The organism is Weizmannia sp. WK01, assembly GCF_025905465.1.
Taxonomy (GTDB): Bacteria; Bacillota; Bacilli; order Bacillales; family Bacillaceae_C; genus Weizmannia; species Weizmannia faecalis.
The window spans coordinates 2072085-2185437 of sequence record NZ_CP109616.1; the positions used below are offsets into that span (position 1 = coordinate 2072085).

A 113353-nucleotide genomic window follows, 5' to 3' on the forward strand; every position below is an offset into this window, starting at 1 on the left:
TAATAGACAAGGGCACAGCCGGTAGAGAACAATCCGTATACCAGTATGGAAATGGTTTTTCCGATCCACATTTTGCGCCAGGATCCTACCGTAAATGGTTCAAGCAGGACATTCGGTTCAATCGCCGTAAAATGAAAAGAAAAGCATAAATAGGCAACCAGGCTCCAAATGATCCCGCCCGCAAATCCGGTCACAAGCACCATTTGAAAAAAGGTCATGGAATGCTCCTGGTTTTTCATTGCTTTGCTGTTATTTTCCATATTTTCCACCCCTTCACATGGACGGCGCGCATCTTTTCTTTCTTATCTTTCCCATAAGTCTTTCCCCTAGTCGTATTTAAAATGATTTAGTAAAATAAGCGTAAGTAACGTTTCGGAAATCCATTCCGTCTTAAACGGGAAAGAAACATTCGAAGTTTAGGTTTGGGGGAGAAGAAATTGACAAAACCAGCTTATGGCGGCCAGGCAGTCGTGGAAGGGGTCATGTTCGGCGGAAAGCGGCATTCGGTCACTGCCATCCGCCGCAAAAACAACCGGATCGACTTCTTTTATCTGCCGAAAGAGACGCGCCCGTTCATTCAAAAATTAAAAAAAATCCCGTTTTTGCGCGGGATCATTGCCATCATTGAATCATCCGCAAACGGGGCAAAGCATTTGAATTTTGCAAGCGAGCGGTATGATGTTGACCCGGAAGAAGACGAAAAAAGGAAGGAAGCAGCCCCGGCAAAAACAACGGTGGTGCTCGGCGTGGCTGCTGCCGGCGTCTTGTCCTTTTTGTTTGCCAAATTTTTCATGACGCTGATTCCCGTTTTTCTGGCAGAACTGACAAGGCCGTTTTTTTCCGGAGATACCGCGCAAATTCTCATTGAAGGCGCGTTTAAGCTGCTGCTCGTGCTTTCGTATATTTATTTGATTTCTTTAACGCCGTTTATCAAGCGGGTATTCCAATACCACGGGGCTGAACATAAAGTCATCAATACATTTGAAAACGGGCTTGCCCTGACCGTTGAAAACGTCCGCTCGCAATCGAGGCTGCATTACCGGTGCGGCAGCAGTTTTATTCTGTTTACCGTGATTGTGAGCGTCCTGATTTATACGCTTGTCCCGACAGATCCGCTCTGGCTTCGCATCATCGACCGGATTTTGCTGATTCCGGTCGTGCTCGGCACGTCGTTTGAAGTTCTTCAGCTGACCAATAAAGTCCGCCATATTCCGGTTCTGAAATATCTTGGCTATCCGGGCCTGTGGCTTCAGCTGTTAACGACAAAAGAGCCGGATGACAAGCAAATTGAAGTTGCGATTTCCTCCTTTCAGGCGCTGCTTGAACTGGAATCGGGTGATATGGCTTCTGCCGCCCGTTAAAAACGGCGTTTGAAGTTTCCAGTGCATGGGAATACATTTACTATCACAAGCTTGTTTGTGCGACGGGGTACCAACCTCAAAATAAAAACGGCCGGAACCGTATAAACTGATAGAATGATGGAAAAAATGGTTAGGAAAACATGAGGAGGTGGCTTTTGTTGAAGACGCGTCAATGGATCATCGCCGGCATTTTTCTTTTGGCCCTGCTTGGCCTGGGTTCCTCTTTGTTTCATGAGCCGGTTGTATTCTTAAAAAGGGTTTTGATAGCCTTCATTTTTGCGGCAGTGCTTTTGGCTGGCATGCGTTTCTTACTCAAGAGAAGCACAAATGTTTCCAACCAGGAACAAAAAGCATTTTTAAAAGCCGCCCGCAAATCCAGAAAAAGAATGAAAAAACGGAATATGAAGGTCCATACTGTCCACACGGTTAAATTTTCAAAACGGCCGCTGCGCAAAAAATCCAATGTCCAGTTAACCGTGATTGAAGGCAAAAAGGGCAAAAAGAAAAATCGAGCTGTCTACTAAGCTCGATTCTTTTTTAATTAATAGGACCACGTTTTCAGAAACGTTTCTGTTTTTTTCCGGCCCGCCTCGATTAAGGCTGCTTTTTGTTCGGCGGAAAGCTGAAAATCTGTGGCAGGTACGCCATCTGCAGCGATAAAAATAATGTCCTTTTCCAGTTTTCTTGAAATATAGCGGGCATCATGGGCGTCTTTCATCGTCTTGAACAAGGCATCGAACAGCTGGATCGCATTTTTTATCTCCGCATTTGGCTCTTCTGATTGTTTTGGGCTAAGCGTGATGCCGAGCACCGGCCGCGCCTTTTTTTCTTCCGGTTTGACAAACAGCCACATCGGAAAATTGCTTAAAACGCCACCGTCTGCAATAAGGCTCGTGCCTTCCAGCGAGCGCAGCCGTACCGGTTCGAAAAAATACGGGATGCTCGCGCTCATCCGGATGGCCTTTGCCACCGGAAAGGTTTGCCATGGCACCCCGTAACGCTCTAGGTCATCTGGCAATACAACAAGCCGGTTATGGGTAAGATCGGATGCCGTGAAATAAAGGGAGCCTTTTGGAACATCTTTGAACGTGTACACGCCTTTAGATGCGAGTTTTTCCCCGATCCATTCCTCAAACGCGGCGCCTCTGTACAGCCCGAGCCGCCAATACAGCAGCAGCCATTTCGCAAACGGCACCGGCAGCAGCGTTTTCCGCTCGTCAAGGAACGCGGCCGTGTCTGTTTCCGCAAGCATTTGCTTCATTTCGCCGCTTGTATACCCTGCAGCCAACAGCCCTGCAAAAACGGAACCGACGCTTGTGCCGGCCAGCCGTTTAAACGTAAATCCCCTTTTTTCCAATACTTCCAATGCCCCGATGAGCGCAAGGCCTTTTATGCCTCCACCGGAAAAAACCGCATCAATTTCCATGGAAACCCACCCTTGGATTCGCATCGGGCGTTTCGGTTTGTTGGTCAGAAAAGATACGGAATGTTGGCAGGATGCCCTGCTTAAGCGAAAGATGAAAAATGCTTTTTTATTATTTTAGCGCACAAGGAGAGGAATTAGAACAAAGCGTTCATACGGGACTATAACCGTGCCATGCTCCTGGTTAGCACAGCCTGCGCTTCCTTTACCATTTCTTCTAATAATTGGGCAACAGACGGGCAGTCCTCAATAAGGCCGGCAATTTGGCCCCCGTTTATAAAACCGTGCTCCATATCGCCTTGAAGCGCTCCCCTTTCATGATGGACTTCGCTTGTCAGCGCTTTAAAGCGGCCCGGATCCGCGCCGCTTTCTTCCAGTTCGCGGAGATAGACCGCGTACGCATTTTTGAACACTCTGCGCACCATTTGGTATCGTCTGCCGATGATCATCGTCGCTTCATCTGTTGCTTCCATTACAGCCTTCTTATATACAGGGTGAAACTGCGCTTCTTTTGTTGCGATGAATCTCGTCCCCATTTGCACGCCGTATGCCCCGAGCGAAAGCGCCGCCGCCAAACCTTTGCCGTCCGCAATCCCTCCCGCTGCGACAACCGGAATGTTGACCGCTTTTACAATCTGCGGAACGAGCACCATTGTCGTGCTTTCATTGGCAGCATTGATTCCTGCTGCTTCGTATCCTTCGCATACAAGGATATCAGCCCCCGCTGCTTCCGCTTTTTTCGCCTGGCGGACAGTGGAGGAGACACAAATCACTTTTATGCCGTTTTGATGCAGAACCGGGATATATTTCGAAGGGTTGCCGGCAGATAGGGAAACAACCGGAATCTTTTTTTCAATGGCTAACCGGATGACTTCGTCCGCGTTTGGATGAACCGAAATGGCAATATTGACGCAGCAGGGGGAAGCGGCCAGGCTGCGCATTTTATCCATTCTTTTTTCGATTTCCGCTACGGGCAGCGTCCCGGCGCCAATCGTTCCCAGCCCGCCGGCGTTGGAAACACTTGCAGCAAGGGCAGGATCACTGATATTTCCCATCCCGCCTTGAAAAACCGGAAATTTGATGCCCAACATTTCAGTTACCGGATTTGCCACTTGATCGCTCCTTTCTGCGCCCGAATGATCATGCTTTTTCAGTTATAAGCGGATGGTCAAACACATCATAATGTTTGCTTTTCTGAAAAGTGTCGTATCCTTCAGAAAAAATGTCTTCGAAAAAATCATTTGCCGGTTTGGCAAGGATTCGGTAATAGTCCCGGAAAAGCGCGGCTGCTTCCTCCCCCTTCCATTTTTCCGGCAGCAGTTCTTCCGGCAAACCGGGATCCACAAACAATAGTTTCCGGTAATTATGGACAAGCATCGTCCGTTCGACAAAGCAGTCCTGATTCGTCATTTCCCCTCTTTTCATCTTTTCTTTGACGCTTTCATATTTTTCCCGGTAATGGGCCATAAAATCTTCATACCGGTCGTTCATATAATCAATATCCCATAATTCCTGTACAAGTTCTTTATCGGATTTGCCCCATACATTTTCGGCAGTGAAGATTTTGACATATTCATTGATCCCGTACTTGTCGATGATTCCTTTCATTTCATCCAGCAAATCATTCGGCGTAAGCCAGACACTGTTTAACAGGAGGCCGAAGCCGCTCCACATCAGTTCTTTTCTCAGTTCATCCCTGATGTTCCGCTTTTTTTCGGGTATCGTATACAGAAAAAACCGCCATTTGCCGTCCCATTTGCCCGGGTTCAGTTTAAAAATCCGCCCGGCAGCCTCATTCATCCGTTTTACACCGCGTTCAGTCAAAGAATAGTAACTGTTGTTTCCTTCTTTGCGGCTTTCCACCCAGCCTTGTTTGCTCATGCGGGAAATGGCAGCACGGACAGATTGTTCATGGTGGCCGAACGCTTCCAGCAATTTGATTAAACTGCCAATCCAAATTTCGCTTCCGTAATGGCGGATGTAATCGCCATAAAGCGTAAAAATCATCGAACGCGTATTTAACGTTTTTTCCATTTATAAACTCCTTGTCTCTGCCAAAGATCTCTTTCCCCCATTTTAAATTTTTTCGATAACGGTTGCAATCCCCTGGCCCACCCCGATGCACATCGTAGCGAGCCCCCGTTTTGCCTTTCGCTTTTGCATCTCGTGGACGAGCGTTGTTAAAATTCTCGCGCCGCTTGCTCCCAATGGATGTCCGAAAGCAATCGCCCCTCCGTTTACATTGACAATCTCACTGTCCAGTTCCAGCTGCCGGATGCATGCAATAGACTGGGAAGCAAAGGCTTCGTTTAACTCGACAAGATCAATATCCGAAATAGTAAATCCGGCGCGCTTTAATGCTTTTCTCGTTGCGTACACCGGGCCGAGCCCCATGATCCTTGGTTCCAATCCTGCCGTTGCGCTGGCGACAAACCGGGCCATCGGTTTGACCCCCAATTGGACAGCTTTTTCAGCGCTCATCAATAGCACGGCAGACGCCCCGTCATTGATGCCCGATGAATTTCCGGCCGTCACCGTGCCTCCTGTAAAAAGCGGTTTCAGCCTTGCTAGTTTTTCCGGCGTAGTATCGGGGCGGGGATGTTCATCCTGGGTGACAGACACGGATTCCCCCTTTTGATTCGTATACACGACAGGCACGATTTCATCTTGAAAGCGGTTTGCTTCCATGGCCGCTTTCGCCCTCATTTGGCTCGTAAAAGCAAAGGCATCCTGCGCTTTCCGGCTGATATGAAATTGCTTTGCGACATTTTCCGCCGTTTCCGGCATGCTGTCTGTCCCGTACATTTTCTTTAATTTTTCATTGACAAATCTCCATCCGATCGTTGTATCAAACATTTCCAAATTGCCCCTCGGGTAGCCGTTTTCCGGCTTTGCCATGACAAACGGCGCCCTTGTCATGCTCTCCGTTCCGCCGGCAATATAAATATCCCCGTCACCAACCATGATCGCTTTGGCTGCGATATTGACAGCATCGAGGCCCGATCCGCATAAGCGGTTAACGGTTGTGCCGGCGGTTTCGACCGGAAGCCCGGCGAGCAATGCAGCCATTCTTGCGACATTCCGGTTTTCTTCGCCCGCGCCGTTCGCATTTCCGAGAATGACCTCTTCGATTTCGTTCCAGGGAACTTCGGGATGGCGGCCGAGCAACGCCTTGATGGCGGTTGCCGCCAGATCGTCCGGCCTTACTGATTTTAACGCTCCTTTATATCGCCCAATCGGTGTTCTGACCGCATCAACGATGACGACGTCTCTCATCTTCATTCTCCTTCAACCGTTGTGTAATCATATACGCCCTTGCCTGTTTTCCGCCCAAGCCTGCCCGCTTTCACATACTTTTCCAGTAAAGGCGCCGGCCGGTACTTTTCGCCAAGCTTTTCATGCAAGTAGCGCAAATTGTTTAGCCTTGCATCCAAACCGACCAAATCCGCCAATTCAAACGGCCCCATCGGAAAATTCAAGCCGAGCTTGACGGCTTTATCGATTTCTTCCGCTGTCCCTACCCCTTCCTGCAGCATGTAGAACGCTTCATTTCCAACTAAACAGCTGATTCTGCTTGTAACAAAGCCGGGAAATTCATTCACGATCACCGTTTCTTTCCCCATTTTTTCAGCTGTTTTTTCAGCCCGTTGAACCGTTTCATCGCTTGTTTCAAGCCCCCTGATGATCTCGACAAGCGGCATTTTATGCACCGGATTGAAAAAATGCATGGCAATAACAGATGCGGGACGGGTAGTAAAAGAACCGATTTCAGTCGGGCTCATCGTTGATGTATTGGTCGCAAGGATGCAACCGGCAGGCGCAAACCTGTCCATTTTTTCAAACACTTCTTTTTTTATTTCCGTTTTTTCCGGCACTGCCTCGATGATCACATCTGCACAACCGGCTGCAGCCGGCAAATCAACGGTATATTCGATATTTGCCTTTATCCTTTCAGCATCTGCCCCGTTGATTTTCCCCCTCGAAAGCCCTTTTTCCATGACGGATTCAATCCTGTTTTCCGCTTGATGCAAGATGTCAGGCCGGACATCTACCAGTCTGACTTTGAAACCGCCGAGTGCGCCCGCATAAGCAATGCCGCACCCCATTACCCCTGAACCAATGACAACCAATGTTTCCGCCATCATACCACTTCCTCTTTACATTTTCTATCTTTTTAGACGATTTTTAAAAGAAGCGAACCCATCCCGAAAGAATGCGTTCGCTTCTTATTTGTCCATCTTGCCCTGCCGGATACCCGTTTCACTGCCAGTGCAGCAATGAGTGCCTTTATTCGACCGGAAGCTTATAACTGAAACGGGTTTAAAGGTTTTGCCCCTGCATAAGTGAGTACACTCTTGGTTTCACTGTATAAATCGAGGCATTCGAAGCTTAATTCGCGCCCGAAGCCGGATTGTTTATATCCGCCGAACGGTGTCCCCGGGAATGCGGAGAACGGGCTGTTGACCATGACAATGCCTGCCTGGATGCCGTCTGTGACCCGCTTAATTAGGCCCTGGTCCTTTGCCCAAATGCTTGAAGCCAGGCCGTACTTCGTCGCATTTGCAAGTTTTACGGCTTCCTTCTCCTCTTTAAAAGGCATCACCACCACGACCGGCCCAAAAATTTCTTCCTGGGCAATTTTGCTGTCATTGGTGACGTTTGTGATAATGGTCGGTTCATACCAGTAACCATTTTCAAACCCTTCCACTTTAGCCGGTTTTCCGCCTGTCACGATGGTTGCGCCGGCCTGCTTTGCTTCTTCGACATAGCGGTGGATGGTTTCCAGCTGCTCTTTGCTGATGATCGCCCCGATATGCGAGGCAGGTGAAAACGGATCACCGAGCACCAGTTTTTTCGTTTTGGCCACAAATTTTTCCATAAACGCATCGTAAATGTCTTCCTGCAGGAAAATACGGGATCTCGCTTCGCACGATTGCCCGGTATTATAGAAGATGCCGTACAGGGCACCATTGACGGCGGCATCGAGATCCGCATCCTGAAATACGAGATTCGGAGATTTTCCGCCAAGTTCCAGCGTGACTCTTTTCAATGTTTCCGAGGCGTTTGCCATGATCTCTTTTCCGGTGGAAGTTTCTCCGGTAAAGGCGATTTTATCGACCCCTTCATGCTTCGCCAAATAAGACCCGATTTTCGCCCCCGGCCCGGTAATCACGTTCACAACGCCTGCCGGAACACCGGCCTCATGGCAGATTTCAGCTAGTAAAATGGCTGTAATCGGCGTAAGGCTTGCCGGCTTTACCACAACAGAACATCCTGCTGCGATCGCCGGGGCAATTTTCCATGCAGCCATCATGAGCGGGTAATTCCATGGAATGATCTGGGCAGCGACCCCAACCGGTTCTTTTTGGGTATAGTTAAAGAACTGGCCGGGAACATGGTTCACAGCGCCGCGATGCCCGACAATTGCCCCCGCGAAAAACTCGAAATCTTCAATGGCCTGCATCACTTGCCCCTTAGCCGTTTCAATCGTCTTTCCGGTATTTAATATTTCCATTTCAACAAGCGCATCAAAACGGCTGCGCATAATGGAGGCAATTTTGTTCAGGACGCGCGCCCGTTTTCCAACCGGATAGCGCCTCCATTTTCCGTGTTCAAAAGCATGGCGCGCCGCCTCAACGGCCCGGTCGACATCCGCGTAATCCGCTTTCGGCACCGTGGCGATTGCTTCGCCGGTTGCAGGATTATAGACGTGAAACGTTTCGCCGCCGGCAGCATCCACCGGTTCTCCGTTGATGACCATTTTATACGCGCTCCGTTTCATTTCAGCAGGAAATACTGCTACTTCTTTTGTTATCGGCATGCATGTTCATCCTTTCTGTTTAATTGCCTTTGTATTCCGGTTTTCTTTTTTCAAAAAATGCCCGGACCCCTTCCTTGTGGTCGGCTGTTTGCCCTGCAATCTGCTGGGCGTATGCTTCATTTTCGAGCATTTCATCCAATGTGCTTTCAAAGCTTTTTTGCATATACCGCTTCACGAGGCCGATTGCTTTTGTCGGCATCGCGGCAAGCCTTTCAGCAAAATGCTGCGTTTCCTGTTCCAAGTGGCAGGCTGGAACCACTTTCGTTAATAGCCCGGACGCCATCGCTTCTGGTGCACTGATTTTCTCCCTTAAATTTGCGCATATCATTCACAAAATAATGGAGGTTTTTGTTTTCGTATTGCAATGCCTGTTCGTGTTCAATCCGGCGCGGCTGGCATGCCCCGATACCGGCTGTGATCAAGACCGTTTTTGAAAAATGGAGGCCTGATCCTGTTTCGATGCGAAAGGTGCCGCGGCCGGTTTTCTTCACATCCTGCACCGTTTCGTTCAGCACAATCGTTGGATGAAATTGCATGGCTTGTTCGATTAACCGGTCGGCCAATGATTGCGCTTTCACTTTTGGCATGCCGGCTACATCATAAATGTATTTTTCGGGGTAAAGCGCGGCAAGCTGCCCGCCAAGTTGCGGCATGCTTTCAATGATTTTAACTCTCATTTGCCGCAAGCCGCCGTAAAAAGCCGCAAATAAACCAACAGGCCCGCCGCCGATAATCGTCACATCATAAACGGTTTCGTCCATCAACCGCCCTCCTTTTTATCATTTTAATTTATATAACGTTTTTAACACGTTATATATTGTTTTTGATATATAAATAGTAGCATCGGACATTTTTGCTGTCAATATTCGAATTAAAATTTTTTAACCATTTTTCTGATGATTCTTTTAACCGGTGTTTTATAAGCGAAAAAAAAAACGGAGCATCACTTTGCTCCGTTTTTTTCTCCATTATTCCGTTTACAAGCCGCATTTTAATTGTGCGCCGCAGTTATCGCATGTATTGCAGCCGCCGATCTCTTTAACTTTCCCTTTCCGACAGATCGGGCAGGTATCGCCGATTTCGTTGCCGTATGTGACGTTTGTTGACCGGATATCCGGGATGGTATCAACCAGGACGACATGCTGTTTCGCGTGTTTCACTTCCGCTTTTTCCTGTTTTTCTTCCTGTGGTTCTTCTGCTTTCAATGTCAGGACTTGCGAATCCCGGCTCCCGTCCACATAAACGGTTCCGCCTTTCGCGCCGCCCTTATACAGGCGTTCGTACACTTTTTCCACCTGTTCAACCGTGTAGCCGCGCGGGGCGTTGACCGTTTTCGAAATCGAGCTGTCCACCCAGCGCTGGATAACGCATTGGACATCGGCATGGGCTTCCGGTGCAAGATCCATCGCGGTTACAAACCAGTTTGGCAGATGGTCTTTGTCCGTTTCCGGGTGCTTATCCAGATACTCCTGGACGATATCCGCATTGACCTCGATAAATTTGCCGAGGCGCCCGCTGCGGAAATAGGAAAAGGAAAAATACGGTTCCAGCCCAGTGGAAACGCCAACCATGGTGCCGGTCGATCCGGTTGGTGCAACGGTTAGCAAATGGGAGTTCCGGATGCCGTGTTTTAAAATCGCCTTGCGGATGTCTTCCGGCATGTTTTTCATATAGCCGGTTTCCGTGAATGCATGGCGCAGGCGGTTTGTCTCTTCTTCGCTTTCACCCGTTAAAAACGGGAAACTCCCCTTTTCTTTTGCGATCTCAATGGATGCGCGGTATGCTTCGGTCGCGATCGTTTCAAACACTTTGTCGACAAGTTTATTGCCTTCTTCGGATCCGTATTCTTTTTCCATATAAATGAGAAGGTCGGCTAAGCCCATAACGCCAAGGCCGACACGCCGTTCCCCGAGCGCCTGTTTTTTGTTTTCTTTCAGGAAGTACGGGGTCGCGTCAATGACATTGTCCTGCATGCGGACGCCGGTATGGACAGTTTGTTTCAATTGGTCCCAGCGCACTTCTTTCGTTTCTTTGTCGACCATTTTTGCAAGATTGACCGCTGCCAGGTTGCAGACGGAATAGGGCGCAAGGGGTTGCTCTCCGCAAGGGTTTGTTGCGACGACTTTCTGGCCGTATGCTTTTGCGTTTGTCATGTCGTTGGCGTTGTCGATAAAGAAGACGCCTGGTTCCGCCGAGTAAGTCGCGCAGATGTTAATCAAATTCCAAAGTTCTTTTGCTTTGATTTTGCGATAGACGCGCACTTTGCGGCCAAGTTTTTCCCATTCGCGCACATCGCCGATCTTATGCCATTCTTCATTGTATATGCGCATTTCTTCTTCGCTGTAATTTTCCACATCCGGAAATTTCAGCTCGAATTCTGCGTCTTGCTCAACTGCTTCCATAAATTCTTTTGTGAGGCAGACGGAAATATTGGCGCCGGTTAAAAATTCCGGATTATGAACGGTGTAATGGCCGCCTGTTTCCAGTTTTTCTTCCGCCTCTTTCATGACTTCTTCCGTAAAGCCGCCTTGGCCCGGAATATGTTTGTAGTTCACAATCCCATGGTACATTTGCCTTTCCATTTCAGAGAGCGGCGTGAATTTCAATTTGTCGTGGGCAAGCTTGCGGATCCATTCATCGTTCGTATTTTCGATCAGGAAACGCAAAATCCGCGGATTCTGCATTTTCGAAATGATAAATTCGACAATGTCCGGGTGCCAGACAGCCAGCATGATCATTTGCGCTCCCCTGCGACTGCCGCCCTGTTCGACCAGGTGCGTAAGTTTGGCGATGTCATCGAGCCATGAGACAGAGCCGCTTGATTTGCCGTTGACCCCTCTAGCCAGCGTATTGCGCGGGCGCAGCGTCGAACCGTTTGTCCCAACTCCGCCGCCGCGGCTCATAATTTCCATCACCTGTTTACGGTGTTCGGAAATGCCTTCCCTTGAATCCGGTACAAACGGCATCACATAACAATTAAAATAAGTCACTTCCGTTTCCGAGCCGGCGCCGTAGAGGACGCGGCCTGCCGGGATAAAGTTTAAGTTTACCAGTTCATTGTAAAACTTCTCAAACCATTCTTTCCGTTTCTCTTCTGTTTTTTCCACTGCCGCTAAGCCGGTTGCATTCCGTTTTGCGATTTGTTCGTAGTAGACTTCAAGAGGCTTTTCAATGATATCAAGCGACCTTTTGATGACCCCCGTTTCTCTTTCATCCGGGTGTTCCAGCGCCTGGCGGTAATCTTCTTCAATTAAGACTTCCGCTTCATTTTTTTCCCAGTCGATCCCTTTAATGACGCCGAGCCCCCTGGCCGGAAATTTCGGGTCTTCTTTAATCGTGAGGACAACAAAATCGCCCTTGCCCAATGTGACTTTTTCCGTGTCTTTAAACGCGTATCTGTCAATCATGACAAGCCTTGAAACGCCTTTGTACGTAATGTTCATATCCGGTGTAATCGGATGGACCTGCGGAAATAAGCGGATATCTTCGTTCAGCTTCTCCACATTCCATAATTTTTCTGTCGAAGCAACAGACATAACGACAACTCCTTCTCTATTTCTCCATGCAAATTCTCTGGTGGTTCTGCCTCCTTTAAAATAGCACACCGCAGGGAAAAATTGCAAGCAAAAATACTAGATATTGTATTGACATTTTGTTTTTATATACCATATATTGTGTTTAGGTCAAACCTCTTTCTTTTTGTCAAATGAAAAAAAGAATAAACCATGCCGAAAATCTGAGAAATCCCTCGAAAAAGCAGGCAAACCCGGGCATAACGAAAAAATTTGCCGCTTGCATCAAAAAAGCAGCCATAAAAAGCGCGGCACTAAAGGAAAAAGCGAAAAATCATACCTCTGGCCGCTAAAAAAAACAAATGTTCATTTATCTCTTAAAATTCCATTCATCCGACCGGTACCTTCTGTCTGCCAGTTCTTCGACATACGCCTGTTGCGCCGGCGTCAGCGTGTACGGTTCCAGCCGGATGCCGAGCCCTTCTTCAAACCCCTTATGGAAAGCCTCTTTTGCCTCCTCGTATGTGACGGGAACGTTGCGCAGCTCATTGATTGCAACCGCCTTTTTCTTAAAACTCCGCTGCATCCTTTCTCTCACTCTGTCATTCGGATATTTAAACAGGCTGAACAGCTTGTCCTCATCCATATCGAGCAAAATCGAGCCGTGCTGCAAAATGACGCCTTTCTGCCGCGTCTGTGCGCTGCCGGCGACTTTTCGCCCTTCCACGACCAGTTCGTACCAGCTCGGCGTATCAAAACAAACCGAAGAATGCGGAGACCTTAGTGCCTCCCGTTCTGCTTCCGTTCGCGGCACTGCAAAATACGCCTCCAGGCCGAGCGCACGAAATCCCCTGACAAGCCCCTCTGAAATGACGCGGTAGGCTTCCGTGACCGTTTTCGGCATATCCGGATGCGCTTCCGACACGATCACGCTGTAGGTCAGCTCGTGCTCGTGCAAAACAGCCCTTCCCCCTGTCGGTCGCCGGACAAAACCGAGCCCGTATCGTTTTACCGCTTCGAGATCGATTTCCTGTTTTGCCCGCTGGAAATACCCGATTGAAAGGGTGGCCGGATCCCAGCCGTAAAAGCGGATGGCTGGCGGAATCTCCCCTTTGCTGTGCCAGTCAAGCAGGGCCTCATCCAGCGCCATGTTAAAAAACGGCGGACAGTGGCCTGAATCTACAAACAACCAGGTTTCTTTTCCCATATGTACCCCTCTTCTTTAAAATATCACTTTACCAGTTTACCAAAAAACGACGCAAAACGGCAAAGCCCCGCTCAAGTTTGTGCCGGTTTTTCCGCTGGTGCTTAAAACAGAACGGTTACGGGCTTTTCAAACGGAAAAAGCTGAAAAAATAGCGGTGACATGTTTCTTAAAAAAAGATTTTGATTCAGAAGCGCAACACGAATATAATAGTAGATAGCGCATCAGGTAAGAAAGGGGGCACGAAAGATGTCACAATCGTGGTACACACTCATCATTGTTATTGTTGCGGTAGTAGCATATACTCTCGCCAGATACTACCGGCAGAAAAAAATCCTGAAAAGCTTGACGGAAGAAGAATTCAAGGCGGGTTATCGCAAAGCGCAGCTCATTGATGTGCGCGAACCGAATGAATTTGCAAACGGACATATTTTAGGCGCACGCAATATTCCGCTGTCTCAGCTGAAAATGAGATTAAAAGAGATCCGGACCGATAAACCGGTTTATTTATATTGCCAGAACGGGACGCGCACCGGGCGCGCCGCTGAAATGCTTTATAAAAACGGCTGCCGCGACCTTTACCAGTTGAAAGGCGGCTTTAAAAACTGGACAGGCAAAATCAAATCAGGGAAATAAAAAATGCCGCGGCAATGCTGCGGCATTTTTTATTTTACTTTTTCACATAACGCAAAACCGGTTTTCGTGCCGCCCGCGTTTCATCCAGGCGTTTGACAATGGTTGTATGCGGGGCTTCCTGGACGATTTCCGGATTTTCCTCCGCTTCTTTTGCGATTTGGATCATCGCGTCAATAAAGGCATCCAGCGTTTCCTTCGACTCTGTTTCCGTCGGCTCAATCATCATGCACTCTTCCACATTGAGTGGGAAATACACAGTTGGCGGATGGAAGCCGAAATCAAGCAGCCGCTTGGCAATATCAAACGTCCGCACCCCGAGTTTTTTCTGGCGCCTGCCGCTTAACACAAATTCATGCTTACAATGGCGATCATACGGCAGGTCGTAATACGGCGCCAGTTTCCGCATCATATAATTGGCATTGATCACCGCATTCTCGGTCACTTCCCGCAAGCCGTCCGGCCCCATTGAACGGATATACGTATAGGCTCGGACATTGATGCCGAAATTGCCGTAAAACGGCTTCACCCTGCCGATCGATTTCGGCCGGTCTTCATCCAGCACATAACGGTCGCCTTTTTTCACAACAACCGGCACCGGCAAAAACGGGATCAGCTCTTTTTTGACGCCGACCGGACCCGAACCCGGGCCACCGCCGCCGTGCGGGCCTGTGAACGTTTTATGAAGATTCAGGTGGACAACATCGAATCCCATATCGCCCGGGCGCGCCTTCGCAAGCACGGCATTCAAGTTGGCACCGTCATAATACAGTTTGCCGCCCGCGTCATGGATGATCTCCGCAATTTCAAGGATATGCGCTTCAAACAGCCCGAGCGTATTCGGATTGGTAAGCATGAGCGCCGCGGTATCTTCCCCGGCAATTTTTCTTAAGTCGTCGAGATCGACAAGCCCTTCTTCATTCGACTTCACAGTGACCGTTTCGAAGCCGGCAACGGACGCGGAAGCCGGGTTGGTGCCGTGGGCGGAATCGGGAATGATCACTTTTGTCCGCTTTGTATCCCCGTTTGCTTCGTGGAAAGCACGGATCAGCATCAGCCCGGTCCATTCCCCGTGGGCGCCGGCAGCAGGCTGCAAGGTCACTTCATCCATACCGGTAATCTCTTTTAAATGTTCCTGCAAGTCATACATCAGCCCGAGCGCCCCCTGGACGGTGCTTTCATCCTGAAGCGGGTGGATATGGGCAAATCCCGGAAAGCGCGCAACCGTTTCATTGATTTTCGGATTGTACTTCATCGTGCAGGATCCGAGCGGGTAAAAGCCGGAATCGACGCCGTGGTTGTTTTCTGACAGCTTCGTGTAGTGCCGCATTAAATCCAGTTCCGACACTTCCGGCAGTTCCGCATCCTGTTTGCGGACGTATTCAGGCGGAAAAATGTCAAAAGCGTCCACTTCCGGCACATCTATTTCCGGCAAGCTGTACGCAATCCGCCCCTGTTTGGACCGTTCAAAAATGAGCGGCATTCCTTCATTCGCCATCACACACGACCCCCATTTCTTCAGCCAATTGGTCAATCTCTTCTTTTGACCGCAATTCCGTCACGGCAATGAGCATGCAACCGGCAAATTCCGGGTAATCCTTGCCCACATCATAGCCGCCGATGATTTTTTTCTGCAATAAATGTTCATTTACTTCTTGAACACTTTTTGGCAATTTCACGGGAAACTCATTGAAAAAAGGAGACGAAAACGGGATTTCAAACCCTTTTTCCGCCAATTTCTTTTTTGCGTACTGTGCTTTTGCCATATTGGCCAGTGCCATTTCTTTTACGCCTTTTTTGCCGAGGGCGCTCATCGCCACCGATGCGGCAAGGGCATTGAGCGCCTGGTTAGAGCAAATATTGGACGTCGCTTTATTGCGGCGGATATGCTGTTCGCGCGCCTGGAGCGTAAGCACATACCCCCTTTTCCCGTTCTCGTCGACCGTTTCGCCGACGAGCCGCCCCGGCATTTTCCGCATTAGTTTTGACGTTGTAGCAAAGTAGCCGCAATGCGGGCCGCCGAATGCAGTTGGAATGCCGAAAACCTGGCAATCGCCGGTTGTAATATCGGCGCCGAAATCCCCCGGCGGCGCAAGCACCCCAAGGGCAAGCAGATTGGCGGATACAACAAACAAAGCTTTTTCGGCATGGGCCAGTTCGCCGATTTCTTTTAACCGTTCAAGCGAACCGAAAAAGTTCGGGTACTGGACGATGACAGCAGCTGTCCCGCCGTCTATTTGTTTTTTAGCTGCTTCCAGATCGGTGCAGCCGTCTGCGAGCGGTATTTCTTCCACGGTGATGCCCTTTCCCTTGGCATAAGTATGTAAAACGGCCCGGTACTCCGGATGGACAGCTTTTGAAACCAATACTTTCTTTCTCTTCGTCTGCCCGGCCGCAAGCATGGCCGCTTCAGCCATGGACGTGCCGCCGTCATACATCGAGGAGTTGGCCACATCCATGCCGGTCAGCTCGCATATCATCGTCTGGAATTCAAAGATAGCCTGCAGTTCCCCTTGCGAGATTTCCGGCTGGTAAGGTGTATAGGCCGTATAAAATTCGGATCTTGAGATCACATGGTCCACGACCGTTGGAATATAGTGGTCGTAAACCCCCGCCCCCAAAAAAGAGGCATATTCTTTTAAATTGGCATTTTTCCCCGCAAGTTCTGACAGTTCTTTTAACAGCGCCGTTTCCGATTTTGCTTTTTTGATCCGGTAATCCCCTTTAAACCGCACTTTTTCGGGAATGTCGGAAAACAGTTCCCCGACGCTTCGGACTCCGATCGCATCCAGCATCTCACGTTTATCTTCTTCCGTCATTGGCAGGTAGCGATGCATCACTTTTCCCCTCCTCCGTTTTTTGGCTTTTTATAGAACGGTGTTTGGACAACGACGGCTTTAATCTTTTTGGAACGGACGTCCACTTCTACTTCGGTGCCGGGTGCGTCCCACGGTACACGCAAAAGGGCAAGGCCGATATTTTTCTTTAAAGTCGGCGACTGTGTCCCGGTTGTCACCGTGCCAATCCGCTCATCCCCTGCATAAACGCTGTATCCGTGGCGCGGAATGCCGCGACCGATCATTTCAATCCCAGCAAGGCGCCGTTTCAGGCCTTCTGCTTTCTGTGCAAGGAGCGCCTGCTTCCCGATAAAATCCGCTTCCTTCTTAAGCTTTACAGCAAAACCGATGCCGGCTTCAAGCGGGGAAATGTCTTCCGCCAGCTCCTGGCCGTAAAGACAGAGCCCGGCTTCAAAGCGGAGCGTATCCCTTGCTCCGAGCCCGCACGGCAAAACGCCTTTTTCCCGGCCTTTCGCCAATATCTCATCCCACAGCTTCAGCGCATCTTCACTGCGGCAGTAAATTTCAAAGCCGTCTTCGCCCGTGTAACCGGTTCTTGAAAGCAATACTTTACAACCGGCAACCTTTGCGTTTTCAATAAATGAAAACGTTGGAATGGAGAAAACATCCGCTTCTGGCGCAAGTTTCTGCATCACTTCCGTAGCAAGCGGCCCCTGGAGCGCGAGCTGGGCAACCGATGCGCTGATGTCCGTTATGGAAACATCCTCCGTCCGGTGTGAAACAAGCCATTTGTAATCTTTTTCCGTATTGGCGGCATTCACCACGAGCCCATACCGGTTTTCGCCCAATTGGTAAACCAGCAAATCATCGACTGTGCCGCCGGCTTCATTGCACATGGCAGTATATTGGGCAGCACCCGGCTTCAATTTGGACACATCATTCGTCATCATTTTTTGAAGGAAGCCAAGGCTTTGAGGCCCCTCCACCAGGATTTCGCCCATATGCGAAACATCAAACAGGCCTGCCCGCGTACGGACGGCTTCGTGTTCGGCTTTAATGCCCGAAAATTGCACCGGCAGTTCCCAGCCGCCGAAATCGGTCGTTTTTGCGCCGTATTTCCGGTATACATCATATAATGGCGTCCGTTTTAATTCCGGCATTCGTACCCCTCCATTTTGTTTTTTATCCGGACGTGGATCCGGGGGCAAAAAAACAGGGAATATTCCGCCTGCTTCACGAAATATTCCCTGTCCTTGCACCTGAAAGTTTACCGAAAAACGGTTTTCCCCTTTGGTGGCTTCCCGAAAAAAGAAGCGCTCTCCAGAGATGCGTCAAATTAAGAGTCTTTTTGCCTGAGAGATTCACGTTTCCGCTTGCTCCGTCGGCGCTGCAAAAAATGCAGTCTCTCCTCTTATTCTCATCCGCCAATATTCAGTTCAAAATCGGGCATACTAAAGTTAAAATGCCTGATGCAGGCTGTTCGATACGATTTTTCCCTGTATAACCTGTAAAAACTCTTGATCAGTTTCATCGTATCATGACACCATTCTGAAAATCAATTGAATTTTTTAAAATAAAAAGCGGCTGTAAGAAATCGAAAACGATGATCGGGGACGATTGGAAAAGGAGTGCAGGCAGCATGGAAGTCAACATTGAATTTGACCGCTCATGGGAAACGGGATTGATGGAACGCTATCAGGACGACGGGCCGTGGGGAAAATGGGAACTTTATAAGCTTGCAGTGGAAATGGAAAAACGGCTGGTCATTCCTGAATTTGAAGGATTGCAGGCGCCAAAGCATCTGGCCAATGTCAAACCGCTTGCGCACCAGCTGGAGGTTGCCCGCCAGGTCGTTGAAAAAATGAACGGCAAAGCCATTTTGGCGGATGAAGTCGGGCTTGGAAAAACGATTGAAGCCGGCCTTATTTTAAAAGAATATATGATTCGCGGGCTAGCAAAAAAAGTGCTCATTTTAGTTCCGGCGTCGCTCGTATCGCAATGGGTCGCGGAACTGAACAGCAAATTCCATATCCCCGCTGTCGGGCAAAAGAAAAGTTATATGTGGGAGCAGTATGACTGTGTTGTCTCTTCCATTGACACCGCAAAAAGAAGCCCGCACCGTGACATCATTTACAAGCAGCAGTATGACATGATTATTATTGACGAGGCGCATAAGTTAAAAAATCCGAATACAAAAAATTACGCCTTTGTTCAAGGCTTAAAGAAGAAATTCTGCCTGCTTTTGACGGCAACACCGATTCAAAACCGGATCGATGAAATCTTCCACCTTGTCTCCCTTTTAAAGCCAGGCCATTTAGGCAGCGAATCGAATTTCAGCAAAAAATATAAAAAAGGGGACAGGCAGGTGAAGGAAGACGAACATTTGCGGGAGCTGGTCAGCAAAGTGATGATCCGGAACCGGCGCACAAACACCGGGGTGGAATGGACAAAACGGCGCGTTGAAACGGTGCTGATTGACTTCAGTAAAGAAGAGCGCGAACTGTATGACGCGCTGCAAACGATCCGGCAAGGCAGCGAATCGTACAGCCGCGCCGGCTTTTCGCTGTTGACGCTGCAGCGCGAGGCGTGTTCGAGCCGGGAAGCCGTTTTTGTAACCTTAAAAAACCTGCTGAAAAAAACGGAGCAGCCCTCGCCCGTTTTAGAAGAAACCGTTGCTGCGCTGATCCAGAAAATTGAAGCGGTAAAAACCAATTCAAAAGCGGAAAAAGCGCTCGAGCTGATCCAAAACATTGATGATAAAGTGATTATTTTTACGGAATACCGGGCAACACAGCTTTACCTGCAATGGTTTTTAAAACAACACGGCATTTCATCCGTCCCGTTCCGCGGCGGCTTTAAGCGCGGCAAAAAAGACTGGATGCGGAAGCTGTTTGAAAACCACGCCCAGGTGCTCATTGCGACAGAAGCGGGCGGTGAAGGGATCAACCTGCAATTTTGCCACCATATGATCAATTTTGACCTGCCGTGGAACCCGATGCGGCTCGAGCAAAGGATCGGGCGCGTCCACCGCCTCGGCCAGGAAAAGGACGTGCATATTTACAACTTTGCGACCAAAAATACGGTTGAAGAACATATTCTGAAACTGTTGTACGAAAAAATCCATTTGTTTGAGCGGGTGATCGGGGAACTCGATGAAATTCTGACCCGGCTCGAATTCGGAAAACTGGAAGACCATCTGCTGGATGTCTTCCAAAACTCGCAATCAGAAGGCGAAATGAACATCAAAATGGAAAATCTCACCCAAATGATCGAATTTGCGGAAGCGATACGGAAAGAGGAGGGGCATGCGGATGCTGCAGGAAGAAATACATCAATATCTTGAACGCTTTTTTGAAGCAAACGGCGCTGTATTGGTTGAAAACCGCCCCGGCTGGATGACGGTGCAATTAACCATTGAACTCGATAAAGCGTTAATGAACCGGCCGTTTTACTGGTCCTATCTTGAAAAAACAGGCGGCATCCCGAATCCGATGACCGTCACGTTCATTACGGACCGGGAAAAAGCACCGGATACGGTGAAAGGAGAGCCGGTCCATTTTGGAAGCCCCCGCCTGAACCAGATTTTCGAGACGGCAAAGCAGTTTTCCCGCTATATCCGCCTGTTTGAAGACGTCCATCCCGGGCAGAAACAGGTGCCGCTTTACCCTTGGCTTGGGATGAATGTTAAAATTTCGTACCGCTGTGATTTAAAAAAAGATGTGTTCCGTTCGATCGGGTTGAATTTGATCCACGGCACAATGGCTGAAAATTTTCAGGACTTGTTGGAGCAGCGGACGCTGGCGCCGAAAATTCCGGATTATTGTTTTACCCTGACGCCGATCATCATGCTAAAAAGCGCCGTCAAAAGGATTGAACATTATATCCGGCAGGGCCTGGCGAAAGAGCCGCATCATTGGGCGGAAGAAGCGGTAAAACGGTGGCACCAGGATCTCGCGCTGTTGGACCATTTTTACGAAGATATGGAAGAGTGCCCGGAATCGTATGAAATTGAAAAACAGGCACTAAAGGAACAGTATGAGCCGAAAATTACCGTTCATGTCCTAAACGGTGGCCTCTTTTATTTAAAAGATGCGTTTATATAAGCAGGCAGCCCGCAAAAAAGGCTGCCTGCTTTCTACTGTTTTCTTTTGAAAAAGAGGAAAAAATAAGGGAGGATACCGAACCATCTTTCGGCAAAAGGCGGCATCTCTTCCTTTTTCTCGTTCCGCTTTTTCTGCCGCTCGCTTTTTGGCGTGCTCACATGCTGCATCCATGTTTGTGTCAGCAATTTGACATAATCATTTGTCGACATTGGCGCCACCGTCCTTACAGGCGCCAGTATACCCGAAAGCTTCCGTTTTTATGCGGCCGGAAATTTCCGCAACAATTTCCGCCACCGATTTTCCCGTCGTATCAATAACCAAATCGGCACAAGAAAGGTAAAACGGCCGCCTTTTTTTATAAAGGGAGATGATCTCCTCCTTTGTCCTTCCTGCTGCAACAGGTCTTGAGGGGTCATTTTGAATGCGTGAAACCAATATTTCCGGATCGCAATCCAGAAAAACCGTCACGCCGTCTCGTTTTAATAGACAGACGTTTTCTTCCCGCATGACAATTCCCCCGCCTGTCATGATCACCCCTGCAAGCGATGTGGCCCGTTTCAGCATCTCTGTTTCTTTCCGGCGAAAATAGGCTTCTCCTTTTACAGCGAAAATGGCAGCGGGCGGCATTCCTTCCTCTTCTTCAATCCAGCGGTCCAAGTCCGTCGCCCTACTTCCCAAGAGCGAGGCGAGCGCATGGCCGACAGTCGTTTTTCCGGCACCCATAAACCCGGTCAAATAGATCCTTTTGTTCATCGTTCCTCCCATTGAAACACCTTTTTTTCTGTCTGATTATATCGTATCGTACTTTTAAACGGTTCACCACTCTCATTTTCCGCAGTTAAAGAAATCACTGCAGTATCTCCGTCCTGTTTGATACTGTAAGACACCTTTCCGTCTGAAAAACGGAGTTCCCCCGGGCTTTTGTCGCCTTTTTCCAATTTTTGCGCCGCCTCCCTAATGGCGAAAAGCGACATGGTATTCCGCAAATAATATTCCTTCACCAGCACGGCATATTTCTTTTCGCCGAGATAAATGTCCGTTCCCGAAATGACCATACTGCATGCGGCAAGCGCCAAAAACAGCACCACTGGCAAAATAAACCCTTTTTGCCTGTTCATCGGGCAACGCCTTCCGATTGGCCGGGATCAACCGCATGGCGGGAAAGAAAGGTCATTTCCGCTGTTCTTTCCGCGCCATTCGGATAAACGGCGGCCACTTTGACCCCGTTTCCTGTTGCCGCAAATTGGATGGACTGCACATTTTGAAGCACAATTTGATGCCCTTCACCGTCCACTCTCCGCCGCAGACTGTTCTGGTATGGTTCATACGTAACCGTCCTTCCTGCCTCGTTCAGTTTCAAAGTATTTTGGGCTGCCTGGCACGAGGTGCTTATCCGGATTTCTTTACGCAACTGCATGAGAAAAAGATTCCACTCTTCATCTTCTTCCGGCCGGAATGCTTCCCCGGCTGTCCCGAATGTTTTCACTGCCAGGGGAAAAAGTGAGAACAAGGAAGTGACGAGAAGCAGTACGCACACGCTTTCAAGCAGCGTAAAGCCTTTTTCATTGCTGGAGCGAAACGCAAGTCGTGTTTTGTTCATGTTTGACACATGCCTTTCTGCCATTGTCTTTGATTTGAAATGTCCATGTGGCCCCGCCCGCCTTTTTTTCTTTTTCAACGACTTTTCCGGTAAAAATCCATTCCTCCGTTTTTTCGTATAAAAAACGGGCTGCCTCCATCTCTTGTTTTGCCTCTTTGATTTGACCAAGCATATGGAGAAACGGCGGGAACAGGCAGGCCGCCATCAGGCAAAATACGGCAAACGCAGCGATGACTTCCGGAAAAGTAAAGCCCCGTTCATTCTTCGACATAAAACCGCCCGCTTCCAATATGCGTAACCAGCTTGATTTGTTCTTGGCCGGACTGGAAATAGAGCGTGCCGAACTGGGTGACATTCCCGTCCGGCCCAATTGCATAGGAATGAAAGCTGCCGTTTTCGAACATTTTGATGCCTTCCGGAAGCCTTCTTTTTACAATCGTCGCATTTTTCCTCGCTTCGAAAATAGCGTACATATTGCTCTGGCGGAAAAATTGGACGTAAACGTTCGTCTGGCGAGAAATCGCGTCCGTTTGTGCCAAGTACAAATCGTTTTCAAGCTGGTTGATGAACATTTTTTTGACGATCGTATGTTTCACCGGCTTAAAACCGGCAAACGCAAGGGCGGTGATCACGGATACAATCAACAAAACAACGAGCATTTCCGGAAAGGTAAAACCGGCTTCGTTTTTTGGCCGCTTCACTTTGCAACCTCCGTTACCTTCCCGTCCGCCCCGATGTTCACTCCGTTTCCATTCGGGCAGCTCGTTTTCGATACATAGCCGCCGTCTTTTAACTGGCTGATGGATGACGGATATTCATTGTGGTCCATTTCATACGCCTGCACCTGTCCCTGCACCATCGCAATGAACGCATCGCAGCCTTTATTATTGATCGCATCGGTATGCTTGGAAATGTTCGGAATCATCAAAAACAAGAGAACCGTAATGACGAGCAAAACAATCAGCATTTCTATCAGCGTAAACCCTTTTTCATTTTTGATAAAAGACATGGACAATTTCTCCTTTCTTTTTTTGTGGGAAGGCTTGAAGCCCCGCCATCCGGCACGCCTTCCCCGGTTAAACCGCGTCAATCATCTGGAACATCGGCAGCATGATCGACAAATAAATGGCGACCAAAAAGAAACCGATGAAAATAAACACAACCGGTTGAATCAGCCCGAACAGGCTTTGGATTTTCTCTTCCATTCTTTTCAAGCTAATTTGGCTGTAATAATAGAGCTCCTGATCAAGGCGCCCGTTTTTCTCCCCGTGGCGGACCAAAATGACCAGCTGTGGCTCGATAAACGGGACAGAAGCCAGGGCCCGGGAGAACGTCTCACCAGCAAGCAGTTTTTCGCGCAAATATTTTGCAGTATCGCGCCAAAGCGGCTTAAAATTTTGCGATTCCATGACATGCAAAATTTCATAGACGGAAAAACCGCTTTTCAGCATAAAGCTCCATTCTCTTGCCAAAAACTGGCTGTAATAGCTGGTATAGTAAAAGCGGGATACCGGCAGCCGCGAAAGCCATGCCGCCTGCATCAGCGGTTTTTTTCTTTTAAAATAGAGAAAAAAGAGTGTGAAAAATAGGAAGAGAAAAATACTTGAAACCAGGATAACATGCGGGGCCTGTTCCATGATAGTAAGGAACAGCCGGAGATTTCGCGAAGGTTTGTAGTCCATTGCGACATACATATGTTCAAATTGCGGCAGCAGCACGTTTCTCACAAAAGCCGTGGCGATAAACAGCGCGGCTGCCAATATGAGCGGATAACGGATCAGTTTCCAAAAGGCAAGGGCATCCTCATGTTTTTTCAATAAGTAGGCGCCCGCCTCTTTAAGGGCAGCAACCATCTCCCCGTGCCGTCCGGCAAAATAAATTTGCATGCATGCATTGGCATCAAACCGGTGTTTCAGCAGCACGTCATGGAGCGGTGTTCCGTTTTGCAGCTGTTTGTTCATGGAACGCGCATCCAGTTCGCCGTCCACATGCCCGAGAAAATCGATAGCATCTGCAATTGGAAATCCGTTTTCGAGCATTTCACCGACCCGGGTAAGAAAGCGCCCCTGCAGTTTGAGGCTTATCCGCTTCTTCCTCTTCGGCAATCCAGCGGTGATACTCTTCTTCAGAAATGTATCCAAGCACAATCCCCTTTCTGAGCCATTCTTTCAGTGTCGGATAATGATAGTAGACTTGTTCCCCCTTTGCTTCTTTCAACACTCGCTGCAAATTTTTCCCGTACAGCAGCTCATATACCGCGGTTTGCCGCTTTTCTCGGCTGCGTGGGCAATCTTGCGAATCATGCGGACAGCGGATCCCACCGCATACCGGGCATCGCAATGTAATCAGCCGCTGTGCGCTGACTGCGAGCAAAGTCTGCTCCATTTCGTGGATGCTCACCCCAAATTCCATCAGCCTGTAAATCGCGCCCTTTGCGTCACGCGTATGCAATGTCGTCAGCACGAGATGGCCGGTGAGTGATGCGCGGATCGCAATTCTTGCTGTTTCGGCATCACGGATTTCCCCCACCAGGATAATATCCGGATCATGGCGCAAAATCGCTTTCAGCCCTGTGCTGTAAGTAATACCTGCTTTTTCATTCACCTGTACCTGCAAAAACGAGTCGCTTTGTTTTTCAACAGGGTCTTCCAGTGTAATCACATTCCGTAAAAACCGTTTTGCGCAGTGCTCAACAAGCGTATACATCGTCGTAGACTTGCCGCTTCCAGTCGGGCCGCTGAAAATCAGCATCCCATGCGAATGGTTGAGCAGCGCCATTAATTTTTTTGTGCTCGATGGAAAAAGTGAAATTTGGCTGAGCTGGAATTTTTCTTCATGGGGCAAGATCCGAATAACGAGGCTCTCTTTGGAAAGAGAGGTTGGCAGCGTCGAAATTCTTAAGGAGATCGTCTGCTGCAAAACATTCATGGCGAACGACCCGCTTTGGGGTTTCCGTTTTTCACTGATATCCATGGAAGACATAAATTTCAAATGGGATATCAGCCTTTCCCCGGCTTTCGCGGAAAGGTTGCGGTGGGGGTACAGCCTTCCGTACTGCCGGAACTGGACATGGTAATGCTTTTCTTTCGGAACGATATGGACATCGGTCACATTGTTTTTTACCGCCTGTCCGATCAAAAGTTCCGCAATTTTTTCAACTGACATAATCCATCACATACCACCTTTCTTTTTGGGATATTCTCTCATTTCGACACGGCTTTCAAAATTCCTGCTTTAAAACAAAAATTTTTTCGCTATTTTTTCTCTTAGCGACAAAAAAGTGTGTGATTTTTGTCACAAATTTTGGCGTTGTTATCATTTATAATATAAATAGGATAAAAAATATAGAGGTGTTTCATATGGAACCAACATTAAAAGTGATCAATGCCCTTTCTGACCCGACCCGCTACTCGATTTACCAATTTGTACTGAAGAAACGGAGCGAAGTATCCGTCCAGGAAGTGGCCAATGAATTTCATATTCATCCGAATGTGGCAAGGCTCCATTTGTCCAAGCTCGAAGATGTTAAGGTGATTTCATCTGAACTGAACAAAACCGGGAAAGGCGGGCGCCCGGCAAGGCTGTATAAAAGCTCTGAACAAGTGGTAGAACTCTCCTTCCCGCACCGTGAATACAAATTGCTGTCCAACATTTTGCTTGAAGCAATCAACAAAATGAAACTGGCAGATGCAGGCCTTTTGAAAGATATCGGCCGGGAGTACGGAAAACGGATCATCGAAAACATCTTAAAAAACATGAATAAAACAAAAGACCAGCTGACATTTAACGAAAAATTATCTGTGCTCGCAAGCGTGTCCACCGTGGACGGATATTGCATCGAAACGCTGGAAACAACAGACAAGAACGAACTCGATTACCATGTATACAACTGTCCGTTCCGGGAATTAATCCATCACTCGGCGGATGTTTGCGAGATGCATGTCGCCTATATTCACGGGTTGTTTGAGGCACTGTTTGACGATTTCGACATCAACCAGCAGGAAACGATGCTCCATGATTGCAGCGAATGCATTTATCATGTGAAAGTTGCTAAAGTTGCGAATTAAGCACCGGTTGTGTTTACACCCCTTCTTTATTCCTTTATAATAAAACTTGATGGACATAAAAAGAAGGGGTGGTTCATTTGGATCGTATGTACCGCGTACTGGGTTTCTGGACTGGTGTAATGGCCGTCATGTTTTTTCTCGGCGGCATGAAAGAAACCGCTTTATTGTTTCTGGCCCAGACCGGTTTCTTTGTGCTTGTCAGCTACTTGAAACTGTCCGAACGCATGTATATGTACATCTTTGGGGCATATTTAACGATTTTCTTCGCCGGCTTTACGTACTACACCACGTTTATACTCACACCCGGCTTCGGCGAATAACCTGTTCCTCTTAAAATCTGCTTGCTTTTTTCTTGCACTAAAAAAACCGGCAGCGCATGCCGGTTTTTTTATCCCTCCAAAAACGGGTTGGAGTCTTTTTCCGCCCCGATCGTTGTCTGCGGCCCGTGTCCCGGGAGCACGATCGTGTCCGGATGCAAAACCAATAATTTTGTATGAATGCTTTCCAGCAAAACGCCGTGATTCCCACCCGGTAGATCAGTCCGTCCGATGCTGCCGGAAAAAAGGGCGTCCCCTGAAAAAACAATGTTGTGTTCAGGCAGCCAGTACGAAACACTGCCCGGTGAATGGCCCGGTGTTTCCAGCACGTGAAGCGAAAAAGCGCCGATTTTCAATATGTCTTCCCCGGTGATCAGCTTTTCCGCCCCGCGCGCGCTGATTTCTCCCATCCCGAAAAAATAGGACCCGTTTTGCCCGGGATCCCCAAGCCACATCTCTTCCTTTTGATGGACATAGGCCGGGATCTTGTACGCATCCCGCACTGCATCAAGAGCACCAATATGGTCAAAATGGGCATGCGTTAAAAGCACCGCGTGCGGTTTCAGCCCATTTTCCCCGATAAAAGCATGAAGTCTGTGAAATTCAGCGCCGGGGTCAAAAATCAAACAGTCTTTTTCGTCATTCCACAGGATATAGCAATTCGTCTGAATGGGCCCGACCGGCAATTGTTTCCATTTCATTCGTATCCCTCCTGTCCTATTGTATCATGTTTTCATCCGCAAAAAATGCCTGTTCATTTACTCGACAAATCACCAGACTGGTTGTAAAATAAAGATAATTGAATGCCTTTTCATTATAAGGGGGATGTCATGGGTACAGTCATTATTTTCAGTCTCGTCTCCATTCTGTCACTGATTGGTTTCATTACTGCGGCCAAAAACAAAAATATCCTCGGATTTATTTTCGGTATCATTTCTTTTGCCCTTTTCGGCTGGTTTGCCATCATGACCGTCATCCATTCGGGCTACCCGACCTTTACTTAATGCTTAAAAAAGCGGCGCCATGCCGCTTTTTTGCATCTTTGCATCACCAAAAACCGAAGCAAGTTCCCGTAATTCAATTTGTCTTAAAGCTTAGTGCGCGCTAGCACACAAGTTTGCAACAGGCTGCCCGTCTCTAGATGATTCAGTCCAAAAAAACCATTTCTTTTTCTCTGCAGCATAAAGACTTGCGCAAAACGGCCATACCGCCCTTGTAGTACGGAGGCTGGAAAAAAACTCCTCTTTTCAGATATCGCTGTTTCTCGTATGGCAAAATCAGCGCGTATCATGAAAGAGGGAGCTTTCCTTATATTTTATTTAACGCCAACCACGCTGCCCCGAGCACGCCAGCATCGTTTCCCAATGTGGCAAGTTCCAGTTTTGTCGATTTGCCGACCGTGTTGAACGCGTATTTCAAAAAATAAGCGCGCACTGGGTTTAAGAGCGTTTCGCCTGCTTTTGACACCCCGCCCCCTAACACGATTTTTTCCGGATTTAACGTATTTGCCACACTTGCCAGCGCAAGCCCGAGGTATTTTGCCGTTTCGTCCACAATTTCACAGGAAAGGGCATCGCCCGCTTTCGCAAAATCAAACACATCTTTAGCGGTTACCGAGCCGCTTTGGGCATACAAATCTTTTAACGGAGACGCGCTGCTAAATGCAGCCAGTTTCGCCATGGCTGTCCTGACCACGCCTGTTGCAGAAGCGACCGTTTCAAGGCAGCCGGTTTTCCCGCAGTTACACTTTGCCCCGCCTTCCGGAATAACGGTAATATGGCCAATTTCGCCTGCCGCCCCTTTTACACCGTGGACGATGTCGCCGCCTGTAATGATGCCGCCGCCGACACCGGTGCCAAGCGTAACGAAGACCATTTCCCCGGAACCTTTCCCGGCACCCTTCCACATTTCACCGAGTGCCGCAACGTTTGCATCATTATCAATCACCACTTTTAACCCCGTCCATTTTTGCAATGTCCCGGCAGCCGGATAATGCTGTGCCCAGCCGATATTGACGGTTTCATAGATCACGCCGGCTTCCATATCAACCGGTCCCGGTACGCCGAGGCCGATCCCTGTGATATCTTTTTTCTCCCGCTTTACCCGGGCCAATTCGTCCTCAATCGATTTTGCGATATTCGGAAGGATCGCTTCCCCCTGGTTAGCCGTCACAGTCGGGATCTCCCATCTGTGTAAAATATCGCCTGCTTCATTCACAAATGCCAGTTTTGTGGTGGTGCCCCCCAAATCAATGCCAATGATCCATTTCTCAGCCATTTCGCTCACCCTCAATTTTTTTCTCTTTTTCCAACCGTTTTTCCTGCCTGATGATCAACAGGGCGGTTTCGTATTCGCGGTTTTCCAGCACCCTTGCCTGGTACAATTGTCTCAGTTCCAATTCCATCAGCTCGAGATCGGCAAGCCGGTCCCCGATATAGACAATAATGCCGAATTTTTTCAAAAGCTGCTGCACATCATAAAGCGTTCTCATTTCGACCCAGCTTTCGTTTGATAAAAATCTGTTCCAAAGAAAAGTATAATCGATTGTGCAGCTTCTAACAAGCATCAAATTGCGGCAATTTGCCGGATCATTTGGCCGCTCGGCATGGAAGTGCGCTGTGAAACCATGCCCGGAGCATTTTTTGAAGAATGGCCGTGACAACCCGCGGTCTCAAAGAGGGAATTTTTTATCCCGGCAGAATTCGTCCCCCGAAAGGCCCGCGCTTGCACGCCAAAGAAGCGGGCCGGAACCGAAACGGGGGGCATACTTTATTAGACGCCGCGCAGGCCCATATAAACGAGGAAAGCGGCAAGAAGAAGAGCCGGAAGCTGTACACCGATGCGCTTCCGTTTCGGAAAGTGGACGATGCATGCTGCGAGAAAACCGCCGAAAAGCCCGCCAAGATGCCCGAAATTGTCAATGCCGGAAACGGAGAAGCCGAAAACGAGATTAATGATGATGAGCGTAATGACACTCGATCCCATTGTCCGGAAAAAAAGATCGCGGTAAGCCGTCCCGATGTAAAGCAAAGCGCCAAACAAGCCAAAAATCGCACCGCTTGCGCCGGCAGAAAGGCTTGGCGAAAACAGGAAGCTGGCCAGGCAGCCTGTAAACCCGGCGAACAAATAAATCAGGGCAAAACGCGCCTTACCGTAAATCCGTTCGACAAGCGGCCCGATGTAATATAAAGAGAGCGAATTCATAAAAAGGTGCATGATCCCGATGTGAATAAAAACCGGCGTAATCAGCCGCCAATATTGCCCTTCCATAATCAGCGGGTTGTACTTGGCGCCGAAACGAATCAGGTTTTGCGTATTCTGCGTCCCGCCGGTAAGCGACATGATAATAAACACGGCAATCTGTACGGCCAGAAAGACGTATGTAAAAAACGGCCTGCCCGCATCAAACAGCTGCCGTTCCTCCTCTTCCCGTTGCGCCTCGGCTGCGAACACCATCCGCTGTAATGCATAGGGGTCCCCACCCATGGTTTCGGGCGCAATCGCAAGCCGGCCTTCCGTAAACTGACGCAGCTTGCTGATCCCGGGATCAGGATTCTCCCCTTCAATCAATACGCTGTGGAGTTCCGTTTTTCCGCCATTAATATGCATCGGTTCATCCAAATAAATTTCATAATCGTCAACCGGCGCATACGCACTCACATAAATATTGAGTACGCGCGGAGCAAGCCGTCTTATTTGTTTGCATAAATCTTCAGCCTGTGCGCAACAATCACGGATGTCGCGGTACAACCAGTTGCCCCAGTCGATGTCATACCGCAAAAGGCGCACAAGCGGCAAATTCTTCTTTTTTGGATTGGCAAGCCACATTTCATCCCGGTTTTCACTCAAAAACATGATCCGGTACTCATTTTCCACGACAAAATGGCGGCTGATTGCCCAAAACAAAACATCTGCCCTGCTGTTCACGATTTCCCCTGCCTTTTTCCATCCATTTTATCCTAACTATATCGAAAAAAAGAGCGGAGTGTAAAGCGTTTGGCCTTTTACACCCGCCCTTTTTTCGCCGTTATTGAAAAACCTGGCCCATGACGCGTGACCGCAATCCGGGAATCCGCATTGCTGCCGTGACCGCCAATTTTCTCGCAGGGCCGTACCCAAATACAGTGTTTAATACTCGGTAACGGTTCCGGTAAGCTGCTGAAAACAGAAGCAGTACCGCCATCCACTTCAGCCATCTGTTCATGGCGATTCCTCCCCCAAAAAAATTTTCCGCAACTCATTTCTATTTTTCCTGCCGGGAGAAAAATTATCCGCTATATAAAATGAACGAAACATCGCTACTTTGTTGCCGGCTGCAAAAAGAAACCTATGCAAATGGATGACCTTGTTTCAATGTAAAAACTTCAATTCATTTTATATGTAAGTCCCGGCAAAAGAAAAAACAGCAGGAAAACGCCTGCTGTTTACTTTGTTTCGCGATGTACGGTTGCACGTTTGTCCCGCGGGCAATATTTTTTCAATTCAATACGGTCCGGGGTCGTACGTTTATTTTTCGTTGTAATATAGTTACGCTCACCGCATTCCGTGCAAGCCAGTGTAATGTTTACACGCATGTTTCATCCCTCCATCTTTCTCAATCGATCGTGCATACGACTTATCTATCATAGCATTTTTCACGGACGATTGCCAGTATGTTTTTTCGGGCAAAACCGTTCTTCCCGCCGGCTGCCGGTATAGGTGAAATTTTCACTTGAATGGGGGCAAGTCCGCCGCTCCCCCTTTTCTTGCACGATTTCGCCCCCTCTTGCCAGAAAGGCGGTACACTTCACCGGAAAATCGTGATATAACTAACAATAGTACTTTGCAATGAAAAAGGAGAGAAATGGATGGTTATGACGCTGATGGTGTTACTGGCGCTTTCTGTGGTATTGTTTCTTATTTCGTTTTTCCGCCAGGACCGCGTGCATCTGGTAGAACAGGAACTGGAAGATTTGTCTTTAAAATTTTTCCAGGAAACGTACCAGATCAAAAAAAGATTACAGACGCTCGAAGAAGAATTCATGGCGCCTGGAGCCGACCCGCTTCTTCCGGATTCGTCCGGCGAAAGGATGCCGGTCAATGAAATTGTAAAAAACCAGGTGCTCGCTTTGTTCCGGCAAGGTCTTTCATTCGAACAGATTGCAAGGCAGTCCGCCCTCCCTGTAAACGAAGTGAAGCGCATCATTACGGGTGCCATGGAATAGAAAACGGATAGCGGGAAACCCCGTTATCCGTTTTTGATCGCAGCCATTAGTTCGAACCGCCTGCCCCGTTTTCGGCTGTTGGTACGGCCGTGTTGGCAGCATGGCTTTCTTCTTTTTTCTTCAGGTTAAAATAAGCTTTAAACACACGGTTCGCAATCTTTAAATTTGTGTGCGGGTCGGATGCGCCTCCCATGTAAGACCATGGCACAACAACCGAAATGGCAATTTCCGGGTGATTGTAAGGCGCATAACCGACAAAGGTGGAATTCCATGCATCTGACCAAATGGAAGGATGTGCCCTTCCGGCCGCATCGTATTTTTCCACCAGTTCACCGCCATAAACAGCCTGTGCCGTCCCGGTTTTCCCTGCCACTTTCAGACTGGAATCAATCCGCCCGTAAGCTGTTCCGTGGGGAACGTTCACCACGTTATAAAAACCTTGTTTGACGCGGTTGATGTATGACTCCTTCATATCCACACGGTTTAAGACCGTCGTGCCGATTTCTTTTTCGACAGGCCCGAGTGTCTTGCCGTCCGGGCTCGGTTCACGGATTTCCTTCGCAATATGCGGCTGCACGCGATAACCGCCGTTTGCAATCGTGGAAACATACTGGCAGAGCTGAAGCGCAGTATACGTGTCAAACTGCCCGATCCCAAAGTCGAGCACGTTCCCGCTGTTCGGCGGGACTTCCGTTTGATAGCCGCCGACTTCACCCGGAAGATCAATACCGGTTTTAACACCTAGCCCGAATTGGGCAAAATATTTGCGCAATGTCCGGATCGTTTTCATTTTGTCAATATTAAGCGAGCCATTCGGTACATAATTGTGCTGCCCGCCGATCGCCATGACCGTCCGGAACATATATACGTTTGATGAAACCTGCAGGGCCTTTAAGTCGTTAATCGCACCAAAACCAGACGTCACCCACGATTTTTTCACAGGGGTGCTGGCGAAATGGAGCGGCTGGTCGACAAATACACTCCCGGGCGAAATGGCCCCGGTCTGATACCCGGTCAAAACAGTCGCACCTTTCACTGCAGAACCCGAAGGATAAGCAGTTGTCATATTCCCGAGTGCAAAGTCCTTGATTTTCGCAGACCCGTTTTTTGTGACCACCTGCTTGCCGGCCATTGTCAGCACTTCACCGGTATTCGGGTTCATAACGGTGACAAAGGCACGGTCAACAAGCGGATTGCTTGCGCGGGCCGCTTTGATTTCATCGGTAATAATTTTTTCAACTTCTCTTTGCAGGTCAATGTCAACAGACAAAACAAGGTCGCTGCCCGGCTTCCCTTTGCTGATTACTTTTGAAGAGATGACATTTCCTTTTTTATCCTGCTTCGCTTCCACTTTTTCTTTTTCGCCGTTTAAGACATCTTCATACTGCTGTTCAATGTAACTTTTCCCGACGCGGTCATTGCGGCTGTATCCGCGGGCCGTGTAGTACTGTTCCTTATCGGCAGGCAGGCCTTCTTTTTCGGTTGTCACATCGCCAAGGATTGACCCCAAAACCGAATCGTTGCTGTTTGCCTCTTTGAACACATAGTTCCGCTCCCAGTCGGTTGTAATATCCACGCCCGGCAGCGCTGAAAGATTCTCGCTCACAGTCGCATACTCTTTATTCGTCACGTCCGTGTTTTTGATAATTTGCGGGGACAGCACATAGCCGGCCGACATTTTGCTGTAGATCGCGAGCACATTGAGATCATCCCGCGACAGTGAATCCAGATCCTGTTTCGTAATCCGATTCAGCTGCAACTTGTATATTTTGTCGCTGTCGTTGTCGAGCTTTGCCTGTTCCGCTTTGGAAACGAGCTGTTTTGCCGCTTTCGGATGGGTCAGGATCCAAAAGTCTTTTTTATCCCGGTCCGTTAGCCGTTTCACATCCGCATCCGGCACTTTGATGATTTCCCCGAGTTTCCTTGCCACTTTCAGCATTTTCCCGTTGTCATCCGCCTGGGTTCTCGTATATGTGATCGCCTTCAGCGCTTTATTGCCCACAATCACTTTATAGTTCCGGTCAAGAATTCTTCCTCTTGGAACAGAAGTATGGATCGTCTTGTCTTCCGTCTGTTCAAGTTCTTTTTTGTAATCCTGGCCGTAGACAATCTGCACGATGCCCAGACGCACGACTAAGACCGAAAAAAGCACAAAAACAGCAAAGAACAGCATGTTCATTCTAAATGGAATATGCGACCGCTTTTTTCGCTTCTTTTTCTTCAACCTTTTTCTGCTCCTCCCTTCGCCATCGGCTATACATTCCATTTTAGCGAAAAAGTGCGGACATGGCTATAAAAAATACCGCCATTTTTGGAAACGGCGGCCTTACATATCCCCAATCCGGATATTCCTTGTAAAAAGCGAAATGCATAAATGCCCTGCCCCAATCACAAGCATCAGCACGCGGATGCTTACCTGGCTGTTGAAAAAAGTGACGGCTGCAATGAAAAGCAAAATCGAAGCGACTCTGCCGGCATTGGTAAATATTTCAAGCACGACAACATACTCAATCCGTGCTTCCGCTGCTTTCCATGCCCTGCCGATCACATCGTATGTCATCGAATTATATGGGACAAGCAGAAGCGGGTAAGCAATCGCAATCGTTGCGGCATAAAGCAGCATTCTCGGATAGGTGACTTCAAAAATAAACAAAAACACGGCCGCATACAGAAGCAGTCCGCCTAAAAAAATGGAGCGCTGGCGGTGTTTGATTTTTATATAACGGGCAACGAGCGTGTACCCGAGAAACTGCAGGCAGGAATTGATCAACCCGAACGTGCCGAGAGAAAGCTCGCTCCCCGTGGAAAGGAACACGAAAACGGAAATCATAAACACAAACGTGCCATCCCTTAAACCTTGAACAAAATGGGCGCTTGTAATCCGTTTCCAATTCGGGTTGCGATGCCGTTCCTTTACGATTTGCTTAAACAAATAACGGCCGTGTGCAGGTCGTGGTGCAATAAAAAAACTGAGGACGACGGCAAGAGCAAACAGGATGAGGGAGAGCGCAAAAACGACCGTATAACCGCTTTTCCCGATCGCTGAAATGATCAGCCCGGCGGCAAACGGTCCGGCCATGCCGCCGATGGATCCGAATGCCCCCATAAAGCCGTTAAAAAAATCCCTCGTCTCGGGCTCCGTAATTTCAAACGTCAGCACGTTATAGGCGAGCCAGTAAAAGCCATAGCCGATCCCGAGCAGCCCGCCAAGCAAAACGATAAAATCGCCGGCATGCCCCCGCGAAAACAGCACGCTTAAATAAAACAGCGCCAAAAAGGCAACCCCGATCCTGAACACCATGACCCTGTCCACTTTTTTCGCCCATCTTCCCGCGATGATAAAAGTGAGCGGCTGCAGGATAACAACCGATAAATTATATACCGCCAGATCTATGTACTTCCCTGTCTGCTTCCATAAATATATGTTAACGAAAGAATTGGACAGAGAAATGCTTAAAGAATAAAGCCCGCCGATCGCAAGCAGCAGCAGCAGATCTTTTGACAGTTCTATATCTCCGAACCATTTTTGCACATGCTTCATAAATCAAAACTCCCCCCATTCCCCTATATTGTTTTGAAAAACGGGGGCGTTTATGCACGGGCGCATGCAAAAAGGGCGTGCACGCAAATGGCGCGGCACGCCCTTTTTTAAATGGATCGCGATTATTTCGCTGCTTCGTACAGTTTTTCCACTTCGTCCCAGTTCACGACATTCCAGAATGCAGAAATATATTCTGGACGGCGGTTTTGGTATTTCAAGTAGTAAGCATGTTCCCAAACATCAAGGCCAAGAACCGGTTTTTTGCCTTCGGAAAGCGGGTTGTCTTGGTTCGGGGTGCTTGTAATTTCAAGCTCGCCGTTATTGACAACAAGCCATGCCCAGCCGGAACCGAAACGGCCTGCTGCAGCCGCTGCAAATTGTTCTTTGAATTTTTCAAAGCTGCCGAATTTGCTGTTGATCGCGTCAAGCAGGGCGCCTTTAGGTTCGCCGCCGCCATTTGGCGAAAGCAACGTCCAGAACAGCGAATGGTTGGCATGTCCCCCGCCGTTGTTGCGAACCGCTGTACGGATTTCTTCCGGAACCGCATTCAAATCCGAAATTAAGTCCTCAACGGATTTGGAAGCAAGGTCGTCATGGCCTTCCAACGCTTTGTTCAAATTGGTGACATAAGTATTATGGTGCTTCGTATGGTGGATGTTCATCGTTTCCTTGTCAATATAAGGCTCCAGGGCATCATACGCATACGGCAATTGCGGTAAAGTGTACGTCATATCTTTATTCCTCCTTTATGTAGTGTTTTGAACCGAAAAGATTCAAAGATTTGTCATATTTAATGTACCAAAACCGATTGATAAATGGCAAATTTTTCGCCTGCATTTTTGAGAATCATCCCGGGTTCTAATTACAGCATACCGGCATATACTGGTAGCACTCATAAAAGGAGGGAATGTCCATGTTGAAAAAAATATTTGCGCTCTTTATCGTTGCCCTTATCTCTTACAGCATCTACTACGATCTCCACGCAGGCACAATCCCGACGAATGCTAAAGAAACAACCGAAAAAAACGTTGCCATACAACCTGAAACAACCCACGGTCCGTATGTCACAGCCAAGGTCCATTCCGGTGACACGGTGCTTACGATTGTCAAAAAAATATCAGGCGGGACGGCGCCTTCGATTGAAAAAGTGATCCGCGATTTCAGCAAACTAAACGGCGGAATTGCACCGGAAGACATCCAAATTGGACAAACATACCGGTTTCCCATTTACGGCGAATCCCGGTAAAAACCGGAGTATGGCTTGTCAATCGGGGCAGTAAATTGGTAAAATGTAAGTTGGTAAAATGTTTATGGACTGATAGATCATTAAAGGAGCGAATATCCTTGGGTGAGATCATACACCGTACAAAAACGCGCCCTGTCAAGGTAGGTAACTTGACGATCGGGGGCAGCAATGAATTATTCATTCAAAGTATGACGACGACGAAAACACATGATGTCGATGCAACTGTCCGCCAGATTGAGCGGCTTGAAGAAGCAGGCTGCCAGATCGTGCGCGTTGCCGTCCCGGATGAACGGGCGGCAAGGGCTATTCCCGACATAAAAAAAAGAATCCATATCCCGCTTGTCGCGGATATCCACTTTGATTACCGGCTTGCGTTAATCGCAATTGAAGGCGGCGTCGATAAAATCCGGATTAACCCGGGTAATATCGGCAAGCGCGAAAAAGTCGAAGCGGTCGTGAAAGCGGCAAAAGAGCGCGGCATTCCGATCCGGATCGGCGTCAATGCTGGAAGCCTTGAAAAACCAATTTTGCAAAAATACGGATACCCGACAGCAGACGGCATGGTCGAAAGCGCCCTGCACCATATCCGGATTCTGGAAGACCTGGATTTTCACGACATTATCGTTTCGATGAAAGCCTCGGATGTCCGCCTTGCCATCGAAGCGTACGAGAAAGCGGCCCGGACATTTGACTACCCGCTCCATCTCGGTATTACTGAATCCGGGACGCTGTTTTCCGGCACCATCAAAAGTGCCGCCGGGATTGGGACGCTTTTAAATATGGGAATCGGCAACACGCTCCGCATTTCTTTAAGCGCCGACCCGGTGGAAGAAGTGAAAGTCGCGCGTGAACTGCTGAAAATATTCGGGCTTTCCTCCAATGCCCCGACGCTCGTTTCATGCCCGACTTGCGGCCGGATTGCGATCGATTTAATCAGCATTGCAAACGAAGTCGAAGAATATTTACAGACCATAAAAGCGCCGATTAAAGTTTCCGTCCTCGGCTGCGCCGTCAACGGCCCCGGTGAAGCAAGAGAAGCGGATATTGGGATCGCCGGTGCACGCGGGGAAGGCCTCCTGTTCCGCAAAGGGAAAATCATACGGAAAGTGCCGGAAGATAAAATGGTAGAAGAATTGAAAAAAGAAATCGACATGCTTGCCGAAGCGTATTACCAAAAACAGGCCGCGCAAAACGTGAACCCCGTCTGACCGAAACACCGGCGTAAAACAAGCCGGTGTTTCTTCATGCGCGGCAACTTTTATCTTCCAGGCCTGGCCCGGACAACAGGCGGCACGATCGCTTCACATTCAAAACGGAAAAGGAGGCGCACCATGGTGAAAAAATACCGTTTCGGCATTGACATTGACGGGACTGTGACAGATCCTGAAACGCTTATTCCGTTCATTAACGATGCCTTTCACATTGACCTGAAATATGAAGACTTAACGAAGTATGAGATCACAGATGTCGTCGATATTCCTGCCGGGACATTTGCCGACTGGTTTATCCGCTCGGAGCCTGTGATCTATGCAAAATCCCCGGTTGCAAAAGGGGCAAAAGAAGTGTTAAACAAATGGGCAGACCGGTTTGAGCTGTATTTTATCAGCGCACGCGCATCCTATCTCCTTGATGTGACCAAAAACTGGTTTACAAAACAACAGCTGAAATACCATCATATCGAGCTGATCGGCACGCATCACAAAGTGGAAACCGCAAAAAAGTACAACGTTGATTTGTTTTTGGAAGACAAACATGACAATGCGGCCGCCATTGCGCAAACGCTCGGCATCCCCGTCCTTCTGTTTGACACCCCATACAACCGGGATCCCGTCCCGGACAATGTATACCGGGTGAAAAATTGGAAAGAAGCGGATGACTGGGTCAGACGCTGGATCACCCAGTCCAGCCGCTCCGCACGCGATTAAGGGCTTATCCGGGTTTCTGTAAGGGACAGGCTGGGTTGCGGATAGCTTTTTGCGGTGACCCGCGTGCCTGCGCCCGGGTTATTTTTCCCGGAAGGCGTCTTGAAAAATATCCAAAATCATAAAATGAACTTCAGTTTTTCGCGCCAACATCTACTACGATCAGGATCGATATGGATTCTGGCAACACATTCGTTCAACTTATATAGCAAAAACAAACCCTGCCGGAAGCAGGGTTTGTTAAATATTTTGCCGCGTTTCATCTGCCATGCATTCCGGGCACGTGCCGTAAATTTCAAACTTATGGCCGGAAATGGCATACCCTTCCAAACCGCTCACCATTGGCATCGGGCAATCCGGGATTTCTTTCGTCTTCCCGCACGCCAGGCAAATAAAATGGTGATGGTGGTGGTTTGTCGAGCATTTGAAACGGAAATGCTTTTCACCGGACAGCTCTGTCACTTCCAGTATGCCAAGTTCAGCAAAAAGCGATAAATTCCTGTAGATCGTATCAAAACTGAGGCCCGGATACGCATCTTTCATCCATTCGAGCACGTCTTTTGCCGTCAAATACTTATTGCTCTCCGAAAACAAATCGAGCATTTTTTCCCTTTTTCCTGTATGCTTATAGCCGTTTTCCTTCAAGATTTCAATTGCCTCATCCAAAAGCATGTTCACACCTTCTTTTTGTTCAAACCGGCACCGGGCCGGAATCGTTTCATATAAACCGCCAAAAGCAAAATGACGATGGAAATCACCACAATTGTACCACCGGGCGGCAAATTCAGATAAAATGCCGTAACCAGCCCGCCCAAAACGGAAATTTCGCCAAAAAGAACGGAAAACAAAATGGTCTGTTTAAATCCCCGGCTGATGCGGATGCTGGCCGCTACCGGGAGCGTAATCAGCGCGGATACAAGCATAATCCCCACGATCCGCATCGCAGCCGAAATCACAAGCGCAATCAGCACCATAAACAGCAAATGGATCGTTTTCGCAGGAATACCGGACACTTTTGCATATTCTTCATCAAAAGAAAGCAGGAAAAGTTCCTTATACAGCAAAAGGATCACAGCCGCCACAATGACGGCAATCCCCAGAATGAGCCAAAGATCAGCCTGGCTTACCGCGCTTACGCTGCCGAACAGGTAATTCATCAAATCTACATTATACCCTCCGGCCACAGAAATAAAGATCAGCCCGATGCCAATCCCGCCCGACATGATAATCGGAATCGCAAGTTCTTCATAATGCCGGTAAACCCCGCGCAACCGCTCGATCAGCACGGATCCGAGCACGGAAAAGCCGGTGCCAATATAAAGCGGGTTCAACCCGGCAAGAATAGAAAGCTTGCTGCTTAAAAACAGGCTGATCGCAATCCCGGACAATGTGACATGGCTGAGCGCATCCGCAATCAGCGACAAACGGCGTACGACAATAAAACTACCGATCAAAGGGGCAATCAGGCCGATTAAAATGCCGGCCAAAAATGTATTTTGTAAAAAATGATAATGAAAAAGTGCAGCAATCATTCGGTTTCTCCTTCTCACCCATGTTCATGCGCCAGCAACCGGACATCGTGGGCATACCAGGATGAACGTTTTTCTTCATCCAACTGCTGAAACGCGTGGATGTCGCCATGGAAATATAAATGCTGGTTCAAGCATGCAACATGCGTCACTTTGTCGGAAACGGCGCCGATATCATGTGTGACAAGAATCAGGGTAATGCCCCATTCCCTGTTCAGCTGCTCCAGCATTTCGTAAAAAGACCGGACATGGCGCTGGTCCACACCAACTGTCGGCTCATCCAGCATCAAAATCTCCGGCTTGCTGACAATGGCCCGCGCGATAAACACACGCTGCTGCTGGCCGCCACTTAGCTCGCCAATATTTTGATGGGCGTACGCCTCCATCCCGACTGAGCGGATCGCTTCCATTGCTTCTTTTCTGGCGCCGGGGCCAAGGAAACGGAACAGGCCGGTTTTTTTCACCAGGCCGCTTTCGACCACTTCTAAAACGGTCGCAGGATAACCAGTATTAAATGCATTGGCTTTTTGCGAGACAAAACCGATCCGGCTCCAGTCTTTAAAGCGGCTGAGCGGCGTGCCGAAAAGGCGGATTTCCCCTTCCTGCGGTTTTAACAGCCCGAGCATGAGCTTTAGCAGGGTTGATTTTCCGGAACCGTTCGGGCCAATGATGCCGAGAAACGCTCCCTTTGGTATGTTTAAATCGATCTGTTCCAGCACATTCTGCCGGTCATAACGGAAAGAGAGGCCAGAAACTTCTACAACATATTCTTCCATACGCAAACTCCTCAATCAGAATCATTCCGATTTAAACATTATACCTTCTTTCCGAAAGATTGTAAAGCGCGGAGGGGTTCACGTGGAAATGCCGGTAATTGCCGCCTTCTTATCGCTTTTCTTCCTCCGCGGCAATATCCCCTTCCATAAGCATCTGAAACATTTCTTCCCGGCCCGCATATACATGAAGCGGGGAGAGTGATGGATATTGAAACTGATTCAAAATATGGTCAATTATAAGGTGAATATCATTACCGGCGCGGAACTTTTTAAATACGCGCGGCAGTTTAACGTGAAAATCAGCCGCGAAGATGCGGAAAAAATCGCGGATTATGTGCGGGGAAAACAGTTGGACATCTTTGATGACGAGGCCCGCAGCAAAGCACTGAAAGACATTGCAAAAATTACAAGCCCGCTCACCGCAAAAGAAATCAACCGGGTGTTTGTCTTATTGGCAAAATAGAAAAAGAACCGGCCGGAAAAAGCTTTTCGGCCGGTTCTTCCTTATTTCACTACGCGCCTGACAACGCCATTAAAGCACTGTTTCCAGTAACCGCTGCTCATGGTGTCGATGGAAACGCCATCTGAACTATTGCAATCGAGAAATTTGCCGCCGCCCAGGTAAATGCCCACATGGCCGTTGTACTTATAAGTATTGAAAAAGACCAGGTCTCCCCGTTTCATATGCGAAGCACTGACCGCTTGCCCAAGCCCTGCAAGCGTATCCGTATTCGCACCGGAGCCACCCAGGTTCACGCCTGCCTGTGCGTAGGCCCAATGAACAAATGAGGAGCAGTCAAAAAGCCCGTTTGCAATGTCGCTTTTCGTTCTTCCGCCGCCCATTTTATAGGAAGTGTGCCCGATTAAAGCTGAACCGGCGCTGATCGCTTTTTCAACCGTTCCGGAACCGTTGTTTGAAGCGCTGCCGTCATCAGAAAAGGAAGGTACGCGCGCCACATGTTTTGCGCGGGATCCGGACTTTGTCTTTTCCTTCTGTGTATGTGCCGCAGTTTCTCCATTTGAATCGTCTCTTCCGGTGCTCGTGCCGGTAGAAGCGGAATCATCCTGCTTCGATTCCTGAGGCGCGGAAGATTTTGCAGCAGTAGCAGATGGTGCGGTCTCGGTCTCTTTGCTTTCCAGTTCAGCGAGCGCTGCTTTTTCCTGCGCGTTTAAGGAAGCTTCCTTGTCTTTCAGCTTCGCCAATTCAGCTGCAGCAGCTTGTTTTTGCTCCTTCAGCGCCGCTTCTAAGCTTTTCTGGTCCGCAAGCTGGTATTTGTTTGCTTCTTTCAACTCCTCAAGCTCAGCTAAATCCGACTGCACTTTCTGAAGCTTCTTTTCCACTTCAGCTTTTGCTGTATTTAATGTTTTGTTGTCTTTTTCCTGCGCTTTTAAAATGGCGCGGTCTGCTTGGACAAACGTTGTTAACGCTTGCGCTCGGCTGACAAAATCGCTCAGGCTGCTGGATTCAAGCAGCACATTCAGATAACTATCCGCTCCGCCTTTTTGTTGAATGTCACGCGCACGCCGGGCAAGCACGTTGTTGCGCTCTTCTATTCTTTTTTGCGTTTCTTTCATTTTTTCATTTAACGATGCGACCTCGTCTTTCGTCTCTGACACTTCTTGCGTTTTTTCACTGATTTTCTGATTGGTTTGGCGGATCTTAGCCGAAATTTTTTCCATATCCGACTGAAACTGCTTCGCGTTTTCTGCGATCTTCGCAATCTCGTTTTGCTTGCCGGAAATGCTTTCCTTAACGGCCGACTCCTCGTTTTGAATGCTCTTGACAGCGGTTTCTGCATTTGCTTTGCTAAGCGGGACGAAAGCGCTGCCTGCGATCACTGCAGCAGCGGTTAACGACAAAAACTTCCTATTCACCTTAACGCCTCCATTGCTATGTATCGGCTTTTTCTCATTATGTGTAGATTCCGTTCTATTAATCTATTGATATTTCTGATTATAGCATTGATGGTTTGATAAATAGATTACAGTTATATTTCATTTTGCAAATGGAGGTTTATTTTTAAAAAATCCCGGCCAAACGAAAACCACTGAAACTGTCCAGATGCAAAAAACGATGAGACACTAAGAATGTAGTGTCTCACCGTTTTGTTTCAGCGGCTTTAAAACCTGACCAGGATTCAAGCGGGCTGCTCCACAATTTTGGCCAGCAGATTTTCGTCAAATTTCCTGTTTCTAAGCATGGCAATTTCGTATTTGTACGGCGGCTTGCGGTTCTTTTTGTCTTCGCCGACATAAGGGGTTTCCAAAATTTTCGGGATGTCAGAAAGCGCCGGGTGATGCACGATATAGTCAAGGGCTTCAAATCCGATATGGCCAAACCCGATATTCTCATGCCGGTCTTTGTGCGAGCCGGCTTCATTTTTGCTGTCATTGACATGCAATACTTTCAGGCGGCCAATGCCGATGATCCGGTCAAATTCATCCAGCACTTCATCAAACCGGTTTTTCACATCATAGCCGGCATCATGGGTATGGCAAGTATCAAAGCAAACGGAAAGCTTGTCATTGTATTTGACGCCGTCTATAATTTCCGCCAGTTCCTCAAACGTCCTGCCGCATTCGGATCCTTTGCCGGCCATCGTTTCAAGCGCAATCTGGACGGTTTGCTCCGGAACAAGCACCTCATTCAGCCCTTCAATGATTTTCTTGATCGCTTTTTCCGGCCCTGCACCAACATGGGCGCCCGGGTGCAAAACGATCTGCTTCGCTCCGATCGCCTCCGTCCGCTCAATTTCCGACCGCAAAAAACGGACACCGAGTTCAAATGTCGCAGGATTTGTTGTGTTGCCGATATTGATGATATACGGCGCATGGACGACAATCTCCTCTATGCCATGTTCTTTCATATGGGCAAGGCCGGCTTCAATGTTCAAGTCCTCAATTTTCTTCCGCCTTGTATTTTGCGGTGCGCCCGTATAAATCATGAATGTGTTGGCGCCGTATGAAACCGCCTCTTCACTTGACGCAAGCAGCATTTTTTTGCCGCTCATCGAGACATGTGAACCAATTTTAAGCATGCTGTTTCTCCCCTTTTATTTCCGTTTTTGCAATTTCCTTTGCCGTTTTTTCAGCATTTCGATCTGCCGTTCCATTTTCTTTTTGTAGCCCGGCTTCACTTTTTTCGGCCTGCCGATTGCCTTTCTCGCCGCAGTCTCCGTTTGATCCGCCTTTTTTACCCGCTTTTTGCGGCGGTTCCGATCGCCCAGTTCCACCCATTCGCCGCGGCGCACATCGCGGTAGAGAAATGCAATCCCCATTTTCTCAAGCTGGGTGAGGGCAAACTCATCGGAAGGTTCGTAAATGGTCGCGCATATGCCCGACAGATCGGCGCGGGCCGTTCTGCCGGCGCGATGGACGTAAAACGTTAAATCTTTTGGCAGCTCGTAGTTTACAACATGGCTGACCCCTTCGATATCAATCCCGCGCGCGGCCAAATCAGTGGCAATGATGTACCGGTATTCCAGGTTTTTGATTTGTTTCATCGTTTTCGCCCGTTCCCGCGGCGAGAGGTCTCCGTGGATGCGGGCCGTTTTCATCCCTTTTGCTGAGAGCCCTGCTGCAATTTCATCCACCATCGCTTTTGTGTTTGCAAATACAATCGCCAAGTACGGGTTAAACGCCTCGAGGACATCATGCAACACGTCCATTTTCTCCCGCGCGCGTTTTGGGATCAAAATATGTTCAATTTTTTTCGCTGCGATTTGGCGCGGCGCTACCTGCTCGAATTTCGGATTTTCCATGTACTTTTTTAAAAACGGCTTTAATTTTTCGGGAATGGTTGCCGAAAACACGAGCATTTGCAGTTTTTCAGACATCCTCCCCGCGATTTGGTCGACATCCACGATAAAGCCCATATCGAGCATAATATCCGCTTCATCGACAACAAACGTTTTCGCTGTATGGACAAATAACGCCTGTTCTTTCACAAGATCATTTACCCTGCCCGGTGTGCCAACTACAATTTGCGGTTGTTTTTTCAGTTTGCTGATATCCCGCTGCTTGTCCGTCCCGCCGATAAATAGTTTAGCGGTAAGACGGCCTGTTTCTTCCCATTTTAAAATTTCCTGGATTTCATGGTATATCTGTGCCGCCAGTTCCCGCGTCGGGGCCGTAATCACCGCCTGGACTTCCGCAAGAGACGGGTCTGCTTTTTGCAAAAGCGGCAACACATAAGCATGTGTTTTCCCCGTTCCCGTCTGCGACTGTCCGATAGCGCTTTCCCCCCGCAAAACAAGCGGAATCATTTTTCGCTGTATTTCCGTCGGTTCGGCAAAGCCTTTATGTTCGATCGCTTTTTCGATAAATGATTTAAAACCGAAATCTTCCCATTTTGTTCCGTTCATGTTTCCACTCCTTCTCTCATGCAGCAGAACGTCTTGTTATTATAATCGACATCCGCGAAAAATGCCAATTTCCGCATGCCCCCGTATGCAAATGGAAATTTTTGTGCCGTTTACAGGCAGAAAGAAACTTTTTTTGCATGCCAGACGTTTCCGTTTGGCCTGCATATTGTAATATTGAACGAAAAAGCCAAACAGAAAGGGGGTCAAATGGATGCCGCCAAGAAATATGTCGCCCTTTTTCGGCCGGCAAAGTCCGTCCCCGTTCGGCGGAATGCAGCGAAATCCGTTTGCCGGGAACCGCCTGGGCGGGCCGGGCATGCCCGGGCAATTCAGAGCCGGAGGGCAAATGCCGGGATTTCCGGGTAGAGCAGGCGCAACTGCAGGACGGGGCGGAGGGCTTTTATCCAGACTGTTCCAAAGGGGCGGACAAAGCGCAGCCGCCAACCCGGCAGCTGCCTTCCAGCGGGGTGCCGCCGGGGGAGGCGGATCGCTTTTCAAATCCATCGCAAATCCTTCTTCGATCAGTTCGTTTTTAAACAATACACAAAATGTCTTAAAAACCGCGCAGCAGGTCGGCCCGATGATCCAGCAGATTCAGCAGGTCGGCCCGCTCGTCAAAAATCTGCCAGCGATGTGGAAACTGTACCGCGGCCTGAAAAATGCCCCGAATGAGGATGAGCAGGATGAGCAGGAAAATCGCGAATTAAGCAGCAAAGACAAAAAACCTGCGCCAGCAAAAGAGAAAAAAAGCAACCGGCAAGCGGAGCGTCCCGCATCTCAAGCCGCAGAAAGCAAAAATGACGAAAAACGCCCGGAAAAAGGAGTCTCCGTGCCGAAATTGTTTATTTAAGGCGCCAAAACCGTTTGTACCCGTGTGCAGACGGTTTTTTCTGTGGCCGGGAACCATTCGGTATCTGGCGCACCAAAAGTTTGCACCCGCGTATAGACGGTTCGTTCTATTAAAAGCTGGCATTAGCCTCTGCTTTTCCATCCTTCCGGGAGCGCGCCATATTTCGGGCACGGCCGGCTGTGCAAAAACCCGTTTTGTATTCTTTGCCGCATTCCGATATAATACAAATGTAATAGACTCATTTCCCAGCCCGGATGCCGGTGTTCCGGCACCCTGTTAGGAGGATCGCGATGGAAGTGCTGAAAATTTCCCCCCGGGGTTACTGCTACGGCGTTGTTGACGCAATGGTCATTGCCCGCAACGCCGCAATGGATAAAACTTTGCCGCGTCCCATCTATATTCTTGGCATGATCGTCCACAACCAGCATGTGACTGATGCCTTTAAAGAAGACGGGATCCTTACGCTCGACGGCAAAAACCGCAAAGAAATTCTCGAAAAGGTGGAGAAAGGCACCGTTATTTTTACCGCGCACGGCGTCTCCCCCGAAGTGCGCGAACTTGCCCGGAAAAAAGGCTTGACGGCCATTGATGCCACATGCCCGGATGTAACGAAAACCCATGATTTAATCCGTGAAAAAGAAAAAGAAGGCTATGATGTGATTTATATCGGTAAAAAAGGCCATCCGGAACCCGAGGGGGCAGCCGGTGTCGCACCTGCGATTGTCCATCTCGTCGAAACGGAAGCAGACGTTAAAGCCCTCGATATCCGCAATGATAAAATCATTGTAACAAACCAGACGACGATGAGCCAATGGGACGTGGCGGATTTAATGGAACTTATCCAAAAGAAATATCCGCATGCAGAAACGTACAATGAAATTTGCCATGCGACGCAAATTCGCCAGGAAGCCGTTGCCAGGCAGGCCGGGGAGGCTGATTTGCTGCTTGTAGTCGGCGACCCGCGCAGCAACAATTCAAACCGCCTCGCCCAAGTATCAGAAGAAATTGCCGGCACGAAAGCATACCGGATTGCCGATGTCGAAGAAATTGAGCTGGCGTGGCTTGAAGGTGTACAAAAAGTTGCCGTAACGGCAGGGGCATCAACACCGACGCCGATCGTACGTGAAGTCATAGCATTTCTTGAAAAATTTGACCCGGAAGACGAATCAACCTGGGAACGAAAGCGGAACGTACCGTTAACCAAAATTTTGCCGAAAGTGAAAGCGCCGCACCGTTCTTCCGGCCAAAAAGCTTGAAACCTGGTTGAAACGCTTCCGGCCGGAATGGAATATAAGCAAAAGGGCGGATCCCCACCGGACTCCGCCCTTTTGCCTTTCATCATCCATGCTGGAAAAAATGCAGCATCATGAAAATCAATTGGTGTGTATTTTTAGTCCATACGAGATGCAACGGGGCCCCGTCCAAAAGAAGGAAAATGAGCTATCGCAATCTTTTTAGGATAACGGGACCCGGGTTAAAAAAGGCCGTCTTTTTCCCTACTTCGAGCGGCCCGGGCGTTTTTTAAAGAAACTGAAACGGGTCTGTGTTCACTTCGGATGCAATAAAGCGGACATCGAGCTGATGCTCCCTGCATGCTTTCTGCATATAAGCCGCGACCCCTTTTTTCATCACCTTCTCCACGTTATGTCCGGGGTCTACAACATTCAGCCCGAGCGCCAGTGCATCGTGGGCGTTATGGTAATAAAAATCCCCGGTGACGAACACATCGGCCCCCGCCTTTTTTGCCTCAGCAAAATATTTGTTGCCGTCTCCGCCGAGAACAGCTACTTTTTTCACTTTTTCGTCGAGATTTCCGACGACGCGCAATGCCGGAACTTCGAGCGCTTTTTTAACATGTTCCGCAAATTCCCGCAGTGCCATTTCCCGTTCGATTTCGCCGATCCGGCCGAGCCCATACTTCCGGCCTTCATTTAAGACCCGATAAATATCATAGGCAACCTCTTCATACGGGTGCGCCTCAAGCATCGCAGAAAGCACCTGTTTTTCAATCGACACGGGATAAATCGTTTCAATCCTTGTTTCATCTGCTGCTTCGAGCTTTCCCGCTTCCCCGAGGAACGGGTTTGTCCCTTCCCCCGGCAGAAAACGGCCGGTACCGCGGGCAGAGAAAGAACAATGGCTATAATTCCCGATCGCCCCCGCACCGGCATTTCCAAGCGCCGTTCTTACGGCTTCTTCATGGGATACCGGGACAAAAACAACCAGTTTCCTCAATTTGTCTTCATAAAGAGGCGATAATACTTCCGTATCGCGGAGCCCGAGCGCCTCCGCCAGCAAATCGTTTACACCCCCTTCTGCGATATCAAGGTTCGTATGGGCGGCATAGACAGCAATCCCGTGGCGGATGCATTTTTCAATCAGCCGGCCCTGGGGGGTATCTGTCGCCATGTTTTTTAACGGCCGGTAAACGGAAGGATGGTGGGCGATAATCAGCTGGACATCCTTTTCGATCGCTTCGTCCACCACATCTTCCAACACATCAAGCGCCACCAGCACATTTTTCACCGGCCCGTTTAACTGCCCGATTTGGAGCCCGACCGGATCCCCGTCCATTGCAAACTTTTTCGGTGCGAACTGCTCAAATAGCTGGATGACATCATGCCCGTTCGCATGCTTCATGTTAAAACCTCCTCTGCCAAAGCAATCAAATGGCGATATACACGCTTTTTTTCTTCAATTTCCGGGCTTGCGTCTGCCTGCTCCAGATGGCTGAGCACGGATTGCCATTTTTTGATTTCATTACGCCATTTTTTCCGGAAAGCTTCATTTTGGTTTTTGATTAAAACCGGGCCCATCAGGCGTTCCGCTTCCGTGAGCACCACATGGCGGCCCGCGTACTCTGCCGCGATAATTTCGTATATTTTCCCGTCTTCCTCGAGAATGTCTTCTCCTGTGACGGCCCATCCGTTTTCCGCCAGCCATCCGCGGACAATGTGCGACCCGGTATTCGGCTGCAGGATGAGCGTTTCTTTGCCGTTTAGTTTTGCTTTTCCGCGATCGAGGATAGAGGCGATTAATGCGCCGCCCATCCCGGCAATCGTAATGCATCCCGCTTCGCCCGGAGCCAAGATCTCAAGCCCGTCTCCTTTCCGGACGCTGATTTTTTCAGTCAGCCCTGCTTTTTCCACTTGCTTTTGCGCCGAATGGTACGGCCCTTCCGCCACTTCTCCGGCCACCGCCGCTGTTACGCTACCGTCCTTCACGCAGAAAACGGGCAAATAAGCGTGGTCAGACCCGATATCTGCCAATACAGTGCCGGCCGGAATAAAAGCCGCCACCGATTCAAGCCTTCTTGAAAGTTTCCCGCTGTTCATTTCTTCACCACTTTACATGTGATACCTCTATTGTAGCCACTTTTTGCCATAAAAAAAAGGGGGATGCCCCCCGTACGGTGAACCTGCCCTTTATTTTAGCTTTGATACCCAGTCCGCCATTTCATCAATATGGTCTTCTTCGACAAGTCCGGCTGGCATACCGCCGCTCGTGCCGTTCCTGAGTACATCTTTAATCTTATCTTTGGACAATTTCTTGCCGATGCCGTGGAGATTCGGCCCGGCCCCGCCTTGCAAATTATTTCCGTGGCAGGTCACGCAAGTCTTTTTGGCAAAGCTCTCCGGATCAAACTTTTCCGAGGAGGCGGTTTCGGTTTGCTTCGGATGCTCCTTTTCTTTGGCCACTTCTTTCGCATCCCCGATCCCTTTCACGGAAAGAAAAAAGATAAGGGCAAGCCCGAATACCATAATCAGCACATATGGGATTACAGGATTTCTTTTCAATGCATTCCCCCCTTGTTTTTCCGCTTTTCCAGCGTATTTACCGTGCCCATCTCCTCCATTTTAACTGAAAATTCTTTTGAAAGAAAGCCTTTCCACTTAAAAATAACGGTTGAATGCGCTTTCATCTTGTATTATAATAAAAGCAGCAAAAAATTCAATAAAGTGATACAATTGCAGGCGGGCCGGAAAAGGGCAACAGGAAAACTGAAAATTATACATTATATTACTATAGAGACCAGCAAGATGACGAGGCCGAGAAACCCCGATAAGGTAAAATACAGCAGCTTGTATGCCTTTCCGGCGATAAGCCACAACCCGCAGTTGACAAAAAGCAGCAAATATAAAGTATAGCGGTGATTTCCAAACACCTTTTCATTCAAAAACACACTGAGAAGCAGCAAAATAATCGCGGCGCCAACAAAGAAAACCGGGTAAAAAATTTCTTTATTAGCATAATGAATTCCCAGAAAAAGTAAGCATCCGACAAAAGCTGTCAAAATCATCGTTTGCAAAATAAAATGTAATTCAGTAAAATAAATGACAAATACAGCGATTGCAATGAGGGCAAGAATGAAAACAGAAACCGCGGCTTGTTTTTTAACGGATTTCCCTGCGCCGTTTTGTTTGCGGGTATTGGCCTCATTTCCCTCCGTATAGATCGCGAGTAGAAAATCGCAGTATTCTTGTGGAATCATTTTGGTCTCTTTCCACATTTTAATTTCGTTGACAATGATTTGTTTTCTCTTATCGTCCATTTTTCAACACATCCTGTGTAACCTATTCGACAAGCGGGCGGAAAATCCTTTTTTTGCAAGAAAAAAGTTTACTTCCCGAGGAAGTAAACTAAAAACAAGGCGCCTGTAAAAACAGATGCACAAGCGCCATGTCTGTTTCTTTTTCCGGCTTATTCAAGAAAATCTTTCAGGCGTTTGCTCCTGCTTGGATGGCGGAGTTTCCGCAAAGCCTTTGCTTCAATTTGCCGGATTCGTTCCCTTGTGACACCGAATACTTTGCCGACTTCTTCAAGTGTCCGAGTGCGCCCGTCATCAAGCCCGAACCGGAGGCGGAGCACATTTTCTTCCCTGTCGGTCAATGTATCAAGCACATCTTCCAGCTGTTCTTTCAGCAGCTCATAAGCGGCATGGTCAGAAGGTGATGTGGCATCCTGGTCTTCAATAAAGTCTCCAAGATGCGAATCATCTTCTTCGCCAATCGGCGTTTCAAGTGAAACCGGTTCCTGGGCAATTTTAATGATTTCCCGAACTTTATCCGGAGAAATATCCATTTCTTCAGCAATTTCTTCCGGTGTTGGTTCCCTGCCCAAATCCTGGAGCAGTGACCGTTGCACACGGATGAGTTTATTGATCGTTTCCACCATATGGACCGGTATCCGGATAGTCCGTGCCTGGTCTGCAATCGCGCGCGTGATGGCCTGGCGGATCCACCATGTGGCATAGGTGCTGAATTTGTAGCCTTTTTTGTAATCGAATTTTTCAACCGCCTTGATGAGGCCCATATTGCCTTCCTGGATCAAATCCAGAAACTGCATGCCACGGCCGACATACCGTTTTGCAATGCTGACAACAAGGCGCAAGTTGGCTTCAGCGAGCCGGCGTTTTGCTTCTTCATCGCCCTGCTCGATTCTTTTGGCCAGTTCGATTTCTTCGTCTGCGGAAAGAAGGTCGACCCGCCCGATTTCTTTCAAGTACATGCGTACCGGATCATTGATTTTCACACCCGGGGGAACACTCAAATCATTCAGGTCAAACTCTTCGTCATTCTCTTTTTCCAGTTCGAGATGGGAAGGGGCATCCTCGTCGCTGGTGTCATCTGTCACATCGATTCCTTGTTCACCGAGCGATTCATAAAATTCATCCATCTGATCGGATGTTAAATCAAAATGGCCGAGTTTTTCGGAAATGGTATCATAAGTGAGAAACCCCCGCTTTTTCCCGCGTTCAACGAGTTGCTCTTTTGCTTTTTCTACTGTAAACTCACTTTCTTCTACTTCTTTGGAACGTGCTGACTTTTCAGCCATATGTTCCCCTCCTTCCGACAATTTCAACACTTTCAATGATCCAACAGCAACTTGATCATTTATAAAAAGCAGAGATTTCAAGTCATAGACTTTCTCAGTGCCACAATTTCACCCGCCAATTGCAGCGCTTTTTGGAAATCATTCTGCCGTTCGGCATCTTTTTGTGCCCTCAGTTTTTCCTGAATGCGCAGCAACTTCTGGTGTTTTAGCACATATTGCACATAATCTTCCAATTCCTCATCCGTCAGCTCCCCGCCTACCGTCATCATTTCGATTTCGGCAGCAATCCGCTGCAGTTTTGCATCGGGCAAATAAGACAGGAAAGCGCTCGTATCAGGCGGATTCCCTTCTTCGTACCAGCCAAGCAGGTAAGTAAAAATTGCCTGGTGTTCATCCCCGTAAAAGCTGTTTTCGCCAAGGAAATCTTTCACTTTATAGGCAATTTCCCCGTCCCGCAGCATATGCCAAAGCAGCCTTCTCTCTGCGGTCATATTGGCAGGGAGCATCCGGGCTTCCTCATGTGCAGGCACCGGATTCTCTGCAGGGCGGCTTCTCTTCCGGGTCCCGGTTTCACGGGAACCGTATTGCCTTTCCTGCTCTTTCAGGGCGTCCAAAGACAACGAAAATTCTTCGGACAGCTGGCGCAAGTAAAGGTCTTTCTCCACCGGATTCTCCAGTTTGGCAATTTCCTGAATGACTTCTTCTATATACGCCAGCTTTTCTCCTTCATTTTGGAGATTTTTATTCATGCGGAAATATTGCATTTTAAAAGCCATAAAAGTCAGGCTGGCCCCTATTACATCCATGCGGAACTTTTCTCCGCCATGCTGGTTTATGTAGTCATCAGGGTCCAGCCCATCCGGCATTTGCGCAACCCGCACTTCACAGCCGTTTTCACTGAGCATTTTCCCCGCACGGAAAGCAGCTGTGAGGCCGGCCTGGTCCGAATCGTAGCAAATGACAACGCCGTCCGTGAGCCTTTTTATCATCCGGACGTGTTCCGGTGTAATCGAAGTGCCCATTGTGGCAATACCGTTTTCAACGCCAGCCCGGTCGGCGGAGATCACGTCCGCATAGCCTTCGAAAATGACTGCCTGCTGTTTTTTGCGGATCGGCCCTCTTGCCCGGTTCAGGTTAAAAAGCAGCTTGCTTTTATTAAAAAGCGGCGTCTCAGGGCTGTTTAAATATTTCGGGTGTTCCTGTTTCCGGACCGCTCTTCCGGCAAATGCGACCATGTTTCCCTTTTCATCCATGATCGGAAACATAATCCGGTCCCTGAAACGGTCGAAATATTTGCCGTCCTTTTCATTGCGGATGACAAGCCCGCTTTCTTCCAGCACGGAAAGGGGAAAACCGCGCTTTTGTAGCATATTGGCGGCAAAATCCCAGGCAGGCAGCGCATATCCGATCCCGAACTTTTCGATTGCTTCGTCTGTAAATCCACGCCCGCGCAGGTACTTTAGCGCAGGTTCTCCTTCTTTTGTATGCAAAAGCAAATGGTGGTATAATTTTTGCAGCAGTTCGTGCGCTTCCAGCATCTGCCGGCGCTTCGGATCGATGTTTTTCTGCTCTTCGTGCCGTAAAACGACGCCAAGCTCGATATGCGCTTTTTGTGCCAGTTTCTCTGCCGCTTCCTGAAAAGAGATGCCTTCGATATCCATGAGAAAAGTAAATACATTGCCGCCTGCGCCGCATCCAAAGCAGTGAAAAATCTGCTTATCTGGGGATACGGAAAATGACGGCGTATGCTCACCGTGGAACGGGCACAGGCCGAAATAATTGCGGCCCTGCTTTTTGAGCTGTACATATTCGCTCACGACCTCCACAATATCGGAAGACCGGCGGATCTCATCAATTTTTTCATTTGGAATCATCCCTGTCATCAAACAATCCCTTCTGCTCCACCTTTATTCAACAGCATTTCATCCGGGATACGGCAATGCTTATTCGTTTGCTGTTTTTCTTTTCATCCTAAAATATTCTACATTGCTCCGCAGAATCCTGCATGTTTTGCGCTTCTTCCCATAATTTTTTTGGCCCTGTCGAAATTTATTCAAATTCAGACTTGACATTTACTCATAAATAGTTTATTCCTTAAAAGCTTACTCTAAACCCGTATCATACATTTTTATCACAATTTTTTATTATAGTACACTTGCTCCATTTTGACTATAAATAAATACTGAAAAACAGAAAAAAATATGCCTCGTTTTTTTCAAAAGAAAAATTTTAAAAAAACGGGTGGAAGCAAAGACCGTTTCAGCCTGCTTCCCCCGTTTCAATTGGATTTATTTTCATCCGGCCGATGCCGCAAAAAGGCATGCGCTTCTCGAACCTTGACCGCTTTTACTTTCTCATTTCATCCATAATAATATTTGCCGTTTCTTCGACCGCTTTGTTGGTGACATCGATCACTTTGCAGCCAAGCCGCTCCGCTACCTGATTAAAATAATCCAGTTCGTATTTGATGCGTTCAATGGTCGCATAACTTGCCGAACCATCAAGCCCGAGTGTTTTCAGCCGTTCTTTCCGGATATGATTTAATGTATCAGGATCAATTTTTAAACCGATACATTTTTTGGAAGGAATACGAAAAAGTTCTTCCGGCGGATCCACTTCCGGCACAATCGGCACATTCGCAACTTTATAGCGGTGATGCGCCAGGTATTGTGAAAGCGGCGTTTTGGACGTACGGGAAACACCGATGAGGACAATATCCGCCCGGACAATGCCGCGCGGATCCCGGCCGTCATCATATTTCACCGCAAATTCGATCGCTTCCACCTTTTTAAAATAAGCTTCGTCCAATTTTCTGACGAGCCCCGGTTCATAGAGCGGCTTGGATTCATACAATTCGAGCAGCCGGTCCATGAGAGGTCCCATTAAATCGACAGCAGCAAGGCCGTGTTTTACGGCTTGGTCGTTCATGTATTTCCGCATTTCCGGCTTCACAAGCGTATAGACGATCATGCCGAAATTCATGGATGCAAGCGAAACCACTTCATCAATATGGATCGTATCTTCCACATACGGGAAGCGTTTTAATTCTGCGTCCTGGTTTTCAAACTGGCTGATGGCCGCCTTTGTGACGAGCTCCGCCGTCTCTCCGACCGAGTCTGAAACAATATAAATATGGGGTTTTGCCAAAAATGATCACTTCCTTTTTAATCGCCGTCTGCAAGTTCAACGAACGCTTTCGTGATATTCGTTTTCGTTATCCGCCCGGTCACTTCAAGCCCGCTTTCTGTTTCTTTCACAACGGGCACCGAGTCAATTTGTTTTTCAATCAGTTTTTTTGCCACATCAATCAGAAGATCATCTTTTTTACAGCAGGTAATATTCGGCATTCTTGTCATAATGATATGCACCGGCAATGCCGATAGGTCTTTGTTTCCAAGGCTTGCCCGCAACAAATCTTTTCGCGACAAAACACCGATCAGATGGGATGCATTGTCGACGACATAAAGCGTGCCGACATCTTCAAGAAAAACCGTTACGATGGCATCGTACACGGACATATTCTCGTTCACCACGACCGGCAAAGACTGATAATCTTTTACGTAAATATGTTTTAAATTTTCCGTAAGAAGCTGCGTGCTCGTTTTTCCGGTATAAAAATAGCCGACGCGCGGGCGTGCATCCAAGTAACCTGCCATTGTTAAAATGGCAAGATCCGGCCGGAGTGTTGCCCTCGTTAAATTCAGCTTTTCGGCGATGTGCTCGCCTGTAATCGGCCCGTTCGTTTTGACGATCTCGAGAATCTGTTCTTGCCTTTTCGTTAATTCGATCGTAATCACCGCCTTCATTCACACAACCATGCAAGACAATAGTATAACACATTTACGGAAATCTGTCCTTATCTGCCACTATGATACATAAAAATGCCATTGATATTTTGGAAGACAGCTGCGTATACTCAGATAGCGGGTCATGATTTTTCGGCCGGGCAAAAACAGTTAAAGCAGAACCGCGGGCCGTGCGATGCATCATCCGGCCCCGGGCAGCAAGGAAAGTCCCCCTTTTTCTTCGATAGGGGGATGTCTTATGCATTGTCCGGCCCGAGCCTTTTTTCGAGCGACTCTATCTGGCTAAGAAACCGGCCGGCTTTCAGTTGCAGGCCGGTATATTCATCATAGTACATGGAAATCGCCGTTCTCAGCTCTTTTTTTGTCGAGTCTTTAACAGAAATGCTGCCGAGCCGGTTGATGTCCAGAAAATAAAAAAGCCGGAGCAGGCGGATCGCAGGCTGTGACAACGGGAGCCGGTACGGGTCGCGCGCAAAACAGCGGGGGCAAAGAAGGCCGTTTTCCCGGATGGAAAAAGCAAAGGGCCCTTCCGTGTTGCCGCATACCGCACATTTGTCCATCACCGGGTACATACCGAGTACATTCAGCATCTTCATTTCAAAGATGTCCCTGATAATTTCCGGGTCATAGCCTTCATCGATATATTCGAGCGTCCGGAGCAAAAGCTCAAATAAAGACGGATTCTTTTTTTTATCTTCGACCGCCCGGCCCAAAAGTTCCACCACATAGGCAGCATACGCCGTTTTGAAAATATCTTCGCGGATATGGCGCATCGGTGAAACGGTCTCTCCCTGTTGGAGGGTGGCAAGACCGCGCGACGGCTGAAAAAGGAAATTCCCATATGTAAAAACCTGGGAAACCGCCGCCAGTCGGCTGTTCGGCTTTTTGGCTCCGCGCGCCATAAAGCCTAGCTTCCCAAATTCTTTTGTGTAAATATGCAGGATTTTATTGGATTCGCCGTAGTCTGTATTTTTAATGACGATCCCTTCACATTTTTCAAACAACCTCTCCACCTCTTGCCCGACAGGCAGTACGGCTTATCCTTAAGTAATGGAAAAATCCGCATCTGCCGGATCTTCTTCACGTTCATACCGGTCTTGACGCCGGTCCCTTTCCAGTTCCTTAAAAAGCAGGTACGTATCAATATTGCCGGTATCCGCAAAGACTTTCCAGGTAAATTCTAACATATTCACCACGCCTTTCATGTTGTAGGTCATGAAATTTCTTTAAAAGCCTTTTATAGCTTCACCAGGGGACACGCAAACATTCGGGGTAAAAATTTACAACCAGAAGCGGGCGCCAAAATCAATATTCGTCTTCCCGGAAACCGAAATCGCGCAGCTGGCTGATTTTATTCCGCCAATCTTTCTGCACTTTTACCCATAATTCCAAATAAACTTGCGACCCAAGCAAATTTTCGATATCAGCCCTTGCTCTTTTGCCAATCTCTTTCAGCATGCTTCCCTGCCTGCCGATGATAATCCCTTTTTGGGACGGCCGTTCGACAACGATCGTCGCCATCACGTGAATGACATCCTTGTTCTCTTCCCGCTCCATTTTTTCAATAACAACCGCAATCGAATGCGGCACTTCTTCTCTTGTAAGCTGCAGCGCTTTTTCGCGGATCAGTTCCGAAATGATAAAGCGTTCCGGATGGTCTGTCACCTGGTCTGCCGGATAATACTGCGGCCCTTCCGGCAAATATGCCTTGATGGTATCGAGCAGCCGGCTGACGTTGTTTCCTCCGAGTGCGGAAATCGGGACCACTTCACGGAACGGGTATAAATCTTTGTACTGTTCTATGAAGGCAAGCAAATCATCCGGATGAACGAGGTCAATTTTGTTGATGACCAAAAAAACAGGCGTGCGCACGTGTTTAAGCAGTTCGATAATGTACTCGTCCCCGCGGCCGCGTTTTTCTTCCGCATTGACCATAAATAGAATCAGGTCCACTTCTTTTAATGTATCCGTGGCTGATTTTACCATGAAATCGCCCAGCTTATGCTTCGGTTTATGGATGCCGGGTGTATCGATAAAAATCATCTGTGCGTCATCAGCTGTGTAAACGCCCTGTATCTTATTCCGTGTTGTCTGCGGCTTATCGCTCATGATGGCGATTTTTTGCCCGACCACCTGGTTGATGAAAGTGGACTTCCCGACATTCGGGCGTCCAATGATAGAAATAAAGCCTGATTTATATGTTGGTTGTTCCATGCAAATCCTCCGTTGAATAAGTGCCCGAAAGCAGCTTTACCATTGTTTCCATATCTTTTCCCCTTACCTGTATTTTACTACAAATAGACCCGAAAGTTAAAATGTATTTTTCATCACTTTTGAATATTTTAAAAGTTCGTGAAAATATTGTCGACTCGTGGTGAATTTACACTGATTTTAGCGTCACTTAGTATGCCATGGCCGTTTTCAAGTAGTGTGATTACCTTTATTTTAGCGCAACGGCCTGTGCCTTTCAAATTGCGGCATATCCATGGGAAGACCTCTCTCTTGATGTTCATTTAACGGTGTACATTTAGATAATAGAGTGTCTCCCCATTTTTTCCACTCATCTGCCCTTCGAGTAAAATTTTACACATACCAGATCTCGTATGCCGTTTCTGTACGACAGTCCGGCTGAAGCAGGGCATCTGCTTTTTTACGCCGAAATCGCGCAGGTAAGGACATTTGGGGGAGGGCCATAAAAAAGAAGCCGCATTAAAAAGCCGCTCCCTGGAATACATGCCATAATTTTGGAAGAAATACGATGCAGCCGATAATGGCCGCAAGCACGGCCCACATCAGGACTGCTGCCGCCGCTGCGTCTTTCGCAAGCTTGGCAAGCGGGTGGTATTTCTGCCCGACAGTCAGGTCAACCGCCCGCTCAATTGCTGTGTTCATCAGCTCCATTGCGATCACGCCGAAAATGGAAATTAAAATGGCGATCCATTCTGTTTTGGAAAGGGAGAAGAAAAAGCCGAGCAAACAAGCGCAAAACGCCGCCAGAAGATGAAAACGGAAATTCCGTTCCTGCCGGATGGTTGCAAACAGTCCTTCCACAGCCGGCCGGAAAGGGGTGCGGTATTTCGGGATTTTTTTATCGTTTAAGTCCATAGCGATCGAGGATCTCGTTTTGGCGCCCGAACATTTCCGTTTCATCTTCTTTTGTCATATGGTCATAGCCGAGCAGGTGAAGAAATCCGTGAACCGCCAAAAAGCCGAGTTCCCTTTCAAACGAGTGCCCGTACTCTTCGGCCTGCTCCCTTGCCCGCGGCACGGAAATAATGATATCCCCGAGTACGCGCGGTATTTCTGCACCAGTAATTTCGATCTCCCCTTCCCCCATTTCTTCAAGCGCGAACGAAATGACATCGGTCGGCTGGTCTTTGCCGCGGTAATCGCGGTTGATTTCGCGGATCCCTTCATTATCCGTAAACGTTACCGACAACTCGGTGCCGTCCTCCACCCCTTCCTGACGGGCAGCATAATCGAGCAATGTCCGGACAAGCTCGAGATGCTCCGCTTCAAGCTCATTTGTTTCATCCATCATATCGAGTGATAATGTCATGTCAGCCATCCTTTTTCTTATTTTTACGGGATCCTTATTTCGGATACTGGATCCTTGAATGAAAGATGCCGTTAAGCGTCTCGCAAAGCGTGCGTTTAACGGTCTCCAGTTCTTTCAAAGTAATGTCACATTCATTAAATTGCCCATCCATGATCCGCCCTTGCACAATATTGCCGACTAAATTTTGAATATCATCGGGCGTCGGATGGTTCATGGACCGGACAGCCGCTTCCACGCTGTCCGCAATATTGATGACAGCCGCTTCTTTCGTCTGCGGCTTTGGACCTGGGTAACGGAACGCTTCTTCTTTTACATCCGGGTTTTGCGCTTTTGCCTTATGGTAAAAATACTGCAGCAAAGTCGTGCCGTGATGTTGTTCGGCAATATCCGAAAAGGCTTTCGGCAGCTTATATTTTTTCAATGTTTCCGACCCGTCTTTCGCATGGGCAATAATAATGTCCCTGCTTGTTTCAGGCGAAAGGCGGTCATGCGGATTCGGGACGTTCAGCTGGTTTTCGATAAAAAATGCGGGCCGTTTTGTTTTCCCGATATCATGATAATAACTGCCGACCCTGGCAAGGAGGCCGTTCGCCCCGATCGCTTCACAAGCCGCTTCGGCAAGATTGGCAACCATCAGGCTATGGTGATACGTGCCCGGTGCTTCCGTTAAAATCTTTTTCAAAAGCGGGTGGTTCGGATTGGACAGCTCCACAAGGCGGATCGGCGACAAAATGCCGAACGCTGCTTCAAAAAACGGCTGCAGCCCCATCACGAACACAGCGGACAAAATGCCGGAAAGAAACGCAAATAAAAGGGTATATAAAAAGTCCGCTTTTACGATTTGGCCGGCATTCAAAAAATAGATGACACAGACGGCAAGCACATTCAATAGCGCTGCAAAAATCCCGGTTTGAAACAACCGGGTGCGCTCCGGCCGTTTCGGTAAAAGCAAAATGCCCCCTGTCCCTGTAATAAGCGCGTATACAACCATCTCGGCGTTAAATGTATCTGCAATGTCGCCATGAAATTCGATGCTCGCACAAGCGGCAAGCAGGGCTGAAAGCAAAAATGCGGAACGGTCCCTGAGCAAAATCCGAGCGAGCAGCGGCGCCATTGCGGCCGGATAAGCGTATTCGATACCCGGAATCTCAAGATGGGTTAAAATACCCGCCAGCTTCATCAATGCCAGGGCGATGACAAGAATCAGCCCGGCCATGACAAGCCGGTTTTGCTTTTCTTCTTCCGTTGCGCGCATCCGGCTCGTATAGAGGTACAAAACGCCAGATGCAAAAAAGGCAAATAAAGCCAATCCGATATACGGCTTAACCGATCCGCTGCTTTTTAACAGCCCGAGCAGCTGGAGTTCGCGGTAAGTTTCCCGGTCGATCAGATGCCCTTCCTGGACGATAACCTGTCCCTGCAGGATTTTCACCGGTTCAACGTTATCCCTCGCCTGCTGCCTTCTTTTTTCCGTCAGCTTTGCATCGTACACATAATTGGGCACGATCGCATATTGACCAAGCTCGGACGCAGCATTCCGGATACCCGCTTTTAACCCCGACCTTTCGATTTGCGAGGCCACCCGGCTTTTGGCTTCAGCCGCATTGTTTTCTGTCACTTTTTGGCTAAGTGCCTCATTGACATTTGTTTCGACAATGTTTCTTGCCGCTTTCAATTCATCCGGGGTAGCGGACAAAAGCGCGCGAAAACTTGTGTCGGAAATCGAACCGGTCACATTGCCGGACACATTTTCAGACAATATTTCCTTCAATTTTGCCAGCTTCTCTTCCTGCAGCCCGCTGCTGTTTTTTCCGCCGTGTTTTTTATTTTTATATTCCGCGTTCACTTCTTCTGCAACGTCAAAAATCGAATCCATCAGCGAAACCCGGTTTTGTGCCAGGCCGCTGTCAAACGTATAGACTTTCGCAACACTGGCGGCCGCCAGCTGTTTTTCTTCTTTTGTTTTTTCATCATCGACGATCGTTTTTGGAGAACGGATCGTATTGTTCGCAACTGAAAATAACTTAATATCATACGTCTGTGGCCTGATGTTCGGATAAAAAATGCCGAATAAAATAAGGGCCAGTAAAAACAGGATCACGAATGTAAACCATTTAAAGCTTAACATCATCCGCAACCTGCCCATTTGCCCGGGAATTTTCATTTGCTTTTCGTACACCGCCTTTTGCAATCGCTCTTAACGGTACCATCATATCAGTTTTCCGGCAAAAATGCATGGCAAAACAACCCGGGTGCCACAGCCCGGGTTATGCGTTTTGATAAGCTTCGATAATTTTCGCAACAAGCGGGTGGCGAACGACATCACTTTCTTCCAGATAGACGAATGAAATGCCGCGGACTTTCTCCAGCACTCTTTCAGCCGTCAAAAGGCCGGATTCCGCGCCTTTTGGCAGGTCAATCTGCGTTCTGTCCCCTGTAATCACCATTTTAGAGTGAAAACCGAGGCGCGTTAGAAACATTTTCATTTGTGCCTGTGTCGTATTCTGCGCTTCATCGAGAATGACGAACGCATCATCAAGCGTGCGCCCGCGCATATAGGCAAGCGGGGCAATTTCGATTGTTTCCCTTTCAATCAGGCGCTGTGTATGCTCCGCGCCGAGCACATCGTTTAATGCATCATAGAGCGGGCGCAAATACGGATCGACTTTTTCCTTCAAATCCCCCGGCAAAAACCCGAGGCTTTCCCCCGCTTCAACAGCTGGGCGGGTTAAAATAATCCGTTTTACCTCGCCGCTTTTTAAAGCATTCACCGCCATGACAACAGCCAAATACGTTTTCCCCGTTCCGGCCGGGCCGATGCCGAACACAAGGTCATGATGGCGGATTGCCTGGATATAGTCGCGCTGCCCGAATGTCTTGATCCGGATCGCTTTCCCTTTCGCATTCCGGGCAATTTCTTCTTCGTACAGGCTTGCCAAATATTCAAGATGGCCCTTTTTTTCCATTTCGACAGCGTAAAGCACATCGCGCCCGCTGATCGGGATGCCTTTTTTAATCAAACCAAGCAGTTCGGACATGACGGCGATCACCCTTTGTGCCGCATCTTCTTTGCCGCTTGCCTGGATCGTTTCGCCGCGGGTGAGGATGTGGACCCCGTAGGCATCCTCAAGCATTTTCAAATGATGGTCGGAAATGCCGAATAAAAGCACTGCTTCGTTTGTATTCTCCAATTGAAGTTTTGCCGTACTTTCTTCTGTCATTCTAAGTCTCCTTGAGCAATTGGTTTTGCGATTGCGATATTTTCTACTACTTCATAATAAATCATCATTTTTAATGTACCATTGCGGACATGTTCTTGCAAAACATATTCATCCGTAACGGTTGCTTCTTTTGGCAGTTTTTTGTGCAAATCCTGCCTTGCTAATTTTTTTGCTTCTGCTTCGGCCTCTTTTTTGGTATAATTTCTGTCCCGCTCTTCTTTCTCACGGACCGTTTCCCTGATAAAGCGGATCGGCAATGTCCATTTTAAAAACTTGACTTTTTCTGCTTCTTCCGATGTCCGGTACTGTTTAAAACGGGGGTTCCGGAAGCCCCATACGTGCAGCTTCATCGACCCGATTCCAATATAATATTTTTGGGCTGCATTGCCGGTGTAGACTTGAAAACGAGAGGAAAGCGGAAGTTCAACCGCCGTTTTATACCACGTTTTTCCGTATACTTTCCCTTTGGCTGCCACAGGGTATTTTTCTTTATCATTCCCAATGACACCGGAAACAAGCAGCTGGCCTTTTTTCACATACTGGTTAATTTTTACAACCGGCTTACCTTTTTCAACAAACATATTTTCCACCACTGCTTTCTGTGAAGCGACAAGATGCTGTGGGCCCGGATGTTTCACCGGTTCCGGCATGTTTTTCTCCACAACGGTAAAATGATAGGTTGTCCCGCGCAGCTCCACGCCGACCCATGTCACGTCCGGAAGATTGTTTGTCAGCTTGCGCTGGATGGTTTCAATATCATCGAGAAAAAACTGTGAATGCCCTGTTTGAATACCCAGTTTGTCCAATTGTTTGCGGATTTCGTGCTCGGTTTTTGGTGTTGCACCTTTGATCTCCACGCCCCAAACCATGTTGGAAAGCACCGTGATCACGGCAAGAAAGAGAAAAAAACCGAACAGGAATCCGGCGTTTTTCAGCGTCCTTTTCCATAAAAAAGGAACGCCGCGCCCCCTTAAAAAGCGGACATGCAAATCTTGTCCCCTTACTGCTTTTCTGAGCTGGTGAATGTCTGAAAGGCGCAATTCGAACGTGACGGCCATAGTGCCCTGCCGCCTGACATTCCAAACAGCGAGGCCGGCCCTTGTCAGCTGGTTGATAAAACGTTCGATCCCTTTTCCCTCAATTTTTACAGCCACCGACCCCTGTAAAAAAGTTACCCAATGATTTTTCAACCATAGCCACCCCTATCCGTTCAAATACAACACTTCATCTATTTTGCCTTCCAGTAAAATTTCTTCGGGCAAGATCGTTTTGATGACAAAAGACCGGCCTTTGATTAACAGCTGCCCGTTTTTTAAAAGCAGCCGGACTTCTTTATCGGAAAAAGTCAAAAGGCCGCGGTGGTTCTCAACATAAATATGGATTTGGCCGATCATCGTGATTCTCGGAAGGTCCATCATGACATCCTGCGGAAGGTCCATTTTTTGTGACATCCAGTTTTGCAAATGCTGCCGCCATTTTTTTGCCATAAAAAGAACCCCCTTTCATCTCATATTTATGAAACAAAAAAGGGGTTCATCACTTTATTTGCAGTTTTTTTGTCCGAAACGTCCGGGGCCGTTTGGAAACCCGCGTTTCCTGCTCAAGGATACGGCAAAGAGGCGCAAAAAACATAGCGAAAAGCCGGAAATCATAATGATTTCCGGCTTATATGAGAAAGGTCAGGATAATTGCTGCTGCACAATATTTCTCACAACCGTACCGTCAGCTCTGCCTTTTACTTTTGGCATGACGGCTCCCATGACTTTTCCGAAATCAGCTTTTGACCCGGCATGCACTTCTTCAATGGTCTGCCGGACAATTTCACGCACTTCGTCTTCAGAAAGCTGCTCCGGCAAATATGCGTTCACATATGCCAATTCGTTTTGGACTTTTTCAACAAGGTCACTGCGACCTGCATTTTTAAATTCTTGGAGGGAGTCTTTCCGTTGCTTTACTTCGCGAGAAAGGACTGTTAACTCTTCATCATTCGTCAAACCGTCTTTTCCGAGCCTGATCGCTTCGTTTTGAACAGCTGCCTTAAGCATACGAATTACGGAGAGTCTTTCTTTATCTTTGTTCTTCATCGCTTGCTTCATATCGCTATTTAAACGCTCGAGAAGACTCATCATTCCACCCTCTCTTACCACTTACGTTTTTTAGCAGCTTTTCTAGCAGCTTCTGATTTCTTTTTGCGTCTTACGCTTGGTTTTTCATAAAATTCGCGCTTTCTATATTCCTGTAAAGTTCCGGTTTTCGAAACAGTACGTTTAAAGCGGCGAAGCGCATCATCAAGCGACTCGTTTTTTCGAACGACAGTTTTAGACATTTCTTTCCCTCCCTCCGAACACAAACGGTTACATGTCAGGTTGAGCAACCCGTGCACTTTATTATTATATAATATCCTCCATAACCGGTCAACATTTGCGCCTTGTCTTTCGTGATTTGGCTTTTGCTTATTTGCCCCGCCTGTTCCTCCTTTTGGTATAATAGAGATCAAAGATGGATGGATACGATTGGAGGGAGACGATGAATCAACAGGAGACGCTACATATCATTGTTTCAGGAAGGGTGCAGGGCGTCGGCTTCCGCTACCAAACCCAATTTTTGGCAAAACAATACAATATATGCGGGTGGGTCCGCAACAAAGACGATGGCACTGTCGAAGTGATGGCGCAAGGCGAGAAAAAAGAGATGGAACAATTTATCCGCGGGCTGAAAAAAGGGCCGTCGCGCTTTGCAAAAGTAACCGGAATGGATATTGACTATTTACAGCAACAAGAACAGTACCGTGATTTTCGTGTGTTGTATTAAATGAATTCCCAAATAAAAAGGCATGTTCCTTCTCCCCTTTCCATATGATCATACGGGGGGAAGGACATGCTTTATTTACTTTCATTTCTTTTGTTAACGGTGACGTTTTTATTCGGCATTCACCGGCTGCGGACCGGGCTGTTTGCCTTATCCGGCGGCCATGCCGGAAACATGCTGAAAAAACTGGCAGGCCGGCCGCTGTCCGCGATGCTGTTCGGGATGGTTTTGACGGCGCTTTTACAAAGCAGCTCCGCCGTGATGGTCATCACTGTCGGGCTCGTTTCTGCCGGAATGCTGACGTTTTCGCAATCGATCGGAATCATTTTGGGCACGAATATTGGCACGACTTTCACACTTGAATTGCTGACATTTGACTTCTCCTCTTTGAGCCTGCCTTTTTTGGGGGCAGGGGCAGTTTTCTATTTTTTCGGAAAAGGCCGCGTCAAAAGCGCCGGGATGATTCTGTTCGGCCTCTCGCTTGTGTTCGGGGCGATGCGCGGATTTGAGCAGCTTGCCGTGCCGGTATCAAAAACCGCTTTTGTCCAGCATTTGTTTACCGTTTTAAATACCCACCTCTTGTCCGCTTTCTTACTCGGAATCTTGCTTTCTGCAGCGATCCAGTCTAGCACCGTGACGATCGGGATGGCGATGGGTTTTCTTGCAGCCGGGGTATTCCCGCTTGAAACCGGGATTAGCATCATGCTCGGGGCCAATATTGGGACATGTATCACCGGTCTTCTGGCAAGCATCGGGGCCGGAGAGGAAGCAAGGCTGACGGCATTTACCCATGTCTGGCTGAATGCCGGAGGGGCGCTTGTGTTTTTGCCTTTCCTCCATGTGCTCGCGGACACCTGCCGGATGCTGTCGGCTAATCCGGAACAGCAGCTTGCCCATGCAAGCCTATTGTTTAATCTTCTATCCTCACTGGCTGTTTTGCCCTTTTCCGAAAGATTTGGCCGGTTTATCATCGCTTTTCATGGAAAAAAATAAACAACCGGGCCCAAAGCCCGGTTGTTTTTGCCATATGCTTTAAAGGATGGGCATTTTATCCGAAAGCTGCCCCGGCCTCTTAAACGCCATTCTGTTTGTGGGGGGCTGCCTTTATATCGGGCACGCCTTTTCGGGCAAACAGGCCCATCTTGTTTTTCGTTACATGGCTTCGTTTACGGCCGGCATGACATCGTCCATCACTCTGACGAACTGTGCTTCATTATAAGGATACCCGGCTTTTGTAATTTTCACTTTGACGAGTTTTCCAACCATATCCGGGGTGGCCGGGAAAACGACTTTCAGGTAATTATCTGTATAGCCTTCGTACAGCCCGCTTTCCGGATCTTCTTTGAACGGCTCTTCCGGAATGACTTCAAGCACCTCGTTTTCAAATTGGGATGCATATTCTTTTGCCAGCTGGTCGCTTAATGCAATCATGCGATGGACACGTTCATTTTTGATTTCTTCATCAATCTGGTCCTTCATTCTGGCAGCAGGCGTGCCTGTCCTAGGCGAGTACGGGAAAACATGGAGTTCCGCAAACCGGTGTTCTTTTATGAAATTGTATGTTTCCATAAACTCTTCTTCCGTTTCACCCGGGAAGCCGACGATGACATCAGAAGTCAGTGCAAGATCCGGCAATGCTTCTTTCAATTTGGTAATCCGTTCCGCGAACTGGTCCATCGTATATTTTCGGCGCATTCTTTTCAGCACCGTGTCAGAACCGGACTGGATCGGAACATGCATATGGCGGACAACGACTTTCGAATGTTTAATCACGTCAATCACTTCATCCGTCAGCTGGCTGGCTTCAATGGACGAAATGCGGACGCGTTTCAGCCCCTGCACTTTTTCCTCCAGGTCCTTTAGCAGCATTGCAAGATTGTAATCTTTTAAGTCCTGGCCGTAGCCGCCCGTATGAATGCCGGTTAAAACCAGTTCTTTATAGCCTGCATTGACAAGCTTTTGGGCTTGCGCGATGACCTTTTCGGGATCTCTTGACCGCATCAGGCCGCGTGCCCACGGGATGATGCAAAATGTGCAGAAATTGTTGCAGCCTTCCTGGATTTTCAAGGAAGCCCGGTGCCGGTCGGTAAAATACGGCACTTCCATTTCTTCATACACACGGTTTTTCATAATATTTTTCACAGCATTGACCGGTTTGCGCTCTTTCAGGTACTGTTCAATATACCCAAGCATTTTGGTACGGTCCTGTGTGCCGACAACGACATCGACACCGGGAATTTCGAGGATCTCGCCCGGCGAGGTTTGCGCATAACAGCCGGTCACGCAAACGACGGCGTCCGGGTTTTGTCGGACTGCCCGGCGGATGATCTGACGGCTCTTTTTGTCTCCTGTATTGGTGACCGTACAGGTATTGATCACGTAGACATCGGCATTCGTTTCAAAGTCGGTTCTTTCATAGCCCGCTTTTTTAAACAGCTGCCACATGGCTTCCGTCTCATAATGGTTCACTTTGCATCCTAATGTATGGAATGCTACGGTTGACATCCTCTTCACCTCATTAATTCAAAATGGTAACTTATGGCAGAAAGTACATATAAAGGCGCCGTCTCCGCCCGCAAAATGCGCGGACCTAAGCCGCAGGATACAAATCCGGCTGCTTCAAGCTTTTTGATTTCATCAAGGGACAGGCCCCCTTCCGGCCCGAAAACGGCCAGTACATTGCCGCCTTCCGACATGTTTGACAACATTTCCGCAAACCGGTGCTGTTCCCCTTCTTTTGCATTTTCTTCAAAAGCAACCAGCTTATATTGATATGTATGGCTTTCTTCGATCAGCTGCTGGAAAGAAACAGGGGGGCTGACTTTAGGCAAGTGGCTGCGGTGCGACTGTTCTGCGGCTTCCCGGGCAATCTTTTGCCAGCGTTCGCGTTTTTTTGCTTCTTTCTTTGTGTCCCATTTTACAACGGATCTTTCTGCAAGGAAAGGCAAAAATTGAAAGGCGCCGAGCTCTGTTCCCTTTTGGATGATCCATTCCAGTTTATCCGCTTTCGGGAGTCCGCATGATACCGTCACATGGACCGGAAGCTCTTTTACAGCGGTTTCCCATCCGGTAATCCGGGCCACAACGGCATCACCTGTAATCTCCCCGATTTCACAAATGCACACCTTTTCATCTGAAAATACACCATAGAAGCGGCTTCCGACGGACATTCTCATGACGCGCGCGATATGATGGTAATTTTCGCCACTCAGGCGGATTTCCTGCTCACCGCGATACGGCCGATCCAAAAAATAACGCTGCATGGCCAATCACCCGCGCTTTGCGATGAGCGCAACCCAGTCTTCCATGACCATCGTTTCTTCAATGATGAAGCCGGCAGAAGTGAGTGCGTCCACGACAAGGTCCTTTTTTTGCCGGATAATTCCGGAAGCAATAAAATGGCCGCCCGGTTTGACATGTCCGAATGCGTCTTCAGCAAAACGGGCGATCACTTCAGCAAGAATATTGGCCACCATCACATCGGCTTGTTCGTTTACGCCCTTCAACAGATCATTTTGTTTGACGGTTACCCGGTTTTGGACTTTATTGAGTTTCACATTGAGCGTAGCCGCCCGAACCGCCACCTCGTCCAGTTCAAGTGCAAGCACCCGCTCTGCTCCAAGCATGGCGCTGGCAATGCTTAACACGCCGGAACCGGTGCCGACATCCATCACCGTGTCGCCCGGTTTTACCGTTCGTTCCAATGCCTGAATGCACATGACCGTGGTCGGATGGGTGCCGGTGCCGAACGCCATGCCGGGGTCCAGTTCAATGATCAGCTCATCGCTTGATACCGGCTCATAATTTTCCCACGTCGGCACAATCGTAAATTTTTCGGATATTTTCACGGGATTGTAGTATTTTTTCCATGCCGTTGCCCATTCTTCTTCATGCACTTCGCTGATCGTCACCTTGTTCGGGCCGATATCAATATCAAAAGTGGTCAGATTGGTAATCGCCTGTTTAATTTCCTCGACAGTTTCACCTAAAAAGCTGTTCACAGGCAGATAGGCTTTAATGATGACCCCTTCTTCCGGAAAATCGTCCGGATCCAGTTCATAAATTTCACCGTACTGGTCGTCGTGCTCTTTCAGCAGCTCATCCGAGTCCTCGATCACAATCCCGCCGGCGCCCGCTTCATATAAAATATTCGAAATCGGCTCCACCGCTTCATTCGTGGTGTGAATCATAATTTCCGACCATTTCATGAACGCCTCACTCCATTCCTGTTTAGTCCCCTTTAAATGCCCGTTTCATTTTGTCAAAAAAATTGCTGCTTTGTTCATCCGGGACCTCTCCGCTCACTTCGGCGAATTCACGCAATAGTTGTTTTTGCCGTTCGGTGAGCTTCGTCGGGGTGACAATTCTCGTGATGACATGCTGGTCGCCGGTGCCGTGCCCATGGACGTTTGGCACGCCTTTCCCGCGCAGCCTGAATTTCGTGCCGGATTGTGTGCCGGCCGGAATTTTTAATTTAACTTTCCCGTGCAACGTCGGCACTTCGATTTCGTCGCCTAAAGCAGCCTGGGTAAAAGCAATCGGGATTTCGCAGTAGATGTCATCGCCGTCCCGTTCGAACAGTTCATGCGGCCGGACATGGAAAATAATGTACAGGTCGCCGGCCGGTCCGCCGTTTATGCCCGGTTCACCCTGGCCTGCAACGCGGAGCTGCTGCCCGTCATCGATGCCGGCCGGAATTTTGACATGAATTTTGCGGCGCTTTTTCACTCTTCCGGTACCACCGCAAGTTTTGCATTTGTCTGTAATGATCTTGCCTGTACCGCCGCAGTAATGGCATACCCTGCGGTTTACAATCCGACCGAATGGTGTCGATTGCTCGGTATTGAGCTGGCCGGTTCCGTGACAGTGCGGGCATTCTTTCGGATGCGTTCCCGGTTTTGCCCCGGTTCCGTGGCAGGTGTCACAAGTTTCCTCGCGCGGAATCCGGATGTCCGTCTCTTTCCCGAACACCGCTTCCTCAAATTCAAGCGTCATCGTATATTGCAAATCAGCCCCCTGCCTTGGCGCATTCGGGTCATTTCTTCTGCCACCGCCAAAGAAAGTGCTGAAAATATCTTCAAAACCGAAACTGTCAAAATCCGAGCTGCTGAATCCGCCAAAACCGTTTCCGCCCCCGAAGCCCTGGTTCGGCCCTGCATGCCCAAACTGGTCATATTGAGCGCGTTTCTGGTCATCGCTCAACACTTCGTACGCTTCCTGGATTTCCTTGAATTTTTCTGCAGCATCAGGCGCTTTGTTAATATCCGGGTGGTATTTTTTGGAAAGCTTGCGGTACGCTTTTTTTATCTCGTCTTTCGATGCATCTTTCGCGACGCCCAACACTTCATAGTAATCCCGTTTACTCATTTCTTCTCACTCCCGAAACGTTCACATAAAGGTAATTGTAGCATTCGCATAAGAAAAAAGTCAAAGCCGAGAATAGACCAGACTTTGACTTTTTTCCTGACTCATGCTGAAATGGGCCGTATTGTTTTATCGTTATTTTTTATTATCATCGACTTCTTCAAAATCAGCGTCGACAACATTGTCATCTTTTTTTCCGTCTCCCCCGGCATCCGTGTTTTGCTGCTGTTGTGCCGCCTGCTGATACAGCTTGACGGACAAGTCTTGGACGATTTCCTGCAGCGCATCTTTTTTCTGCCTGATTTCATTGAGATCGTTCTTCTCAATGGCCGCTTTTAATTCGTCTTTTGCTTTTTCGGCTTTGGAAATTTCAGATGCGTCCACTTTTCCTTCCAGTTCTTTCAATGTTTTTTCAGCAGTGAATACAAGCTGGTCGGCTTCATTGCGGAGTTCCGCTTCTTCTTTGCGCTTCTTGTCTTTTTCTGCGTTCGCTTCCGCTTCTTTTACCATCCGTTCGATTTCTTCATCGGACAAAGTGGTGGACGATTTGATCGTAATCTTTTGCTGTTTGCCAGTGCCAAGGTCTTTTGCGCTGACATTGACAATCCCGTTTTTATCAATATCAAACGTAACTTCGATTTGCGGAATGCCGCGCGGTGCCGGCGGAATATCGGTCAATTGGAAACGGCCGAGCGTTTTGTTGTCGGCAGCCATCGGGCGTTCGCCCTGCAGGACATGAATGTCAACGGCTGTCTGGTTATCCGCTGCAGTTGAAAAGATTTGCGATTTTGAAGTCGGGATCGTTGTGTTGCGCTCAATCAATTTCGTGAACACGCCGCCCATTGTTTCAATTCCGAGCGACAGCGGCGTAACGTCGAGAAGCACGACGTCTTTCACATCCCCGGTCAATACGCCGCCCTGAATTGCGGCACCCATCGCCACGACTTCATCCGGGTTGACACCTTTATGCGGTTCTTTCCCGATTTCTTTGCGGATCGCTTCCTGAACGGCCGGAATCCGGGTTGAGCCACCGACTAAGATGACTTTATCGATGTCATTCGCCGTGAGCCCTGCATCCTGCAACGCCTGGCGTGTCGGGCCCATTGTCCGTTCAACAAGGTCTGCCGTCAGTTCGTCGAATTTCGCACGGGTTAACGTCATTTCCAGGTGGAGCGGGCCTGATTCCCCTGCTGTAATAAACGGCAGCGAGATTTGGGTGGAAGTGACCCCTGACAAATCTTTTTTCGCTTTTTCAGCCGCATCTTTTAAACGCTGGAGCGCCATTTTGTCTTTCGACAGGTCGATGCCGTGTTCTTTCTTAAATTCACTGACAAGGTAATCGATGATGGCCTGGTCGAAGTCGTCGCCGCCGAGATGGTTGTCACCGGCTGTCGCGTGCACTTCAAAGACGCCGTCGCCGAGTTCAAGGATGGAGACGTCAAATGTACCACCGCCAAGGTCAAATACAAGGATGGTCTGGTCTTCATCCGTTTTATCAAGGCCGTATGCCAGCGCTGCGGCAGTCGGTTCGTTGATAATCCGTTCGACTTCAAGCCCGGCAATTTTCCCGGCGTCTTTCGTTGCTTGGCGCTGGGCATCATTGAAATAAGCAGGGACCGTAATGACCGCTTTTTCGACTTTTTCGCCCAGATAATCTTCCGCATACGATTTCAAGTATTGCAGAATCATGGCGGAAATTTCCTGTGGCGTATATTCTTTTCCTTCCGCCGTGACTTTGTGTGTCGTGCCCATATGGCGTTTGATCGAGATAATCGTATTCGGATTTGTGATCGCCTGGCGTTTGGCGACTTCCCCTACCTGGCGTTCCCCGTTTTTAAAAGCGACAACAGACGGTGTTGTCCTGCCTCCTTCCGGGTTCGGAATGACTTTCGGTTCGCCGCCTTCCAAAACTGCGACACATGAGTTCGTCGTACCTAAGTCAATGCCGATAATTTTGCTCATGATAATGCCTCCCTTAAAAATTATGTAAAGCGCGTTACTCGTTCACTTTCACCATGGACGGGCGGATCACCCTGTCTTTTAACATGTACCCTTTTTGGAATTCCTCGATCACAACATTGGACGCAGTGCCTTCTTCCTGCCCCTGCATGATCGCCTGGTGATAGTGCGGGTCGAATTCTTTCCCGAGTGCTTCAATCGGTTCTGCGCCTTCTTTTTTCAGCGCCTCCAAAATGCTGCGGTAGACCATTTCCATCCCGTCCAGCAACTGGGCCGTATGTTCATTTTTTTCAGCCATGGACAGTGCGCGTTCAAAATTGTCAAGCGCCGGCAGCAGGTTCACAATCAGATCCTGTGCCCTGTATTTCTCGGCTGCTTCGCGGTCCAGATTTACGCGGCGCCTGTAATTGTCAAAATCTGCGCGCAGGCGGAGATAACGGTTTTCAGCCTGATCGAGCTCATTCCGCAATTTCTCAATCTCCTCTTTTGCTTTTTTCAGTTCTTCAGCGGCATTTTCGGTTTCAGGCTTCTCCGCCTTTTCCGCTCCATTACCTTCGCCCTCTGGCGGCGCCTGCTGATTTTCCGTATCTTTTTCTTCCGCAAAAACGGATTCAATTTGTCCTTCTTTCACTTCATCCGAAGCCCGTTTTTGTTCGTCTTTCACTTCTTCTGAAGCACGTTTGTTTTGTTCGTCTGCCATGAGCGTTCACCCCCTTTAAAATGAGACGGGCATAAAAAAGTCCAGTAAGAAAGGACTTAAAGCATGTGCTTTTGCGCTTTAAGCCTCCCTACCCAATATGCCCGTATTGCCTATCCGTCATACAGTTTCGTCAAGGCGTTGGTCATATCATTACTCAAGAAATCCACTATGCTGATGACGCGTGAATATTCCATGCGCGTAGGGCCCAAAATTGCAATTTTGCCGACCGGCTGGTTACCGATCGAATAGGTGGCTGTAATCATGCTGCAATCTGCCATCTCGGAAATCTGGTTTTCTTTCCCGATTTTTACGTGAATGCCGCTCGGCACGCGTTTGACCAGGTCATAAAAACTGTCTTCCCGTTCTATCATATCAAGAAGGGGACGGACTTTCTCAAGGTCATGGAACTCCGGCTGGTTCAAAATATTGGCTTTCCCGCCGACAAAAATTTTATCATGCCGGTTTTCGTTGAACATGCTGATTACGGTCTTCAGGATCGATTCATAGTTTTCAGTATGGCTGCGCAAAATGTCAGCGACTTCTTTATATATTTTATCCCTTAAATCCGGAATCGGCACATTGGCCAGCCGCTCGTTAAAAATATTGACCATTTTTTCAAGTTCGCCCGGGCGGAATCCTTCCGGCAGCGAAATCGTCTTGTTCTCCACGCGGCCGGTATCGGTAATCATAATGGCAACCGCCGTTTTTTCATTCAGCGGGACGATCTGCATATTTTTCAGTTTCGTATCTTTGACTTCCGGGCCAAGCAGAATCGCCGTGTAGTTCGTCATTTCGGAAAGGATTTGGGCAGACTTTTTCACAAGCTCTTCCATTTCGTCTATTTTTTCGGCAAAAATCGAATGAAGCTGCGATATGTCTGCCGGTCCCAGTTTTTGTGGCGACAGAAGATGATCGACGTAATAACGGTACCCTTTTTCAGAAGGTACCCTGCCGGATGACGTATGTGTTTTTTCAATAAACCCAAGTTCCTCAAGATCTGCCATTTCATTCCGGATCGTCGCGGAACTGAAGGAAATGCCGTTTTTCTTGGAAAGCGTCCTGGAACCTACCGGCTGGGCGGAACGAATAAAGTCATCAATGATCACTTGCAAAATCAACAGCTGACGATCAGTTAACAACTTCCATCACCCCTGTTAGCACTCCGTATAAACGAGTGCTAATTTATATAAATAAATTAACAAAATCCCCTGTTGTTGTCAATATATTTACATCAAGCGTCAACTGAGGAGAAAAGCTTCAAAGACTTCATTGCCGAGAAAACGCCCTTCCCTTGTCAGCCGGAGAGAACCGCCCTTTTCTTCAAGAAGCCCGCGTTCTGTCATTTCTTTGATCGCGCCTGCAAAAACTTCTTTCATATCCACTCCAAATTTTTCACGGAAATGGCGGAAACGGACGCCTTCGTTTTTTCTGAGCCCGAGAAACATTTCTTCTTCCATTTTTTCTTTTTTTGTCTCTGTATGTGTTTCCATAACAGGGAGGCACCCGTCCCGGAGCATGCCGATATATTTTTTCAATGCGCCGTAATTGGACAGGCGGACACCTTTTTCATACCCATGGGCGCCGGCGCCGAAACCGAAATATTCTTCATTATTCCAATAGACGAGATTGTGGCGGCTTTCATAGCCGGGTGTGGCAAAATTGCTGATCTCATACTGCTTTAGGCCGTGCTTTTCCATCTCGTCCATTAACATGCTGTACATATCCGCTTCCGCATCTTGTGACGGCAAGCGGAGTTTTCCTTTCCGCAGCAGATTGTAAAAAATCGTCTTCGGCTCAATGATCAGCGAATAACTTGAATAATGCGGCAGCCCCATCGACAAGGCTTCGTCAAGCGTTTCGCGGAAATCTTCAAGCGTCTGCCCAGGAAGCGCGAACATCAAATCCATGCTGATATTGGAAAAACCGATCTTTCTCGCATGGCTGATCGTCCGGTAGACATCTTCCCGGCGGTGGGTCCGTCCGATTTTCTCAAGCAACCGGTCATTGAACGACTGGACGCCGAAACTCAGCCGGTTGACACCGTAGTCATGCAGGAGGCGCAGCTTCTCTTCAGACGTTTCCCCGGGATTGGCTTCAAATGTAAACTCCCCGTCCCCGTCATAAGGCAGGATCGTGCGGATTGCGGCAAGCAGTTTTTCAAGCTGCCTCTCATTCAGTGCGGTCGGCGTGCCACCCCCGACAAAGACCGTGCTCATCTTTTCACAAGGGGCTTCAGCCATTTTGATCCGCATTTCTTCCAGCAGCATCTCAATGTATTCATCCACCGGCTGGCCTTTTAACAAAAATTTATTGAAATCGCAGTAATAGCAAATATGTTCACAAAATGGAACATGAATATATGCGGCTTTCATTGCATCACAACCTTATTTGTTTTCATCACGGGCATGTCCCGGAAAAAGGAGCGCGCGGACAGCCGCCAATCCGCTCCCTGCCCGCTCCGGTTATTTTTTCGGGGTCTCGTCCATTTTCAGCACAGCCATAAACGCTTCCTGCGGGATTTCAACAGAACCGACCTGCTTCATCCTTTTCTTACCTTCTTTTTGCTTTTCAAGCAGTTTCCGTTTCCGGGAAATGTCCCCGCCGTAACATTTTGAAAGCACGTTTTTGCGCAATGCTTTAATATTGGAACGCGCAATAATTTTCTGGCCGACTGCCGCCTGTACTGGCACTTCAAACTGCTGACGCGGGATGAGTTCTTTTAATCTTTCGACAATCGTCTTGCCGCGCTCGTACGCAAAGTCGCGGTGGACGATGAAACTAAGGGCGTCCACTTTTTCCCCATTCAGTAAAATATCCATTTTTACGAGATTGGACTGTTTGTAGCCGATCAATTCGTAATCAAAGGAAGCATACCCTTTTGTACTCGATTTCAGCTGGTCAAAAAAGTCGTATACAATCTCAGAGAGCGGGATTTCATAAATGACATTGACACGGATATCATCGAGGTACTGCATATCGATAAAATTGCCGCGTTTTGCCTGGGCAATTTCCATCACTGCGCCGACATAATCGTTCGGAACCATAATGGACGCGCGCACGTACGGCTCTTCGATATATTCGATTTTCTGCGGTTCCGGCAAATTCGCCGGATTATCAACTGTCACTTCACTGCCGTCCGTCAGTTTAGTTTTATAAATGACGCTTGGCGCGGTCGTAATCAGTTCAATGTTGAATTCGCGTTCAAGCCGTTCTTGGATGATTTCCATATGCAGGAGCCCGAGAAAACCGCAACGGAAACCAAAACCGAGCGCCTGCGATGTTTCCGGCTCATATTGCAGCGACGAATCATTTAACTCCAGCTTTTCAAGGGCATCCCGCAAATCATTGAATTTCGCGCTGTCTACCGGGTACAGGCCGCAGTAAACCATCGGATTCATCCGCCGGTAACCGGGAAGCGCCTCTTTTGCAGGATTTTCAGCGCTTGTAATCGTATCGCCGACGCGCGTGTCTTTTACATTTTTAATCGATGCCGTTAAAAATCCGACATCGCCGACAGTTAATTCGTCTATGTACAACGGTTTCGGGGTGCTTACGCCAAGCGCTGTCACTTCAAATTCCTTGCCGGTTGACATCAGTTTAATCTTATCCCCGACTTTGACAGAGCCTTCCATTACACGGATATAGGCAATCACGCCGCGGTACGAATCATACAGCGAGTCAAAAATAAGCGCCTTCAGCGGGGCATCCGGATCCCCCTCAGGCGCCGGTACTTTTTCGACAACCTGTTCAAGAATATCTTCAATCCCGATCCCGGCTTTAGCGGAAGCAAGAACGGCTTCCGATGCATCAAGGCCGATCACATCCTCTATTTCCTGCTGGACGCGTTCCGGATCGGCGGAAGGCAGGTCAATTTTATTGATGACCGGGATAATTTCAAGATTGTTATCCAATGCAAGATAAACATTTGCAAGCGTTTGCGCCTCGACCCCTTGCGCGGCATCGACAACGAGCACCGCTCCTTCACAGGCGGCAAGGCTGCGTGACACTTCGTATGTAAAGTCTACATGTCCCGGGGTATCAATCAAATGGAAAATGTATTCTTCCCCGTCATTTGCTTTATAGTTCAGCCGGACGGCATTTAATTTGATCGTAATTCCGCGTTCCCGTTCCAGTTCCATCGAATCGAGGAGCTGGTCCTTCATTTCGCGCTCGCTCAGCGCATGGGTCTTTTCCAGAATGCGGTCGGCCAAAGTCGATTTGCCATGGTCGATATGGGCAATAATGGAAAAGTTGCGGATCCTCCTCTGCCTGTCTAATTTTTCTTCACGGTTCATCATTTACCTTCACTCCTGTATTCGGCACATGTACACTATTTCTGATTATATCAGCAGGAAAGCGCGACTTCAACGAAAAATGATCAGCCGCGCCTCGCCAAAAAAAGAACCGCCTGTTCAGACGGCTAACGGTTTCCTGATTGTCCGCTCCCGGCGCCGTTTACACTGTCCGCCTGCCAGTAATACCCAGCGAACACATCGGCAAAAACATCCATCGTCCGGTACATTTCTTCAAAAGTATTATCCACGCCGCCGACTTCAATGAGAAAAGCATTTCCCGATAAATCCTGGTTGAATTTTCCGTTGGTTGACGCCCCTTTCTTCAAAATGACACCCCTTGACAGGTTTTTATACTTCTTTTTGATCAAGTTATGCAAATCCTCAGCCAGCTTTGCATTCTTTTCCCAGTTCGGGTTTTCCCCGCCGATCACAAAAGCAATTTTTGCATACGATTTTCCATTGATGGTAACGGTCGTATCTTTTTTTCTTCTCGAATCGCGGTGGATGTCAATAAAATATTGAAGGTCGCGGTCGTTTTTCATCGCCGATTCGACGACGGTGCGCGATCCTTGGTAAGACTGGTAATACTGCATATGGTTTTTCTCAAGTAGCTTCAACACATCAGTCGTATTCGCCTCTGCGCCAATTCCCTTGTCCTCGAGATCCTGCGCGAGCCTCGCCCCGACTTTTGTTACGTTGATCTTCGAATGCTGGGCAAGGTCGGGATTCGTGACGCCTTTTAAATACGGCAGATAGGATTCATGTGTATGGGTAAAATAAATCAACACCCGTTTCTTGCCGCCCGTTGTCCGCCCGGGCCGCTGTTTTGCATCGTCCGATCCGCCATTTTCCTCGATTTTTTCCGTATTTTGTGTGGCCGGATCTTTCGATTGCAAGGCGCTGTCAGGCGGGACGGATTCAATCGGCATATTCGTATAGTCAGCGCCGTCTCCGGCAACAAGGATTTTGCTGTCAAAGATTTCAAATCCCGGCAGTTCACGCCCGAGAAAGCTGCGCGGGTCTTCAAAGCGGATGTTGGTGAGCATTTCAAACACGAGATTTCCGACCGGCCGCTCGTCCGTATCCGGAAAATGGTGTACAAGCAGCTGGCTGTCCGACAGCAGGTACTTGTACAATGTTTTGCTTGAAAGATGCTTTGCGGCTTCATTGACAGCCGAAGAGGAAACCCGGTATCCCGGCTTCAACGACGTCAATGTGCCAATTAAGATGACAACAAGCACGAGGGACAGGATGATTATAGAGATTAGGCGTATCACACTGGTCAGATTCAATATAAAAAAATGGCTGGAATGCCTGCCGCTTTTCATCGTCCCACCCTTTCCAATCGATTCTATTACATTCTATGAATCTCATGGAAGAATAGAACACCGAAAAGCGGGGGCGCCCTCGGGCTATGGCGGAGCGCCTGCAACTTACCTCGTCTTAAAACCGGTATTTTCCTGGTTCACATGGGGGTGGAGCGCCGCATTTAGCCCGCTCGCCAGAAGATTTGCCATATCTTCCATAAAAATGTCCACTTCTTTTGGCGTCACCATTAAGTTATGGCCGAGCGGCGCGAGCACTTCGTGAATCAGTTTCCGCTTTTCCTGTTCATCCAGATTGCCGACAATTCCCATAAACATTTTCCGTGCTTCACTTCCCGGCAGATCTTCTTCCGTTAGCCTCCGCTTTTCCCCGAACGAAAGCCCTGCCGGTGCAAGCGCCCGTGAAGGCCGGCCTGATTCTTTCATTTCTTTGCCAAAATGTTTTAAAAGAAAATCGATCGCGTCGCTCGTAATCGTCACGGCGTCCACCACTGTCGGAACGCCGATCGCAATTACCGGCACACCGAGCGTTTCTTTCGACAATTCTTTCCGCTTGTTGCCGACACCGGATCCCGGTTGAATGCCTGTATCCGAGATCTGGATCGTGGCATTCACCCTTTCCAGCGAACGGGATGCGAGTGCATCGACGACAATAATAAAATCCGGTTTCGATTTTTCACTGACGCCGAATATAATATCGCTCGTTTCGATTCCGGTCAGCCCCATAACCCCCGGGGCAAGCGCACTCACCGGCCTGTAGCGCGATTCAACATTTTCCGGCTCGATTTTAAACAGATGGCGGGTGACGAGCACTTTTTCGCAAACAAGCGGGCCGAGCGCATCAGGCGTCACATTCCAGTTGCCGAGCCCGACAACAAGGCAGCTCGCCTCCGGACCAATATTTAAATGTTTCAAATATTGATTAAACTCAAGTGCAAACAATTCTTCCACCTTTTGCTGGATGTCCATATCCCCGCTGCGGATGCCCTGCATTTCAATCGTCAAATAATTCCCGGCCTTTTTTCCGATGACTTTTTCCCCTTTTTTGGAAATTTGAACCGTCGTCACCTTTATATCGTTTACGGTCCGTTCTTCCACCGTTACGCCTTCCAGTTCTTCGCTTTCCCGGTTCTTCACTTTCTCTTCCACTGCAAGATCACGCGCTTCAATCGCTAAATCTGTGCGGACGGAATAAACACTGAGATCCATTTGTTCTTCTTCCTCCTTTTGGCCATTTCCTTTATCCTTGTTTTTCCCCATTCCAGCCAGACCATTCGTTTTGTGCAAATTCCGGCTGTATGTATTGCAATCTTGTCTTCCATTTGTTACAATATCATTTGTTCTAAAGTGAAAGTGGACGAGCCAAACTAAGTTTGCTCGTAGGAGGTGAAACGGGTGCCAAACATTAAATCTGCGATTAAACGCGTAAAAGTGAATGAAAAAAACTATGCTCAAAATACAGCGGCAAAATCCGCCATGCGCACGGCAGTGAAAAAGTTTGAAGCGGCGGTTGAAAACAACGACGAAAACGCAAAAGCACTTTTAGTCGATGCGGTGAAACGCCTTGATAAAGCCGCATCTAAAGGCCTTATCCATAAAAATGCGGCAAGCCGCCAAAAATCACGCCTGATGAAAAAATTATCAGAACAGGCGTAACGCACCAAAATAAAAAAGACGCGCAATCCGCGTCTTTTTTATTTTGCCTTCATTTCATGCAGTTGAAACAAGAACATTTCAATGATCATTTCTTTTTTCAGCCCGCCCGATTTCATCTGGTAGTCGCTATCGGCAAGCAGCGCCATGATCCGGTTCAGTTCACCCGCGGAAAAAAGCCCCGCCTGCCCCGCCGCCAGTTTTACCCTATATGGATGCACTTTTAAATAAGATGCGATTTGCTGCTGGCCGTAGCCGCGCCTTGCCAACTCTTTCGTCTGGTAGATGAGCCGGAACTGGCCGGCAAGGAGCGCCAATATTTTAATCGGCTCTTCATTGAGCTTTAAAAGGTCATAATAGATCCGGAGCGCCTCATCAATGCGGCGGTGAACCACTTTTTCGACAAGTTCAAATACATTTTGCTCAAGCGACCGTGCCGTCAGCAATTCCACCATTCCATCTGTAATTTCATTACCGCTTCCGGCATACAGGGCCAGCTTGATTATTTCATGATCGAGCGCAATCATATTGGTTCCGGCAAGCGAAATCAAGTGTTCCGCAGCCTTCCTGTCAATCCGGCAGCCTTCTTCAGCGGCGCGGGAAACAAGCCACCCTTCAAGCTCCCTTTCATTTAATTTTTTTGCCTGGAAAGTTGCGGCCTGCTTTTTGATCAATTTCACCAGTTTTTTCCGTTCATCCAGTTTTTCATAAGGCGCAACCAGCACAAAAACCGTGTAAGGGGCGGGAGATTTCACGTATGCTTCTAGTTTGTCCAGCTGGTGTTCCACTTTCTGTTTTTGCTTTTCAGCAGTCAAAAAAAACGGATGGTGCGCAATCACGAGCCGCCTCTCCCCCATAAAAGGAAATGTCTCCGCATCTTCGACCGCTGTCTCGACCGGCACTTCCCCCAGGTCATACGAAGCATAATTAAAATCCGCCTCTTCCGGAGTGAGCGCATGATCCAGCAACTTTTGTTTCGTTTTTTGAATGAAATAATCTTCTGCGCCGTACAATAAATAAAGCGGGGAAAATTGCCCGCGTTCAATCTTTTTCCATAATTCATCCATTCTGTTCCGCTCCCAAACCTTTCTTACTCCCTATGTTAAGAGAACGGGCGCATGGTTGCAAGTAGAAAACAAATGGAAAAGGGGATCCGTAAAATCCCCTTTATCTATATAAACGTTAACGGAACAGTCCCGGGAAGCTTTTCCGTTAACGGTGGACCCGTACCCTTATTGTCACACGCAGCCGGATATCTATGAATGACAACTCCATCCAAAACGGTGGAAATCGTTCTGAAATTATCATATAATCAAAAAACAGGGAGGGATTCGGATGAATGAATTCGAGCAGGATGTCCAGTCAAAAACGAACGATGTTGCCGATGCCGGAGCAGGTTTTCTGATCTCTTTTTTGTTTTTTGCGCTGATATTTATCATTGCCACCGCAGCAGACATCATTGGCAGATAGCCCCGCTCCGGGCAGTGCCGAAGCCATTCCGGACGGTTCCTTAATTAATGTATATTATGGGAGGACGGTTGAAAAGGTTCCCTTTTCTTTGAAAAAGCGGTATTGCACCGCCCCGTCCTCATCCGTCCGGAATATGAATACCCCGTTTTCGCTGAGCCGTTTGACCACTTCCGGAGAGGGATGCCCGAAACGGTTATGCTTTCCGACAGAGATGACGGCGATCCGCGGATGATACCTTAAGATGAGCGTTTCGCTTGTCGAAGTTTTGCTGCCGTGATGCCCGGCTTTTAGTACGTCAATGTGGATATCCGGATAAGCCGCCACGAGTTTTTCTTCTCCTTCCTGCTCAAGGTCTCCGGTAAACAGCCACGTCTTTCCCCCTGTTTTCGCATAAAGGACAAGCGAGTCATTATTCCCCTCATACGTTTCGTCAAACGGCGAAAGATATTGAAATACGCCCGATTTGTTTTGCCATCCGTTCCCACTTTTCATTTCATATACCGGGATTTTTTTCTGTCGGGCACAAGCGAGCACCTTCTGCATCAGCGGTTTTTCCCATGAATGGGGCGAGATATCGATTTCTTTGACGCGGAGAGACGTGATCACCGCCGTTGCGCCGCCAATATGGTCCTCGTCGCTGTGCGTTAAAATCAGCTTATCAATCGTTGTAATCCCCTGGCTTTTTAGAAATGGCACCACAATATCTTTGCCGGTTTCAAACGGATGCTCTCTTTTTTTCCATGCCGGTTCCGGAAACTGGACGGTCCCTCCTGTGTCAATCAAATACGTCCCCCTTGAAAGCGGCAGCCGGATTAAAATACTGTCCCCCTGCCCGACGTCAATAAAGGTGATTTTACCGAAAAGCGGATATCTGTTTGCCGCAAGGAGGAGCAAAAGCACAGAAAAAAGTGGCAGGACAGCCCGGATCGTTTTCTTGCCGTTTTCCATCGCCACCAAACCATAAAATCCCACACCTGTCATCAGGATCAATCCCCAGTATGGCGGCCTCCCGGTAACGAGCGTGGACCAGCGGCCGTCGAACGCTTCCCCCGTTTTTTCCGACAGCGTTACAAGCCCGTCAAAACACGTGGCAAAGATGGAAAACAGCGGCGGCGCCCATTCTGAAACAAAGGCAAGCGCAGCAAGCGGGAGCAAAACATACGTATAAAGCGGCACATAAAAAAGATTAGCAACAAGCCCCACAATAGAAAACGCGTAAAATGAATAAGAAAGGATGGGGAGGGCCGCAAGCTGGGAAATGAACGAGATTGCGAGCCCTTTTTGCAACGGGCCCCGGAACCGCTCTAAAAGAGGCCCTGAAAGAAGCAGTGCGGCGCAAACGGCAAAAGAGAGCTGGAATCCGATATTATACACAATATTTGCATTTTTTAACCCATACAAAATGAAGCAGATGGACAAAGCATCGAGCGGCCCGATTGGCAGTTTTTTTTGCCCAGCCAGCACAAGCAGCATCGTCATCGCCGCCGACCGGACAACTGGCGGGTTCATGCCGCATAATACCGCATAAACCGGCATCACCCCCAGTAAACAAACGGCGGCACGTTCCCTTGTCATCCCGAGCCGGATGAACAAATAGTAGCAAAACCCGGCAACGAGCTGCACGTGAAGCCCGGAAATGGCAAGCAGATGGACGACGCCAAGCCGCTGGTACAGCTGGTAAACATCGTCATCAAAGTCTGTTTGCTCGCCAAACAAAAGCGCTTCTGCATACGGTACGGATTTTTCCGGAAATGTTTTTTGAATTTGAAGCAGGAAGTGGTGGCGGATTTTTTTCAAGAAACCGTGCAGATGCTGGGGCGGGCTGTTGCACGCGGAAAGCCGGTCCGCTTTTAAAATCCAGCGGATATGCTGATGAGCCAAATAGGTGCGGTAGTTAAATGTAGACGGGTTGCGGTTTGGCTCAGGGGCTTCCAGTTCCCCTTGAGCCATGCAAACCGTTCCGGGGGATAAGATTTGTTTCAAAGATTCCAGTTCTGCTTCGTTCCCAGCGTAATACGTTAACATAAACGTTTCTTTCCCGGTTTCCGCCTTTCCCTTGATCGCGTTCCCGTCGATACGCGGATAATCGCTGAAGCGGACGGGCGTCCGGGCACTGCCGGCATGAAACTTTGTATCATACGCAACTGTCTGAAAGGTACCGCTCAAAAACCCCAACCCGTAAAAAACAGCGGACAAAAGGAGCAAAGGCCGGTTTCGGGCCAGGAAAATCCGGATCCAAACCAAATGGGCCGAAAGAACCAGAAGCAGCGGCGCGTGAAGGCCAATCAGGATGCCGCTTAACGTGGCGAGCGCGGCGAACAGCCAGTTGCCTTTCACACCATCACCGTGTTACGCTTTCGGAACGGATCCCGTTTCCGTTTCTTGATAAGTGCCTGCAAATAATGCCGCCGCCATTTGCTGCAATTCCTCCAGTTCTGCCGCTTCCGCCCCGTGGTCCTTTGCAATCATGAATAATTTCTCCACCAGTTTGGCTTTTTCTTTCGCCCGGATATCGAGCGTTTCCGGATGGAACGGGACATGTTCGACATGCACCCCCGCTTTTTCAAAAAGCTCCTTTGCATACGGATGTACCCGGTAATCTTGGGCATAGTACACGTTTTGAATTCCTGCCTGAATAATTGCTTTCGTACAGTGCAGGCACGGGTAATGAGTCACATAAAGATCCGCGCCGTTTGTTGCCACCCCGAATTTTGCACATTGCAAAATCGCATTCATTTCAGCATGGATGGTCCGCACGCAATGTCCATCAATCACGTAGCAGCCTTTGTCAATACAGTGTTCGTCCCCCGCGATCGATCCGTTGTAGCCGCCTGCGATAATTCTTTTATCCCTGACGATTGTCGCCCCAACCGCAAGCCTTGAACAAGTGCTCCGCCAGGATAATAAATGGCTTTGCGCCAAAAAATACTGGTTCCAGGAAATCCGGTCCATTTTTCTCTTCCTTTCTGCTCATGTGATTACTGTAAAGTGATGGAATTTTCGATTTTCGCAAAAGTCTGGTCCCCAATCCCCGACACATTTTTCAAATCTTCCGGTTTTTGAAAAGGGCCGTTTTTCTCCCGGTATTCGATAATGGCCGCAGCTTTTGACGGCCCGATGCCCGGAAGCGTTTCAAGCTGGGTCTGGTCGGCCGTATTGATATTGACCTGTGCGGCCGCTTCACCGCTTGCCGCCGTCCCGGAAGAAGAGGAAGCGGGCGCAGAAATTCCGGCAGCCGCCGTGGCAGTTTGGGCAGAAGCCGCTTTTTCGCCTTTTTTCGGCACCTCAATCACCATTTCATCTTTTACTTTCTGCGCGAGATTGACCTGATTCCGGTCGGCGTTTTCATTAAAGCCCCCTGCTTCCTGAATGAGGTCATAGACCCGGTCATCTGCTTCTGCTTTGTAGATGCCGGGATGCTTCACCGCGCCTTTTACATCCACGTAAACTTCGGCAGCGTTCTGCGTTTGGGCCGGGGCTTGCGTTTGTGCGGTATTTTGGGTCCCGTTTTGATTTTGCACATCTGTCCCGCCCTCCGCAGGCTGTCCGGACTGCACGGCCGTTTCGGGTTGCTGGTAAGCCCCGGAAGCAGTGTCCATACCTCCATTTTGGCTAAAATAGTAAAAGATTGCAATCGTAATGGCTGCCACAGCCGCAGCTGCATGCCAGCGGTATTTGAGAAACAACGTTTTCAAAGACCTTCACCTCTTTTTTTCCATTTTGTTTTTGGATACATAATCGCCTGAATTTGTACATATATTGTACCGGACGCTGAAAGATCGGCGGCTTGAGGAGGGGAAGCCAGCATGAACATTGGCGTGATCGGAACGGGAAATATGGGTAGCATGTTAATTGAAGCTTTGATAGAAACAAAAGCCGTTACGCCTGCACAATTCCGGATCACAAATCGCACACCTGAAAAAGCCGCAAAACTTGCAAACAAGTATCCCGGGATGCAGGTTAAAAATATAGAAAATACTATTTTGGAGAGCGACTTAATTTTGCTGTGTGTAAAACCGCTTGAGATGCACGGCATTCTAGAGAAGGCTGGGGGCGCCTTCCGGAATGATCAGTGCCTTGTCAGCATTACAAGCCCGGTTACAGTCGGGCAGCTCGCCACAATGGTTCCCTGCTCGTGCGCAAGAGCCATCCCGAGCATTACAAACAGGGCAGCTGCCGGTGCGGTGTTGCTGACATTTGGCAGCCAGTGCACAAGCGAGTGGCAGGGAAAATTAAAAACATTGTTCTCCAAAATATCCACCCCGGTTGAAGTTGACCAGCAAATCACGAGAGTGGCATCGGATTTGGTCAGCTGCGGTCCTGCTTTTTTCAGTTTTTTGGCACAAAAAATGATAGAAGGAGCCGTCAACAAAACAAAGATTGACAGCGACACCGCTTGCATATTAACGGCTGAGATGTTGATCGGCCTGGGGGAACTGCTGAAGCAGCAAATTTATACGCTACCTGCCCTGCAGAAAAAAGTGACGGTAAAAGGCGGTATCACCGGCGAAGGATTAAAGGTGCTTGAAAAAGGGACGGATGGCTTATTCGAAAAACTGTTTGAAGCGACGCATGAGAAATTTAAGGAAGATACGGACGCGGTGGCCGGGCAATTCGGCACACCATGATATTTCGACATCTTTCTGTTTATTCCTGCTTCTTTTTTAAATTTTTTTCAAAAAAAGCATTCTGCGTAGGCAGAATGCTTTTATCGTTTGATGCACGTAAAAAATATCCTTTCACTTTTTGGGCCGGGCGCTTCTTCTGTAAAATCAGCAGCGGGCGGCATAACATGGAAGCCCGATTCCGTAAGCCAGTTTTCATAATCAGCAACCGGAAACGTCCGCTGTTTATGTAATTCATCAAAACGTTCATACAAGCCGGATTTCTCATCATATACGAAAAAACTGAGATCATGTTCAACGGCATGCGGGCGCTCACCCGGAAAGCAGTTCCAGATATAGGAAACCTCATCCCCGTTATCGGCAAAAGTGTGATGAGGGAATAACACATCTGTTTTATAAACGGAATGCACGTCAAACAAAAACATTCCCCCGGCCTTCAGGGCTGCATGCACATGCCGGAACGTTTCTTTGACCTCTGTTTCCGTTTCCAAATAGTTCAGAGAATCACAAAAAATCGTGACCATATCAAAATCATGCAGGCCGCAAAGCGCGCGCATATCCTGCTGCAGGAAAGTGAGGTGTGCCCCTTCAGCCAGTGCTTTTCCGCTCGCGACTGTAAGCATGTCTTCCGATAAATCAACGCCCGTTACTTCAAAACCTTCCCGTGCAAGCAGCAGTGACAGTTCACCGGTACCGCAGGCAAGATCGAGCATGCGCCTTCCTTTGACACCATGCCGCTCCCTTTGCTGCTTCACCCACTGCAGCCATTGCGGATAGGGGGCATCTTCCATCAACGCATCATATACGTAGGCGAAATTTTCGTAGCTCATTGCAAGACGCTCTCCGCACTAACAGTCGGTGCGTCTCCCCAAAGCCTTTCCAAATTATAGTAATTCCGTTCATCACGGTTAAAAATATGGGCGACAATATCCCCAAGGTCAATCAGCACCCATTTTCCCTCTTCAAACCCTTCCATGCGCCTGACCGCAGTTCCTGCTTCTTCCGCTTTTTCTTTCACTTCACGGGCGATCGCCTGAATTTGTTTATCGGAATTCCCATTGCAGATCAGGAAATAATCCGCAATCAATGAAATCCCGCGCATATCGAGGACCACGATGTCTTCCGCACGTTTATCATCGCAAGCTTTTACGACTGTTTTTAATAACGTCTGATTGTCCATTTACTCCCCTTCTTTCTTCATCACTAAATCATTGTATAACGCAATCGTATCCGGAAAAACGGGCTGATTCCGGCCAATTAAAAATGTAATGGTATGCCCGGCTGCATACAATACTGCTTCATCGAGATCTTTGGCCGCAAGCCGCCTTGCTTCTTCGACACCCGGAAAATTCCGGCCGGGTTCAATATAATCAGCCAGATATACAATTTTTTCAAGCAACGCCATTCCAGCCCTGCCTGATGTATGGTACTTGATGGCATCGAGCACTTCCCAGTCCGTGACGCCGGCTTCTTTTTCCACCAAATAAGCGCCAACAGGGGCATGCCATAATTCATGATGAAAAGAAAGCAGCCGTTCGTCCATTTTCTGGTCGAGGATGATTTGTTTCATTTCCTCTTTCGGGCGGAATTTTGCATAATCATGAAAAATCGCCGCAAGTTCGGCTTTTTTCTGATCAGCATGATATTTTTTCGCCAGCCGGACGGCGCTTTCAGCAACACCGAGCGTATGGATGTAACGGCGCTCCGTCAGCTGTGCTTTGACAAGTTCCAATGCTTTCTCACGTTCCATATAAATGATGCTCCTTTATATATTCCCACACTGCATCCGGAATTAAATATTTTACCGACCGATTTTTTTGCAGACGTTCACGGATCAGTGACGAGGAAATATGAATTTCCGGAATTTCAACAAATTGGACAGGATACTTGGTCTGGTGCGAATATGCCGGCCGGTTGACGCCGACAAAGCGGACGAGCCGAACGAGTTGGTCGATATTCCGCCATTTCGGCAAGTATTCGATCATATCCGCGCCAATGATAAAATAAAAGTCCGTATCAGGTTCCCGCTTTTTAAGCAGCACCATTGTGTCATAGGTGTAGGAGCGGCCGGGCCTCTCCATCTCTATTCCCTCAATCGAAAATGCCGGCTGCCCCGAAATGGCAAGCGTGAGCATTTTGATTCGGTCATGGCCAGTGATGCCGGCCGTTTTTTCTTTATGGGGCGGGTCCTGGTTTGGCATAAAACGGACTTCGTCAAGTTTCAGATCCTGCAAAATTTCGTTCGCGATAATCAAATGACCAATATGCGGAGGGTCGAACGTCCCCCCTAAAATACCCACTCTTTTCATGCCGCCCACCCTTAAGGCAAAACAATCTCTTTATGGTTTTTCGATTCTTTATAAAGGACAATCGTATTGCCGATGATTTGCACGAGTTCCGCACGCGCCCCTTCTGCAAGCGCTGCGGCAACAGTATCTTTATCTTCATCGCAGTTTTGCAGGACGCTGATTTTGATCAGTTCCCGCGCTTCAAGCGCCTCCTGCACCTGTTTGACCATATTTTCATTGACCCCGCCTTTTCCGACCTGAAAAATCGGGCTCAAATGGTGGGCTTTTGCCCGCAAAAAACGTTTTTGTTTACCTGTTAACATGAGTTTCCTCCTAGAATGCTTTCAACGACGTTTTTCATTTTCCTGGTATCCGGCTTCACACCGGTCCATTTTTCAAACGCAATAGCCCCCTGGTAAATAAACATGCCGAGGCCGTTTTGCACCCGGGCGCCGCGTTTTTTTGCTTCGTTTAAAAATTTCGTTTCAAACGGATTGTATATAATATCAGATACAAACGCATCTGGATTTAAATTGCGGACGGAAAGCGGCTGTGCGTCTGTATTTGGATGCATGCCGATCGATGTCGTCTGCACAATCAGCGTATATTCTCCCAGCTGTTCTTCCGCTTCTTTAAGCGTAAGCACCTTTGACGGGCACGGAAAAGGGCTTTCGTCCCGCATTTCTTCCGCTTTTTTTACCGTGCGGTTGCACAGATCAACGGTTACTGCCCCTTCCCGGCATAGCGTATAATAAATCGCTCTTGCCGCACCGCCCGCGCCGATGACAAGCACTTTTTCCCCGGAAATCACCCGACCGCTTTCTTCTTTCAGCGCCTGCATAAACCCCGGGCCGTCTGTATTATACCCGGCCCATCCGTGTGGAGTGCGGACAACGGTATTCACCGCACCGATCGTTTCCGCAAGCAAGTCAATCTCATCCAAATAGGGCATGATCGCCTGCTTATGCGGAATGGTCACATTAAATCCGGCCACGCCGATTGCTTTCATGCCGTTTACGGCGGCTTCCAGATTTTCCGGCGTGACATGGAAAGCATGATAGTCTGCATCAATCCCGAGTGCCCGGAATGCTTCATTGTGCATCGCAGGCGACAGCGAATGGGCAATCGGGTCACCGATCACCCCATATAAATCGCGCACATTTCTCACTCCCCGTTAAAAACAGAACCTTTTTCAGATCAACGACTGGCGCAGCATGACCTGAACACCCTTTGGCACATAGGCCGCGACAACGGCGCCCGGTTCGTTGACCGTCACCCAGCCAAGCCCGGAAAAAACAATATCCGTCTTTCCTTCTTTAATGGAAAATTCATGGCGAACGAGCGCCGGGAAATCCGCGGCTTCCGCTTTTCCCGGCGGCTGGAGCAGTTCCCCGAGCTGGCGCGCATACAAATCATCCGCATTTTCAAGTTTTGTACGGTGAATCTTTAAAGCATTTGAAACATAGCAGACAAATGAACGTCTGCCGCCCTTTATATAATCAAGCCGTGCAAGACCGCCGAAAAACAGCGTCTGCTGCTCGTTCAGCTGGAATACGGTCGGCTTGATTTCTTTTTTCGGCGTAATCACCTTTAATTCGTTCTTCCCGACGAAATGCGCCATCTGGTGGTGGTTGATGATCCCCGGCGTGTCATAAAGAGAGGTCCCGTCATCAAGCGGGATGCCGATCATATCCAGCGTCGTCCCCGGAAAATAAGATGTAGTGATGACATCTTTTTCCCCTGTTGCCTGCCGTATAATGCGATTGATAAAAGTGGATTTCCCAACATTCGTACAGCCGGCAACATACACATCTTTCCCGTTCCGGTACTGTTCGATGGCAACCATCGCTTCATCCATGCCGTGCCCCTTTGCTGCGCTCACAAGCAGCACATCAACCGGACGGAGCCCGAGTTCTTTCGCCTGCTGCTTCATCCAGTTGGCCATTTTCGCTCTTTTCACCGATTTTGGCAGGAGATCCTCTTTATTGCCGATTAAAAGAACCGGGTTTTTGCCCGCGAAACGGTGAAATCCCGGCAGCCAGGACCCGTTGAAATCAAAAATATCGACAATTTTTACAACAAGCGCATCCACTTGCCCGAGCCGGTTTAAAATTTTTAAAAAATCATCGTCTGTAAGCGGCACGTCCTGCACTTCATTGTAATGTTTCAATCTGAAACAGCGCTGGCAAATGACCTGCTCTTTTTCCAGCGCAGATTTTGGCGCGTAACCTGCCTCATCCGGATCTTCCGTCTGGATGAGTGCCCCGCAGCCGATACAATGGACAGCTTGTTTTTCCAAATTCAATCCTCCCAAGTCAAATAACCTTTTTTCCTGAACCAACCCATAATCCGGCGTTCAATCATCCGGTTGAGTTTTGTCGCAAATCCGTCTGATTGCGCAACCGGAACGACGAGAATCGTATAAAAACCGCTTCTATTGCCACCGAGCACATCGGTCAAAAGCTGGTCGCCGATCACGACAGTTTCTTCCTTTTTCACGTTCATGATGGCAAGCGCCTTACGAAACGCTTTGCCAAGCGGTTTTCTCGCTCTGAAAAGAAACGGGATGCCAAGCGGGTCCGCGAATGTTTTGACCCTCATTTCATTATTATTGGAAACAATCGTGATTTTGATATGATGTTCCTGCATGTCTTGGAACCATTGGACCAGTTTTGGCGGCGCACTCGGCCTGTCCCATTCGACCAATGTATTGTCCAAATCGGTGATGATGGCTCTAATGCCATGCTTTTTTAATTCTTCCGGCCTGATTGACAACACCGATTTCACTTGCCGATCCGGCAAAAAATTTTTCAAGATCAATCCGTGACACTCCATTCATTTTACCGTTCTGTCCACAAGATGCAAGCTTATCCGCCCGTTTATGCGTATATTGTCCCGAATATGCTTCATTCAAGTTTCTTTTATCATAACAATTTTTGCAAAAGATTCAACTGATAGCAATACCCAGTTCCCCGAAAGCCGGAAAAACAGGAAAAACCGCCGGGCAGGGTACGCTCAGCGGTTTTGATTGCTTTCTAACAGTTCGGTTCGACTCCATGGGTAAATCGCAAGGTCGCTATGCCCGGTCCGCTAAAAAACTTTGCGCTTTATACCGGCACTTTTTCCCCAATCGCTTCGATCAGCAAGTCGGCGATATGGACAGCGCGGACTTTTCCGCTTAAACCAGCCCGTTCGATCCCGAGTTTCATTTGCAGCAGGCAGCCCGGATTGGCGGTCACAATGGTTGTGGCATGTGTTGCTTTTGCGTGTTCCATTTTATGATCCAAAATTTGCATGGACATCTCCGACTCGACAATATTGTAAATGCCGGCCGACCCGCAGCAATGGTCCGCTTCCTTCATTTCCCGGAATTCCACATTTTCGATCGCGTCAAGGAGCAGGCGCGGGGCAGAAGAGGTCTTCATCACATTGCGCAAATGGCATGAATCCTGGTACGTCACCACTTGTTCCGGGAGGCTGAGTTTTCGTTTATGGAAGCCCAGCTCTACGAGGATCGCAGAGATATCTTTTATTTTGCTTGAAAATGCCGCGGCCCGTTCCGCCCATTCCGGATCGTCTTTTAACAAATGGCCATAATCGATTAAATAGGCGCCGCAACCACCGGCATTCGTAATAATATAATCGGCGTGCAAATCTTCAAAAGCCTTGATATTGCGGCGGGCAAGGTCTTTTGCCATCTCTTTTTCGCCACCGTGGCCGTGCAGCGCCCCGCAGCATACCTGGTCCTGCGGAATGACAATCTCACAGCCAGCAAGCTGCAATAGTTTCATTGTCGCATCATTGGTCTCCATGAACATCGTATCCATCAGGCAGCCGGTAAAAAAGGCAACGCGTTTTTTTACTTCTGCTTTTGGCATCAGATGTTCCGGGCGCTGTTTCATTTCCTTCCATTTTGGGATGTTTGGCAGCACTTTTTCCATAGACGATAGATTTTTTGGCAAAAGTTTTAAAGCGCCTGTCGCATGCGCCGCTTTTTGCAAGCCGCTTCGCTGGTAAAAGCCGATCAGGCCTGTTAAAGCACGCATCCGGTTCTGGTGGGGAAACAATTCTTCAAAGACCGCTTTTCGGATCACTTTTACCGGCAGAGACTGCTTCTTTTTCTTCGATTGCTGGATAATATCGCGCGCTTCTTCCAAAAGATGCCCGTATTGGACGCCGGGCGGGCATACCGCTTCGCAAGCCCGGCAACCGAGGCACAGGTCCAAAGAGCGCTCCACATCTTCATCCGGTTCGATAACGCCGTCCACAACGGCTTTCATTAATGCAATCCGGCCGCGCGGCGAGTGCGATTCTTTGAACCCCGATTCAATATAGGTCGGGCAAGACGGTAAGCAAAAGCCGCAGCGCATGCAGTTTAAAAGCTGGTCTTCGTCCATTCTATCCCTGAATTTCTGCTGGATTTCTTTTTGCTGTTCTTGTGTTATCATTTTTCCATCACCACTCGATCCGTTTCTTTGGCAAAGACTTTGCCGGGATTTAAAATATGGTTCGGGTCCAGCGCATTTTTGATCGCATTCATGACGCTAATGCCCGGTTTCCCGAGTTTCCATTCAAGGTACGGCGCTTTAGCCATCCCGACGCCATGTTCGCCGGTAATCGTGCCGCCCAGTTCAATCGCTTTTTGAAAAATTTCCGCAAACGCTTTTTCAACCCGCTCCATTTCGTCCTGATCGCGGATATCAGCAAGACAGGTCGGGTGCAGATTCCCGTCCCCCGCATGGCCGAATGTTCCGATATGAAGCCCGTATTTTTCAGCGATTTCATTGATCGCCACTACCATCTTTGCGACTTCAGAACGCGGCACGGTCGCATCTTCCAAAATTGTTGTCGGCTTCAGACGGGCGAGTGCGCTTAATGCACTCCGTCTTGCCGTCATGAGCGCTTCCGCATGCTCCGGGGAAGCTGCCACCTTTACATCGACTGCATGCTGCTTGCGGCAAATGTCCGCAATCTTTTCAATGTCGCGTTCCACCACTTCCTGCGGGCCGTCCTGCTCGATCAAAAGCACTGCCTTGACATTAGTCGGCAGCCCGATATGCGCAAAAGCTTCGACTGCCTGCAGTGTCGGCTGGTCCAAAAATTCAAGCGTTGCCGGGATGATCCGGTTCGCAATAATATCGGAGACCGTTTGTGCGCACGCTTCAATATCCTGGTAAAGCGCAAGCATCGTCTTTTTCGCTTCCGGCATCGGCACAAGTTTCAATGTCGCTTCCGTAATGACAGCGAGCGTCCCTTCCGAACCGACCAAAAGCCGCGTCAAATCGTAGCCGGCTACATCTTTTGCCAGTTTTCCGCCGGTGCGGATGACCTCGCCATTTGCAAGCACGGCTTCAAGCGCCAGCACATAATCGCGGGTCACCCCGTATTTCAATCCGCGCAACCCACCGGAATTTTCGTTGATATTGCCACCAATGGTCGAAATCTTCATCGAACTCGGGTCCGGCGGGTAAAACAGCCCCTTTGCTTCCACCGCTTTGATCATATCGAGCGTGATCACACCGGGCTCAACCGTCACCGTCAGATTCTCTTCGTCAATCTCGAGGATGCGGTTCATATGCTTGAAAAGGAGCACAATCCCCCCTTCCACCGGGCATGTGCCGGCGCAAAGGTTGGAGCCGGATCCGCGCGGGACGACCGGAATCCGGTATTCATTGCAAAGCTTCACAACCGCCTGCACTTCTGCTTTATTGCGCGGCGCGACAACCGCATCCGGCATCACCTGGAATTGCGGGCTGGCGTCATATGAATATACAAGCCGGCCCGCCTGCGTGTCGTCGTAATTTTCCCGGCCGACGACTTGAATCAGTTTTTCTTTGGCCCCGGTTTCGATCATGAAACATTCCCCCGTTCTTTTTGATCATTGATACCGTCAATAGATTGTTTTCTGTTTCTTTTTATGATAAATCTAAATCATGGAGAATGATATAGAGAAAGATACAAAGTTTACCGGTTTCTTTTGCTTGTTTTTTAGATTTTTATACAAAGGTGGGTCAAAATGCTTTTATACCCAAAACTTGCTGAAAATATCGTAAACGAAGTGCAGTCGGTCATGGATGAGGATATCATCGTTGTAGATGAAAGCGGGGTGATCATTGCCTCGACGCAAAAAGAACGGATCGGGCATGTCCATAGGGGGGCGCGCAAAGTTTTTCAAACGAGCCGGAAGCTGTACATTGATGAAAAAATGGTGGCGCAGATGAAAGGCGTGCGGACGGGGATCAACATGCCGATCCGGTTTGAAGGCCGGACCATCGGAGTGATCGGGGTGACGGGAAACCCGGAAAAAGTCGAACATTATGCGGAATTGATCCGGCGACTGACGGAACTTATCATCCAGGAAACCGTCCGGACAGAACAAATTCAGTCGAAAACAAGGGGGCTTGAGGCTTACTTTTACGAATGGGTGAATCTTGAAGCCTATGACCAGCATTTTGCCGAACGCGGAATGATGCTCGGGATTCCAGTGCAGAATCCGCATATTTGCTGCTTATTAAAAGCGGAAATCCCGCAAGCGGTGGAAACAGATGCTTTTCGCTTGCTCCAGTCCGAATTTGAAAACAACCGGGATGTGATTGTCCGCTGGGGACCCGGGCTTTTTCTGCTGCTGATTAGTGCAGAAACACCGTTTACCGGCTGCGGTCTCCGGAGCCGTTTCGAAGCCGTCCAGCATGAATTTGTGCGGAAATACGGCACCCCGTGTGCGGTTGGTGCCGGGAAAACAGCCGGCACGTCAGTCATCCGCCAATCATTTAAAGAAGCGCAAAAAGCCTTGGCATCCGCTGAGAAAACGGGCAGCATCGTCTTTTACGAAGACTTGCTGCTTGATCTTTTGGTCCAGGAAGTGCAGGACGATACACGGAATGCGTTTGTACAAAGAACGATCGGAAAACTGTATAGCCATGCTTGCCTGCTTGAAACATTGCAGGCCTTTCTCGCTCATGACCTGTCCCTGAAAAAAACGGCCGCTGCCCTGCATGTGCATATCAATACGCTCCATTACAGGCTGAAACAGATCCGCGATGTAACCGGCATTGACCCGAAAAAAGCGGACGGCATTGCATTGTTTTCCCTCGCCCTTCACTTGGCAGGACAGGAAAACGAGTAACCTGTTCGAGCGAGATGGGGAGATGTAAAAGGCAGGAATGCTGTTTTCAATAAAAATCAAACCCGCACAGAAAGCATCCACGGGTTTCCCCACTGTGCAGGCGCTCCAGCATATATGTTTCTTGCAGAGATGCGGATTCCTAATCAAATAATCGAATATCGCTTGTCCGCCTTTCTTTCTTACGTTTTTCCAACCTGTCTATGCAGTTTCCTGCGGCTTCTCATCATATCAAAAAAGAGCGGGACACATTTCCCGCCCTTTTTCGGTTATTTCACTTCATACTGCCCCATCATGCCCAAGTCTTCATGTTCGAGGATATGGCAGTGGTACATGTAAATCCCTTTAAACGGAAACCGCATGATGACTTTCACGGTATCGCCCGGATTGACAAGCACGGTATCTTTCCAGCCCTGTTCATTGGCAGGCGGCGTTTTGCCGTTGATGCTCAAAATTTGAAACTGGACACCGTGAATATGGAACGGATGCACCATTTTTTTCGTGCCCATGGAAGTCGATTGATTCTGGATCTCCCATATTTCAACCGTGTTTAAGTGAACGGTCTCATCGATCCGGTCCATTTTCATTTGCTTGCCGTTAATGCGGACGTTTGGGCCCATTCCGGACATGACAAATTTCCGCGTTTTCACCGCTTCCTGCACCGGTATTTTTTCAATCACAGCCAGGTTTTGCGGAACTTTGTACGTCTTTTTAGCCTTTCCTTTTGCTTTAAAATACATGAGCGTTTCTTTCCCGTTTTGGAGCCGGAGCGTACTGCCGTTTTTCATCTTTGAAAAATCAACCAGAATTTCCGCACGTTCCCCGGGGGAAAGCGTTAGTTTTTTCATTTGCACAGGCGTCTTGAGGAATCCCCCGTCGGATGCAATTTGCGCAAATGTCTTGTTGCCGCTCAGATGAAGATTGTACGTCCTGCCGTTTGCCCCGTTTAAAATCCGGAAACGGACGAGGCCGCGCCTGACCGTTAACTGCGGCTTAACCGCGCCGTTTACCAGTTCGGTTGTGCCCTGGAAGCCGTACATTTCATCAGTCATATTTAATTTGTACACGAGCTGGCCGTTTTTGTTAAAGCGGCGGTCCTGCAGCACAAGTGGAAAATCATTTTTGCCGTAGTCTTTCGGAATATCGAGGCTTTCCGCATGTTTGTCATCGACATAAATGAGACCGGCCAGACCTTTGTATACCTGTTCGCCCGTTTTTCCCATCGGATGGGGATGGTACCAGAGCGTGGCAGCCTGCTGGCTCACCGTAAACTTTGCTTTCCATGTTTTGCCCGGCTGGATGGCAGAATGCGGGCCGCCGTCAGCCGAACCGGGGACAAGGAGGCCGTGCCAATGGACCGTCGTTGCTTCCGGCAATTTATTTTTTACGGTGATATTTACTTTTTCGCCCGTTTTCAACCGGATGACCGGCCCCAAATAGTCGCCGTTATACCCGTACGTTGCCGCTGTTTTCCCGGAAATAAATGCCTTCTTCCCCTGCTGTGCGGTTAAAGTAAAATCTGCCGCGTTGGGATCCGGGTTCGTATCTTTTAAAACGGCCGGAATGGGCAGATCCGGATGCTGTGCCGCTTTATGATTTGTGCTTTTTTTCACATAACCATTATAAAAGAAAACACCGCCAATCCCTATAATGGCCACGATTAGAATCAAAGCCCATAACTTTGTCTTGTTCATCTTACCCCTACTTTTTCTTTTTATGTTCAGTACTATTGTAATGTTTTTTAACACCGGAAATCCATTGTTATGGATTGACGATTTTGTGAACATCTTTTGTGCATTGGCATCTTTGTTTTCATCTTTTTCGCAGTGGGGTATAATAATAGTGTAAAGGAGGGATTGAATATGTTTGATTTAATGCCGTTTAGAAGAAACGACGATGTTTTCGAACGTATGATGAAGACCTTCAACGAGATGTTTGATCCGAATGCGTTGGCGCCTTTTGCGAACGCAAACTCGTTCCGTACTGACATTACGGAAAAAGAAGATGCTTATCTTGTGGAGGCCGAACTGCCGGGCTTCTCAAAAGAGGACATTACCATTGATGTCCACAATAATGAGCTGACCATCCGTGCAAAACGCGACCAAACGGAAGAAAGCAAAGATGAAAAACACAAATTTATCCGGCAGGAACGCCGCTATGGCGAATTCGTCCGGAAGTTTTATGTAGATAATATTAAAGAAGACGAAATCAGTGCCACCCTTGATAACGGTGTCCTGAAAATTCATATCCCGAAGAAAACAACAGAAGGTCCGTCCGGAAAACGGATTCAAATCCAGTAATATAAAACGGAGGCTTGGAATACAAGCCCCCGCTTTTTTGTATAAAAAAGAAGCCGGATACTCCCTTAATCCATTAAATCTTTCTTCATTTTTTTAAATTCTTCTTCTGTGATTTCCCCTTTTGCATACCGTTCCCGCAATATGTCGAGGCTTCTGTCCTCCCTTTGATGCGGCCGGAATTCACTTACTTTTTTGATGCCCGCTACAATCAAAAAAATCACGAGCACAAAGATGACGAGCTGGGCAATCATGCCAATTAAGCCGAATACGCTCATCATGCCATAGCCACCGTACATCATCATAGTCAGCACCTTTCCTTTTTACATTCCCTTACTTGTAACTGTACCACTTTTTTCTTAAAAAATCTTTGCTCTATTCCGCCTTCCCTTTTTCCCCCTTTTGCATCTCTGCCACAAATCCGGCCATCGTTTTCTCATCCATCGGGCCAATGAATTTACGGGTGATGGTCCCTTCTGCATTAATGAAGTAAGTCGTCGGAATGGTAACCGTTCTGTAAAGGGTGCCGACGGAGCCGTCCATATCAAACAGAATTTGAAAGGTGAGGCCGTTTTTCTTCACAAAGTCAAGCGGCGCATTCTCGTTCGTTTCTGTATTTGTTAAATTCACAGCAAGCACCGCGACATCCGGGTTTTTTTCATAGAAACGCTGCATATCCGGCATCTCTGCTTTACACGGCGGGCACCAGGAAGCCCAAAAATTCAGGATTACCGTTCTCCCTTTAAAATCAGACAGTTTGACCGTTTGCCCTGATAGATTTGTCAGTGCAAAATCCGGCGCCTTTTCCCCTTCTTTTGCTTCTGCGCTGCCGGATAGCGGTTGTGCTTTCACGGCGGTTTGCCGCTTCTCCCCTGTTATTTTATTTTTATCGGGATCGTCCGGTTTTTTTAAGGCCGTAAGCAAAATGGCTGTGGCCAAAAGCACGGTGGCAGCCAGGAACACGATTTTCTTCAACCACTTCAGCTCCTTTTCGGGTATTAAAGTGCTTTTCTATCATTTCTATTCTTTTTTTCGATGAAATAGAAGCAAACGCTAGAACACCATTAATTGAAAAGAGGACAGAAGACGTTTTATAAAACGAGGTGGAACCCGGCCGGTATTGCAAATGCAAAGAACCGTTCTGCCGCAAACCAGTATGCGGCTGATATCAGATGGGCATCCAAACAGGTTGCAACGATCTATTAGCTGTACAGCCTGCTCGATTGCGGCCGGAACGAACTGGACATCCCGAAATCTCAACAGCCACGCAAAGAAAGCAGCAGGGTGCTTTATCCTGCTGCTTTTACCGTTTTTATTTTTACAAGGGCTGTCGGGGCTTTTGCCAAGCTGTTTAAAGCGGGCTTCCCGGCCGTTTAAAAAGGGGAACCTTTTGCTGTGTTTGGCGTTACCATCCCCGGCTTGCACCGCCGCCTCCGGAAGAACCGCCGCCGCCTTTGCTGCCGCCCCCACCGCTTCCGCCGCCACCGCCGCCGCGAAAGAACATCATCAGGATATTCAGCAGAAAATACGTCATGGTTCCGCCGAGAAACTTGAAATCAATGAAAATCAGGATAAGGATCCCAAGCCCGATTAAAATCTGTTTCCAGAACGATAAGGGGGAAGCCTGGCTGGAAGAGGGCTGCTCATACGCCTTTGGATGGGCCTGAAGATTCACATTGTACTCTTTCGCCGTTTCGGTGGCAAGTTCCTTATACGTATTGATCACCGCCGCATCGGGCTTGCTTTCTTTCAAATACGGTATGGCATATTGATCAAGGATCCGCCCTACTTTTCCGTCCGGAAGCGCTCCCTCCAGGCCGTACCCGACTTCAATTCTGATTTTCCTGTCTTTTACTGCCAGTACGAGCAATACCCCGTTGTTCATGGATTTATTGCCGAGCCCGTACTGGCGGAAAGCTTTATTGGCGTACGCTTCAATGGTTGTGTCTTTCCCGATCGTGTTCACAGTTAAAACCGCGACTTGCGCTTTTGTTTGCTCATCCAGCTGCTTGCCGAGTGAAACGAGCTCCTGTTTTTGGCTGTCTGTCAGCACACCGGCAAAATCCTGCACATAGATGTCTCCAACCGGTTCCGGAATGTCCGTCGCAGCGTGCACACCAGAAACGGCCGAGCACACGGCAAAAAGAAAGGTGAGAAAAACGGCTGTAATAAGCGCGGCCTTTTTCATCACTGATCACTGCTGTTCCCAAAATCAACTTTCGGGGTTTTCTTTGCACTTTCATCCGCTTTAAAATATTCCTTTTCCTTAAAACCAAAGAGACCGGCAATCAGTGCGCCAGGCATTCTTTTTATCTTTTTGTTATACGTGGCAACGGCGCTATTGTAATCCTGGCGCGCCAGCAAGGCGGTTTTCCGTGCCGGCGAGCTCATCCATCAGCTGCGTGTATTGTTGGTTTGCTTTTAAATCCGGATATTTTTCAACCACCACCAACAGCCGGCTCAACGCACTGTCCAGGCGGTCGTTTGCCGCTGCCTGATCTCCGGGTGTTTTCGCCCCGGCCAATTGTGCGCGGGCTTTCGAGACGTCATCTATCACCGCTTTTTCGTGGGAAGCATAGCCCTTGACGGTGTTCACAAGATTCGGGATCAAATCCGTCCGCCGTTGCAGCTGGTTTTGAATTTGCGAATAAGATTGATTTACATTTTCTTCCGCATTCACCAAGCTGTTATAACTTGTAAAAACGCTGACGATCAGAACCACCAATATGGCGGCCACAATCAGCCATGGCATCCACTTCTTCATATACAATCCTCCTCATTTATGCTTATAAATCCAATACCCTGTCAAGAGCATTGAAATACCAGGCTCGGCAAATAAAAAGAAAACATGTACCGGCCGTCTATCATTAAGATACGGAGTGCCTGCCCAAAAGTTTCATGCTTCATGTAAAATATTTTCCGAGCAGGATGCCTGAAAATGCCAGGGCAATGCCGAACAGATAGCTCAACACAAGGTACGGGACAAGAATATGATATTTTTTGTCTGCTTGCAGCTGAATATTCTCAAGTTTAAAAGTGGAGAAAGTTGTAAAGGCACCCAAAAAGCCGGTCCCGAGAAGCAGGCGCCACGAACTCCCGGCACCAGCACCGAACAGAAGGCCGAGCATAAATGAGCCCGAAAGGTTAATGAAAAATGTGGCCAGCGGGAATTTTGCCGGAAAGGCCCGGTTGATCCACCGCGAAAGAGAAAATCGGGAAACCGCCCCGAAAAAGGCGCCAATTGCGATAAAGATGCCGTTTAAAACCATGAATCCGTCTCCTTTATTTACGCTGTATCTGAACCGACGCTGCCTTTAGCCCGCGAATGCAGTATTCCGCCAAGTTTAAAGCCGGCCCATGACATGAACAAGCCGCCAAATAAACTGCAGAAAACATACAACATCGCGGCAAACGCATGCGATTGCCGGATAAGCTGCACCGTTTCCACACTGAAAGTCGAAAATGTGGTGAAGGAACCGACAAACCCGGTGCCAAGTGCGGTTACAACATAAGGATGAATCTTTTTAGACTGAAATATATGCATCGTAAGCCAGCCAAGCAAAAAACAGCCGGCCAGATTGATCGCAAGTGTCGGGTATGGAAAAACGGCATGCGTGTACATGCCGATCCATATGCCGAAATAATAGCGTGCCAAGGCACCGAAAATACCGGCAACCCCGACCCAAATATATAACATACAGCTCCCTCCAGTCCATTGCGGCATGGGCTCCCCCCACTGTTTTTTCGTGAAAAGAGTTCCCCGTGCCGTTCTTAAAGTGCGTTTTATTTTGTCAAAAGCCTTGCCAGCCCAAACGCAGCGGCAGCGGCCAAACCACCAATCACAACCGTTTCAAGCCCGCTTTTCCACACATTGGAACCGGTAAACCGCCCTTTCACCGCCCCGAAAATAAACAGAACAACGAGCGTCACCAGGACGGAAACAAGCAAGGCCTGTGATGCCCGGGTGACAAAAAAGTAAGGGGAAAGCGGGATCAGCCCGCCCACAATATAAGACAAGGCAATCGTTAACGCACTTTTTAAGCTCCGCCCTTTTTCCGGCTTCTCAAGCCCCAGCTCGAATTTCATCATAAAATCCACCCATTTATCAGGGTTTTCCGCCATTTTATCGACGATTGCTTCGATTTGTTCCGGTTTCAGCTCATATGCCTTAAATACATCCCGGACTTCGTCTTTTTCCCGTTCCGGTACCTCTTCTACTTCCCGGTATTCCCTTTTTAATTCGCTATAATAATGCTCGGCATCCGATTTTGCTGCCAGATATCCGCCAAGCCCCATGGCAATGGAACCGGCCGCAATTTCCGCCGCGCCGGCCGCGAGAACGAGCACCGGCGAATCCACTGCACCGGATAATCCTGCTGCGAGTGCAAACGGCACAGTCAGCCCGTCTGACATGCCAATCACAATATCACGGACGGTGTCAGATGCCTGGAAATGTTCCTCAACATGTTCATATTCCGGCATTCCTTCTCTTCCTTTCTGTCTTTATAGGTCTTATTGTAGCATTTCAAGCCGGAAATGGGCGAAAATGAACATAAAGTTTACTTTCTTGTAAAAGTTTCTTTGCAAACTTTAGAGATACGCATATAATGAACTTAACAACTGACGTCCGTCCAAAAGCCTGTTTCCCGGCTTTTGGACAGCATGTGTAAAAGGAGCCAATAAAATGTCACACGACCATGGACACCAACACCATCACCATGAACCGGCACAATACGGAAAAGCTTTCGCCGCCGGCATCGGGCTGAATATTCTTTTTGTTGCGGTTGAAGCCATTTACGGTTTCTTTTCCGATTCCCTTTCGCTGTTGGCGGATGCAGGCCATAATCTGAGCGATGTGCTCGGGCTCATCATTGCTTGGGCCGCTGTCTGGCTTGGCAAAAAATTGCCGACAAAAAAGCGCACATACGGCTATAAAAAATCATCCGTGATGGCTGCGCTTTTAAATGCGATTATTTTGCTGATTGCGATCGGCGCGATTTTTCTCGGGGCAATCCAGCGTTTTGCCCATCCGGAACCTGTCGCAGGCAAAACGGTCATGATCGTTGCCGTGATCGGGATCGTTATTAATACCATTACCGCTTTACTGTTTATGTCAGGAAGAAAAACGGACCTCAACATCCGCGGCGCTTTTCTGCATATGGCTGCCGATGCGCTTGTCTCTCTCGGCGTTGTCATCGCAGGTGCGATTATCCTGTTTACAGGCTGGGAGTGGGTCGACCCGGTTACAAGCATCATTATTGCGATTGTGATTTTTGCGGGGACATGGGGCCTGTTGCGGGAAGCAGCCGACCTTTCGCTTGATGCGGTGCCTGCAGGCGTTGATGCTGATGCGATTAAAACCTATTTAGAACAAATTCCGACCGTGCTCAACGTCCATGATTTGCATATCTGGGGAATGAGCACGACAGAAACGATATTGACGGTCCATATTGTCCGTTCGCAAATTGAAGACAACGACCTGCTGCTTGAAAAACTGGAAAAAGAACTGCATGACAAATTCGGGATCGAACACGCTACCATCCAAATTGAAAAAGGGACATATGTTTGCGGCCTGGCGCCGGACAACAAAGTTTAAACCGGAAAACAAAACTTACGGCAATTCAATAAGCATGCCCGGCACATGAAGCCGGATCCAGCATGCAAAACCCCGATGGAAGCAAGCGGTTTACCTCATAAATACGCCTTTTGCCCGGATTTTCCTTTTGTACCGGCAAAAGAAAAAAGGCTGCCACTGCGCAGTCTTTTTTTTGTCCCTTTAAAAGCACAAAACTTTTCGACAGATTTCTACATTCTCCGTTGCTGTGGATATTCTTATACACATTTTGCACAAAGTAACACCAGGCCTTCTCACGTTTATAAACAATTTACCCACAAGATATAAACATTTTACTGTGGATAAAAGAACGCTTGTTCCGCAAGGCTAAATTTGGTAAAGTAAGAATACAAATACTCTCTCTTTATGATACGCAGGATGCTTAAAAAAAAGAACAACATTTTCGGAGGTGGTACAGATGTATAAGTTATCTGATGAACTATTGATCGAGTCCTATTATAAAGCAAAAGAGCTGAAATTAAGTGCCGAGTTTGTGAAGCTGATTGAAAAAGAGATTGAACGCCGGTCCCTGACCCATAAAATCAAAGCAACGTCCTAGCCACTTTTGCTTGATATGTGGCTTTTTTTGTGTGATCAATCCTTTTTTTCTTGAATATATATATAAATAAATGGCAGTTGGGAGGTTTGCGGGGGTGGACTTTGATCATTGGTATGATGCTATCTTGAATTTTATAAAATCGCAAGCCGCCAATGGATTGACAGTGGCAAACGGATGCTGCGGTGCTGCAGCGCTTTTTTATTGCGGCAATCATCAGCCGGCGGTTTCCGCAGCCTTGATCTTTGCCGCTGTATTGTTCGACCGCTATGACGGGAAACTGGCCAGGAAGTTAAAAATGGAATCCGCGCTTGGCAAGCAGCTTGATTCCCTTTGCGATTTGCTTTCGTTTGGCGCCGCGCCTGCCATGCTGATCCATACAGCGCTGTTTTGCCTGTACGGGGTTCCGGGTATGTTGGCCGCCATTTTTTATATGCTTTGCGGGATGATCCGGCTCGCCCGGTTTAATATCAGCAAGCAAGAGGGATTTTTTTACGGGCTTCCGATCCCCGTGGCAGGCTTATGTGTAACGGCCGGTTTTTTTGCCGTTCCTTATGTCACCCACTTCTGGTTGTTTGTGTGGATGGTGCTGTTGTCGGTCCTGATGGTGGCGCCGTTTAAGTTAAAAAAAATATGAAAAAGGCGCACTGCAAATTTTGCAATGTGCCTTTTTCATTATTCGCCGTTTTGTTCCTTTCTTTTTTCTTTCTCAAGCCGGTAAAATTCGTGGAACATTTTCATGAGGGCCCGCTTTTCAATACGGGATACGTAGCTTCTTGAAATGCCGAGCTCCTTCGCAATTTCGCGCTGTGTTTTTTCCTTTTTTAAATTCAGGCCGAATCTGCCGATGATCACCTGTTTTTCGCGTTCATCCAATATGTCAAAGAATTGTTTCACTTTTTCCAGCTCCATATTCAGCTGGATCGTGTCAAATACGTCTTCCGCTTCAGACTGGAGAACATCAATTAACGAAATTTCATTTCCTTCCTTATCTTGGCCGATCGGGTCATGCAGCGAAACATCTTTTTTTGTTTTCTTTAAAGCTCTTAAATGCATGAGGATTTCGTTTTCTATACACCTTGCTGCATAAGTGGCAAGTTTTGTCCCCTTCCCTTCCGAATAGCTCTCAATTGCTTTGATGAGGCCAATTGTTCCGATCGAGATAAGGTCTTCTGTATCTTCACCGGTATTTTCAAATTTTTTGACGATGTGCGCTACAAGCCGCAGGTTATGTTCGATTAAAATATTCCGGGCATCCGCGTCGCCTTCCGCCATCCGCTTCAAATATTTCCGTTCTTCGCTTGCCGAAAGAGGTTGTGGAAAAGCATTGTTTTTCACATAGGAAACCAAAAAAACAAGCTCTTTCATCATATAGCTTACCGCTGTTAAGATCCCCGACATCCTTCCACCTCCATTAGGCTTGAGCCTATATAGTTCAAACATATGAACAAGGAGGCGGAATTGTGTCTGTCCCGAAGAAAAGACGGCTGGTAAATATTGCACGACACTTAAAAAACAAAAAAAGTTGTCTCAAAATCGCAAAACGGCTGATGGGAGCTTTTATTTTTGCAAGGGATGATAAAGTTGGCTGTTTGATCGCGGCATTCAGCCACTATTCTCGGGAAGCGTTTCGTAAAATACGCGGCCTTCCGCCCAAGGAGTGACATACATGTAAAAACCGCATTACAGCGCGCTGTAATGCGGTTGGGTTGAACAGATTCCTTAACTGTGTACAGCTTCATCCGTTTTTGTTTCCCGGATGATGTAATCAAAAGCACCGAGCGCAGCTGTCGCGCCGGCCCCCATCGAAATAATGATTTGCTTATAAGCGCTATCGGTGCAGTCTCCTGCGGCAAACACGCCCGGAACACTGGTCGCGCCGCGCTTATCCACCACAATTTCACCCCGCGGTGTGCGTTCCACTGTATCACCAAGCCATTCGGTATTCGGGACAAGGCCGATTTGGACAAACACACCCTCGAGTTCAATATGGTGTTCTTCCCCGGTTGCACGGTCAATATATGTGATGCCGTTCACTTTATCCGTGCCGGTAATCTCTTTTGTTTGCGCATTTTTTACAACCGTCACATTTGGAAGGCTGTAAACGCGCTCAAGCAGCACACGGTCCGCCTTTAATTCAGGCATAAATTCAATGACGGTTACATGTTTGACTACACCGGCAAGGTCAATGGCCGCTTCAATGCCGGAATTGCCCCCGCCGATTACGGCGACATGTTTACCGGCAAACAACGGCCCGTCACAGTGCGGGCAATAGGCCACACCTTTGTTTTTGAATTCTGCTTCGCCCGGCACGTTGATGTTGCGCCAGCGTGCACCGGTGGAAATGATCACGGTTTTGCTCTTTAATACAGCCCCGTTTTCCAATTCCACCTCAACGAGATCTTTCTTTTCGACCCGTTTTGCACGTTGCAGATTCATAATATCAACATTATACTGTTTGACATGTTCTTCAAGGTTTGCAGCAAGTTGCGGGCCTTCCGTATACTTCGTGCCGATTAAGTTTTCAATGCCGACTGTATCGAGAACCTGCCCGCCAAAACGTTCAGCGACAATCCCTGTCCGGATGCCTTTGCGCGCCGCATAAATGGCTGCACTTGCGCCGGACGGGCCCCCGCCGATAACGAGCACATCAAACGGGTCTTTCTTTTCAAACTCGGACGGATCCGCTGTGCTGCCGAGTTTGGCAAGAATTTCTTCCACTTCCATCCGTCCGCTTTCAAAGAATTCGCCGTTCAGGTAAATGGAAGGGACGGCCATAATGCCTTTTCCTTCCGCTTCCTCTCTAAATGCAGCCCCGTCAATCATCGTGTGCGTAATATTCGGATTGAGCACACTCATGATGTTTAAAGCTTGTACCGCAACAGGACAGTTCTGGCAAGTCAGGCTGACATAGGTTTCGAAATGGTATTCGCCTTTTATGCTTTGAATCTGGTCAATAACCTTCTGATCCACTTTAGGAGGGCGGCCGCTGACCTGCAGCAGGGCCAAAACGAGCGATGTAAACTCATGCCCGAGCGGTACGCCTGCGAATACAATCCCGGTATCTTCTCCCGGTCGGTTTACACTGAAACTCGGGGTTCTGTCGAGTTTTGTGTTTTCCACTTTTATCCGGGGCGACATGGCAGCCAATTGGTCAACCAGTTCGAGCATGTTCCGTGATGTTTCATCGGATCCCGCGCTCACTTTCAGCAGAACGTCGCCCTCCATCATTTGCAGATACTGGGCCAGTTGCGCTTTAATCTCTTCATCCAGTATCATATCGGTTCAGCTCCTCAGATTTTGCCTACAAGATCAAGGCTTGGTTTCAGTGTTTCACCCGTTTCTTTCCATTTTGCCGGGCATACTTCACCTGGATGCTGGCGTACATATTGTGCGGCTTTGACTTTGTCGATCCATATGCTTGCGTCACGGCCGATGCCGTCAGCGTTGATTTCAACCCCTTGGATGACGCCGTCCGGATCGATCAGGAAAGTGCCCCTGTCAGCAACGCCTTCTTCTTCGCGCAATACATCAAACATACGGGTAAGTTTTTGTGTCGGGTCGCCGATCATGGTGTATTCGATTTTGCTGATCGCTTCAGAATGGTCATGCCATGCTTTGTGAACAAAATGAGAGTCTGTTGAAACCGAATAGACTTCCACGCCGAGTTCTTTTAAAGCGGCATAATTTTCCTGAAGATCTTCCAGTTCAGTAGGGCAGACAAATGTAAAATCAGCAGGATAGAAGCAGACAATGCTCCAGTTTCCATTGAAATTTTCATCCGTCACTTCGACAAATTCACCGTTGCGGTATGCTTGTGCTTTGAATGGTTCAATTTTTTTGCCAATAAGGGACATCGTGCAATTCCTCCTTAAAATCATTTGTGGTAAATGATCATGGTTCACTGACCAGGCCAGCAAACAATAATCATTTTAATTCAATACCAATTATTATATGGAATTAATTTCGTGTCAAGCAATTACACCCGGTTTTCTATTTTATCGTTTCCTGATTTTATATGATATAGTCATAAAACCATGATATTTATGTTTTTTATGCTGTTTCCGCCTCTTTTTTTCACCTCTGTAATTGAAAATCAGGGCAGATAATTGAAATTTTTTACGCCCAGAGACCGCCGCTCTCCCATTTCAGTATTGAGAATGCTTTTCAATAGATAGATGTCAAAAAAGCCGGTGGCCGGAGCCATCAGCTTTTTCTTTTCCGCCTGTGGAAAACAGCGGTAAAAATCAAAATATGCAAAAACATAGCGCCATCCCCTGATCCGGTTTTGCTAGGTGGAATCTGTCTCCATAAAGATAAAGTCCAAACGTTTCTGATAACGGGCCATCGTCAACCGCTCCTTTCTTCAGGTGTTTTTTCAGCTTAAAAATGCCTTGCTTGGAATGCCTCACGCTTTGCATTCATTTCATCGTACAGCCTGAAAACTTCTTCATCACGCTGCCTTTGTTCTGCCGTCTTTTTCAGCCGTTTAATCGTGACGGTAATAAAGATTAAATTGAGTGTCATATTTTTCCACCTCCTTAAGGGCGCAAAAAAACCGCTGGACAGGCATGATCCCGCGGCTTTCCGGAAAAAAACCGCACGGATCAGGCAAATGCATCCTGCGGCTTGTGCGTCAAGTTAAAAAATCAGCGCAAATTCAAACCGATACGGAGCGGATGCAGAACATGTTCAGTTGCAACTGCAGAAAATAGGATTGTGTATGCCATGTTCTTCAACCTCCTTTGAATTTGCTTACATAGGAAAGTATATCCAATTCCGGCGGGTTTGTAAACCGCAAATTGGCAAAAAAATAAAAAAAGGCCGAAAACCTTGTATGCCGGACAACCGTGTGCTTCGTTACTGCACCGCCCGCGTTACAAAGGCCCCTGCCTTTTCGATTATGATTTGCGATTATTCCGCTGTAAAAGCTGTGCGCCTTCTTCGCTTTTTAAAAGCTGTTTATGGTAAGCACGTGAAATCGAGAAAAACAAAACAGATACGGCAACAAACCCGCTTGAAGCAACGAGTAAAATTTTTGTCCCCAGTTCGGATTTCCCTTCGATCGGCATCACCGCACCCAAATATAAAAAGCCCGTCACAGCAAGCAGCACGATGCCGTACATTTTAAAATCCACCATTTTCACATACATCGATTTCGCTTTCTTCAACCGCCTCACCCTTTCTATCAATCTGCTAAACCTACTCTATCACAGATGAAACATAAAAAAGACAAGTAATTACAGGAAAGGAAGGAAAAAAATGGGTCTACAGATTTTCAACAATACCCGTGACAAGATGGGCAGAGTTCACGGCCGCCGTTTCAAGATATTCATCAAAAGAGATCCCGGACTCCTGCCCTGCAATATCGGAAAGGGAGCGGATGATCACAAACGGGATGCCAAATTGCCATGCCACTTGTGCGACGGCAACGGCTTCCATTTCCACCGCCTGCACTTCCGGGAAGTGCTCCTTTACAGCCGCCGTTTTCGCAGGATCATCCATAAACGAGTCCCCGGTAGCAATCAGTCCTTTCACAACCTGAATGCCAGGCAGTTTCCCTGCGCAGCTTTCCGCAATCCGGACAAGTTTCTCATCCGCCAAAAAAGCGGGCGGCATTTGCGGCACTTGCCCGTATTCATAGCCGAATACTGTCGCGTCCACATCATGGTGGCGTACTTCCGTTGAAATGACGACATCGCCGACGTGAAGGGCGGGGTTTGCGCCGCCTGCTGAACCGGTATTGATTAAGCAATCCGGCGCGTATGTTTGCAGCAAAAGGCCGGTAGAAAGCGCAGCATTCACTTTCCCGATGCCGGATCGAAGCAAGATGACATCTTTCCCTTTCATTTTTCCCGCCGTATATTCATAACCGGCAATCGTTTTAACTTGCGGGTGCTCGATCTGCCCGCGCAAAATCGACACCTCTTCTTCCATTGCGCCGATGATTCCAATTCTCATATGACTCCCTCTTTCGTCCAAAAGTTCCAATCCCCATTATATAGCAAAAAAGCAGAAGTGGATACGGCTTGCCAAAAAAACAACGTCTGATACGATGAACATGGAGGTGTACGAAAATGGCATTTGAGCTTGACAGGATAGAGGATAAGATTGAATTTTTCGAAGCGGACCGGCTTGAGGCGCTCGAGAAAAAAATCAATGATCAAATCGAAGCCAATAAAACCCTGCTGCTCCGGGTGGCGTCTGTTTCACACCAAATGCAGTTTGACGCGGACGGCAGACCCCATTATTCCGCCGTCGTCCATTTTACGGCACAAAAATAAGCGGCACAGACGGCCGCTTATTTTTTATCGTTCTCGATCAATTCATACATCTTTGTGGGTTTCCAGCCTTTTCCGTCCACCCATGTCAAATAAACACGGTAGGTCGTATCGGCATTTTTCGCGGAAACCGTCCCGATCGCCTCATCGGTCGTTGCCCCATGCTCCAAAAACCAGACCGTCATATTGTCTTCCGGTATGCCTGTTGCATACGACAATGCCTTCAGCTTTTCCTTCCAGTCAAGGGAAGTGGATGAGGCGGAATAGACATGTCCGCCTGTTTGTTCGGTTCCGACCGGTTTCCAGCTGGAATCGGTAATGACTTCTTTCACATTCGGTTCATTGCTTTTTTCCACTTTACGGGTTGATTTTTTGCTGTCTTTGTCCGCCGTTTTTTTGGATGTATGAGATGATGTCGTTTCATGGCCGGACGAAGCAGTCTTTGTTACGGCCGCTTTCTTTTCTTTCGGTGCCGGTTTTGAGTTGTCGTTACCGGCGAAAAAAATGGAGTAAGCCACAATACAAATAAGCGCGATGACAATCACAATCAGTGTATTTAAAATGATGTTTGTTTTCCGCCGTTTTGACTGCTGCATGGCCTGTTTCCGTTCTTCACGGCTGTAAAATTCAGGCAAGGTCATCCCTCCACTTCATGGCCTTATCATACCACGGTTTTACCGAATCGAAAAGGCGCACAAAGAAAATTCGGCGGGCATTGCCCACCGCAATCCGGATGTGATAAGCGTTTGCAGCAGGCCGTATCCTTTACAACATGCACCTTGGAACACCTGCGCACCCGCTCCGGATTATTGAATCGAGATGATTTTGACTCTCATATCCCCGCCCGGCGTCTGAACCGTGACTTCCTCTCCGACGCTTTTCCCGAGCAGGCTTTTTGCAATCGGGGAATCGTTTGAAATTTTTCCTTCAAACGGATCGGCTTCAGCGCTTCCGACAATCGTGTACGTTTCTTCTTCCCCGTCCGGTAGTTCCACAAAAGTAACGGATTTTCCGAGCGATACCGTATCTGTCCCGTCATCTTCAATGATTTTCGCGTTGCGGATCATGTTTTCAATCGTCGTAATGCGGCCTTCCACAAAAGCTTGTTCTTCTTTCGCGGAGTCGTACTCGGAATTTTCGGAAAGGTCCCCGAAACTTCTGGCAATTTTTATCCGTTCGACGACTTCTTTCCGTTTGACCGTTTTTAAATATTCCAGTTCCTGTTCCAATTTTTCTTTCCCGTCCTGGGTCATCGGGTAAACTTTTTCCTGAGCCAAATCCCTTCACTCCTATATCTCTTAGTTATCAAATGTGTATGCGTTTCAACATACAAGATGACGCTTTCTGCAAGCGGCTGTGTTTTTTCCACCATGTTGTTTAGCGCGCCGAAAAGATTCCGGCGCGCTCACCATGTATTCTAAATAATCGTATTACAAAAAAGACTTTTGTTCAAGGATGGATTGCAATTTTGTCACGACCAAATCAATCGCCACCCGGTTTTGCCCGCCTTCCGGGATAATGACGTCCGCATATCTTTTTGTCGGCTCGATGAACTGGTTGTGCATCGGCCTGACCACCGTAATATACTGCTCGATGACCGACTGGAGCGTCCTGCCGCGCTCTTCGATGTCCCGTTCAAGCCGCCGGATGATCCGCAAATCGGCATCGGTATCGACATACAGCTTAATATCCATTAAGTTGCGCAATCTCTCATCTTCCAATACTAAAATACCTTCCAAAATAATGACATCTTTCGGTTCCACATGGATGGTGCGGCTAGCGCGCGTATGTTTGGAAAAATCGTAAACCGGTTTTTCAATTGCCTCATAAGAAAGCAGTTTATGCAAATGCTCAATTAACAGGTCATTGTCAAATGCAAACGGGTGGTCATAATTGGTTTTCAGCCTTTCTTCAAACGGGAGATGGCTTTGATCTTTGTAGTAAAAGTCCTGTTCAAGTACCAGAATGGAGTGTCCCTTCAAGCTTTCGTAAATCGCCCGGGTAACGCTTGTCTTCCCGGACCCGGAGCCCCCGGCCACGCCGATCACAGCCGGCTTTCGTTCCATTTCCTTCACCTCTTCATACTGACTGCCAATCCATCTCCGACTGGGAAAATCGCGGTGATAAATTGCTCATGTTGCATTAACCATTCGTTGTAGCTTCTGATTTTCCGCACCAGATTGCTGACTTGTTTCTTTGCGATGAAGTCTTGTACCACAAGGCCTTTAAATAACACGTTATCCGTGTATACACATCCCTTTTCCCGCAGCAACGGCGTAAACGAATCAAAAAATTTCCGGTAC

125 protein-coding genes, 2 pseudogenes and 1 riboswitch (2 of these 128 only partly in view) are annotated in these 113353 nt (G+C 48.3%); of the genes and pseudogenes, 27 read left to right on the plus strand and 100 right to left on the minus strand.

Going from position 1 to position 113353, the window contains the following annotated elements; genetic code table 11:
• A protein-coding gene (locus OF158_RS09845; protein WP_035184604.1) for a YqhR family membrane protein crosses the window boundary here: on the minus strand, positions 1-260 show its 5' portion. Its footprint begins 259 nt before the window's first position; 260 of the gene's 519 nt are visible here — the first part of the coding sequence; its start codon is at positions 258-260; the stop codon falls past the left edge of the window.
• Positions 261-437: 177 nt separating this feature from the next.
• Between OF158_RS09845 and OF158_RS09850 the strand changes: the two genes are divergently transcribed.
• Positions 438-1361, plus strand: coding sequence for a DUF1385 domain-containing protein (locus OF158_RS09850; RefSeq protein ID WP_017550516.1), 924 nt, complete (start codon positions 438-440; stop codon positions 1359-1361).
• Positions 1362-1519: 158 nt separating this feature from the next.
• A complete protein-coding gene (locus OF158_RS09855) occupies positions 1520-1885 on the plus strand; it encodes an SA1362 family protein (RefSeq protein ID WP_014098047.1) in 366 nt (121 codons plus the stop codon).
• A gap of 17 nt (positions 1886-1902) precedes the next feature.
• On the opposite strand, the gene OF158_RS09860 is transcribed toward OF158_RS09855, so the two are convergent.
• From OF158_RS09860 to OF158_RS09905, 10 genes and pseudogenes are all read right to left on the minus strand, one after another.
• Positions 1903-2787 carry a patatin-like phospholipase family protein gene (locus OF158_RS09860; protein ID WP_017550518.1) on the minus strand — a complete coding sequence of 295 codons (885 nt, stop codon included), beginning with the start codon at positions 2785-2787 and terminating at the stop codon, positions 1903-1905.
• A 158-nt stretch (positions 2788-2945) separates the two neighbouring features.
• Complete coding sequence (locus OF158_RS09865; protein ID WP_017550520.1) at positions 2946-3896, minus strand: NAD(P)H-dependent flavin oxidoreductase; 951 nt, start codon at positions 3894-3896, stop codon at positions 2946-2948.
• Positions 3897-3924: 28 nt separating this feature from the next.
• Positions 3925-4818: a phenylacetic acid degradation operon negative regulatory protein PaaX gene (gene paaX / locus OF158_RS09870; RefSeq protein ID WP_017550521.1), complete on the minus strand. Its 894-nt coding sequence runs from the start codon at positions 4816-4818 to the stop codon at positions 3925-3927.
• A gap of 42 nt (positions 4819-4860) precedes the next feature.
• Positions 4861-6060, minus strand: a complete 1200-nt coding sequence (locus OF158_RS09875; protein ID WP_017550522.1) for an acetyl-CoA C-acyltransferase — start codon at positions 6058-6060, stop codon at positions 4861-4863.
• A gap of 2 nt (positions 6061-6062) precedes the next feature.
• Positions 6063-6926 carry a 3-hydroxyacyl-CoA dehydrogenase gene (locus tag OF158_RS09880; protein ID WP_026104521.1) on the minus strand — a complete coding sequence of 288 codons (864 nt, stop codon included), beginning with the start codon at positions 6924-6926 and terminating at the stop codon, positions 6063-6065.
• Between the two features lie 161 nt (positions 6927-7087).
• Positions 7088-8605: an aldehyde dehydrogenase family protein gene (locus OF158_RS09885; protein WP_035184602.1), complete on the minus strand. Its 1518-nt coding sequence runs from the start codon at positions 8603-8605 to the stop codon at positions 7088-7090.
• Between the two features lie 19 nt (positions 8606-8624).
• Positions 8625-8933, minus strand: a complete 309-nt coding sequence (locus tag OF158_RS09890; RefSeq protein WP_071646882.1) for an enoyl-CoA hydratase-related protein — start codon at positions 8931-8933, stop codon at positions 8625-8627.
• A pseudogene (locus OF158_RS09895) lies at positions 8908-9366 on the minus strand (NAD(P)/FAD-dependent oxidoreductase); the annotation flags it as partial. The pseudogene OF158_RS09895 and the gene OF158_RS09890, both read right to left, overlap by 26 nt.
• Positions 9367-9582: 216 nt before the next feature.
• Positions 9583-12141, minus strand: coding sequence for a vitamin B12-dependent ribonucleotide reductase (locus OF158_RS09900; protein ID WP_017550528.1), 2559 nt, complete (start codon positions 12139-12141; stop codon positions 9583-9585).
• A 346-nt stretch (positions 12142-12487) separates the two neighbouring features.
• Positions 12488-13324: a lipoate--protein ligase family protein gene (locus OF158_RS09905; RefSeq protein ID WP_017550530.1), complete on the minus strand. Its 837-nt coding sequence runs from the start codon at positions 13322-13324 to the stop codon at positions 12488-12490.
• 246 nt (positions 13325-13570) lie between these two features.
• On the opposite strand from OF158_RS09905, the gene OF158_RS09910 reads away from it, so the two are divergent.
• Positions 13571-13957 (plus strand): rhodanese-like domain-containing protein, encoded by a 387-nt coding sequence (locus OF158_RS09910; RefSeq protein ID WP_014098035.1) that lies wholly within the window; start codon positions 13571-13573, stop codon positions 13955-13957.
• A 34-nt stretch (positions 13958-13991) separates the two neighbouring features.
• Here the strand turns inward: OF158_RS09910 and gcvPB are convergent, their stop codons facing one another.
• From gcvPB to gcvT, 3 genes are read right to left on the minus strand one after another with little or no spacing between them, the layout of a single operon-like run.
• Positions 13992-15452, minus strand: a complete 1461-nt coding sequence (gcvPB, locus tag OF158_RS09915; protein WP_035184596.1) for an aminomethyl-transferring glycine dehydrogenase subunit GcvPB — start codon at positions 15450-15452, stop codon at positions 13992-13994.
• The gene (gene gcvPA / locus OF158_RS09920) at positions 15442-16794 is read right to left on the minus strand and encodes an aminomethyl-transferring glycine dehydrogenase subunit GcvPA (protein WP_035184594.1); all 1353 of its coding nucleotides are present in this window, start codon (positions 16792-16794) and stop codon (positions 15442-15444) included. The genes gcvPB and gcvPA overlap by 11 nt, the downstream gene beginning before the upstream one ends.
• The gene (gene gcvT, locus OF158_RS09925) at positions 16791-17912 is read right to left on the minus strand and encodes a glycine cleavage system aminomethyltransferase GcvT (protein WP_035184591.1); all 1122 of its coding nucleotides are present in this window, start codon (positions 17910-17912) and stop codon (positions 16791-16793) included. Before gcvT ends, gcvPA begins: the two co-directional genes overlap by 4 nt.
• 170 nt (positions 17913-18082) lie before the next feature.
• Positions 18083-18173, minus strand: a riboswitch (glycine riboswitch).
• A 218-nt stretch (positions 18174-18391) separates the two neighbouring features.
• Here gcvT and OF158_RS09930 point away from each other — a divergent pair.
• Both OF158_RS09930 and OF158_RS09935 read left to right on the plus strand, forming a co-directional pair.
• Entirely contained in the window at positions 18392-20095 is a 1704-nt protein-coding gene (locus OF158_RS09930) for a DEAD/DEAH box helicase (RefSeq protein WP_035184590.1), read from the plus strand.
• Positions 20064-20855 carry a YqhG family protein gene (locus OF158_RS09935; RefSeq protein WP_014098030.1) on the plus strand — a complete coding sequence of 264 codons (792 nt, stop codon included), beginning with the start codon at positions 20064-20066 and terminating at the stop codon, positions 20853-20855. Before OF158_RS09930 ends, OF158_RS09935 begins: the two co-directional genes overlap by 32 nt.
• 32 nt (positions 20856-20887) lie before the next feature.
• On the opposite strand, the gene OF158_RS09940 is transcribed toward OF158_RS09935, so the two are convergent.
• From OF158_RS09940 to comGA, 9 genes are all read right to left on the minus strand, one after another.
• On the minus strand, positions 20888-21064 hold the full coding sequence (locus tag OF158_RS09940) for a YqzE family protein (protein WP_014098029.1): 177 nt from the start codon (positions 21062-21064) through the stop codon (positions 20888-20890).
• On the minus strand, positions 21051-21608 hold the full coding sequence (locus OF158_RS09945) for a shikimate kinase (RefSeq protein ID WP_014098028.1): 558 nt from the start codon (positions 21606-21608) through the stop codon (positions 21051-21053). Before OF158_RS09945 ends, OF158_RS09940 begins: the two co-directional genes overlap by 14 nt.
• Positions 21605-21973: a competence type IV pilus minor pilin ComGG gene (comGG, locus tag OF158_RS09950; protein WP_014098027.1), complete on the minus strand. Its 369-nt coding sequence runs from the start codon at positions 21971-21973 to the stop codon at positions 21605-21607. The genes OF158_RS09945 and comGG overlap by 4 nt, the downstream gene beginning before the upstream one ends.
• Complete coding sequence (gene comGF / locus OF158_RS09955) at positions 21970-22455, minus strand: competence type IV pilus minor pilin ComGF (RefSeq protein WP_035184588.1); 486 nt, start codon at positions 22453-22455, stop codon at positions 21970-21972. Before comGF ends, comGG begins: the two co-directional genes overlap by 4 nt.
• Positions 22418-22726, minus strand: coding sequence for a type II secretion system protein (locus OF158_RS09960; RefSeq protein ID WP_035184587.1), 309 nt, complete (start codon positions 22724-22726; stop codon positions 22418-22420). Before OF158_RS09960 ends, comGF begins: the two co-directional genes overlap by 38 nt.
• Entirely contained in the window at positions 22713-23156 is a 444-nt protein-coding gene (gene comGD / locus OF158_RS09965; protein ID WP_019720594.1) for a competence type IV pilus minor pilin ComGD, read from the minus strand. The genes OF158_RS09960 and comGD overlap by 14 nt, the downstream gene beginning before the upstream one ends.
• Positions 23153-23464: a competence type IV pilus major pilin ComGC gene (gene comGC, locus OF158_RS09970; protein ID WP_013859645.1), complete on the minus strand. Its 312-nt coding sequence runs from the start codon at positions 23462-23464 to the stop codon at positions 23153-23155. Before comGC ends, comGD begins: the two co-directional genes overlap by 4 nt.
• Positions 23465-23531: 67 nt before the next feature.
• Positions 23532-24596, minus strand: coding sequence for a competence type IV pilus assembly protein ComGB (comGB, locus tag OF158_RS09975; RefSeq protein WP_225620892.1), 1065 nt, complete (start codon positions 24594-24596; stop codon positions 23532-23534).
• Complete coding sequence (gene comGA, locus OF158_RS09980; protein WP_014098021.1) at positions 24496-25620, minus strand: competence type IV pilus ATPase ComGA; 1125 nt, start codon at positions 25618-25620, stop codon at positions 24496-24498. The genes comGB and comGA overlap by 101 nt, the downstream gene beginning before the upstream one ends.
• 194 nt (positions 25621-25814) lie before the next feature.
• On the opposite strand from comGA, the gene OF158_RS09985 reads away from it, so the two are divergent.
• Together OF158_RS09985 and OF158_RS09990 are read left to right on the plus strand one after the other, a co-directional pair.
• Entirely contained in the window at positions 25815-26522 is a 708-nt protein-coding gene (locus OF158_RS09985) for a helix-turn-helix transcriptional regulator (RefSeq protein WP_014098020.1), read from the plus strand.
• Positions 26523-26599: 77 nt separating this feature from the next.
• On the plus strand, positions 26600-26842 hold the full coding sequence (locus tag OF158_RS09990) for a DUF2626 domain-containing protein (protein WP_014098019.1): 243 nt from the start codon (positions 26600-26602) through the stop codon (positions 26840-26842).
• Between the two features lie 68 nt (positions 26843-26910).
• Here OF158_RS09990 and OF158_RS09995 read toward each other — a convergent pair whose 3' ends face one another.
• Positions 26911-27540 (minus strand): MBL fold metallo-hydrolase, encoded by a 630-nt coding sequence (locus OF158_RS09995; RefSeq protein WP_014098018.1) that lies wholly within the window; start codon positions 27538-27540, stop codon positions 26911-26913.
• Between the two features lie 129 nt (positions 27541-27669).
• Between OF158_RS09995 and OF158_RS10000 the strand changes: the two genes are divergently transcribed.
• Positions 27670-27843, plus strand: a complete 174-nt coding sequence (locus OF158_RS10000; protein ID WP_014098017.1) for a DUF2759 domain-containing protein — start codon at positions 27670-27672, stop codon at positions 27841-27843.
• A 304-nt stretch (positions 27844-28147) separates the two neighbouring features.
• Here the strand turns inward: OF158_RS10000 and OF158_RS10005 are convergent, their stop codons facing one another.
• The 5 genes from OF158_RS10005 to rpmG form a co-directional block, all read right to left on the minus strand.
• The gene (locus OF158_RS10005; RefSeq protein WP_014098016.1) at positions 28148-29116 is read right to left on the minus strand and encodes an ROK family glucokinase; all 969 of its coding nucleotides are present in this window, start codon (positions 29114-29116) and stop codon (positions 28148-28150) included.
• Positions 29109-29330: a YqgQ family protein gene (locus OF158_RS10010; RefSeq protein WP_013859652.1), complete on the minus strand. Its 222-nt coding sequence runs from the start codon at positions 29328-29330 to the stop codon at positions 29109-29111. Before OF158_RS10010 ends, OF158_RS10005 begins: the two co-directional genes overlap by 8 nt.
• Before the next feature lie 281 nt (positions 29331-29611).
• Complete coding sequence (locus tag OF158_RS10015; RefSeq protein WP_017550537.1) at positions 29612-30766, minus strand: rhomboid family intramembrane serine protease; 1155 nt, start codon at positions 30764-30766, stop codon at positions 29612-29614.
• Positions 30767-30866: 100 nt separating this feature from the next.
• Entirely contained in the window at positions 30867-31043 is a 177-nt protein-coding gene (locus tag OF158_RS10020; RefSeq protein ID WP_164931351.1) for a hypothetical protein, read from the minus strand.
• 220 nt (positions 31044-31263) lie between these two features.
• On the minus strand, positions 31264-31413 hold the full coding sequence (gene rpmG / locus OF158_RS10025; protein ID WP_014098013.1) for a 50S ribosomal protein L33: 150 nt from the start codon (positions 31411-31413) through the stop codon (positions 31264-31266).
• A gap of 273 nt (positions 31414-31686) precedes the next feature.
• On the opposite strand from rpmG, the gene OF158_RS10030 reads away from it, so the two are divergent.
• Positions 31687-32043 carry a hypothetical protein gene (locus OF158_RS10030; protein ID WP_017550540.1) on the plus strand — a complete coding sequence of 119 codons (357 nt, stop codon included), beginning with the start codon at positions 31687-31689 and terminating at the stop codon, positions 32041-32043.
• Positions 32044-32089: 46 nt separating this feature from the next.
• On the opposite strand, the gene OF158_RS10035 is transcribed toward OF158_RS10030, so the two are convergent.
• The 3 genes from OF158_RS10035 to sodA form a co-directional block, all read right to left on the minus strand.
• Positions 32090-34267: a peptidoglycan D,D-transpeptidase FtsI family protein gene (locus tag OF158_RS10035; protein ID WP_017550541.1), complete on the minus strand. Its 2178-nt coding sequence runs from the start codon at positions 34265-34267 to the stop codon at positions 32090-32092.
• Positions 34268-34369: 102 nt separating this feature from the next.
• On the minus strand, positions 34370-35584 hold the full coding sequence (locus OF158_RS10040) for an MFS transporter (protein ID WP_017550542.1): 1215 nt from the start codon (positions 35582-35584) through the stop codon (positions 34370-34372).
• A gap of 122 nt (positions 35585-35706) precedes the next feature.
• Positions 35707-36315 (minus strand): superoxide dismutase SodA, encoded by a 609-nt coding sequence (sodA, locus tag OF158_RS10045; protein WP_017550543.1) that lies wholly within the window; start codon positions 36313-36315, stop codon positions 35707-35709.
• A 182-nt stretch (positions 36316-36497) separates the two neighbouring features.
• On the opposite strand from sodA, the gene OF158_RS10050 reads away from it, so the two are divergent.
• From OF158_RS10050 to OF158_RS10060, 3 genes are all read left to right on the plus strand, one after another.
• Positions 36498-36830, plus strand: a complete 333-nt coding sequence (locus OF158_RS10050) for a hypothetical protein (protein ID WP_014098008.1) — start codon at positions 36498-36500, stop codon at positions 36828-36830.
• A gap of 107 nt (positions 36831-36937) precedes the next feature.
• A complete protein-coding gene (gene ispG / locus OF158_RS10055) occupies positions 36938-38038 on the plus strand; it encodes a flavodoxin-dependent (E)-4-hydroxy-3-methylbut-2-enyl-diphosphate synthase (RefSeq protein WP_128890997.1) in 1101 nt (366 codons plus the stop codon).
• Between the two features lie 123 nt (positions 38039-38161).
• Positions 38162-38755, plus strand: a complete 594-nt coding sequence (locus OF158_RS10060; RefSeq protein ID WP_014098006.1) for a 5' nucleotidase, NT5C type — start codon at positions 38162-38164, stop codon at positions 38753-38755.
• Positions 38756-38992: 237 nt separating this feature from the next.
• On the opposite strand, the gene OF158_RS10065 is transcribed toward OF158_RS10060, so the two are convergent.
• The 3 genes from OF158_RS10065 to OF158_RS10075 are packed head-to-tail and all read right to left on the minus strand — an operon-like array spanning position 38993 to position 41057.
• Complete coding sequence (locus tag OF158_RS10065; protein WP_014098005.1) at positions 38993-39424, minus strand: zinc uptake transcriptional repressor Zur; 432 nt, start codon at positions 39422-39424, stop codon at positions 38993-38995.
• Positions 39425-39426: 2 nt separating this feature from the next.
• Complete coding sequence (locus OF158_RS10070; RefSeq protein ID WP_014098004.1) at positions 39427-40284, minus strand: metal ABC transporter permease; 858 nt, start codon at positions 40282-40284, stop codon at positions 39427-39429.
• A 14-nt stretch (positions 40285-40298) separates the two neighbouring features.
• A complete protein-coding gene (locus OF158_RS10075; protein WP_014098003.1) occupies positions 40299-41057 on the minus strand; it encodes a metal ABC transporter ATP-binding protein in 759 nt (252 codons plus the stop codon).
• Positions 41058-41265: 208 nt separating this feature from the next.
• On the opposite strand from OF158_RS10075, the gene OF158_RS10080 reads away from it, so the two are divergent.
• Positions 41266-41520, plus strand: coding sequence for a DUF2624 domain-containing protein (locus OF158_RS10080; protein WP_014098002.1), 255 nt, complete (start codon positions 41266-41268; stop codon positions 41518-41520).
• Positions 41521-41561: 41 nt separating this feature from the next.
• Here the strand turns inward: OF158_RS10080 and OF158_RS10085 are convergent, their stop codons facing one another.
• The 3 genes from OF158_RS10085 to OF158_RS10095 all read right to left on the minus strand — a co-directional run bounded on the left by OF158_RS10085 (position 41562) and on the right by OF158_RS10095 (position 45421).
• On the minus strand, positions 41562-42932 hold the full coding sequence (locus OF158_RS10085) for a C40 family peptidase (protein WP_017550546.1): 1371 nt from the start codon (positions 42930-42932) through the stop codon (positions 41562-41564).
• 263 nt (positions 42933-43195) lie between these two features.
• A complete protein-coding gene (locus OF158_RS10090; RefSeq protein WP_014098000.1) occupies positions 43196-44095 on the minus strand; it encodes a deoxyribonuclease IV in 900 nt (299 codons plus the stop codon).
• Positions 44096-44110: 15 nt separating this feature from the next.
• Positions 44111-45421: a DEAD/DEAH box helicase gene (locus tag OF158_RS10095; RefSeq protein ID WP_014097999.1), complete on the minus strand. Its 1311-nt coding sequence runs from the start codon at positions 45419-45421 to the stop codon at positions 44111-44113.
• A 211-nt stretch (positions 45422-45632) separates the two neighbouring features.
• Between OF158_RS10095 and vrrA the strand changes: the two genes are divergently transcribed.
• Both vrrA and OF158_RS10105 read left to right on the plus strand, forming a co-directional pair.
• Complete coding sequence (gene vrrA / locus OF158_RS10100; RefSeq protein WP_017550547.1) at positions 45633-46271, plus strand: VrrA/YqfQ family protein; 639 nt, start codon at positions 45633-45635, stop codon at positions 46269-46271.
• Between the two features lie 290 nt (positions 46272-46561).
• Positions 46562-47527: a 4-hydroxy-3-methylbut-2-enyl diphosphate reductase gene (locus OF158_RS10105; protein ID WP_014097996.1), complete on the plus strand. Its 966-nt coding sequence runs from the start codon at positions 46562-46564 to the stop codon at positions 47525-47527.
• 265 nt (positions 47528-47792) lie between these two features.
• Here OF158_RS10105 and OF158_RS10110 read toward each other — a convergent pair whose 3' ends face one another.
• The 19 genes from OF158_RS10110 to rpsU all read right to left on the minus strand — a co-directional run bounded on the left by OF158_RS10110 (position 47793) and on the right by rpsU (position 65018).
• On the minus strand, positions 47793-48911 hold the full coding sequence (locus OF158_RS10110; protein ID WP_014097995.1) for a Nif3-like dinuclear metal center hexameric protein: 1119 nt from the start codon (positions 48909-48911) through the stop codon (positions 47793-47795).
• The gene (locus OF158_RS10115; RefSeq protein ID WP_035184582.1) at positions 48908-49606 is read right to left on the minus strand and encodes a tRNA (adenine(22)-N(1))-methyltransferase; all 699 of its coding nucleotides are present in this window, start codon (positions 49604-49606) and stop codon (positions 48908-48910) included. The genes OF158_RS10110 and OF158_RS10115 overlap by 4 nt, the downstream gene beginning before the upstream one ends.
• A 90-nt stretch (positions 49607-49696) precedes the next feature.
• Positions 49697-50068 (minus strand): cytochrome c550, encoded by a 372-nt coding sequence (gene cccA / locus OF158_RS10120; protein ID WP_017550550.1) that lies wholly within the window; start codon positions 50066-50068, stop codon positions 49697-49699.
• A gap of 218 nt (positions 50069-50286) precedes the next feature.
• Entirely contained in the window at positions 50287-50823 is a 537-nt protein-coding gene (locus tag OF158_RS10125) for a hypothetical protein (protein WP_026683231.1), read from the minus strand.
• Positions 50824-50972: 149 nt separating this feature from the next.
• A complete protein-coding gene (gene rpoD, locus OF158_RS10130) occupies positions 50973-52106 on the minus strand; it encodes an RNA polymerase sigma factor RpoD (protein ID WP_014097991.1) in 1134 nt (377 codons plus the stop codon).
• A gap of 77 nt (positions 52107-52183) precedes the next feature.
• Positions 52184-53989 (minus strand): DNA primase, encoded by a 1806-nt coding sequence (gene dnaG, locus OF158_RS10135; protein ID WP_014097990.1) that lies wholly within the window; start codon positions 53987-53989, stop codon positions 52184-52186.
• A gap of 463 nt (positions 53990-54452) precedes the next feature.
• Positions 54453-55253, minus strand: a complete 801-nt coding sequence (locus OF158_RS10140; protein ID WP_014097989.1) for a pyruvate, water dikinase regulatory protein — start codon at positions 55251-55253, stop codon at positions 54453-54455.
• A gap of 17 nt (positions 55254-55270) precedes the next feature.
• Entirely contained in the window at positions 55271-55912 is a 642-nt protein-coding gene (locus tag OF158_RS10145; RefSeq protein ID WP_014097988.1) for a transcriptional regulator CcpN, read from the minus strand.
• 236 nt (positions 55913-56148) lie between these two features.
• Entirely contained in the window at positions 56149-56916 is a 768-nt protein-coding gene (gene recO, locus OF158_RS10150) for a DNA repair protein RecO (RefSeq protein ID WP_014097987.1), read from the minus strand.
• 39 nt (positions 56917-56955) lie between these two features.
• Entirely contained in the window at positions 56956-57099 is a 144-nt protein-coding gene (locus tag OF158_RS10155) for a YqzL family protein (protein ID WP_014097986.1), read from the minus strand.
• Positions 57100-57217: 118 nt separating this feature from the next.
• Positions 57218-58126, minus strand: coding sequence for a GTPase Era (gene era / locus OF158_RS10160; protein WP_014097985.1), 909 nt, complete (start codon positions 58124-58126; stop codon positions 57218-57220).
• A 495-nt stretch (positions 58127-58621) separates the two neighbouring features.
• Positions 58622-59017, minus strand: coding sequence for a diacylglycerol kinase family protein (locus OF158_RS10165; protein ID WP_014097984.1), 396 nt, complete (start codon positions 59015-59017; stop codon positions 58622-58624).
• Positions 59001-59471 carry an rRNA maturation RNase YbeY gene (gene ybeY / locus OF158_RS10170; RefSeq protein ID WP_014097983.1) on the minus strand — a complete coding sequence of 157 codons (471 nt, stop codon included), beginning with the start codon at positions 59469-59471 and terminating at the stop codon, positions 59001-59003. The genes OF158_RS10165 and ybeY overlap by 17 nt, the downstream gene beginning before the upstream one ends.
• 34 nt (positions 59472-59505) lie before the next feature.
• Positions 59506-61602: an HD family phosphohydrolase gene (locus tag OF158_RS10175; protein ID WP_014097982.1), complete on the minus strand. Its 2097-nt coding sequence runs from the start codon at positions 61600-61602 to the stop codon at positions 59506-59508.
• A gap of 136 nt (positions 61603-61738) precedes the next feature.
• Entirely contained in the window at positions 61739-62692 is a 954-nt protein-coding gene (locus OF158_RS10180; RefSeq protein WP_026683228.1) for a PhoH family protein, read from the minus strand.
• Positions 62689-63882: a sporulation protein YqfD gene (gene yqfD / locus OF158_RS10185; RefSeq protein WP_014097980.1), complete on the minus strand. Its 1194-nt coding sequence runs from the start codon at positions 63880-63882 to the stop codon at positions 62689-62691. Before yqfD ends, OF158_RS10180 begins: the two co-directional genes overlap by 4 nt.
• A gap of 12 nt (positions 63883-63894) precedes the next feature.
• Positions 63895-64179 (minus strand): sporulation protein YqfC, encoded by a 285-nt coding sequence (gene yqfC, locus OF158_RS10190; protein WP_013859690.1) that lies wholly within the window; start codon positions 64177-64179, stop codon positions 63895-63897.
• Positions 64180-64371: 192 nt separating this feature from the next.
• Positions 64372-64818: a GatB/YqeY domain-containing protein gene (locus OF158_RS10195; RefSeq protein WP_026104524.1), complete on the minus strand. Its 447-nt coding sequence runs from the start codon at positions 64816-64818 to the stop codon at positions 64372-64374.
• A gap of 14 nt (positions 64819-64832) precedes the next feature.
• Entirely contained in the window at positions 64833-65018 is a 186-nt protein-coding gene (gene rpsU, locus OF158_RS10200; protein ID WP_014097977.1) for a 30S ribosomal protein S21, read from the minus strand.
• Between the two features lie 200 nt (positions 65019-65218).
• Here rpsU and OF158_RS10205 point away from each other — a divergent pair, with 200 nt between their 5' ends.
• Together OF158_RS10205 and OF158_RS10210 are read left to right on the plus strand one after the other, a co-directional pair.
• A complete protein-coding gene (locus OF158_RS10205; protein ID WP_014097976.1) occupies positions 65219-65503 on the plus strand; it encodes an acylphosphatase in 285 nt (94 codons plus the stop codon).
• A 66-nt stretch (positions 65504-65569) separates the two neighbouring features.
• Positions 65570-66493 (plus strand): Na/Pi symporter, encoded by a 924-nt coding sequence (locus tag OF158_RS10210; RefSeq protein WP_017550559.1) that lies wholly within the window; start codon positions 65570-65572, stop codon positions 66491-66493.
• 159 nt (positions 66494-66652) lie between these two features.
• Here OF158_RS10210 and mtaB read toward each other — a convergent pair whose 3' ends face one another.
• The 11 genes from mtaB to gpr all read right to left on the minus strand — a co-directional run bounded on the left by mtaB (position 66653) and on the right by gpr (position 80403).
• Entirely contained in the window at positions 66653-68005 is a 1353-nt protein-coding gene (mtaB, locus tag OF158_RS10215; protein ID WP_035184575.1) for a tRNA (N(6)-L-threonylcarbamoyladenosine(37)-C(2))-methylthiotransferase MtaB, read from the minus strand.
• A 5-nt stretch (positions 68006-68010) separates the two neighbouring features.
• On the minus strand, positions 68011-68763 hold the full coding sequence (locus tag OF158_RS10220; protein WP_017550561.1) for a 16S rRNA (uracil(1498)-N(3))-methyltransferase: 753 nt from the start codon (positions 68761-68763) through the stop codon (positions 68011-68013).
• A gap of 6 nt (positions 68764-68769) precedes the next feature.
• Positions 68770-69708, minus strand: coding sequence for a 50S ribosomal protein L11 methyltransferase (prmA, locus tag OF158_RS10225; RefSeq protein ID WP_035184573.1), 939 nt, complete (start codon positions 69706-69708; stop codon positions 68770-68772).
• A gap of 22 nt (positions 69709-69730) precedes the next feature.
• Positions 69731-70867, minus strand: coding sequence for a molecular chaperone DnaJ (gene dnaJ / locus OF158_RS10230; RefSeq protein WP_014097971.1), 1137 nt, complete (start codon positions 70865-70867; stop codon positions 69731-69733).
• A gap of 132 nt (positions 70868-70999) precedes the next feature.
• Positions 71000-72826, minus strand: coding sequence for a molecular chaperone DnaK (gene dnaK / locus OF158_RS10235; protein WP_014097970.1), 1827 nt, complete (start codon positions 72824-72826; stop codon positions 71000-71002).
• Positions 72827-72860: 34 nt separating this feature from the next.
• Positions 72861-73523: a nucleotide exchange factor GrpE gene (grpE, locus tag OF158_RS10240; RefSeq protein WP_035184571.1), complete on the minus strand. Its 663-nt coding sequence runs from the start codon at positions 73521-73523 to the stop codon at positions 72861-72863.
• A gap of 110 nt (positions 73524-73633) precedes the next feature.
• A complete protein-coding gene (hrcA, locus tag OF158_RS10245) occupies positions 73634-74662 on the minus strand; it encodes a heat-inducible transcriptional repressor HrcA (RefSeq protein ID WP_014097968.1) in 1029 nt (342 codons plus the stop codon).
• Between the two features lie 99 nt (positions 74663-74761).
• On the minus strand, positions 74762-75895 hold the full coding sequence (gene hemW / locus OF158_RS10250) for a radical SAM family heme chaperone HemW (RefSeq protein ID WP_035184568.1): 1134 nt from the start codon (positions 75893-75895) through the stop codon (positions 74762-74764).
• Between the two features lie 90 nt (positions 75896-75985).
• Positions 75986-77821 (minus strand): translation elongation factor 4, encoded by a 1836-nt coding sequence (gene lepA / locus OF158_RS10255; protein WP_088775934.1) that lies wholly within the window; start codon positions 77819-77821, stop codon positions 75986-75988.
• A 122-nt stretch (positions 77822-77943) separates the two neighbouring features.
• Entirely contained in the window at positions 77944-79146 is a 1203-nt protein-coding gene (locus tag OF158_RS10260; protein ID WP_014097965.1) for a stage II sporulation protein P, read from the minus strand.
• A gap of 105 nt (positions 79147-79251) precedes the next feature.
• Positions 79252-80403: a GPR endopeptidase gene (gene gpr / locus OF158_RS10265; protein ID WP_043052562.1), complete on the minus strand. Its 1152-nt coding sequence runs from the start codon at positions 80401-80403 to the stop codon at positions 79252-79254.
• Positions 80404-80538: 135 nt separating this feature from the next.
• Between gpr and rpsT the strand changes: the two genes are divergently transcribed.
• Positions 80539-80799, plus strand: a complete 261-nt coding sequence (gene rpsT, locus OF158_RS10270) for a 30S ribosomal protein S20 (protein ID WP_017550564.1) — start codon at positions 80539-80541, stop codon at positions 80797-80799.
• Between the two features lie 38 nt (positions 80800-80837).
• On the opposite strand, the gene holA is transcribed toward rpsT, so the two are convergent.
• Complete coding sequence (gene holA, locus OF158_RS10275) at positions 80838-81863, minus strand: DNA polymerase III subunit delta (protein WP_035184566.1); 1026 nt, start codon at positions 81861-81863, stop codon at positions 80838-80840.
• A 268-nt stretch (positions 81864-82131) separates the two neighbouring features.
• On the opposite strand from holA, the gene OF158_RS10280 reads away from it, so the two are divergent.
• Positions 82132-82266, plus strand: coding sequence for a YqzM family protein (locus tag OF158_RS10280; protein ID WP_014097961.1), 135 nt, complete (start codon positions 82132-82134; stop codon positions 82264-82266).
• Between the two features lie 54 nt (positions 82267-82320).
• On the opposite strand, the gene OF158_RS10285 is transcribed toward OF158_RS10280, so the two are convergent.
• The 3 genes from OF158_RS10285 to OF158_RS10295 are packed head-to-tail and all read right to left on the minus strand — an operon-like array spanning position 82321 to position 85961.
• Positions 82321-84603 carry a DNA internalization-related competence protein ComEC/Rec2 gene (locus OF158_RS10285; RefSeq protein WP_035184564.1) on the minus strand — a complete coding sequence of 761 codons (2283 nt, stop codon included), beginning with the start codon at positions 84601-84603 and terminating at the stop codon, positions 82321-82323.
• A 12-nt stretch (positions 84604-84615) separates the two neighbouring features.
• Positions 84616-85218: a ComE operon protein 2 gene (locus OF158_RS10290; protein WP_014097959.1), complete on the minus strand. Its 603-nt coding sequence runs from the start codon at positions 85216-85218 to the stop codon at positions 84616-84618.
• Positions 85219-85244: 26 nt separating this feature from the next.
• Positions 85245-85961 (minus strand): helix-hairpin-helix domain-containing protein, encoded by a 717-nt coding sequence (locus OF158_RS10295; RefSeq protein ID WP_014097958.1) that lies wholly within the window; start codon positions 85959-85961, stop codon positions 85245-85247.
• Between the two features lie 111 nt (positions 85962-86072).
• On the opposite strand from OF158_RS10295, the gene comER reads away from it, so the two are divergent.
• Positions 86073-86894 carry a late competence protein ComER gene (gene comER / locus OF158_RS10300; RefSeq protein ID WP_026683224.1) on the plus strand — a complete coding sequence of 274 codons (822 nt, stop codon included), beginning with the start codon at positions 86073-86075 and terminating at the stop codon, positions 86892-86894.
• An 80-nt stretch (positions 86895-86974) separates the two neighbouring features.
• Here the strand turns inward: comER and OF158_RS10305 are convergent, their stop codons facing one another.
• From OF158_RS10305 to glcD, 10 genes are all read right to left on the minus strand, one after another.
• Positions 86975-87721: a class I SAM-dependent DNA methyltransferase gene (locus tag OF158_RS10305; RefSeq protein ID WP_014097956.1), complete on the minus strand. Its 747-nt coding sequence runs from the start codon at positions 87719-87721 to the stop codon at positions 86975-86977.
• A complete protein-coding gene (rsfS, locus tag OF158_RS10310) occupies positions 87718-88071 on the minus strand; it encodes a ribosome silencing factor (protein ID WP_014097955.1) in 354 nt (117 codons plus the stop codon). The genes OF158_RS10305 and rsfS overlap by 4 nt, the downstream gene beginning before the upstream one ends.
• Positions 88072-88641 (minus strand): bis(5'-nucleosyl)-tetraphosphatase (symmetrical) YqeK, encoded by a 570-nt coding sequence (yqeK, locus tag OF158_RS10315; protein WP_017550569.1) that lies wholly within the window; start codon positions 88639-88641, stop codon positions 88072-88074. It lies immediately after the preceding gene.
• The gene (locus tag OF158_RS10320; protein ID WP_017550570.1) at positions 88631-89200 is read right to left on the minus strand and encodes a nicotinate-nucleotide adenylyltransferase; all 570 of its coding nucleotides are present in this window, start codon (positions 89198-89200) and stop codon (positions 88631-88633) included. Before OF158_RS10320 ends, yqeK begins: the two co-directional genes overlap by 11 nt.
• Before the next feature lie 11 nt (positions 89201-89211).
• Positions 89212-89502 carry a ribosome assembly RNA-binding protein YhbY gene (gene yhbY / locus OF158_RS10325; RefSeq protein WP_017550571.1) on the minus strand — a complete coding sequence of 97 codons (291 nt, stop codon included), beginning with the start codon at positions 89500-89502 and terminating at the stop codon, positions 89212-89214.
• Positions 89496-90338: a shikimate dehydrogenase gene (gene aroE / locus OF158_RS10330; RefSeq protein WP_017550572.1), complete on the minus strand. Its 843-nt coding sequence runs from the start codon at positions 90336-90338 to the stop codon at positions 89496-89498. Before aroE ends, yhbY begins: the two co-directional genes overlap by 7 nt.
• Positions 90339-90371: 33 nt before the next feature.
• The gene (yqeH, locus tag OF158_RS10335; RefSeq protein ID WP_017550573.1) at positions 90372-91478 is read right to left on the minus strand and encodes a ribosome biogenesis GTPase YqeH; all 1107 of its coding nucleotides are present in this window, start codon (positions 91476-91478) and stop codon (positions 90372-90374) included.
• A gap of 2 nt (positions 91479-91480) precedes the next feature.
• On the minus strand, positions 91481-91999 hold the full coding sequence (locus OF158_RS10340) for a YqeG family HAD IIIA-type phosphatase (RefSeq protein WP_017550574.1): 519 nt from the start codon (positions 91997-91999) through the stop codon (positions 91481-91483).
• Between the two features lie 287 nt (positions 92000-92286).
• Positions 92287-93627, minus strand: coding sequence for a (Fe-S)-binding protein (locus tag OF158_RS10345; protein WP_035184559.1), 1341 nt, complete (start codon positions 93625-93627; stop codon positions 92287-92289).
• Complete coding sequence (gene glcD / locus OF158_RS10350) at positions 93624-95033, minus strand: glycolate oxidase subunit GlcD (protein ID WP_035184558.1); 1410 nt, start codon at positions 95031-95033, stop codon at positions 93624-93626. The genes OF158_RS10345 and glcD overlap by 4 nt, the downstream gene beginning before the upstream one ends.
• Before the next feature lie 162 nt (positions 95034-95195).
• On the opposite strand from glcD, the gene OF158_RS10355 reads away from it, so the two are divergent.
• Positions 95196-96305 carry a CdaR family transcriptional regulator gene (locus tag OF158_RS10355; protein ID WP_035184556.1) on the plus strand — a complete coding sequence of 370 codons (1110 nt, stop codon included), beginning with the start codon at positions 95196-95198 and terminating at the stop codon, positions 96303-96305.
• A gap of 266 nt (positions 96306-96571) precedes the next feature.
• Here OF158_RS10355 and OF158_RS10360 read toward each other — a convergent pair whose 3' ends face one another.
• Complete coding sequence (locus OF158_RS10360) at positions 96572-97996, minus strand: multicopper oxidase family protein (protein WP_035184554.1); 1425 nt, start codon at positions 97994-97996, stop codon at positions 96572-96574.
• 168 nt (positions 97997-98164) lie between these two features.
• Here OF158_RS10360 and OF158_RS10365 point away from each other — a divergent pair, with 168 nt between their 5' ends.
• On the plus strand, positions 98165-98602 hold the full coding sequence (locus OF158_RS10365) for an Hsp20/alpha crystallin family protein (protein ID WP_035184551.1): 438 nt from the start codon (positions 98165-98167) through the stop codon (positions 98600-98602).
• Positions 98603-98667: 65 nt separating this feature from the next.
• Here OF158_RS10365 and OF158_RS10370 read toward each other — a convergent pair whose 3' ends face one another.
• The 7 genes and pseudogenes from OF158_RS10370 to OF158_RS10400 form a co-directional block, all read right to left on the minus strand.
• Positions 98668-98904 carry an SHOCT domain-containing protein gene (locus OF158_RS10370; RefSeq protein ID WP_052042161.1) on the minus strand — a complete coding sequence of 79 codons (237 nt, stop codon included), beginning with the start codon at positions 98902-98904 and terminating at the stop codon, positions 98668-98670.
• A gap of 70 nt (positions 98905-98974) precedes the next feature.
• Positions 98975-99574 (minus strand): TlpA family protein disulfide reductase, encoded by a 600-nt coding sequence (locus OF158_RS10375; protein ID WP_035184547.1) that lies wholly within the window; start codon positions 99572-99574, stop codon positions 98975-98977.
• A 430-nt stretch (positions 99575-100004) separates the two neighbouring features.
• Positions 100005-100787 (minus strand): TPM domain-containing protein, encoded by a 783-nt coding sequence (locus OF158_RS10380; RefSeq protein WP_035184546.1) that lies wholly within the window; start codon positions 100785-100787, stop codon positions 100005-100007.
• Positions 100787-101363, minus strand: a pseudogene (locus tag OF158_RS10385) (LemA family protein). Before OF158_RS10385 ends, OF158_RS10380 begins: the two are co-directional and overlap by 1 nt.
• 139 nt (positions 101364-101502) lie before the next feature.
• Complete coding sequence (crcB, locus tag OF158_RS10390; RefSeq protein WP_014097936.1) at positions 101503-101868, minus strand: fluoride efflux transporter CrcB; 366 nt, start codon at positions 101866-101868, stop codon at positions 101503-101505.
• A gap of 17 nt (positions 101869-101885) precedes the next feature.
• Positions 101886-102296 (minus strand): fluoride efflux transporter CrcB, encoded by a 411-nt coding sequence (gene crcB / locus OF158_RS10395; RefSeq protein WP_014097935.1) that lies wholly within the window; start codon positions 102294-102296, stop codon positions 101886-101888.
• Between the two features lie 86 nt (positions 102297-102382).
• Positions 102383-103081 carry a VIT1/CCC1 transporter family protein gene (locus tag OF158_RS10400; RefSeq protein WP_014097934.1) on the minus strand — a complete coding sequence of 233 codons (699 nt, stop codon included), beginning with the start codon at positions 103079-103081 and terminating at the stop codon, positions 102383-102385.
• A 202-nt stretch (positions 103082-103283) separates the two neighbouring features.
• On the opposite strand from OF158_RS10400, the gene OF158_RS10405 reads away from it, so the two are divergent.
• From OF158_RS10405 to pssA, 3 genes are all read left to right on the plus strand, one after another.
• The gene (locus OF158_RS10405; protein WP_035184543.1) at positions 103284-104195 is read left to right on the plus strand and encodes a cation diffusion facilitator family transporter; all 912 of its coding nucleotides are present in this window, start codon (positions 103284-103286) and stop codon (positions 104193-104195) included.
• Between the two features lie 436 nt (positions 104196-104631).
• Entirely contained in the window at positions 104632-104772 is a 141-nt protein-coding gene (locus OF158_RS10410) for a sporulation histidine kinase inhibitor Sda (RefSeq protein ID WP_013859738.1), read from the plus strand.
• Positions 104773-104866: 94 nt separating this feature from the next.
• Positions 104867-105406 (plus strand): CDP-diacylglycerol--serine O-phosphatidyltransferase, encoded by a 540-nt coding sequence (pssA, locus tag OF158_RS10415; RefSeq protein WP_017550581.1) that lies wholly within the window; start codon positions 104867-104869, stop codon positions 105404-105406.
• Positions 105407-105444: 38 nt separating this feature from the next.
• On the opposite strand, the gene sigK is transcribed toward pssA, so the two are convergent.
• Entirely contained in the window at positions 105445-106170 is a 726-nt protein-coding gene (gene sigK, locus OF158_RS10420) for an RNA polymerase sporulation sigma factor SigK (RefSeq protein WP_013859739.1), read from the minus strand.
• Positions 106171-106232: 62 nt separating this feature from the next.
• On the opposite strand from sigK, the gene OF158_RS10425 reads away from it, so the two are divergent.
• Positions 106233-106433: a hypothetical protein gene (locus tag OF158_RS10425; protein ID WP_017550582.1), complete on the plus strand. Its 201-nt coding sequence runs from the start codon at positions 106233-106235 to the stop codon at positions 106431-106433.
• Between the two features lie 58 nt (positions 106434-106491).
• Here the strand turns inward: OF158_RS10425 and ahpF are convergent, their stop codons facing one another.
• The 5 genes from ahpF to mtnN form a co-directional block, all read right to left on the minus strand.
• Positions 106492-108048 carry an alkyl hydroperoxide reductase subunit F gene (gene ahpF, locus OF158_RS10430; protein WP_026683582.1) on the minus strand — a complete coding sequence of 519 codons (1557 nt, stop codon included), beginning with the start codon at positions 108046-108048 and terminating at the stop codon, positions 106492-106494.
• A gap of 14 nt (positions 108049-108062) precedes the next feature.
• Positions 108063-108626, minus strand: a complete 564-nt coding sequence (gene ahpC, locus OF158_RS10435; protein ID WP_014097930.1) for an alkyl hydroperoxide reductase subunit C — start codon at positions 108624-108626, stop codon at positions 108063-108065.
• A 526-nt stretch (positions 108627-109152) separates the two neighbouring features.
• Positions 109153-109296: a YrzI family small protein gene (locus tag OF158_RS10440; protein ID WP_014097929.1), complete on the minus strand. Its 144-nt coding sequence runs from the start codon at positions 109294-109296 to the stop codon at positions 109153-109155.
• Between the two features lie 374 nt (positions 109297-109670).
• Positions 109671-109940, minus strand: a complete 270-nt coding sequence (locus OF158_RS10445) for a YrhC family protein (protein WP_017550585.1) — start codon at positions 109938-109940, stop codon at positions 109671-109673.
• Between the two features lie 97 nt (positions 109941-110037).
• On the minus strand, positions 110038-110730 hold the full coding sequence (gene mtnN / locus OF158_RS10450) for a 5'-methylthioadenosine/S-adenosylhomocysteine nucleosidase (protein WP_014097927.1): 693 nt from the start codon (positions 110728-110730) through the stop codon (positions 110038-110040).
• A gap of 116 nt (positions 110731-110846) precedes the next feature.
• On the opposite strand from mtnN, the gene OF158_RS10455 reads away from it, so the two are divergent.
• A complete protein-coding gene (locus OF158_RS10455) occupies positions 110847-111053 on the plus strand; it encodes a YrzA family protein (RefSeq protein ID WP_014097926.1) in 207 nt (68 codons plus the stop codon).
• A gap of 17 nt (positions 111054-111070) precedes the next feature.
• Here OF158_RS10455 and OF158_RS10460 read toward each other — a convergent pair whose 3' ends face one another.
• The 4 genes from OF158_RS10460 to OF158_RS10475 form a co-directional block, all read right to left on the minus strand.
• Positions 111071-111685, minus strand: coding sequence for a DUF1510 family protein (locus OF158_RS10460; protein WP_014097925.1), 615 nt, complete (start codon positions 111683-111685; stop codon positions 111071-111073).
• A 171-nt stretch (positions 111686-111856) separates the two neighbouring features.
• Positions 111857-112327 (minus strand): transcription elongation factor GreA, encoded by a 471-nt coding sequence (gene greA, locus OF158_RS10465; protein WP_013859748.1) that lies wholly within the window; start codon positions 112325-112327, stop codon positions 111857-111859.
• A gap of 153 nt (positions 112328-112480) precedes the next feature.
• Positions 112481-113116 carry a uridine kinase gene (gene udk, locus OF158_RS10470; protein WP_013859749.1) on the minus strand — a complete coding sequence of 212 codons (636 nt, stop codon included), beginning with the start codon at positions 113114-113116 and terminating at the stop codon, positions 112481-112483.
• A 5-nt stretch (positions 113117-113121) separates the two neighbouring features.
• Positions 113122-113353 carry the 3' end of an O-methyltransferase gene (locus OF158_RS10475; protein ID WP_014097924.1) on the minus strand. Its footprint extends 410 nt past the window's final position, so only the last 232 of its 642 coding nucleotides appear in the window; its start codon lies beyond the right edge, outside the window; the stop codon is at positions 113122-113124.

Excerpts from the sequence above, each read along its gene's own strand:
- ahpF (WP_026683582.1), bottom strand. The coding sequence starts at position 108,048 with ATGATACTGGATGAAGAGATTAAAGCGCAACTGGCCCAGTATCTGCAA.
- OF158_RS10075 (WP_014098003.1), bottom strand. The coding sequence starts at position 41,057 with ATGGAAGAATATGTTGTAGAAGTTTCTGGCCTCTCTTTCCGTTATGAC.
- vrrA (WP_017550547.1), top strand. The coding sequence starts at position 45,633 with ATGCCGCCAAGAAATATGTCGCCCTTTTTCGGCCGGCAAAGTCCGTCC.
- OF158_RS09860 (WP_017550518.1), bottom strand. The coding sequence starts at position 2,787 with ATGGAAATTGATGCGGTTTTTTCCGGTGGAGGCATAAAAGGCCTTGCG.
- OF158_RS10280 (WP_014097961.1), top strand. The coding sequence starts at position 82,132 with ATGAATGAATTCGAGCAGGATGTCCAGTCAAAAACGAACGATGTTGCC.
- hemW (WP_035184568.1), bottom strand. The coding sequence starts at position 75,895 with ATGAAAGCCGCATATATTCATGTTCCATTTTGTGAACATATTTGCTAT.
- OF158_RS10020 (WP_164931351.1), bottom strand. The coding sequence starts at position 31,043 with ATGAACAGATGGCTGAAGTGGATGGCGGTACTGCTTCTGTTTTCAGCA.
- OF158_RS09960 (WP_035184587.1), bottom strand. The coding sequence starts at position 22,726 with ATGTCGAAGAATGAACGGGGCTTTACTTTTCCGGAAGTCATCGCTGCG.
- crcB (WP_014097936.1), bottom strand. The coding sequence starts at position 101,868 with ATGGTTTTAAACGGCATCTTTATCGCAATTGGCGCCTTTTTCGGGGCG.
- OF158_RS10360 (WP_035184554.1), bottom strand. The coding sequence starts at position 97,996 with ATGAACAAGACAAAGTTATGGGCTTTGATTCTAATCGTGGCCATTATA.
- OF158_RS10195 (WP_026104524.1), bottom strand. The coding sequence starts at position 64,818 with ATGAGTCTTCTCGAGCGTTTAAATAGCGATATGAAGCAAGCGATGAAG.
- OF158_RS10400 (WP_014097934.1), bottom strand. The coding sequence starts at position 103,081 with ATGCCGGAATATGAACATGTTGAGGAACATTTCCAGGCATCTGACACC.
- OF158_RS10050 (WP_014098008.1), top strand. The coding sequence starts at position 36,498 with ATGTTGAAAAAAATATTTGCGCTCTTTATCGTTGCCCTTATCTCTTAC.
- mtaB (WP_035184575.1), bottom strand. The coding sequence starts at position 68,005 with ATGTCAACCGTAGCATTCCATACATTAGGATGCAAAGTGAACCATTAT.
- OF158_RS10110 (WP_014097995.1), bottom strand. The coding sequence starts at position 48,911 with ATGAAGCATGCGAACGGGCATGATGTCATCCAGCTATTTGAGCAGTTC.
- mtnN (WP_014097927.1), bottom strand. The coding sequence starts at position 110,730 with ATGAGAATTGGAATCATCGGCGCAATGGAAGAAGAGGTGTCGATTTTG.
- OF158_RS09985 (WP_014098020.1), top strand. The coding sequence starts at position 25,815 with ATGGAACCAACATTAAAAGTGATCAATGCCCTTTCTGACCCGACCCGC.
- holA (WP_035184566.1), bottom strand. The coding sequence starts at position 81,863 with ATGGATGAATTATGGAAAAAGATTGAACGCGGGCAATTTTCCCCGCTT.
- OF158_RS10145 (WP_014097988.1), bottom strand. The coding sequence starts at position 55,912 with ATGAAGGCGGTGATTACGATCGAATTAACGAAAAGGCAAGAACAGATT.
- grpE (WP_035184571.1), bottom strand. The coding sequence starts at position 73,523 with ATGGCAGACGAACAAAACAAACGTGCTTCAGAAGAAGTGAAAGACGAA.
- OF158_RS09945 (WP_014098028.1), bottom strand. The coding sequence starts at position 21,608 with ATGAACAAAAGGATCTATTTGACCGGGTTTATGGGTGCCGGAAAAACG.
- OF158_RS10175 (WP_014097982.1), bottom strand. The coding sequence starts at position 61,602 with ATGATGTTAAGCTTTAAATGGTTTACATTCGTGATCCTGTTTTTACTG.
- rsfS (WP_014097955.1), bottom strand. The coding sequence starts at position 88,071 with ATGGACAATCAGACGTTATTAAAAACAGTCGTAAAAGCTTGCGATGAT.
- OF158_RS10410 (WP_013859738.1), top strand. The coding sequence starts at position 104,632 with ATGTATAAGTTATCTGATGAACTATTGATCGAGTCCTATTATAAAGCA.
- comGA (WP_014098021.1), bottom strand. The coding sequence starts at position 25,620 with ATGTCAGTTGAAAAAATTGCGGAACTTTTGATCGGACAGGCGGTAAAA.
- paaX (WP_017550521.1), bottom strand. The coding sequence starts at position 4,818 with ATGGAAAAAACGTTAAATACGCGTTCGATGATTTTTACGCTTTATGGC.
- crcB (WP_014097935.1), bottom strand. The coding sequence starts at position 102,296 with ATGTTATATATTTGGGTCGGGGTTGCCGGTATTTTCGGTGCCTTGGCA.
- OF158_RS10005 (WP_014098016.1), bottom strand. The coding sequence starts at position 29,116 with ATGGCTGAGAAATGGATCATTGGCATTGATTTGGGGGGCACCACCACA.
- dnaK (WP_014097970.1), bottom strand. The coding sequence starts at position 72,826 with ATGAGCAAAATTATCGGCATTGACTTAGGTACGACGAACTCATGTGTC.
- OF158_RS10000 (WP_014098017.1), top strand. The coding sequence starts at position 27,670 with ATGGGTACAGTCATTATTTTCAGTCTCGTCTCCATTCTGTCACTGATT.
- OF158_RS09875 (WP_017550522.1), bottom strand. The coding sequence starts at position 6,060 with ATGAGAGACGTCGTCATCGTTGATGCGGTCAGAACACCGATTGGGCGA.
- OF158_RS09890 (WP_071646882.1), bottom strand. The coding sequence starts at position 8,933 with ATGATATGCGCAAATTTAAGGGAGAAAATCAGTGCACCAGAAGCGATG.
- udk (WP_013859749.1), bottom strand. The coding sequence starts at position 113,116 with ATGGAACGAAAGCCGGCTGTGATCGGCGTGGCCGGGGGCTCCGGGTCC.
- OF158_RS10115 (WP_035184582.1), bottom strand. The coding sequence starts at position 49,606 with ATGAACAGCGGGAAACTTTCAAGAAGGCTTGAATCGGTGGCGGCTTTT.
- glcD (WP_035184558.1), bottom strand. The coding sequence starts at position 95,033 with ATGATCGAAACCGGGGCCAAAGAAAAACTGATTCAAGTCGTCGGCCGG.
- OF158_RS10095 (WP_014097999.1), bottom strand. The coding sequence starts at position 45,421 with ATGAACGGAACAAAATGGGAAGATTTCGGTTTTAAATCATTTATCGAA.
- OF158_RS09940 (WP_014098029.1), bottom strand. The coding sequence starts at position 21,064 with ATGTCGACAAATGATTATGTCAAATTGCTGACACAAACATGGATGCAG.
- OF158_RS09935 (WP_014098030.1), top strand. The coding sequence starts at position 20,064 with ATGCTGCAGGAAGAAATACATCAATATCTTGAACGCTTTTTTGAAGCA.
- OF158_RS10455 (WP_014097926.1), top strand. The coding sequence starts at position 110,847 with ATGGCATTTGAGCTTGACAGGATAGAGGATAAGATTGAATTTTTCGAA.
- OF158_RS10320 (WP_017550570.1), bottom strand. The coding sequence starts at position 89,200 with ATGAAAAGAGTGGGTATTTTAGGGGGGACGTTCGACCCTCCGCATATT.
- gpr (WP_043052562.1), bottom strand. The coding sequence starts at position 80,403 with ATGGGGAAAAACAAGGATAAAGGAAATGGCCAAAAGGAGGAAGAAGAA.
- yqeK (WP_017550569.1), bottom strand. The coding sequence starts at position 88,641 with ATGGAACGTGAGAAAGCATTGGAACTTGTCAAAGCACAGCTGACGGAG.
- lepA (WP_088775934.1), bottom strand. The coding sequence starts at position 77,821 with ATGATGAACCGTGAAGAAAAATTAGACAGGCAGAGGAGGATCCGCAAC.
- OF158_RS10355 (WP_035184556.1), top strand. The coding sequence starts at position 95,196 with ATGCTTTTATACCCAAAACTTGCTGAAAATATCGTAAACGAAGTGCAG.
- OF158_RS10370 (WP_052042161.1), bottom strand. The coding sequence starts at position 98,904 with ATGATGATGTACGGTGGCTATGGCATGATGAGCGTATTCGGCTTAATT.
- dnaJ (WP_014097971.1), bottom strand. The coding sequence starts at position 70,867 with ATGAGTAAACGGGATTACTATGAAGTGTTGGGCGTCGCGAAAGATGCA.
- OF158_RS10090 (WP_014098000.1), bottom strand. The coding sequence starts at position 44,095 with ATGCTTAAAATTGGTTCACATGTCTCGATGAGCGGCAAAAAAATGCTG.
- OF158_RS10365 (WP_035184551.1), top strand. The coding sequence starts at position 98,165 with ATGTTTGATTTAATGCCGTTTAGAAGAAACGACGATGTTTTCGAACGT.
- OF158_RS10040 (WP_017550542.1), bottom strand. The coding sequence starts at position 35,584 with ATGAAGCATGTGCAAAAATGGTTCGGAGATATAGAACTGTCAAAAGAT.
- OF158_RS09910 (WP_014098035.1), top strand. The coding sequence starts at position 13,571 with ATGTCACAATCGTGGTACACACTCATCATTGTTATTGTTGCGGTAGTA.
- OF158_RS10070 (WP_014098004.1), bottom strand. The coding sequence starts at position 40,284 with ATGATTGCTGCACTTTTTCATTATCATTTTTTACAAAATACATTTTTG.
- sodA (WP_017550543.1), bottom strand. The coding sequence starts at position 36,315 with ATGACGTACACTTTACCGCAATTGCCGTATGCGTATGATGCCCTGGAG.
- OF158_RS09900 (WP_017550528.1), bottom strand. The coding sequence starts at position 12,141 with ATGTCTGTTGCTTCGACAGAAAAATTATGGAATGTGGAGAAGCTGAAC.
- gcvT (WP_035184591.1), bottom strand. The coding sequence starts at position 17,912 with ATGCCGGAATTAAAACGGACGCCATTATATGATGTATACCGGAAATAC.
- OF158_RS10210 (WP_017550559.1), top strand. The coding sequence starts at position 65,570 with ATGCTTTATTTACTTTCATTTCTTTTGTTAACGGTGACGTTTTTATTC.
- OF158_RS10030 (WP_017550540.1), top strand. The coding sequence starts at position 31,687 with ATGGTTATGACGCTGATGGTGTTACTGGCGCTTTCTGTGGTATTGTTT.
- OF158_RS10205 (WP_014097976.1), top strand. The coding sequence starts at position 65,219 with ATGAATCAACAGGAGACGCTACATATCATTGTTTCAGGAAGGGTGCAG.
- OF158_RS10440 (WP_014097929.1), bottom strand. The coding sequence starts at position 109,296 with ATGACACTCAATTTAATCTTTATTACCGTCACGATTAAACGGCTGAAA.
- gcvPB (WP_035184596.1), bottom strand. The coding sequence starts at position 15,452 with ATGGCGAATGAAGGAATGCCGCTCATTTTTGAACGGTCCAAACAGGGG.
- era (WP_014097985.1), bottom strand. The coding sequence starts at position 58,126 with ATGGAACAACCAACATATAAATCAGGCTTTATTTCTATCATTGGACGC.
- dnaG (WP_014097990.1), bottom strand. The coding sequence starts at position 53,989 with ATGACAGGGATGATTCCAAATGAAAAAATTGATGAGATCCGCCGGTCT.
- comGG (WP_014098027.1), bottom strand. The coding sequence starts at position 21,973 with ATGAACAGGCAAAAAGGGTTTATTTTGCCAGTGGTGCTGTTTTTGGCG.
- comGF (WP_035184588.1), bottom strand. The coding sequence starts at position 22,455 with ATGAACAAAACACGACTTGCGTTTCGCTCCAGCAATGAAAAAGGCTTT.
- OF158_RS10165 (WP_014097984.1), bottom strand. The coding sequence starts at position 59,017 with ATGGACTTAAACGATAAAAAAATCCCGAAATACCGCACCCCTTTCCGG.
- ahpC (WP_014097930.1), bottom strand. The coding sequence starts at position 108,626 with ATGTCCCTTATTGGCAAAAAAATTGAACCATTCAAAGCACAAGCATAC.
- OF158_RS10010 (WP_013859652.1), bottom strand. The coding sequence starts at position 29,330 with ATGAGAACGCTTTATGATGTGCAGCAGCTTTTGAAAAAATTCGGCATT.
- OF158_RS09905 (WP_017550530.1), bottom strand. The coding sequence starts at position 13,324 with ATGGGAAAAGAAACCTGGTTGTTTGTAGATTCAGGCCACTGTCCGCCG.
- sigK (WP_013859739.1), bottom strand. The coding sequence starts at position 106,170 with ATGTCGGGGATCTTAACAGCGGTAAGCTATATGATGAAAGAGCTTGTT.
- OF158_RS10380 (WP_035184546.1), bottom strand. The coding sequence starts at position 100,787 with ATGAAAAAGGCCGCGCTTATTACAGCCGTTTTTCTCACCTTTCTTTTT.
- comER (WP_026683224.1), top strand. The coding sequence starts at position 86,073 with ATGAACATTGGCGTGATCGGAACGGGAAATATGGGTAGCATGTTAATT.
- rpsU (WP_014097977.1), bottom strand. The coding sequence starts at position 65,018 with ATGTCTAAAACTGTCGTTCGAAAAAACGAGTCGCTTGATGATGCGCTT.
- rpoD (WP_014097991.1), bottom strand. The coding sequence starts at position 52,106 with ATGGCTGAAAAGTCAGCACGTTCCAAAGAAGTAGAAGAAAGTGAGTTT.
- yhbY (WP_017550571.1), bottom strand. The coding sequence starts at position 89,502 with ATGTTAACAGGTAAACAAAAACGTTTTTTGCGGGCAAAAGCCCACCAT.
- rpmG (WP_014098013.1), bottom strand. The coding sequence starts at position 31,413 with ATGCGTGTAAACATTACACTGGCTTGCACGGAATGCGGTGAGCGTAAC.
- prmA (WP_035184573.1), bottom strand. The coding sequence starts at position 69,708 with ATGAAATGGTCGGAAATTATGATTCACACCACGAATGAAGCGGTGGAG.
- comGC (WP_013859645.1), bottom strand. The coding sequence starts at position 23,464 with ATGTCTTTTATCAAAAATGAAAAAGGGTTTACGCTGATAGAAATGCTG.
- OF158_RS10155 (WP_014097986.1), bottom strand. The coding sequence starts at position 57,099 with ATGTTAGAATTTACCTGGAAAGTCTTTGCGGATACCGGCAATATTGAT.
- OF158_RS10065 (WP_014098005.1), bottom strand. The coding sequence starts at position 39,424 with ATGCTTTTGGATGAGGCAATTGAAATCTTGAAGGAAAACGGCTATAAG.
- OF158_RS10220 (WP_017550561.1), bottom strand. The coding sequence starts at position 68,763 with ATGCAGCGTTATTTTTTGGATCGGCCGTATCGCGGTGAGCAGGAAATC.
- ybeY (WP_014097983.1), bottom strand. The coding sequence starts at position 59,471 with ATGACATTATCACTCGATATGATGGATGAAACAAATGAGCTTGAAGCG.
- OF158_RS10345 (WP_035184559.1), bottom strand. The coding sequence starts at position 93,627 with ATGATAACACAAGAACAGCAAAAAGAAATCCAGCAGAAATTCAGGGAT.
- yqfC (WP_013859690.1), bottom strand. The coding sequence starts at position 64,179 with ATGGCAAAAAAATGGCGGCAGCATTTGCAAAACTGGATGTCACAAAAA.
- OF158_RS10060 (WP_014098006.1), top strand. The coding sequence starts at position 38,162 with ATGGTGAAAAAATACCGTTTCGGCATTGACATTGACGGGACTGTGACA.
- OF158_RS10105 (WP_014097996.1), top strand. The coding sequence starts at position 46,562 with ATGGAAGTGCTGAAAATTTCCCCCCGGGGTTACTGCTACGGCGTTGTT.
- OF158_RS10290 (WP_014097959.1), bottom strand. The coding sequence starts at position 85,218 with ATGGACCGGATTTCCTGGAACCAGTATTTTTTGGCGCAAAGCCATTTA.
- OF158_RS09885 (WP_035184602.1), bottom strand. The coding sequence starts at position 8,605 with ATGCCGATAACAAAAGAAGTAGCAGTATTTCCTGCTGAAATGAAACGG.
- OF158_RS10405 (WP_035184543.1), top strand. The coding sequence starts at position 103,284 with ATGTCACACGACCATGGACACCAACACCATCACCATGAACCGGCACAA.
- OF158_RS10260 (WP_014097965.1), bottom strand. The coding sequence starts at position 79,146 with ATGAAAAGCGGCAGGCATTCCAGCCATTTTTTTATATTGAATCTGACC.
- OF158_RS10125 (WP_026683231.1), bottom strand. The coding sequence starts at position 50,823 with ATGGACGATAAGAGAAAACAAATCATTGTCAACGAAATTAAAATGTGG.
- OF158_RS10180 (WP_026683228.1), bottom strand. The coding sequence starts at position 62,692 with ATGACAGAAGAAAGTACGGCAAAACTTCAATTGGAGAATACAAACGAA.
- OF158_RS10305 (WP_014097956.1), bottom strand. The coding sequence starts at position 87,721 with ATGAGCTACGAAAATTTCGCCTACGTATATGATGCGTTGATGGAAGAT.
- OF158_RS09995 (WP_014098018.1), bottom strand. The coding sequence starts at position 27,540 with ATGAAATGGAAACAATTGCCGGTCGGGCCCATTCAGACGAATTGCTAT.
- OF158_RS09880 (WP_026104521.1), bottom strand. The coding sequence starts at position 6,926 with ATGGCGGAAACATTGGTTGTCATTGGTTCAGGGGTAATGGGGTGCGGC.
- OF158_RS09930 (WP_035184590.1), top strand. The coding sequence starts at position 18,392 with ATGGAAGTCAACATTGAATTTGACCGCTCATGGGAAACGGGATTGATG.